General features: G+C 32.0%; 101 protein-coding genes and 1 tRNA gene (2 of these 102 cut by a window edge). 53 read left to right on the top strand and 49 right to left on the bottom strand.

The window, feature by feature from the left end:
• Both ftsH and rsfS read right to left on the bottom strand, forming a co-directional pair.
• A protein-coding gene (gene ftsH / locus B0A57_RS01355; protein WP_011962764.1) for an ATP-dependent zinc metalloprotease FtsH crosses the window boundary here: on the bottom strand, nt 1-699 show its 5' end (the start). Its footprint begins 1,233 nt before the window's first position; the window shows 699 of its 1,932 coding nt (coding positions 1-699); the start codon lies at nt 697-699; the stop codon falls past the left edge of the window.
• 11 nt (nt 700-710) lie between these two features.
• The gene (rsfS, locus tag B0A57_RS01350) at nt 711-1,082 is read right to left on the bottom strand and encodes a ribosome silencing factor (protein ID WP_011962763.1); all 372 of its coding nucleotides are present in this window, start codon (nt 1,080-1,082) and stop codon (nt 711-713) included.
• A 94-nt stretch (nt 1,083-1,176) separates the two neighbouring features.
• Between rsfS and B0A57_RS01345 the strand changes: the two genes are divergently transcribed.
• The gene (locus B0A57_RS01345; protein ID WP_034097891.1) at nt 1,177-1,905 is read left to right on the top strand and encodes a biotin--[acetyl-CoA-carboxylase] ligase; all 729 of its coding nucleotides are present in this window, start codon (nt 1,177-1,179) and stop codon (nt 1,903-1,905) included.
• 62 nt (nt 1,906-1,967) lie between these two features.
• Here B0A57_RS01345 and lgt read toward each other — a convergent pair whose 3' ends face one another.
• From lgt to folE, 4 genes are all read right to left on the bottom strand, one after another.
• Entirely contained in the window at nt 1,968-2,933 is a 966-nt protein-coding gene (gene lgt / locus B0A57_RS01340) for a prolipoprotein diacylglyceryl transferase (RefSeq protein ID WP_011962761.1), read from the bottom strand.
• A 142-nt stretch (nt 2,934-3,075) separates the two neighbouring features.
• Nucleotides 3,076-3,303: a membrane protein insertion efficiency factor YidD gene (yidD, locus tag B0A57_RS01335; protein WP_011962760.1), complete on the bottom strand. Its 228-nt coding sequence runs from the start codon at nt 3,301-3,303 to the stop codon at nt 3,076-3,078.
• 4 nt (nt 3,304-3,307) lie between these two features.
• The gene (gene cysS / locus B0A57_RS01330) at nt 3,308-4,795 is read right to left on the bottom strand and encodes a cysteine--tRNA ligase (protein ID WP_034097872.1); all 1,488 of its coding nucleotides are present in this window, start codon (nt 4,793-4,795) and stop codon (nt 3,308-3,310) included.
• Nucleotides 4,796-4,936: 141 nt separating this feature from the next.
• Entirely contained in the window at nt 4,937-5,608 is a 672-nt protein-coding gene (gene folE / locus B0A57_RS01325; RefSeq protein ID WP_011962758.1) for a GTP cyclohydrolase I FolE, read from the bottom strand.
• Between the two features lie 173 nt (nt 5,609-5,781).
• On the opposite strand from folE, the gene B0A57_RS01320 reads away from it, so the two are divergent.
• Both B0A57_RS01320 and B0A57_RS01315 read left to right on the top strand, forming a co-directional pair.
• Nucleotides 5,782-6,210 carry a hypothetical protein gene (locus B0A57_RS01320; RefSeq protein WP_011962757.1) on the top strand — a complete coding sequence of 143 codons (429 nt, stop codon included), beginning with the start codon at nt 5,782-5,784 and terminating at the stop codon, nt 6,208-6,210.
• A gap of 1 nt (nt 6,211) precedes the next feature.
• Nucleotides 6,212-9,751, top strand: coding sequence for a T9SS type B sorting domain-containing protein (locus B0A57_RS01315; protein WP_089081990.1), 3,540 nt, complete (start codon nt 6,212-6,214; stop codon nt 9,749-9,751).
• Between the two features lie 688 nt (nt 9,752-10,439).
• On the opposite strand, the gene B0A57_RS01310 is transcribed toward B0A57_RS01315, so the two are convergent.
• The gene (locus tag B0A57_RS01310; RefSeq protein ID WP_080731707.1) at nt 10,440-10,970 is read right to left on the bottom strand and encodes a hypothetical protein; all 531 of its coding nucleotides are present in this window, start codon (nt 10,968-10,970) and stop codon (nt 10,440-10,442) included.
• Nucleotides 10,971-11,059: 89 nt separating this feature from the next.
• On the opposite strand from B0A57_RS01310, the gene B0A57_RS01305 reads away from it, so the two are divergent.
• Both B0A57_RS01305 and B0A57_RS01300 read left to right on the top strand, forming a co-directional pair.
• Entirely contained in the window at nt 11,060-11,269 is a 210-nt protein-coding gene (locus B0A57_RS01305; protein WP_011962753.1) for a hypothetical protein, read from the top strand.
• 77 nt (nt 11,270-11,346) lie between these two features.
• Nucleotides 11,347-12,222 (top strand): hypothetical protein, encoded by an 876-nt coding sequence (locus B0A57_RS01300; protein ID WP_011962752.1) that lies wholly within the window; start codon nt 11,347-11,349, stop codon nt 12,220-12,222.
• A gap of 77 nt (nt 12,223-12,299) precedes the next feature.
• Here the strand turns inward: B0A57_RS01300 and B0A57_RS01295 are convergent, their stop codons facing one another.
• On the bottom strand, nt 12,300-13,601 hold the full coding sequence (locus tag B0A57_RS01295) for a dihydrolipoamide acetyltransferase family protein (protein WP_034097858.1): 1,302 nt from the start codon (nt 13,599-13,601) through the stop codon (nt 12,300-12,302).
• A 97-nt stretch (nt 13,602-13,698) separates the two neighbouring features.
• Nucleotides 13,699-14,865 (bottom strand): glycosyltransferase family 2 protein, encoded by a 1,167-nt coding sequence (locus B0A57_RS01290; protein WP_011962750.1) that lies wholly within the window; start codon nt 14,863-14,865, stop codon nt 13,699-13,701.
• 658 nt (nt 14,866-15,523) lie between these two features.
• On the opposite strand from B0A57_RS01290, the gene B0A57_RS01285 reads away from it, so the two are divergent.
• Nucleotides 15,524-17,386, top strand: coding sequence for an ABC-F family ATP-binding cassette domain-containing protein (locus B0A57_RS01285; protein WP_034097856.1), 1,863 nt, complete (start codon nt 15,524-15,526; stop codon nt 17,384-17,386).
• A gap of 62 nt (nt 17,387-17,448) precedes the next feature.
• Here the strand turns inward: B0A57_RS01285 and B0A57_RS01280 are convergent, their stop codons facing one another.
• Entirely contained in the window at nt 17,449-17,823 is a 375-nt protein-coding gene (locus tag B0A57_RS01280) for a hypothetical protein (protein ID WP_011962748.1), read from the bottom strand.
• A 98-nt stretch (nt 17,824-17,921) separates the two neighbouring features.
• Here B0A57_RS01280 and B0A57_RS01275 point away from each other — a divergent pair, with 98 nt between their 5' ends.
• The 6 genes from B0A57_RS01275 (at nt 17,922) to secA (ending at nt 24,470) form a co-directional block, all read left to right on the top strand.
• The gene (locus tag B0A57_RS01275) at nt 17,922-18,269 is read left to right on the top strand and encodes a helix-turn-helix domain-containing protein (protein WP_011962747.1); all 348 of its coding nucleotides are present in this window, start codon (nt 17,922-17,924) and stop codon (nt 18,267-18,269) included.
• Between the two features lie 106 nt (nt 18,270-18,375).
• Complete coding sequence (locus tag B0A57_RS01270; protein WP_034097861.1) at nt 18,376-19,143, top strand: O-methyltransferase; 768 nt, start codon at nt 18,376-18,378, stop codon at nt 19,141-19,143.
• A 165-nt stretch (nt 19,144-19,308) separates the two neighbouring features.
• Nucleotides 19,309-19,995: an ABC transporter ATP-binding protein gene (locus B0A57_RS01265; RefSeq protein WP_011962745.1), complete on the top strand. Its 687-nt coding sequence runs from the start codon at nt 19,309-19,311 to the stop codon at nt 19,993-19,995.
• Between the two features lie 83 nt (nt 19,996-20,078).
• A complete protein-coding gene (locus B0A57_RS01260) occupies nt 20,079-20,648 on the top strand; it encodes a cob(I)yrinic acid a,c-diamide adenosyltransferase (protein ID WP_011962744.1) in 570 nt (189 codons plus the stop codon).
• 174 nt (nt 20,649-20,822) lie between these two features.
• Entirely contained in the window at nt 20,823-21,044 is a 222-nt protein-coding gene (locus tag B0A57_RS01255; protein WP_011962743.1) for a DUF2795 domain-containing protein, read from the top strand.
• A gap of 75 nt (nt 21,045-21,119) precedes the next feature.
• Nucleotides 21,120-24,470, top strand: coding sequence for a preprotein translocase subunit SecA (gene secA / locus B0A57_RS01250; protein WP_034097853.1), 3,351 nt, complete (start codon nt 21,120-21,122; stop codon nt 24,468-24,470).
• 70 nt (nt 24,471-24,540) lie between these two features.
• Here secA and B0A57_RS01245 read toward each other — a convergent pair whose 3' ends face one another.
• From B0A57_RS01245 to B0A57_RS01230, 4 genes are all read right to left on the bottom strand, one after another.
• A complete protein-coding gene (locus tag B0A57_RS01245) occupies nt 24,541-25,503 on the bottom strand; it encodes a transporter family protein (RefSeq protein ID WP_011962741.1) in 963 nt (320 codons plus the stop codon).
• A 6-nt stretch (nt 25,504-25,509) separates the two neighbouring features.
• Complete coding sequence (locus B0A57_RS01240) at nt 25,510-26,553, bottom strand: cytochrome-c peroxidase (RefSeq protein ID WP_011962740.1); 1,044 nt, start codon at nt 26,551-26,553, stop codon at nt 25,510-25,512.
• Between the two features lie 270 nt (nt 26,554-26,823).
• Nucleotides 26,824-27,630 carry an MbnP family protein gene (locus B0A57_RS01235; RefSeq protein WP_034097851.1) on the bottom strand — a complete coding sequence of 269 codons (807 nt, stop codon included), beginning with the start codon at nt 27,628-27,630 and terminating at the stop codon, nt 26,824-26,826.
• A gap of 123 nt (nt 27,631-27,753) precedes the next feature.
• Entirely contained in the window at nt 27,754-28,125 is a 372-nt protein-coding gene (locus B0A57_RS01230; RefSeq protein ID WP_227117443.1) for a hypothetical protein, read from the bottom strand.
• Nucleotides 28,126-28,467: 342 nt separating this feature from the next.
• Between B0A57_RS01230 and B0A57_RS01220 the strand changes: the two genes are divergently transcribed.
• Entirely contained in the window at nt 28,468-28,857 is a 390-nt protein-coding gene (locus tag B0A57_RS01220; RefSeq protein ID WP_034097849.1) for a hypothetical protein, read from the top strand.
• Here B0A57_RS01220 and B0A57_RS01215 read toward each other — a convergent pair whose 3' ends face one another.
• Both B0A57_RS01215 and B0A57_RS01210 read right to left on the bottom strand, forming a co-directional pair.
• Nucleotides 28,858-30,261: an FAD-binding oxidoreductase gene (locus B0A57_RS01215; RefSeq protein WP_034097847.1), complete on the bottom strand. Its 1,404-nt coding sequence runs from the start codon at nt 30,259-30,261 to the stop codon at nt 28,858-28,860.
• Between the two features lie 198 nt (nt 30,262-30,459).
• Nucleotides 30,460-31,674: an MFS transporter gene (locus tag B0A57_RS01210; protein ID WP_011962734.1), complete on the bottom strand. Its 1,215-nt coding sequence runs from the start codon at nt 31,672-31,674 to the stop codon at nt 30,460-30,462.
• Nucleotides 31,675-31,769: 95 nt separating this feature from the next.
• Here B0A57_RS01210 and meaB point away from each other — a divergent pair, with 95 nt between their 5' ends.
• Nucleotides 31,770-32,861, top strand: coding sequence for a methylmalonyl Co-A mutase-associated GTPase MeaB (gene meaB / locus B0A57_RS01205; protein WP_052079088.1), 1,092 nt, complete (start codon nt 31,770-31,772; stop codon nt 32,859-32,861).
• A 2-nt stretch (nt 32,862-32,863) separates the two neighbouring features.
• Here meaB and B0A57_RS01200 read toward each other — a convergent pair whose 3' ends face one another.
• The 6 genes from B0A57_RS01200 to B0A57_RS01175 all read right to left on the bottom strand — a co-directional run bounded on the left by B0A57_RS01200 (nt 32,864) and on the right by B0A57_RS01175 (nt 40,173).
• A complete protein-coding gene (locus B0A57_RS01200) occupies nt 32,864-33,094 on the bottom strand; it encodes a hypothetical protein (protein ID WP_011962732.1) in 231 nt (76 codons plus the stop codon).
• Between the two features lie 89 nt (nt 33,095-33,183).
• Nucleotides 33,184-34,092, bottom strand: a complete 909-nt coding sequence (locus tag B0A57_RS01195; RefSeq protein WP_034097841.1) for a prohibitin family protein — start codon at nt 34,090-34,092, stop codon at nt 33,184-33,186.
• Nucleotides 34,093-34,227: 135 nt separating this feature from the next.
• Nucleotides 34,228-35,607, bottom strand: a complete 1,380-nt coding sequence (locus tag B0A57_RS01190; RefSeq protein ID WP_011962730.1) for an MATE family efflux transporter — start codon at nt 35,605-35,607, stop codon at nt 34,228-34,230.
• Nucleotides 35,608-35,704: 97 nt separating this feature from the next.
• Nucleotides 35,705-37,510, bottom strand: coding sequence for a cytochrome c peroxidase (locus B0A57_RS01185; RefSeq protein WP_034097839.1), 1,806 nt, complete (start codon nt 37,508-37,510; stop codon nt 35,705-35,707).
• Between the two features lie 105 nt (nt 37,511-37,615).
• Nucleotides 37,616-39,088 (bottom strand): PhoX family protein, encoded by a 1,473-nt coding sequence (locus B0A57_RS01180; RefSeq protein ID WP_034097837.1) that lies wholly within the window; start codon nt 39,086-39,088, stop codon nt 37,616-37,618.
• A gap of 212 nt (nt 39,089-39,300) precedes the next feature.
• On the bottom strand, nt 39,301-40,173 hold the full coding sequence (locus B0A57_RS01175; protein WP_011962727.1) for a PPK2 family polyphosphate kinase: 873 nt from the start codon (nt 40,171-40,173) through the stop codon (nt 39,301-39,303).
• A 128-nt stretch (nt 40,174-40,301) separates the two neighbouring features.
• Between B0A57_RS01175 and B0A57_RS01170 the strand changes: the two genes are divergently transcribed.
• From B0A57_RS01170 to B0A57_RS01130, 8 genes are all read left to right on the top strand, one after another.
• Entirely contained in the window at nt 40,302-41,114 is an 813-nt protein-coding gene (locus B0A57_RS01170; protein ID WP_011962726.1) for a DUF6929 family protein, read from the top strand.
• Nucleotides 41,111-41,698 carry a phospholipid scramblase-related protein gene (locus B0A57_RS01165; protein ID WP_038466329.1) on the top strand — a complete coding sequence of 196 codons (588 nt, stop codon included), beginning with the start codon at nt 41,111-41,113 and terminating at the stop codon, nt 41,696-41,698. Before B0A57_RS01170 ends, B0A57_RS01165 begins: the two co-directional genes overlap by 4 nt.
• Before the next feature lie 60 nt (nt 41,699-41,758).
• A complete protein-coding gene (locus B0A57_RS01160) occupies nt 41,759-42,499 on the top strand; it encodes a hypothetical protein (RefSeq protein WP_038466324.1) in 741 nt (246 codons plus the stop codon).
• A gap of 322 nt (nt 42,500-42,821) precedes the next feature.
• Nucleotides 42,822-43,133 carry a hypothetical protein gene (locus tag B0A57_RS01155; RefSeq protein ID WP_123960867.1) on the top strand — a complete coding sequence of 104 codons (312 nt, stop codon included), beginning with the start codon at nt 42,822-42,824 and terminating at the stop codon, nt 43,131-43,133.
• A gap of 18 nt (nt 43,134-43,151) precedes the next feature.
• Nucleotides 43,152-43,451 (top strand): superinfection immunity protein, encoded by a 300-nt coding sequence (locus B0A57_RS01150; protein WP_038466317.1) that lies wholly within the window; start codon nt 43,152-43,154, stop codon nt 43,449-43,451.
• A 227-nt stretch (nt 43,452-43,678) separates the two neighbouring features.
• Entirely contained in the window at nt 43,679-44,071 is a 393-nt protein-coding gene (locus B0A57_RS01145; RefSeq protein ID WP_034097829.1) for a hypothetical protein, read from the top strand.
• A gap of 294 nt (nt 44,072-44,365) precedes the next feature.
• Nucleotides 44,366-44,965, top strand: coding sequence for a DUF6134 family protein (locus tag B0A57_RS01140; protein ID WP_011962720.1), 600 nt, complete (start codon nt 44,366-44,368; stop codon nt 44,963-44,965).
• Nucleotides 44,966-45,916: 951 nt separating this feature from the next.
• On the top strand, nt 45,917-47,551 hold the full coding sequence (locus tag B0A57_RS01130) for an ABC-F family ATP-binding cassette domain-containing protein (RefSeq protein WP_038466313.1): 1,635 nt from the start codon (nt 45,917-45,919) through the stop codon (nt 47,549-47,551).
• Nucleotides 47,552-47,793: 242 nt separating this feature from the next.
• Here B0A57_RS01130 and B0A57_RS01125 read toward each other — a convergent pair whose 3' ends face one another.
• From B0A57_RS01125 to B0A57_RS01100, 5 genes are all read right to left on the bottom strand, one after another.
• Complete coding sequence (locus tag B0A57_RS01125; protein ID WP_034097807.1) at nt 47,794-49,689, bottom strand: vWA domain-containing protein; 1,896 nt, start codon at nt 49,687-49,689, stop codon at nt 47,794-47,796.
• A gap of 36 nt (nt 49,690-49,725) precedes the next feature.
• Entirely contained in the window at nt 49,726-50,634 is a 909-nt protein-coding gene (locus B0A57_RS01120) for a hypothetical protein (RefSeq protein WP_034097806.1), read from the bottom strand.
• A 2-nt stretch (nt 50,635-50,636) separates the two neighbouring features.
• Nucleotides 50,637-51,137 (bottom strand): RNA polymerase sigma factor, encoded by a 501-nt coding sequence (locus B0A57_RS01115; protein ID WP_011962711.1) that lies wholly within the window; start codon nt 51,135-51,137, stop codon nt 50,637-50,639.
• Nucleotides 51,138-51,750: 613 nt separating this feature from the next.
• Nucleotides 51,751-52,635 carry an OmpA family protein gene (locus B0A57_RS01105; protein WP_034097804.1) on the bottom strand — a complete coding sequence of 295 codons (885 nt, stop codon included), beginning with the start codon at nt 52,633-52,635 and terminating at the stop codon, nt 51,751-51,753.
• Between the two features lie 209 nt (nt 52,636-52,844).
• Nucleotides 52,845-55,034, bottom strand: coding sequence for a glutamine synthetase III family protein (locus B0A57_RS01100; RefSeq protein WP_011962708.1), 2,190 nt, complete (start codon nt 55,032-55,034; stop codon nt 52,845-52,847).
• A 318-nt stretch (nt 55,035-55,352) separates the two neighbouring features.
• Between B0A57_RS01100 and B0A57_RS01095 the strand changes: the two genes are divergently transcribed.
• Entirely contained in the window at nt 55,353-56,309 is a 957-nt protein-coding gene (locus B0A57_RS01095; RefSeq protein WP_034097802.1) for a TerC family protein, read from the top strand.
• Nucleotides 56,310-56,635: 326 nt separating this feature from the next.
• Here the strand turns inward: B0A57_RS01095 and B0A57_RS01090 are convergent, their stop codons facing one another.
• Both B0A57_RS01090 and B0A57_RS01085 read right to left on the bottom strand, forming a co-directional pair.
• A complete protein-coding gene (locus B0A57_RS01090; protein ID WP_034097800.1) occupies nt 56,636-57,037 on the bottom strand; it encodes an ExbD/TolR family protein in 402 nt (133 codons plus the stop codon).
• Entirely contained in the window at nt 57,015-57,731 is a 717-nt protein-coding gene (locus tag B0A57_RS01085) for a MotA/TolQ/ExbB proton channel family protein (protein ID WP_011962705.1), read from the bottom strand. The genes B0A57_RS01090 and B0A57_RS01085 overlap by 23 nt, the downstream gene beginning before the upstream one ends.
• Nucleotides 57,732-57,924: 193 nt before the next feature.
• On the opposite strand from B0A57_RS01085, the gene B0A57_RS01080 reads away from it, so the two are divergent.
• Both B0A57_RS01080 and B0A57_RS01075 read left to right on the top strand, forming a co-directional pair.
• Nucleotides 57,925-59,139: a bifunctional folylpolyglutamate synthase/dihydrofolate synthase gene (locus B0A57_RS01080; RefSeq protein WP_034097798.1), complete on the top strand. Its 1,215-nt coding sequence runs from the start codon at nt 57,925-57,927 to the stop codon at nt 59,137-59,139.
• A gap of 81 nt (nt 59,140-59,220) precedes the next feature.
• A tRNA-Val gene (locus tag B0A57_RS01075) sits at nt 59,221-59,295 on the top strand.
• Between the two features lie 211 nt (nt 59,296-59,506).
• Here the strand turns inward: B0A57_RS01075 and B0A57_RS01070 are convergent.
• The 7 genes from B0A57_RS01070 to B0A57_RS01040 all read right to left on the bottom strand — a co-directional run bounded on the left by B0A57_RS01070 (nt 59,507) and on the right by B0A57_RS01040 (nt 65,581).
• The gene (locus tag B0A57_RS01070) at nt 59,507-60,292 is read right to left on the bottom strand and encodes an alpha/beta fold hydrolase (RefSeq protein WP_011962703.1); all 786 of its coding nucleotides are present in this window, start codon (nt 60,290-60,292) and stop codon (nt 59,507-59,509) included.
• A gap of 55 nt (nt 60,293-60,347) precedes the next feature.
• Complete coding sequence (locus B0A57_RS01065) at nt 60,348-61,142, bottom strand: ABC transporter substrate-binding protein (RefSeq protein ID WP_034097796.1); 795 nt, start codon at nt 61,140-61,142, stop codon at nt 60,348-60,350.
• A 40-nt stretch (nt 61,143-61,182) separates the two neighbouring features.
• Nucleotides 61,183-62,010: an orotidine-5'-phosphate decarboxylase gene (pyrF, locus tag B0A57_RS01060; protein WP_034097794.1), complete on the bottom strand. Its 828-nt coding sequence runs from the start codon at nt 62,008-62,010 to the stop codon at nt 61,183-61,185.
• Nucleotides 62,011-62,584: 574 nt separating this feature from the next.
• Complete coding sequence (yajC, locus tag B0A57_RS01055) at nt 62,585-62,857, bottom strand: preprotein translocase subunit YajC (RefSeq protein ID WP_011962700.1); 273 nt, start codon at nt 62,855-62,857, stop codon at nt 62,585-62,587.
• A gap of 5 nt (nt 62,858-62,862) precedes the next feature.
• A complete protein-coding gene (locus tag B0A57_RS01050; RefSeq protein WP_034097792.1) occupies nt 62,863-63,378 on the bottom strand; it encodes a DUF1573 domain-containing protein in 516 nt (171 codons plus the stop codon).
• A 10-nt stretch (nt 63,379-63,388) separates the two neighbouring features.
• On the bottom strand, nt 63,389-64,300 hold the full coding sequence (gene nusB / locus B0A57_RS01045) for a transcription antitermination factor NusB (RefSeq protein WP_011962698.1): 912 nt from the start codon (nt 64,298-64,300) through the stop codon (nt 63,389-63,391).
• Nucleotides 64,301-64,477: 177 nt separating this feature from the next.
• The gene (locus B0A57_RS01040) at nt 64,478-65,581 is read right to left on the bottom strand and encodes a Glu/Leu/Phe/Val family dehydrogenase (RefSeq protein ID WP_011962697.1); all 1,104 of its coding nucleotides are present in this window, start codon (nt 65,579-65,581) and stop codon (nt 64,478-64,480) included.
• A gap of 194 nt (nt 65,582-65,775) precedes the next feature.
• Between B0A57_RS01040 and B0A57_RS01035 the strand changes: the two genes are divergently transcribed.
• The gene (locus tag B0A57_RS01035; protein ID WP_011962696.1) at nt 65,776-67,536 is read left to right on the top strand and encodes an ABC transporter ATP-binding protein; all 1,761 of its coding nucleotides are present in this window, start codon (nt 65,776-65,778) and stop codon (nt 67,534-67,536) included.
• A gap of 62 nt (nt 67,537-67,598) precedes the next feature.
• Nucleotides 67,599-67,982 carry a PUR family DNA/RNA-binding protein gene (locus B0A57_RS01030; protein ID WP_011962695.1) on the top strand — a complete coding sequence of 128 codons (384 nt, stop codon included), beginning with the start codon at nt 67,599-67,601 and terminating at the stop codon, nt 67,980-67,982.
• A 46-nt stretch (nt 67,983-68,028) separates the two neighbouring features.
• On the opposite strand, the gene B0A57_RS01025 is transcribed toward B0A57_RS01030, so the two are convergent.
• From B0A57_RS01025 to B0A57_RS01000, 6 genes are all read right to left on the bottom strand, one after another.
• Nucleotides 68,029-68,367 carry a tRNA-binding protein gene (locus B0A57_RS01025; RefSeq protein ID WP_011962694.1) on the bottom strand — a complete coding sequence of 113 codons (339 nt, stop codon included), beginning with the start codon at nt 68,365-68,367 and terminating at the stop codon, nt 68,029-68,031.
• Nucleotides 68,368-68,696: 329 nt separating this feature from the next.
• Nucleotides 68,697-71,681 (bottom strand): protein translocase subunit SecDF, encoded by a 2,985-nt coding sequence (gene secDF / locus B0A57_RS01020; RefSeq protein WP_034097790.1) that lies wholly within the window; start codon nt 71,679-71,681, stop codon nt 68,697-68,699.
• A gap of 195 nt (nt 71,682-71,876) precedes the next feature.
• Nucleotides 71,877-72,812 carry a malate dehydrogenase gene (locus B0A57_RS01015; RefSeq protein ID WP_011962692.1) on the bottom strand — a complete coding sequence of 312 codons (936 nt, stop codon included), beginning with the start codon at nt 72,810-72,812 and terminating at the stop codon, nt 71,877-71,879.
• A gap of 247 nt (nt 72,813-73,059) precedes the next feature.
• Entirely contained in the window at nt 73,060-75,003 is a 1,944-nt protein-coding gene (gene gyrB, locus B0A57_RS01010) for a DNA topoisomerase (ATP-hydrolyzing) subunit B (RefSeq protein WP_011962691.1), read from the bottom strand.
• 284 nt (nt 75,004-75,287) lie between these two features.
• Entirely contained in the window at nt 75,288-76,904 is a 1,617-nt protein-coding gene (gene asnB, locus B0A57_RS01005; protein ID WP_034097788.1) for an asparagine synthase B, read from the bottom strand.
• A gap of 199 nt (nt 76,905-77,103) precedes the next feature.
• Nucleotides 77,104-77,553: a hypothetical protein gene (locus B0A57_RS01000; RefSeq protein WP_011962689.1), complete on the bottom strand. Its 450-nt coding sequence runs from the start codon at nt 77,551-77,553 to the stop codon at nt 77,104-77,106.
• A 311-nt stretch (nt 77,554-77,864) separates the two neighbouring features.
• On the opposite strand from B0A57_RS01000, the gene B0A57_RS00995 reads away from it, so the two are divergent.
• From B0A57_RS00995 to B0A57_RS00985, 3 genes are all read left to right on the top strand, one after another.
• Nucleotides 77,865-78,854, top strand: coding sequence for an aspartate-semialdehyde dehydrogenase (locus B0A57_RS00995; protein ID WP_011962688.1), 990 nt, complete (start codon nt 77,865-77,867; stop codon nt 78,852-78,854).
• A 102-nt stretch (nt 78,855-78,956) separates the two neighbouring features.
• Complete coding sequence (locus tag B0A57_RS00990) at nt 78,957-79,307, top strand: hypothetical protein (RefSeq protein ID WP_034097786.1); 351 nt, start codon at nt 78,957-78,959, stop codon at nt 79,305-79,307.
• A 283-nt stretch (nt 79,308-79,590) separates the two neighbouring features.
• Nucleotides 79,591-81,798, top strand: coding sequence for a TonB-dependent receptor (locus B0A57_RS00985; RefSeq protein ID WP_038466306.1), 2,208 nt, complete (start codon nt 79,591-79,593; stop codon nt 81,796-81,798).
• An 84-nt stretch (nt 81,799-81,882) separates the two neighbouring features.
• Here B0A57_RS00985 and B0A57_RS00980 read toward each other — a convergent pair whose 3' ends face one another.
• Complete coding sequence (locus B0A57_RS00980; RefSeq protein WP_034097781.1) at nt 81,883-83,646, bottom strand: TonB-dependent receptor; 1,764 nt, start codon at nt 83,644-83,646, stop codon at nt 81,883-81,885.
• Nucleotides 83,647-83,707: 61 nt separating this feature from the next.
• Nucleotides 83,708-86,719 (bottom strand): tetratricopeptide repeat protein, encoded by a 3,012-nt coding sequence (locus tag B0A57_RS00975; protein ID WP_038466302.1) that lies wholly within the window; start codon nt 86,717-86,719, stop codon nt 83,708-83,710.
• Nucleotides 86,720-87,031: 312 nt separating this feature from the next.
• On the opposite strand from B0A57_RS00975, the gene B0A57_RS00970 reads away from it, so the two are divergent.
• Nucleotides 87,032-87,715, top strand: a complete 684-nt coding sequence (locus B0A57_RS00970) for a cell division ATP-binding protein FtsE (protein WP_011962683.1) — start codon at nt 87,032-87,034, stop codon at nt 87,713-87,715.
• Nucleotides 87,716-87,811: 96 nt separating this feature from the next.
• On the opposite strand, the gene B0A57_RS00965 is transcribed toward B0A57_RS00970, so the two are convergent.
• Nucleotides 87,812-89,341: an FAD-dependent oxidoreductase gene (locus tag B0A57_RS00965; RefSeq protein ID WP_074460292.1), complete on the bottom strand. Its 1,530-nt coding sequence runs from the start codon at nt 89,339-89,341 to the stop codon at nt 87,812-87,814.
• Complete coding sequence (locus B0A57_RS00960) at nt 89,314-89,625, bottom strand: rhodanese-like domain-containing protein (RefSeq protein ID WP_011962681.1); 312 nt, start codon at nt 89,623-89,625, stop codon at nt 89,314-89,316. Before B0A57_RS00960 ends, B0A57_RS00965 begins: the two co-directional genes overlap by 28 nt.
• 334 nt (nt 89,626-89,959) lie before the next feature.
• On the opposite strand from B0A57_RS00960, the gene B0A57_RS00955 reads away from it, so the two are divergent.
• From B0A57_RS00955 to B0A57_RS00895, 13 genes are all read left to right on the top strand, one after another.
• Nucleotides 89,960-90,412 (top strand): MarR family winged helix-turn-helix transcriptional regulator, encoded by a 453-nt coding sequence (locus tag B0A57_RS00955; RefSeq protein ID WP_011962680.1) that lies wholly within the window; start codon nt 89,960-89,962, stop codon nt 90,410-90,412.
• A 2-nt stretch (nt 90,413-90,414) separates the two neighbouring features.
• On the top strand, nt 90,415-91,047 hold the full coding sequence (locus B0A57_RS00950) for an NAD(P)H-dependent oxidoreductase (RefSeq protein ID WP_038466299.1): 633 nt from the start codon (nt 90,415-90,417) through the stop codon (nt 91,045-91,047).
• A 16-nt stretch (nt 91,048-91,063) separates the two neighbouring features.
• On the top strand, nt 91,064-91,630 hold the full coding sequence (locus B0A57_RS00945; RefSeq protein ID WP_038466296.1) for a YceI family protein: 567 nt from the start codon (nt 91,064-91,066) through the stop codon (nt 91,628-91,630).
• A gap of 275 nt (nt 91,631-91,905) precedes the next feature.
• On the top strand, nt 91,906-93,306 hold the full coding sequence (locus B0A57_RS00940; RefSeq protein ID WP_011962677.1) for an anthranilate synthase component I family protein: 1,401 nt from the start codon (nt 91,906-91,908) through the stop codon (nt 93,304-93,306).
• A 96-nt stretch (nt 93,307-93,402) separates the two neighbouring features.
• Nucleotides 93,403-93,978 carry an anthranilate synthase component II gene (locus B0A57_RS00935; RefSeq protein ID WP_034097775.1) on the top strand — a complete coding sequence of 192 codons (576 nt, stop codon included), beginning with the start codon at nt 93,403-93,405 and terminating at the stop codon, nt 93,976-93,978.
• Between the two features lie 69 nt (nt 93,979-94,047).
• Complete coding sequence (gene trpD / locus B0A57_RS00930) at nt 94,048-95,040, top strand: anthranilate phosphoribosyltransferase (protein ID WP_038466292.1); 993 nt, start codon at nt 94,048-94,050, stop codon at nt 95,038-95,040.
• Between the two features lie 40 nt (nt 95,041-95,080).
• Entirely contained in the window at nt 95,081-95,863 is a 783-nt protein-coding gene (gene trpC, locus B0A57_RS00925) for an indole-3-glycerol phosphate synthase TrpC (protein WP_038466289.1), read from the top strand.
• Nucleotides 95,864-95,955: 92 nt separating this feature from the next.
• Nucleotides 95,956-96,570 carry a phosphoribosylanthranilate isomerase gene (locus B0A57_RS00920; protein ID WP_034097773.1) on the top strand — a complete coding sequence of 205 codons (615 nt, stop codon included), beginning with the start codon at nt 95,956-95,958 and terminating at the stop codon, nt 96,568-96,570.
• Nucleotides 96,571-96,582: 12 nt separating this feature from the next.
• On the top strand, nt 96,583-97,764 hold the full coding sequence (gene trpB / locus B0A57_RS00915) for a tryptophan synthase subunit beta (RefSeq protein ID WP_011962672.1): 1,182 nt from the start codon (nt 96,583-96,585) through the stop codon (nt 97,762-97,764).
• 196 nt (nt 97,765-97,960) lie between these two features.
• Nucleotides 97,961-98,722: a tryptophan synthase subunit alpha gene (trpA, locus tag B0A57_RS00910; protein ID WP_011962671.1), complete on the top strand. Its 762-nt coding sequence runs from the start codon at nt 97,961-97,963 to the stop codon at nt 98,720-98,722.
• 245 nt (nt 98,723-98,967) lie between these two features.
• On the top strand, nt 98,968-99,591 hold the full coding sequence (locus B0A57_RS00905; protein WP_034097767.1) for a TetR/AcrR family transcriptional regulator: 624 nt from the start codon (nt 98,968-98,970) through the stop codon (nt 99,589-99,591).
• Nucleotides 99,581-100,894, top strand: coding sequence for a TolC family protein (locus B0A57_RS00900; protein WP_034097765.1), 1,314 nt, complete (start codon nt 99,581-99,583; stop codon nt 100,892-100,894). The genes B0A57_RS00905 and B0A57_RS00900 overlap by 11 nt, the downstream gene beginning before the upstream one ends.
• A gap of 13 nt (nt 100,895-100,907) precedes the next feature.
• Nucleotides 100,908-101,987 (top strand): HlyD family secretion protein, encoded by a 1,080-nt coding sequence (locus tag B0A57_RS00895; protein WP_034097764.1) that lies wholly within the window; start codon nt 100,908-100,910, stop codon nt 101,985-101,987.
• 168 nt (nt 101,988-102,155) lie between these two features.
• Here the strand turns inward: B0A57_RS00895 and B0A57_RS00890 are convergent, their stop codons facing one another.
• Genes B0A57_RS00890 through gldA form a run of 3 tightly spaced genes read right to left on the bottom strand, consistent with a single transcriptional unit; the run spans nt 102,156 to nt 105,098 of the window.
• Nucleotides 102,156-103,325, bottom strand: a complete 1,170-nt coding sequence (locus tag B0A57_RS00890; RefSeq protein ID WP_034097415.1) for a hypothetical protein — start codon at nt 103,323-103,325, stop codon at nt 102,156-102,158.
• 57 nt (nt 103,326-103,382) lie between these two features.
• Nucleotides 103,383-104,195, bottom strand: coding sequence for a helix-turn-helix domain-containing protein (locus B0A57_RS00885; protein ID WP_034097413.1), 813 nt, complete (start codon nt 104,193-104,195; stop codon nt 103,383-103,385).
• A 6-nt stretch (nt 104,196-104,201) separates the two neighbouring features.
• Nucleotides 104,202-105,098 carry a gliding motility-associated ABC transporter ATP-binding subunit GldA gene (gldA, locus tag B0A57_RS00880; RefSeq protein WP_011962427.1) on the bottom strand — a complete coding sequence of 299 codons (897 nt, stop codon included), beginning with the start codon at nt 105,096-105,098 and terminating at the stop codon, nt 104,202-104,204.
• Nucleotides 105,099-105,381: 283 nt separating this feature from the next.
• On the opposite strand from gldA, the gene B0A57_RS00875 reads away from it, so the two are divergent.
• The 9 genes from B0A57_RS00875 to B0A57_RS12195 form a co-directional block, all read left to right on the top strand.
• Nucleotides 105,382-106,218 (top strand): prephenate dehydratase, encoded by an 837-nt coding sequence (locus B0A57_RS00875; protein WP_011962426.1) that lies wholly within the window; start codon nt 105,382-105,384, stop codon nt 106,216-106,218.
• On the top strand, nt 106,215-107,426 hold the full coding sequence (locus B0A57_RS00870) for an aminotransferase class I/II-fold pyridoxal phosphate-dependent enzyme (RefSeq protein WP_011962425.1): 1,212 nt from the start codon (nt 106,215-106,217) through the stop codon (nt 107,424-107,426). Before B0A57_RS00875 ends, B0A57_RS00870 begins: the two co-directional genes overlap by 4 nt.
• A gap of 119 nt (nt 107,427-107,545) precedes the next feature.
• Entirely contained in the window at nt 107,546-108,628 is a 1,083-nt protein-coding gene (locus B0A57_RS00865; protein WP_034097411.1) for a bifunctional 3-deoxy-7-phosphoheptulonate synthase/chorismate mutase type II, read from the top strand.
• 109 nt (nt 108,629-108,737) lie between these two features.
• Entirely contained in the window at nt 108,738-109,718 is a 981-nt protein-coding gene (gene rsgA / locus B0A57_RS00860) for a ribosome small subunit-dependent GTPase A (RefSeq protein ID WP_011962423.1), read from the top strand.
• 110 nt (nt 109,719-109,828) lie between these two features.
• Complete coding sequence (gene dtd / locus B0A57_RS00855; protein WP_034097408.1) at nt 109,829-110,281, top strand: D-aminoacyl-tRNA deacylase; 453 nt, start codon at nt 109,829-109,831, stop codon at nt 110,279-110,281.
• Between the two features lie 43 nt (nt 110,282-110,324).
• Nucleotides 110,325-113,495 carry an Eco57I restriction-modification methylase domain-containing protein gene (locus tag B0A57_RS00850; RefSeq protein ID WP_038465919.1) on the top strand — a complete coding sequence of 1,057 codons (3,171 nt, stop codon included), beginning with the start codon at nt 110,325-110,327 and terminating at the stop codon, nt 113,493-113,495.
• Nucleotides 113,496-113,507: 12 nt separating this feature from the next.
• Entirely contained in the window at nt 113,508-114,500 is a 993-nt protein-coding gene (locus tag B0A57_RS00845) for an AbiH family protein (RefSeq protein WP_038465916.1), read from the top strand.
• 273 nt (nt 114,501-114,773) lie between these two features.
• The gene (locus B0A57_RS00840) at nt 114,774-114,956 is read left to right on the top strand and encodes a hypothetical protein (protein WP_034097394.1); all 183 of its coding nucleotides are present in this window, start codon (nt 114,774-114,776) and stop codon (nt 114,954-114,956) included.
• A 235-nt stretch (nt 114,957-115,191) separates the two neighbouring features.
• On the top strand, nt 115,192-115,343 hold the 5' portion of the coding sequence (locus tag B0A57_RS12195; RefSeq protein ID WP_165602392.1) for a hypothetical protein. The gene runs 7 nt beyond the window's last position; 152 of the gene's 159 nt are visible here — the first part of the coding sequence; the start codon lies at nt 115,192-115,194; its stop codon lies beyond the right edge, outside the window.

Here is a 115,343-nt window from a genome sequence, read left to right as displayed (position 1 = left end):
TCCTGGAGGTCCTACTAGTAGTGCTCCTTTTGGGATTTTACCTCCTAAATTAGTATATTTTGTTGGGTTTTTAAGAAACTCTACAATTTCTTGTATTTCTTCTTTTGCACCTTCTAATCCAGCTACGTCTTTGAAGGTAGTTTTAATATCTGTTTTTTCATCAAAAAGTTTTGCTTTAGATTTTCCGATGCTAAAAATTTGAGGGCCACCAGCTCCTGAACCTCCACCTGACATGCGTCGCATCATGTAAATCCAGAATCCTATCAGTAAAATAATGGGAAGAAAACCAACTAAATCTGTCCACTCACTCGATGTTTTATAATCAACCCCTATGCTATTTGTTTTTCTAGCTTCTTCTAATTTATTTTGAAAACTTTCAGAATTAGTAGCTATTTGAAAAGTATAATGTGGCCCAAGATTTGGTTTCTGCAACAAATCTAGCTTAGGGATTTTAGCATGTACTTTTTGAGTTAAAGCTTCTTTTTTCAGATAAACTTCAACTGTTTTATCATTTACAATTTCTACTTTATCAACCTGATTGGCATCTAAAAATTCATAAAATTTTGATATTGAAGTTTTTGTAGGTTCTACCCAACGAGATTGACCAGAAAACCACATTGTAACGAAAATAGCTGTAATAACGCCATAAATCCACCACGGATTAAACTTAAAACTATTCTTTTTTATCTCTTTAGACATAACTACTTTATTTAATATTTGTTTTCAATAGTGGTAATTTTTGCATCACCCCAAAGACTTTCAATGTCATAATACTCACGAATGTGTTTCTGAAAAACGTGTACTACAATATGCACATAATCCATTAAAACCCAATCTGCAACATCTGATCCCTCTACGTGCCAAGGCTTGTCTTTTAGTTCTTTCGAAACTACTTTCTGAATAGAATTTACAATCGCATTTACTTGTGTATTAGAATTTCCATTACAAATTACAAAATAATCACAAACTGTATTTTCTAATGCTCTTAAATCAAGAATTGTTATGTCGTTACCTTTTACTTCTTCTATTCCCTTGATGATGTTTGCTAACAAAACATCATTATTAATTTCTTTTTTAGCCATCTAATTTTTAAAATATTTTTGCAAAGTTATTGATTTTTGTGCTTATTTTGGTCGTAAATTAATGTTAATTGCAAATACTTACAAAAACTTACTCATGAAGTTAATCAAACTCGATGCCATAGATTCTACTAATGATTTTCTGAAAGGATTATCGCAAAAAGAAAATCTAGAAAACTATACGGTTGTTACGGCTAAAACTCAAACAAAAGGCAAAGGCCAAATGGGAGCTAAATGGGATTCAGAAACTGGTAAAAATTTAATAACCAGTATTTTAATAAAAGAAACCATACTTAATATTCATGAAATTTTTAATCTAAATATTGTAATTGCTGTGAGTATTATTCAGGTGTTAAAAGATATTAAAATTCCTAACTTAAATATAAAATGGCCTAACGACATTATGGCAGAAAATAAAAAAATAGCTGGCATACTTATAGAAAATAGTATTAAAGAAAATGGAAAAATAGAATCTATCGTGGGAATTGGATTAAATATAAACCAAACGAACTTCGATAATTTACCTAAAGCTTCTTCTTTAAAGAATATAACGCATCAGGATTATGATATTGACACGCTGCTAGAAAAGATTGTAACGAAAATTGAAAACAATAGTAACAAACTAAAAAACAATGATGTCGATTGTTTTTGGAATGATTATGAAAGTTATTTATTTAAAAAAGGGAAACCTACTGTTTTTGAAGATATAAATAAGCAACGATTTATGGGAATTATAAATGGTGTAAATCGAAGAGGACAACTGGAGATTGTCTTAGAAGATGATAGTTTGAAATGTTTTGAAGTAAAACAACTCGTAATGGTTTGAGTAGTCCTAATAATAAGCACCGCTTTTTTTTAAGACTACTCATATAATTTTTTATTTTTTTTTTAGATTACTTCTTTTTTTGCTCTAAAAACAAAAAACAATCCTGCTATTACAAACGGAATACTTAACCACTGACCCGTAGATAATAACCCTAAAGCAGACTCGAAACCTCCTTGACTTTCTTTAACAAATTCGACAAGAATTCTTACCGAAAATAACATTATTAAGAACATTCCAAAAAGAAAACCTTGTTTTTGGCGTGCATCTGTTTTCCAATATAAAAAGAATAAAATAGCAAAAACAAAAACATATCCAAATGCTTCATACAATTGAGATGGATGTCTGAACGGAATTTTATTTAATGTTTCTACAAAATTTGGGTCCGTTTCTATAAGTTTGTAAGCTTTATTTAAATCGCTTGTTTGTGTAATTTGATATATATTTTTATCGATCCAAAACTCATCTTCACGGATAAATTTAACACCATAAAAAGGTTTGCCAGAAACAATAGGGCCATAAATTTCAGAATTGAAAAAATTACCCAATCTTACAAAAATAGCGCCACTAGCAACTGGAATTACCACCCTGTCTAGAATCCATAAAATAGGTCTTTTAAGTGTTTTTGTAGCATAAAAATACATTGTAATGATAACTGCAACAGCAGCACCATGACTGGCTAATCCTCTAAAACCTGTAAATTCCCAACCTTTTATAAAATAAAATAAAGTAGCGTTTGGATTTTCTCGTATTGGTAAGAAAATTTCAAGCAAATGGTCTGGATAATAACTACTCCAATTATAGAAAATAACATCGCCCAATCTGGCACCTATTAATATAGCAAGAACCATATATATAAATAAACTATCTAATTTTTCGATAGGTTCATTTTCTCTTTTAAAAATTGGTTTCATGATTAGCCAACCTAACATAAATGCGACTACAAACATTAAACTGTAAAAATGAAGGGTAAATGAACCAATATTTATTCCCTCCGAAGGATTCCAAACTATTTGTAAAAAATGTGTCATGTTTTTGTTTTATGATATTTGGTGTAAGCCAAAAGTAGTATTTTAATTTTTAATTGCTTCGCTTGTTTGCTATCAATGTTTTAAATTAGGATTTTTTTAACTTCAACAGTCGGTATTTATGTTCGTTATTTCAAACAAAATTTTAAGGAACTGGATCATAACCACTTGCTCCCCAAGGATGACAACTTAAAATTCTTTTGGCTCCAAGATAACTCCCTTTAAATAAACCATGTTTTTGCAAAGCCTCGGCAGTATAATGAGAACAAGTTGGCGTAAACCTACAAGTTGCTGGAGTTAGTGGCGAAATGACGATTTGATAAAATCGAACCAAGAATAGAAAGGGAAATATTAGAACTTTTTTTAAACTCAAAATATTATATTGAAAATGTTGTACCTTCTTTTGAATCTTTTAATTGAATTCCTAAAGCCAATAACTGATCTCTAATCTGATCAGACATTGCAAAATCTTTATTATCTCTTGCTTGCTTTCTCATTTGGATTAACATTTCTACAACGCCATCTAATTTATCATTGTTGTTTGTCGCTAATTTTTCGCCTTCCAATCCTAACACATCAAAAACAAAAGCATTCATAGTAGTTAAAAAATCTAATAAATCTTCCGTTGTAATTGTCTCTTTATTTTCTTTTAATACATTTACAAAACGAACACCTTCAAACAAATGAGCAATAAGAATAGGCGTGTTAAAATCGTCATTCATAGCATCATAACAATTTTGTTTCCAAGCTTTTATATCTATCGAAGTAGTGTTTGATGTTGTAAATTGAGCTGTGTTTTTCAAACTCCCAATAGCTTCCATTAATCGATAAAACCCTTTTTCGGCTGCCAGAATAGCATCGTTAGTAAAATCGAGATTACTACGATAATGCGCTTGCAACATAAAAAATCGTGCTACCGATGCGGAAAAAGCTTTGGTTAAAAACGGACTTCCACCTGAATATATTTCGCTAGGCAAAATATTATTTCCCGTAGATTTCGACATTTTTTTTCCGTTAAGAGTTAGCATATTGGCATGCATCCAATAATTTACAGGCTCTTGCCCAGTACAAGCTTCTCCTTGAGCAATTTCACACTCATGATGCGGAAATTTAAGATCCATACCGCCCCCATGAATATCGAAATGATTTCCTAAATACTTAGTACTCATAGCAGTACATTCCAGATGCCAACCTGGAAAACCATCGCTCCAAGGCGAAGGCCAACGCATAATATGTTCTGGTTCGGCTTTTTTCCAGAGCGCAAAATCCTGATGATTTCTCTTATCGCTCTGACCGTCGGTATCTCGAGTATTAGCCAGCATATCTTCAATATTTCTGCCGCTTAACTTACCATAATGATTACTTTCATTAAATTTTACGACATCAAAATAAACAGAACCGTTAGACTCATAACCAATTCCTTTGTTTATAATAGTTTTAACAATTTCAATTTGTTCTATAATATGTCCCGTAGCAGTAGGCTCGATACTTGGTGGCAGCAAGTTATAAGCTTTCAATACATTATGAAAATCGACAGTATAACGCTGTACAATTTCCATAGGTTCTAGTTGTTCTAGCTTGGCTTTTTTGGCAATTTTATCCTCACCGTGATCTACATCATCTACAATATGACCAACATCGGTAATATTTCGTATATAACGAACTTTATAACCCAAATGCAAAAAGTAGCGATAAATAACGTCAAACGACATAAAAGTTCTTACATTTCCTAAATGAACATTGCTATACACAGTGGGGCCACAAACATACATACCAATATTCCCTTCATTTATAGGTGAAAAAATTTCTTTCTCGCCCGAAAGCGAATTGTATATTTTTATAGATTGCGATTTATATAATGGCATTTTTTTATTTTTTTTAGGAGCTTTTTCCTGCTTTACGTTTCAATCTTTTTTTCGTGCCTCAAAAAAGGATTTTCACTACAATCAGGGCTAGGGCATTTCGGTCTCTTTAGAATGTTTTTTTTGAAAATCTATCCGTCTTATCTAAAACTTCGTTTCCAACTTAATATAATCAAGAAACTCTCTTTTAGTATCTAAATTCTTAAATTTTCCACCAAATTCCGATGTCACAGTACTACTTTCTATATCTTTTATACCACGAGAGTTTACACAAAGATGTTTAGCATCAATAACACAAGCCACATCATCAGTACCTAAAGCAATTTGCAGTTCTTGCACAATTTGCATCGTTAGTCTTTCCTGAACTTGCGGTCTTTTCGAATAATATTCTACAATACGATTCATTTTAGATAAGCCAATCACAGTTCCTTTCGATATATAAGCCACATGAGCTCTTCCTATAATAGGAAGCAAATGGTGTTCGCAAGTAGAATAAACAACAATGTTTTTCTCAACCAGCATTTCGCCGTACTTGTAATTGTTATCAAAAGTAGATGGTTTTGGTTTTCTCTCAGGATTTAGTCCGCCAAAAATTTCTTTTACAAACATTTTTGCCACACGGTTTGGGGTTCCTGACAAACTATCATCAGTAAGATCCATACCAAGTGTTTGCAAAATATTTTCTACATCTTTTTTTATAGAGTCTATTTTTTGATCATCTGTTAATAAAAACGCATCCTCTCTTACAGGATTTTTTGCATTTGTTGCAATATGATTGTTTCCAATTTCGTCTTGAAAATCGTCGTTATGAGCCATTAAATAAGGATTTAAACAATTAAAAAGTTTATTAAATGCAAATATATGTAATATAATCAAATTTATTAATCGATTTTTAATTATTAAAAACAGAAATAAAATATTAACAAAACATTAATTATTACTTAATTTTTAATTATATTTCGAGCGAATTTTAATTAAACCATTTATTCATGAAATTTATTTACCTCCAAATCACCTTTATTTTTATGATTTCGCAATTTATTTATTCGCAAGAAAACACAAATTGTAATGTAAAGTATAAGACCGAAGTTACAGAATACACAAAACAAGACGTTTATACTGATAAATTTGCCCTTGTAAATTGGGATTTTTCAGACGTAAAAGAAGCCGCAATTAAAATTGAAATAGTGCCTATTTTAGATTGTTTTAATAAAGAGAAAGCTATCGAATATAAAGATCCCTTTTTTATAAATATTGGTAATACTGAAAATGGTGTTACGGGTTCAAAAGTATTAATTCATACTGAAATGATGAGTAAATGTTTTAAATGGAGGGTAATTATTACTAAAACAAATTGCGAAAAAACCTCCGATTGGCAATACTATTATTTTATAAGTGTAACAAATTATAAGAAATAAGATGAAAAAAATAATATTGTTTTTAGTTTTTAGTTTAGTTACTATAAATATTTATTCGCAAGGAACAACATGCGCAACCGCAACCGCTTTTTGCGGAGCAGATATTAATGCTCCTTCCTTGGTATTCCCTAGTGCAACAACAGGTACTGGGACACGTGAGGCATGTTTAATTAGCGTAAAGAACCCTGCGTGGTTTTACTTAAAAATAGAAAAATCAGGACCTTTGGTTTATGATATCATTCAAAATAAATCTTTCGATAGTAATGGTTTGCCAACAGGAACACCAATGGATGTCGATTTTGCGGTTTGGGGACCTTATGCTTCGGCAGTAGGTAACTGTAATAATAGGGTTGACAATTGTAATTTTTGTGGAAATAACACAACTTCACCAGGGGAATACCCTAGACCAGCTCCTGGAAATTTAGTAGATTGTAGCTATTCTGCCCAAGCAGTAGAAAAAATGACAATTCCTAGTGCTACTGCGGGCCAATTTTATTTAGTTATGATTACTAATTATAATGGAGGAGCAGGATTTATAAAACTAGAACAAAGACAGCCAGTTTTACAAACTCACGGCCGTACAGATTGTGATATAGTTTGTGGTGTTTCTTTAGGCCAAAATCGTAAAGAATGTATAGGGACTCCTATAAATATTACAGCAAGCTTTGCCTCTCCAGCTACTAGTACAGCTACAATTCCGTATCAATGGTCATTAGACGGTGTACCACAGCCAGCTTATGATAATATGCAAACTATAACTGTAAATACACCAGGAACTTGGTCTGTAAAAACCACTAGACCTGGCGGCTGTTATCAAGTTACAAGTAGTATGGTGTATAGTAATTATTTAATACCTGCAACACAACCTAAGGATATTGTTCTTTGCACGAGCTCGGCACCACCTTATATATTTCCATCAATAAATAAAAATAGCGAAATTTTAGGAACTCTTTCAGCTTCAGATTACACTATTACATATCATACCTCTCAAGCTTTTGCAAATAATGGCACGGCGGCTATTCCTTTTGCAAGTTTAACTAATTATTTAGCTTCGTCTTCACCAGTTACAATTTATGCTAGAATTGAAGATAACATATCATTTTGTTACACTACTAAGCATTTCGACTTAATTGTGACTACTGCGCCAGCCGGAACATTCACTTATGCTAACCCAACATATTGTACAAGTATTATAACGCCACAACCTATAATACCAGTTGGTTTAACCAGCAGCGGAATTTTTACAACAAACCCATCAACTGGATTAACAATAAATGGAACCACAGGAGAAATTACCCCTAGTACCAGTACTCCAGGAAATTATACTGTAAAATATGAGATTGCTGCATCGCCTTCTTGTCCGCTATATAGCACCTCTACAACAGTTACTATTGCTACGGCACAAGCAATAACAATAAATTGTGGTATAACTACAACTTCTTCGATAACATTTGATTGGACAGCAGCAATAGGAGCTACAGGGTATAATATATCTTACCAAGTAAACACCAATCCAACAGTAAATGTTGGAGCAATTGGCAACGTGCTAACCTATTTAGTATCAGGATTAACTCCAGCAGACACTGTTGTAATTACAGTAACACCAACTGGACCATTAGGTAGTTGTTTTTCATCAAGCAACAAAAGTTGCGTAGCAAATAATTGTACACCACCTACTGCTGCTATATCATATAGTTTACCTAGTACACCTAGCACCTCATTTTGCGAATCAGACACAGCACCTAAATTAGTTAATTTAACTGGAACAGGGCTTTTTGCACCAGGTAATTATACTGCAAATCCAAACACTCTTATTATTAATGCAACTACAGGAACAATTACTCCAAACGGAAGTCCAGCAGCTAATTATACAATAACTTATACTATTCCATCTGCATCTGCAGGTTGTTCTCCAGTAACAGCTACAACATTAGTTACTATACATGCACTACCTACAATTACAGGTGCTTTAAATGCTTGTATTGGAACTACAACCCAACTTACAGGATCAGGAACCGCAAACACAACCAACCCTTGGATTTCTTCCAATAGCGCAGTAGCCACTGTAAGCAATACAGGATTAGTAACAGGAGTTTCGGTAGGAAGTGCAACTATTACTTATAAAAACAGTAATGGATGCGATGTTACAGCCATTGTAACTATAAATGCGCTACCTACAATTACAGGTGCTTTAAATGCTTGTATTGGAACTACAACCCAACTTACAGGATCAGGAACTGCAAACGCAACCAACCCTTGGATTTCTTCTAATAATGCAATAGCCACGGTAAGTAACACAGGATTAGTAACAGGAGTTTCGGTAGGAAGCGCAACTATTACTTATAAAAATAGTAATGGATGCGATATTACAGCTATTGTAACCGTAACGTTACCTACAATTACAGGTGCTTTAAATACTTGTATTGGAACTACAACCCAACTTACAGGATCAGGAACTGCAAACGCAACCAACCCTTGGATTTCTTCCAATAGCGTAATAGCCACGGTAAGCAACACAGGATTAGTAACAGGAGTTTCGGTAGGAAGCGCAACTATTACTTATAAAAATAGTAATGGATGCGATGTTACAGCCATTGTAACCATAAATGTGCTACCTACAATTACAGGAACTTTAAATGCTTGTATCGGATTAACAACCCAACTTACAGGATCGGGAACTGCAAACACAACCAACCCTTGGGCGTCTGACAATATCGCAATAGCCACTGTAAGCAATACAGGATTAGTAACAGGAGTTACGGGTGGAACTGCAATAATTACCTATACAAATAGTAACGGATGTGCTACTAAAGCAACGGTAACTATAAATAATCCATCGGCACCAGGAGTTATAACACCAATAACATATTGTTTAAATGATATAACAAATCCGATTACCGCTACAGGAAGTAATTTATTGTGGTATGCAACAGTAACAGGAGGTGTAGGTTCTACTAGTGCTCCAACCCCTTTAACAACTGCCGTTGGAAACACAAATTATTATGTAAGTCAAACTGTAGGAACTTGTGAGAGTCCAAGAGCAGTAATCACTTCTAATATTTCTGAACCCCCAGCAACTATAGTTGCAACCCCTTCTAATTATTTTGCAGATTTACAGACCATAACTGTTACCGTAACTCCAGCAGGAGAATATGAATATCAAATAGATAATGGCGCTTTTCAAAACAGTAACATATTTGCAAATGTGAGTGCTGGTTTACACAATATAACTGTAAGAAATGAATGCGTATCGAAATCTACGACTGCTTATATTGTAGATTATCCTAGATTCTTTACCCCAAATGGAGACGGATACCATGACACATGGAATATCCCTGAACTAAAAAATCAAGCAAATGCTAAAGTTTTAATTTTTGACAGATTTGGAAAGTTATTAACAGAAATTAGACCTTCTGGAAGTGGTTGGAATGGAACTTTTAATGGAAAAGAACTACCATCAACAGATTACTGGTTTGTAGTTACGTACGAAGAAAATGGAATTACAAAAGAGCATAAATCGCATTTCTCGATGAAACGATAATTGAAATATTTGATTATAAAAAGGAGCAAAAAACTAGTTTTTGCTCCTTTTTTTTACCCGTAAGCCACAGTTTAGCACTTAAAATTACCCTATAAAAAATGTAAACATTCTTGTATTAAATCTACTTCATAAGAAATAAATAATACCATTATACCATTGCGTTTATTAGCGCAATAAACGCACAGTTCATAGAGAAGAACGAGGACCTCAAAATACGAATGACTTGATGAAATTCCCCGTTCCTCATAATGAGAATATAATCAACAAATATCCAAGTATATCTTTATAATATGATATAAGTTATCATTCCGAAGAGCAAAAATTATAATAATATTTTAAAAAAATATTATTCCTTTCTAAAAAGAATAATACGTCTTATAAACCATTTAGCTTAATTTTATTAATCGCAGTATTTTGGGTTAGAATTCTTACTCTAATGTTATTTTTATCAAAGTTCAATAAACCCCGTTTGCAACGAAACCCTCAATCCTTTTAATAATGCCCAAATATTAAATTTTAAATGCGGTTTATAAAAGAATTAAGCCCTTTAAAGTAATATATTTCGAATTGAGAAGTCATATCAAATATATTAAAAATTTGAATTTAAAAAATAATATTACAGCTACCTAAAACATGATTTTTAATAAGTATTAAAAAAAAGATAGTACATGAGAAAAAATATTTATTTCTACACATTTTCATAATCACTCCCTGTTGAAATTTCTTCACTGTTCATTTCGCCTCTTTTAAAACTTTTATTTTGAGTTAGTGTATTTAATTGCGCTTCTAATTGAATAATGTTTTTTTCTAAAACTTCTATTAACTTATCTTTTGTATTAATAGTCTCTAACCTAGATTCTGCAAGCTCTCTGTATTGAAAATTATTATTATAAGGATGCGTTTTTTTTATTTCAACCCCTTTTCCTTCTTCTTTATCATAGGTATCTATATTTTTATCAATATAAACTTGTTTACTATTGTTGTTTTTAATTAAAATATGACCAAATTCATTAACAATCCAATCCCTCCTTAATCTTTTATCTAACCTGCATAATTTATCGATAAACTTATCTGGCAAAGGCACTATACCGTTTAAAACCTGCGAAAAAGAAGATTTATTAGAATACCCCATTAACTTACCTATCTCCTCTTGATTTTTTGCGACCCCCAAACTAATCAGTGTTTTAACAGCTAATTTTATTCTCTCTACTTCCGTCATTTTAAAATAGTTATAAAAAAATTTATATTTTATTTGTTTATAATAAACTTGTTTATATATTTGTTCCGAACTAAAGAACAATTTAAACAATGGACAAAAGTACAAAACAAATAAGAAGTAAATACAATTCAAATATTACAAAATCTTTAGCAGACAAATATAAAATTTCGGAACGCTATGTTAGAATGATAATATCAAATGAAAGAAGTCCTGATTTTCAGGAAGAAATCATTAATGACTACAACAAAATGATTATAAAAGTAAATAATGCATTAATTCCAATTTTAAACAAGGATTAATTACAACCCAACATTGCACAACTTCAAATAGAAATATTTTGATAAAAATTACAAGAAGCAAATAAAAAATAACTAATATGAAAATCATAACTAACATTTCTTCAATAAAATTCATCTCTATAGGGTTAGCTATCTCGTTATTTTGCTGCTTAGGTTTTTCTTATAAAATTTATCATGATTTTAAAATTACAGAAAGAATTTTAAACGCTAAAAAAAATGAAATCATCTCAGAATTAAAAAAATCTAAAGACTCTTTAGAATTAGCTATCTCTGAAAACTCACTATTAAAAACAGATTTAATAATAGAAAGACAAAAAGTAACTAATCTTTTGGATGAGATAAATAATACTAATATTGATCTTGCTTCTTTAATAAAATATAAAACGGAAATTAATCGGCTCAAAAATATTGTAGCTTCTCTCACAAAAGAAAAACTTCAATTAAAGAAAAACAATGAATTACTCAAGATACAAAGAGACAGTACAATTTTAGTTTTAACACAATCTAAAAAATACAATGACACATTAGTAGCCATGAATGAAGATTTAAATAGGGTTATTAGAAAAGGGTCTAAAATTTCAATTATTAATCTAAAAACTTCAACATTAAAACAAACAAAATCAGGAGATTTAGAATCTACAGATAAAGCCAGCAGAGTAAATTTATTGCAAATCACTTTTATGGTTGTGGGTAATAAAATCACTAAACCATGTGAGAAAGAATATTATGTGCAAATAATTGATTCTAAAAATAATATTATTGGCGAAAAAAATACTAAAAATTTTGGAGTTATGATTTTAAATTACAGCTATTATTCGCTAGTAAAATTTAAGAATGAAAGCTTAGAAGTTACTGCCGAAATTACTTTAGAAAATATTAAAAAAGGAAACTACTTTGTGAATGTGTTTGATAAATATAACTTAGTATCTAAAACAACATTTGCCTTAAAGTAATATATTTCGAATTGAGAAGTCATAAAAAAACCGAATGATAAGATTATCATTCGGTTTTTTTTATAAGACTTTATTTACTAAAAATCTCTATTCACATCAAATGCTTCTAAGTAATCTGCAACGCGTTTTACGAAACTTCCTCCTAATGCGCCATCTACAACTCTGTGATCGTATGAGTGCGAAAGGAACATTTTTTGACGAATACCTATAAAATCTCCTTCTGGAGTTTCGATAACTGCTGGTACTTTCCTAATGGCTCCAAGGGCTAAAATTCCTACTTGTGGCTGGTTTATAATTGGTGTGCCAAAAACCGATCCAAAAGTTCCCACATTAGTCACTGTATAAGTCCCGCCTTGTGTATCGTCTGGTTTTAATTTTCCTGCTTTTGCACGATTTCCTAAATCATTTACCGCTTTTGCCATACCAACTAAATTTAATTGGTCTGCATTTTTTATAACTGGAACAATTAAATTACCGTTTGGCAAGGCCGCTGCCATTCCTAAGTTGATATTTTTCTTTTTGATGATATAATCACCATCAACAGAAATATTCATGCCTGGAAAATCCTTTAAAGCTTTTGCTACAGCTTCCATCATTATTGGAGTAAAAGTTAGTTTTTCGCCTTCTCGTTTTTCGAAAGCATCTTTTACTTTATTTCTCCATTTTACGATATTTGTTACATCAACTTCGATAAACGATTGTACGTGTGCCGATGTTTGTACCGAAGCTACCATATAACCAGAAATAAGCTTACGCATTCTATCCATTTCAATAATTTCGTCACCTCCATTTACAGAAACTGGCACTGCTTTTTGGCTTACTGGTTGTTGCTTGGTTGCTTGTACAACAGCCAACTCTTGATTCTTGGTTCTTGGTTCTATTTTTCTATCCGCAACATATTTTAAAAGATCTTCTTTAGTAACTCTTCCTTCTTTTCCTGAACCAGAAATGCTCTCTAATTCAGCTACAGAAACACCTTCTGCCTTAGCGATGTTCTTAACTAATGGTGAAAAGAATTTATCTGAATCTGAAAAATTAACTGGTACCGAAACTGCTTCTTTTGCAGCTTCTACTGTTTTAGTAACCTCTGCTACAGCAACTGGAGTTGCTTCTTGTTTTGCTACAGCAACATCGCCTCCTTCAGTTTCTATAATAGCAATAGTTTGCCCAACTTGAACTAAATCATCTTTGTTGAATAATTGTTCTACCAAAATTCCTGAAACTTCGCTAGGAACTTCGCTATCTACTTTATCGGTAGCTATTTCTAGCACCGCTTCGTCCATTTCAATTTTGTCACCAACTTGTTTTAACCAATTTGTGATAGTCGCTTCTGCAACGCTTTCTCCCATTTTTGGAAGTTTTAATTCAAATCTTGCCATATTGTTTGCCTAAAAGGTTTTTTGGTTTTGATGTTGCAAAAATAATAAATTTAACACGAATTTCACGAATTAAGACCAATTAAAAAAAAATTGAAATCTAGTTTTTAAAATCCGACATTAAAATTACCCCTCCCCTATCATTACTACTATTGCTACCTATAAGATAATCAGTAGTTTGCGGAAGTATTTTAAACGTATGTTTTTTGTATTCCTTCAATTGCATTAATTGCATTATATCTTTAAAATTGATATAATTATTGTCAAATATAAATTCTAACGGTTGTTTGTTTGTAAAATTTTGCGAATAATTTATATTAAAAATATCTTTACCAACAAGAAAAACGTCTTTTTTTAATTCCGTTTGAAGCTTTACTTTTATCAATTTATTATCCGAAATTAAAACATAGCTTTTAGGTGCTATCCTTGCCTTTTGTTTGCCTTGAAACATCTTGATAAATGAGAAAACAACGATTCCTGTTTTCATAAATAGAGAAAAGAAAAGGGATACTTTAAAATGCTTTTTATAAAAGAAATTCATGGCTTCTTGAAAGCGTTTCATATAGGTTTCGTCCTTAATTGTGCTTTCGCCTTTGTAGTGAATTACGGTTGTTTGGTGAAAATAATAATTAGATTTTCCTTTTTGCAAAACCATATAAGACAAATCTATATCGTCTGAATACATGAAACATTTTTCGTCGAAACCACCTACTTCTAGGTATAATTCTCGTTTCATAATCATAAATGCGCCAACTAGAATATCTACTTTTCCTGTTTTATTTTCGCTTAAATGTTGTGCGTAATATTTTCCGAAATAATTTGAAAATTTATACAACCCGAAAATTTTAGTAAATGCCACAAAGGGGGTGGGCACCCCTCGTTTGCTTTCTGGTAAGAAATTTCCGGTTCCGTCTATGAGTTTGCAACCTACTATTCCTAAGTTTTTTTGGCTTTCGGCGAAAGCTAATGTTTTTGCAAAAGTGTCTTCGGAAACAACTGTGTCTGGATTAAGAATGCAAATATATTTGCCTTTTGCCTGAGCAACTCCTATATTATTTCCTTTTGGAAATCCTGAATTTTCCTTATTCTCAATAAGTTTCACCTGTGGAAAACGTTGTTTCATCATTTTGCAACTGTCGTCTGATGAATTATTATCGATTACAATAATTTCTGCATCAATATTTTTAAGTGATTTTTGAACACTTAAAACGCAAAGTTCGAGAAAATAACGAACATTATAATTAAGAATGATAACTGATAGTTGCATATTATAAGTTTAGAGCAACTTGTTTAAGTCGTTGGGTTTTTAATTTTGTGCTAGAAAGATAATAAATCTATTTGATTCTTATCTTTTAATATTTTATAAAATAATGTTTTTTGTTCGGATATAACCAGCTTATAAAGTTTAGCGATTGGTACTCCAATATGATGTTTTTTGATAATCTTAAAGGTTTTTTTTGAACAAAAATATTTTTTTTTTCGAACTTCTTTATCATTTTTTTCCTAAAAATAAAATTAATATCAATCGCTTTTTTTACAAAATATGGCAAAGGGTTCCTTCTATTGATTGTCTGATACTTTCTGAGGTAAGTGAATCTCTGCATTATATTATTAGGGCTGGTTGTGAAATTAAATTGAAATTCTCTTTCGTTAGATGTTTTTTTTGAGTACCCATTTTATTGGATTAGAAAAAACCAAATATACGAAATAATTTTAGATAGAAAGATAGCCCGAAATTTTACAGAAATGCCGTAATATCTCTGATAGCCACGATTGAAGTGAAAATCCTCGCCATTTTTCTTGGCGAGATTGAAACGGAAAGCGGGAAAATGGATGACTGACAATTCCCAAGCCATTCGCTATTAACAAAAAGAAAAGATTGTTTGGTTACTTGCAATGACCTACTTTTGTAAAAAATTACTCTTGTGAATTACTTATCTGTTGAAAATATTTCGAAGTCTTTTGGCGAGCGAACTTTGTTTGATAAAATTTCTTTTGGAATAAACAAAGACCAAAAAATTGCTTTCATTGCCAAGAATGGCTCTGGAAAAACTACGATCATGAATATATTAAATGGTATTGATGATCCTGATACTGGGCAAGTTGTGATTCGCAAAGATATTCGCATGGCTTTTTTGTCTCAGAATCATAATTTGCAAGATGAATTAACTATTGAGGAAAGTATTTTTGCTTCAGATAATGAGACGCTAAAAATTATTGAAGCTTTAGAGAAAGCTTTAGAGAATCCTGAGGATAGTGAAGCGTACCAAAAGGCTTTTGATGGAATGGATCAGCATAATGCTTGGGATTTTGAAACACAGTATAAGCAAATTTTATTCAAATTGAAGTTGGAAGATTTTAAATTGAAGGTTAAAAATCTTTCTGGTGGTCAGAAAAAACGTTTGTCATTGGCTATTATTTTGATTAATCGTCCTGATTTGTTAATTCTTGATGAACCTACAAATCACTTGGATTTAGAGATGATCGAATGGTTAGAAAGTTATTTTGCTAAAGAAAATATTACCTTGTTTATGGTAACGCACGACCGTTTCTTTCTGGAACGTGTTTGTAATGAAATTATTGAGCTAGACAACGGGAAATTATACCAATATAAGGGGAATTATTCTTATTATTTAGAGAAAAAAGAAGAACGCCTTATTTCTGAAAATGCTAGTGTTGATAAGGCGCAAAACTTATTTGTAAAAGAATTAGCCTGGATGCGAAGACAACCAAAAGCGAGAACAACCAAATCGAAATCACGACAAGACGATTTTTATGTTATTAAAGAAAAAGCCGAAAGCCGCCGAAGAGAAAATGTAGTAGAATTAGAAATTAATATGGAACGAATGGGAAGCAAAATTATCGAGCTTCACAAGGTTTCTAAAAAATTTAATGATAAAGTTATTTTAAACGAATTTAGTTTCGATTTTCAGCGTGGTGCCAGAATTGGTATTATTGGGAAAAACGGAACTGGAAAATCTACTTTTTTAAATTTGCTAACCAGTACAATTCCCGCAGATAGTGGTAAGGTTGTGGTTGGAGATACTATAAAGATAGGGTATTATACGCAAAGCGGTATCAATCCTAAACCAGGACAACGGGTTATAGATATTATAAAAGAATACGGAGAATTTATTCCGCTTACGAAAGGAAAAATTATTTCGGCTTCGCAATTGTTAGAGCGTTTCCTTTTTGATAGCAAAAAACAATATGATTATGTAGAAAAACTGAGTGGTGGAGAGCTAAAACGTTTGTATTTGTGTACGGTTTTGATTCAGAATCCTAACTTTTTAATTCTAGATGAGCCAACAAATGATTTAGATATTGTGACATTAAATGTGCTTGAAAGTTTTCTGCTAGATTATCCAGGTTGCTTGCTTGTGGTATCTCACGACCGTTATTTTATGGATAAAATCGTAGATCATTTATTTGTTTTTCGTGGTGAAGGAGAAATTGAAAATTTTCCTGGTAATTATTCTGATTTCCGTGCTTATGAAGATAGTGCCGATGTGGCTCAGAAAGAAGAAAACAAAGCTGAAAAGAAAGATTGGAAACAAAACAATCCGACAGGAAATTTAACTTTTAATGAGCAAAAAGAATATCAAAAGATAGAAAAGGAAATTAAGGATTTAGAAGCTCAAAAAATTGCCATAGAGCAATTGTTTTCGCAAGGAAAAGTTGCAGATGCTGATATTTCTAGTAAAGCAAAAGAACTAGAAAGTATCATTAACAAAATGGAAGATAAAGAAGAACGTTGGTTTGAATTATCTGCAAAAATTGAAGGGTAAAATATAATTGATAAGAACGAATCCCTAATTTTTTACAAAAAAAATTGGGGCTTATCCGAAAATTAAAGTTTTCCTGAAATTTCTTTTTTATACTTGTTAAGTAATGCTTTTGTCATGCCTAGATTTGCTCTTGTAGAATCTACCGCTAAATAAATAAAATATTCATTATTTTCTGATACGTCAATAATATGAATCTGACTTGACAGGTTAATCATAATATCATCTATATTTTGCTTAAGACCAAGTGCACTAATGGCGTTTAGTTTGGCTTTTACAACTTCGAGATTAAAAGCAGCGGCTAACTCTGGATCAAAATCCGATACGATCGAATCGGTATAATACGAAATTCCACTTTTAATTTCAGTTACCGCTACAGCGATATATCCAGAAACATTTTTTTTTAAATCTTCACCGAATTGTTTTAAAAAATCTGACATAGTTTTGAGAGTTTTAGGATTTTATTAATTAAATTAGCAACAAAAATTATTCACTATTTTGTACAAATATACATTATTTTGAATTATAACCAAGTTTTATGAATAATTTTAATGAATTAGGCATTAGGTTTTATAAATACCTAAAAAACAACAACCTTGGCATTAACGATACAGCCAGAATATTAGATTTATCTGGAAGTCAAATTAGCAATATTAAAAACGGAAAAGTTTTTGGTACAGACAAAATGTACAAAATATTGAATGAATTTAAAGATTTAGATGCCAATTGGCTCTTCAGAGGAGTTTCAATTGATGTGCCAAATATTGACATTAATCACCTAAATTATATGATTGAATTACAAAAAGAAAGAATAATTGATTTAAAAAAAGAAAATGCCCAACTAAAAAATGAAATGAAAGAGCTAAATGAAAAACTTAAACGCTAATTACAAATTTATTTTTTTGTAACCCGTTGGTATAATCCGTTTTTTTTTATTTTAACCCCACGGACTATTTTTTAATTTTCTTTAATTCGTCAAATTTATGGTGCAAATGAAACATAGTATAAAATCCTATTTAAAATTCCTCTGGAACTCCAAAAACGAACACGGTGTACATTCTCCGTTTGTGTTTGATTTGGTTACCAAATGCTTTTATGATAAATCATCAAAAATAGAATATTTACTGCTAAAAAACTACCGAAACGCTCTGTTAGCAAATAAAAATACTATTGAAATAACTGATTTTGGTGCTGGTTCAAGAGTTTTTAAATCGAATACACGCCAAATAGCTAAAATTGCAAAAACAGCGGGAATTTCTTCAAAAAGAGCCAAATTGTTATTTAGAATTGTTAATTATTTTCAACCTAATTCTATTTTAGAAATAGGAACTTCATTAGGACTAGCTACTTCTGCCCTATCATTAGGAAATAAAAAGGCAAAAATAAGTACTTTAGAAGGTTGTAAAAACACCGTAAATGAATTGCAATTGCAAAAATTCAATTTCGATAACGTAGAATTTATAAATACAAACTTTTGCGAATACCTCAAAAACCTACAACCTACAACACACAACCTCATTTACTTTGATGGCAATCATGCTAAAAAAGCAACTTTAGATTATTTCGAACTTTTATTACCCACAATTACAAACGATACGGTTTGGATTTTCGATGATATACATTGGTCACAAGATATGGAAGAAGCTTGGAAAATTATTAAAAATCATAAAAAAGTAAAAGTTACGATTGATACTTTTCAGTGGGGAATGGTGTTTTTTAGAGAAGAACAAGAAAAAGAACATTTTGTAATTCGGGTTTAACCACAAAGGACACTAAGAATTCACAAAGTGCACTAAGGTTTGACTCATTTTATTTTGCTTTTTTAATATTTACTTGAAATTTATTTCTTGTGAACTTCGTGGTTAAAATTGTAACATTTTATCCAAAAACGATACTTATATTTACATTTTAATATCAGAAATCAAATGAGTCAGTCTTTAATCAGAATAACCAACATCAAACGAGATTTTGTTCTCGGTAGCGAAATTATAAATGTGCTAAAAGGAATAGATTTACAAATAAACAAAGGCGAATATGTAGCACTCATGGGACCTTCTGGTTCAGGAAAATCGACATTAATGAATATTTTGGGTTGCTTAGACACACCCACTTCTGGAACTTATATCCTGAATAACAAAGACGTTTCGCAAATGATTGACGATGAGTTGGCAGAAATACGCAACAAAGAAATAGGTTTTGTTTTTCAGACTTTCAACCTTTTGCCAAGAACCACCGCTTTAGATAACGTGGCGCTACCAATGATTTATGCTGGTTTTTCAAAAGCAGAACGCAATATTCGTGCTACCGAAGTATTAAACCAAGTAAATCTAGGAGACCGAATGGATCATCAACCCAACCAACTTTCGGGAGGACAAAGACAAAGAGTTGCCATTGCAAGAGCATTAGTAAACAAACCATCTATCATTCTTGCCGACGAACCAACAGGAAATTTAGACAGCAAAACATCGGAAGAAATCATGAAACTCTTTAGCGAAATTCATGGCAACGGAAATACCGTAATCCTTGTTACTCACGAAGAAGATATTGCTGCACATGCCCATAGAATTATTCGCTTACGTGACGGATTAATTGAAAGCGACAATACTAAATAGTTTATTCGTGGATTCGTGGATTTGGTTATTTGATAGTCAAATTCACGAATAACCAAATAACCAAACCAACAAATAAACATCTCATGAAAGTATATACAAAAACAGGAGACAAAGGAACCACAGCCCTTTTTGGCGGAACTCGTGTCCCAAAAGACCATAGTAGAATAGAAAGTTACGGAACTGTTGATGAATTAAATTCGTACATCGGACTCATTCGTGACCAAGAAATAAACCAACACTATAAGAATATCCTAATCGAAATTCAAGACCGATTATTTACCGTTGGAGCCATTCTTGCCACACCGCCAGAGAAAGAAGTAATGAAAAATGGTCAATTGCGCCTTCAAAAACTCGGAATTATAGAAAGTGACATCGAATTATTAGAAAATGAAATCGATACAATGGAAAATTCCCTTCCGCAAATGACACATTTTGTGCTACCAGGCGGACATACTACTGTGTCATATTGTCATATTGCTCGCTGTGTTTGCCGTCGTGCCGAACGTTTAGCCGTGCATTTAAGCCATAACGAACCTGTTGCTGACATAGCAATTAAGTATTTGAACCGACTTTCTGACTACCTTTTTGTCTTGGCACGAAAGTTGACTTCAGACTTACACGCTGACGAAGTAAAATGGATACCTAGAAAATAATTTTAGATATTACATTTCTGATTTTAAATTTAGTATAACACTTAAAATTCAGAAATCTAAAATCAGAAATCTAAAATTCAAAATACGTTCTTAACTTTATTTAAAAATAAATCAAAAAAAACTTGATTTTTTCAGTAGAAAAATTATTTTTGCATTAAATTAAAATTCAAAGAAATGTATTGGACATTAGAATTAGCATCTTATTTAAGTGATGCCCCTTGGCCTGCTACCAAAGACGAATTAATCGACTACGCTATACGAACTGGAGCTCCCTTAGAAGTTGTAGAAAACCTACAATCTATAGAAGATGAAGACGAAACGTATGAGTCGATGGAAGAAATTTGGCCTGACTATCCAACTGACGAAGATTATCTTTGGAACGAGGATGAATATTAGAAATAAAAACTATTAAAAAGTCTCTACAAGAGACTTTTTTTTGGTTAATTAAATAAAATTATAAACAAAATTATTATGAGTTTCATAAACAATATATTAAAAGTATTTGTAGGCGACAAATCGCAAAAAGACGTCAAGGCTATTCAGCCTATAATAGCTAAAATTAGAACTTTAGAAAATAGTTTAAGCAATTTGTCTCACGACGAATTAAGAGCTAAAACTGTTTATTTTAAAGATATAATTAAGCAAGCTCGTGCTGAGAAAGATACTAAAATTGAAAACTTAAAACTCGAGGTTGAAGCCATTCAAGATATCGATGCACGTGAAGATGTATATGCACAAATAGACATTCTTGAAAAAGAAGCTTACGAAATTTCTGAAAAAACATTAAACGAAATTCTTCCTGAAGCTTTTGCAGTGATTAAGGAAACAGCAAAACGTTTCAAAGAAAACAAACAAATTACCGTTACCGCTACTGCAAAAGACAGAGAACTTTCGGCAACAAAATCATACATCAACCTTGTTGGCGACACTGCAGTTTGGGCAAATTCTTGGAGTGCTGCAGGAAAAGAAATTACTTGGGACATGATTCACTATGACGTACAGCTCATAGGTGGGGTTGTCTTACACCAAGGAAAAATTTCTGAAATGCAAACTGGAGAAGGAAAAACTTTGGTGGCTACACTTCCCCTTTATTTGAATGCTTTAACAGGAAACGGTGTGCATTTAGTAACCGTAAATGACTACTTAGCAAAACGTGATAGCGCTTGGAAAGCACCATTATTCGAATTTCACGGATTGATGGTAGATTGTATCGATTTGCACCAACCCAATTCTGACGCACGCCGCAAAGCATACGATGCCGATATTACTTACGGAACAAATAACGAATTTGGTTTCGATTATTTGCGTGATAACATGGCACATTCGCCAGAAGATTTGGTTCAAAGAAAACACAATTTTGCCATTGTAGATGAGGTCGATTCTGTATTAATAGATGATGCTCGTACACCATTAATCATTTCAGGTCAAGTTGTAGATGGGGATCGTCATGAATTTACAGAATTGAAACCAAAAATTGAAAACTTAGTAAACATTCAACGTCAGTTGGCAAACGGATTTCTTACTGAAGCAAAACGTTTAATAAAAGAAGGAAATACTAAAGATGGTGGTTTTCAATTATTAAGAGCACACAGAGCATTACCTAAAAACAAAGCCTTAATTAAGTTTTTGAGTGAAGAAGGTATCAAAGCCCTTTTACAAAAAACGGAAAATCAATACATGTCCGATAACAATCGTGAAATGCCAAAAGTAGATGAAGCATTATATTTTGTTATTGAAGAAAAAAATAACCAAGTAGAATTAACAGATAGTGGAATCGAAATCATGTCTAAAGATACGGAAGATACCTTCTTCGTATTACCAGACATTGGAACCGAAATCGCTCGTATCGAAAAATTAAATCTTTCGGTTGAAGAACAAGGAGAACAAAAAGAAAAATTATTTCAAGATTTTAGTGTAAAAAGTGAACGTATTCACACCTTAACACAACTTCTAAAAGCTTATACATTATTCGAAAAAGATACAGAATATGTATTAATGGATAATAAAGTAATGATTGTCGATGAGCAAACTGGTCGTATTATGGATGGCCGTCGTTATTCTGACGGATTACACCAAGCGATTGAAGCCAAAGAAAACGTAAAAATTGAAGATGCAACGCAAACTTACGCTACTGTAACTTTACAAAATTATTTCAGAATGTACAGCAAATTAGCTGGTATGACTGGAACAGCAGTTACTGAAGCAGGTGAGCTTTGGGAAATATACAAACTAGATGTTGTAGAGATTCCTACAAACCGTGGCATGTCACGTATAGACAAAGAAGATTTAATATATCGTTCGGTTCGTGAAAAATTTAATGCAGTGATCGAAGATGTTGTAGGACTTTCTCAATCAGGAAGACCAGTGCTTATTGGTACAACATCGGTAGAAATTTCTGAATTATTAAGCCGAATGCTTAAAATGAGAAACATTCCTCATAATGTTTTAAATGCAAAAATGCACAAGCAAGAAGCACAAATCGTAGAAGAAGCAGGAAAACCTGGCGTAGTAACTATTGCTACAAACATGGCTGGTCGTGGTACCGATATTAAACTTACTGCTGAAGTAAAAGCCGCTGGAGGTTTAGCAATCATTGGTACAGAACGCCACGATTCTCGTCGTGTAGACCGCCAGTTACGTGGTCGTGCAGGTCGCCAAGGTGATCCAGGAAGTTCTCAATTTTATGTATCGCTAGAAGATAACTTGATGCGTCTTTTTGGTTCTGATAGAGTTGCTAAAATTATGGACAGAATGGGATTGCAAGAAGGGGAAGTAATTCAACATTCTATGATGACTAAATCTATCGAACGTGCTCAGAAAAAAGTAGAAGAAAACAACTTCGGAACTCGTAAACGTTTGTTAGAATATGATGATGTTATGAACTCGCAACGTGAGGTAGTTTACAAACGCCGTCGTCACGCTTTACACGGCGAACGTCTAAAACTAGACATCGCCAATATGATGTATGATACTTGTGAAGTAATTGTAGAAAAAAACAAATTAACTGGTGATTTCAAAAATTTTGAATTCGAATTAATTAAAAATTTATCTATCACATCGCCAGTTACGCAAGCAGATTTTGCTAAACTTTCTGATATAGAATTAACAGGAAAAACATACAAAGCCGCTTCTGAATATTATACTGAGAAAAACATACGTGATGCACACGAAGCGTTTCCAATTATTAGAAATGTTTACGAAAATCCAGGCAATAGTTTTGAGCGTATTATAGTTCCGTTTACTGATGGAATAAAATCACTAAACGTAGTTACCGATTTGAAGAAAGCATACGAGAGTCAAGGAAAACAATTGGTTGCTGATTTTGAAAAAAATATCACATTAGCCATTGTTGATGATGCTTGGAAAAAACATTTACGTAAAATGGATGAGATGAAACAATCTGTGCAACTAGCAGTTCATGAACAAAAAGACCCTTTGCTTATTTATAAGTTTGAAGCTTTCAAATTGTTTAAAAATATGCTAGATGGCATTAATAAAGAAGTAATTTCATTCTTATTTAAAGGCGATTTGCCGCAACAACAAAATAATATTCAAGAGGCAACACAAATTCGTCAGAAAGAAAATTATATAGAAAGTAAAGACGAAATTCTTAATATAGAAGAACAAGCAGAACGCAATCATGAAGCTGGGCAAACACAACAACATCAAGTTACAGAAACTATTGTTCGTGATATGCCAAAAATAAACCGTAATGATACTGTAAAAATTCAGAACGTTGCCAACGGACAAATTGAAGAACTAAAATTTAAAAAAGCCGAAATTTTATTAAATGCTGGCACTTGGGTTTTAGTTAGTGAATAACTATTACGCTTAAAAAAAAATCCTCAATTATACTTATATAATTGAGGTTTTTTTTTAAACTATTTTTTTTTTATAAACTATAATTCAAATTAAAACTCCATCGATAATTAGCTTCTACATTTCCGCTTGCTAAGTTCTGATTTATTGGAAGCATAGCATTAGCACCAAATGATAATTTATCTTTTCCTATTTCAAATCCAAGCTTTCCAAAAATAATATCGCCAGCAGTATCTTTTAATTTTTGCTTGTGATGGTAATTATCCTGATAAACTTCTCCTGCAAAACCTAATTGTGGCGCAATAGAAATACTATTTTTTTCGTACAAATAGAAAAATGTTCCTGCATAATTAAATTGATTTCCAAACTGATAAAATTTAGTGTTTTCAGTTTTTACTATATAATTAAGCATCGTATTTAAACCTATTTTTTTTCTCTTTATTGTATATTCCGTTGCAAATAAATAATCCCAACTTCCAGTTCCAACCTGAAAGCTTTGGTTTATACTTCCTGTATTATTTTTATCGTTAAATTCTCCTGTTGGCAATTTAACCCCACCCCCTAACTGTAGGGTATGAACAAAATAGGTACTATCCTTATGTGTCTGATACAATTGATACATTGCTAAAACTGTAATATCGCCTATTCCTTTAATATCCTGATTGCCTATTTTAGTTTCTCGAGTATGAAAATGAAATGGCACTAAGGCAGTAACCTGAATGTTTTTATAAACTGGTATTCGCGCCCAAACTTGAGCAGTTTGATAATTCTCATTGTACCATGGCGAATTACTATATAATCCGTCGGAACTTTTGTATTGCTGATTAAAATATCTAATGCCTACAAAATTAGAATTTATCATCGATGCAAAACCCATACTACCGCCACTTGCAGAACAACCACAAGCATCGCACATTACTTTCTCTGGAAATAAATAATGCTTTGTAAACGGGTTCTTATTAAATAATAAACTATCTTTTTCTATTGCATTTGCAAATTGGAATGTAATTAAAACTATTAAAATATATTTCTTCATTTGTGTTTAATATTCTGAAAATCGTTTATCGGTAAGATATTGATTGTCGGTTAAGGTTTTTAAGAAAGCTATCAATTTTGTTTTTTCTAAACTCGTTAATGAAATTCCTAAGACTCCATTTGTATGCAAACTTGGATCTAATGTTGCAGAATTTACAATCCCATTAGAGTAATGATCTAGAACAGCATCGAGTGTAAAAAACCGTCCATCATGCATATATGGTGCTGTTTTCTCTATATTTCTAAGACTTGGAACTTTAAATTTATGCAAATCTTGTGCTAATTCTGTGACACGAAATCTGCCTATATCATTAACTTGTGGGTTAATCGCCAAACCGTTATTTCTAAAGGAATTGTCTGTAAACAAATCTGTTGCATGACATGAGGCACATTTTTGATTAAAAATAGTATAACCGCCTAACTCTTCTTGTGTAAGTGTTCCGCCTGTTTCATGTCTTCGGTATTTATCAAAACGGGAGTTACTTGATGTTACCATAACCATAAACTGTCCTAATGCTTTTAGCATATTTTCGGAGTTTATTTCTCTGTTAATAAATGCGATTTTGAATAATTTTTGATATTCAGCATCAGATTTCATCATGGCAATTGTATTGCCAAAATTTCCATTCATTTCTACCGGATTCGTAAAAGGCAAAATAGACTGCATGTCTAAATGGCTTGCTGCTCCGTCCCACATAAAACTAGTTTGAAATGCTAAATTCTGAATAGGTGGTGCATTTCTTATTCCAACTTCATTATTTACACCATGGCTAACAGAATGCCCGTGATGCGTAAAAGCATTTTCTTGAATATGACAAAATCCGCAAGAAATTAATCCATCTGATGATAATCTTCCGTCATAAAATATTTTTTTTCCTAATTCGAAACCTTTCTCGGTTAATGGATTGTTATTTAAATCATAAGCTAATGGCGGAAAATTTGAAGGTACTTTATAGTCTATTGGAATATTAACATAATTATCTGTATTATCAACTTTAGAACAACTCCAAAAAAAAGGCATAATGAGTAACAATATATATTTTGTTTTCATGCTTTTAAAAAATTATAAAAGTGATTAGAAAAAATAGCTTATTTTTATTAATTACAGCATTTTGCATTAGGGATTGAAGTAAAAATTCTTTTTGAGGCTTTTTATGCCTCAAAAAGATTTTTACTATACTTTTATTTTTATCGGAGTTCCGTGGCTTCGTTTGCAACGCAGAGCACGACCCTTGCGGTAAAGACCAAATAATGAGCTTTTAAAAAATGTTGTTATTATATAAAATGAAGCGAAAAAATCTAATCGCTTTTAATTAAAGTATTAATCGTTGTGAACATGGTCTACAACAAACATTTCAGATAGGTTTGAAGTGATTAATGGCAAATTAGCACCGCCCATAATCATAGCGCCCATACCGTTCCTATTGTTGTCTGAAAGTTTAATTTTATTTGTACCATCTATAATTTTTGCAACATCTGCAAAAATATGTACATCGGGGGTAATAGTGGTTCTAACAGTTGCATTTTGAGGAAAATTAATCGTAACTTCTTTATAATTATATGCTGCAGCTATTTTGCCTGTATGCACCATAAAACTAGTATCGGTAGTTGCTGTAGGGGAAGTAAACATCCCTTCAAACATTACAAACTTATAACCAGCACTCCATGACCACATCATACCTGCGTCTTGTGCTTGTGTCAAGAAATCTCCCTGCCCTGTAGCGCCAAGTCTAAATTGAGCCTCATCGACACCAATACCAAAGGTTACTTTTGTATAGTTTCCTGCAGGAATACTTTTTAGGACTATTTTGCGGCTAGTTTCTTTAGCTTCATCAATAATAAAATAGCTATTTGCTTTTGGATAAACGTATATACTTCCGTCGTCTTTAGTTAATACGATATTACTTACAATGTACTTGCATTCAGATATTTTTAATTTTTCCCCTTGAGAGGTTGTGTTTACTTGTGTATTTAAAATTAAATTAGAGCTACCAAAAACGTTATCAAATTCTAAACCAACACGTCCTTCTCCAGTTATTACATTTATAGGATCTTCATTTTTTGAACATGAAGCAAATACTAACACTAGGGCTATTATAGCCATTATTTTTTTTAATTGAAATTTCATCTTTTTATTTATTATAGGTTGTAAAAATGCAGTTTGAAAAATAATTTTTCAAACAATTTTGAACATAAGTTCTCATAGTTCTAAAAATTAAGAACCAACAAAGCACAATTAGTGTGCAAAACTTTACAAAATAATACTTGGCGGATGAAAAGTAGTGGTACTATTCAGATAATTATATAAATTAGAATAGTTAAAATTAAGAACTCGTATTGGTAAGAATGAAGCATTAGGAAATATAACTGCTGTAATTTCCTGAAAAAATAAAACTTCGAATTCTTTTACGATAATTTTTTTATCAGAAAAAGGTTTTTCTGTATCCGAAGATTTGGCAAGCTGACTAATTAGATAACATTTTCCGTCACATCCCATTATTGGAGTTTCTTTATTTACACAAAGAACTTTTGTAATATAATCATAATTAACAAGATACTCAACAACCGGCAGTACTGGTTTGAGCAACATGAATAATGTTAATATAAATAGTGATTTTTTCACCTTGCAAAGGTATGTTTTTTTCTAAATAAATTTAAAAAAAAATTAATTATAATTAAACTATTATATGTTCGATACTTTATACTAATTCTTCTACCTTTATAAAAAACTTAAAAAATAACTTATAAAATATATTATCATGGCAAAAAGTCAAGACGCAAAAAAAACCGAAAAAAAGGAACCTCTTAAAACAGCTAAAGAAAAGAAGGAAGAAAAAAGAGAAAAGAAAAACAACCCTAAAAGAGATTAACAAAATATTTAAATCCCCAACTGCTAAAAGTGGTTGGTTTTTTTTTATTAAAATTAAAAAACAAAAACTACTTTTGTAAAAAATAATTATCAGAAATGCCAAATAGTCATACTTACACAACGATTTTTAATAAATTTAAAGAAAGCATTAATGATGGAACTTTTGCCAAGCTAACCTTAGCAAAAACCATTGGAAATACTCAATTGATGAATATTTATGTGCGAACAATTGTAGTAGACGACCAGCTATTGTTGTGTTTAAAATTTAAATTTCAGCAAGAAGAAATAATAGAAAATCATGGTATTGATGAAGCTATTTTTATATTAACCCCTTATATGAATAACCCCTTTTTATCTATTTTGTTGTTTACCACCCAAGCCGATGTTACCTTAAAACTAAACAAAAAACGTGTGGCAACAATTACAGAAAAAGAGCCTACTTTTAAAAATGCTGATCCTACTTTATTAGAATTTATGGCCCGTTAATTAAAATTCATCTGGGAAAATTTTCCCTGGATTTAAAATATTATTAGGATCGAAAACAAATTTTATTCTTTCCATTAGCTCTAAGTGTGTTTTAGAAAAAGCAATATCCATATAGTTTTTTTGCACCAATCCGATACCGTGCTCGCCAGATAAGGTTCCTTTTAGCGAGACTGTTAGTTCGAAAATTTCTCGAATTCCTCTTGTAACTTGCGTATTCCAATTGTTATTAGTCATGTCGCCTTTGATGATGTTTACGTGCAAATTTCCGTCGCCAGCATGGCCATAACAAACGGATTTAAACCCATATTTTGCTCCAATTTCTTTAATACCAGAAAGCAATTTTGGCAATTCGTATCGTGGCACAACAGTATCTTCTTCTTTGTAAATAGAATTTGCTTTTACGGCTTCGGCAACTGATCGACGCATTTTCCAAAGTGTGTTTTTTTGCTCTTCGTTATCGGCAAAAAGGATTTCGTCTGTTTCAAATTCTTCGACGACATTCATGATTTTTTCGGCTTCTTGCAGCAGAATTTCCGGATAATTCCCATCTACTTCTATGAGTAAATGGGCTTGAATATTGTCTTTGATATTAATATTAATAGTGTTATTGAATTTGAGAGTCCAATCTATTGCATCACGTTCCATAAATTCTAATGCACTTGGAATAATTCCTGCTCTAAAAATAGCAGAAACTGCTTCGCAAGCCTGATTTGCTTGGTAAAAAGGAACTAACATGAGTACATTATGCGTTACTTTTGGCAATAGTTTCATGACAATTTTGGTAATGATTCCTAAAGTTCCTTCGCTCCCCACCATGAGTTGGGTTAGGTTATATCCTGTAGAATTTTTTAGTGTGTTTGCTCCTGTCCAAATAATTTCTCCTGTAGCTAAAACGACTTCTAGGTTTAGCACGTAATCTTTTGTAACGCCATATTTTACGGCCCTTGCACCTCCTGCATTTTCGGCAACGTTTCCTCCTATCCAACAGCTTCCTTGGCTACTTGGATCTGGCGGATAAAACAATCCTTTTTCTGCGACTGCTTCTCGCAAAACTTGTGTAATTACGGCTGGTTCGACAGTTACTTGTAGATTTTTCTCGTCGATATTTAGGATTTTATTAAAACGCTCCATCGACATACCAATGCCTTGATAAATAGATAAGGCACCGCCACTTAAACCTGTTCTGGCTCCTATTGGGGTGGTTGGTATTTTATGTTGGTTGGCTACTTTTAGTATTTCTGAAACTTGGTAAGCATTTGCTGGTTTTACTACTACATTTGGCGGGAAAATATAATCTTCGGTTTCGTCGTGACCGTAATGATTACAGGTTTCTTGGTCTGTAAATACGAAAGTTTCGCCTACTATTTTATGTAATTTTTGAAGTATTTGTGTGGTAATTTGCATTTGGTTGTATTTTGAAACAAATTTAATAAACTTAACTATATAGTTTGCAAAGGTTTTGGCAAAGTTCAGAAATTTTTTTGCCTAGAATTTTAAATTTAAGACGCAAGCCCTAGCCCCGATTGAAACGGAAATCCTTTTTATTTTTCCTTTAAAAATAAAAAGATTGCAGTGTAAAGCGGGAAATAGCTCCTAAAGAAATTATACTTTTTTCTTGTTTATATTGGGTAAGAAATAACAAATTATTCCTAGAATTGGCAAGTAGGAACAGAGTTGATACACGAATGTAATTGAGGTATGGTCTGCTAGGATTCCTAGTAATGCTGATCCTAAAGCGCCCATTCCGAAGGCAAATCCGTAAAAAAGTCCTGATACCATTCCTAGTTTTTTGGGTAATAATTCTTGTGCATAAACGATGATGGCTGGAAAAGCTGAGGATATTATAATTCCTATGATTATCATGAGAATATCTGTATAGAAAAGATTGGCATAGGGTAGTAATAATGCAAATGGTGTGGCACCAAAAACAGAAAACCAAATGATGTATTTTCGCCCAAATTTATCGCCCAAAGGTCCACCAAGAATTGTTCCTAAAGCATAGGCTATTAGATATAGAAACATGTGATATTGTGCTTGCTTGATGGTTAAATTAAATTTTTCGATGATAAAAAACTGATAATAGGTAGAGAGGCTTGCGGAGTAGAAAAACTTAGTAAAAATTACAAACAGTAAGATGGCTATGGCTATTTTTACTTTTTGCTCAGGTAAATCATGTTGTGCGATAAAAAGTTGTTTTTTGTGTAATTTTAGTTTCAAATTATCTTGGTACCAAAAGGCAATTTTAGAAATTATAATTAACCCAAGAGATGAAGTAACTAAAAACCATAGTATGTATTTTTGAGAATTTGGCACTACGATTGCAGCAACTAATAAAGGTGCAATGGCTGTACCTAGGTTACCGCCAACTTGAAAAATAGATTGTGCCAATCCTCTTTTTCCGCCCGATGCCATGTTAGAAATTCGAGCTGATTCTGGATGAAAAATGGCTGATCCTAGACCAATTAGCATAACTGAAACGATTATCCAGGGTAAATTATTAGCGTACGAAATGGAAATGATACCCAAGGAAGAGAATATCATACCGTAAACTTGGGAAAATGGTTTTGGATATTTGTCTGTATAATACCCTACAAATGGTTGAAATATTGAGGCTGTGAGTTGAAATGAAAAGGTTATTAATCCGATTTGGGTAAATGTTAATCCGTAATTTTGTTTTAAAATTGGATAAATAGATGGGATTATAGCCTGAATTAAATCGTTAAGTAAATGGGCAAAACTTATTGAAAAAAGGATTGAAAAAATAGTTTTTTGAACTAAGTTGCTTTTATTTTCTAGGATAACACTTTCTGTAGCCACAAGAATTTATATTTTGGTTGCGCAAAAATACTATTTATAGATTTGAAATGAGTGGCATTTATTTAATTTTTATAGTATTTTTACACAAAGCATAATTGAAATTGAAAAATAAAAATAAAAAATCGGCATTAACAGAGAATCAAGGCATAGAAAAACCTGAAATTATTAGTACTGTTGCTGTTGCTCAAATTCAACGATTTAGAAGGATTCAGCCTTCATCAGAAGCGTTGGTAAGTGGTATTTTATCAGGCAATATAACGGCTTTAAGTCGTGCTATTACACTCGTAGAAAGTACTAGTTTTTCGCATATAGACAAAGCCAATAAAGTCATAAATACTTGTTTGCCTTATGCTAACAAATCGGTTCGTATTGGAATTACGGGTGTTCCTGGCGTAGGAAAAAGCACTTTTATTGAAGCTTTTGGAAAACACTTAACGGGTTTGGGTAAAAAGGTGGCCGTTTTAGCTGTAGATCCTTCTAGTACAATTTCTCACGGAAGTATTCTTGGTGACAAAACCCGAATGGAAGAGCTAGTAAAAGACCAAAATGCCTATATAAGACCAAGTGCATCGGGAGAAACTTTAGGCGGTGTGGCACGAAAAACTCGTGAAACTATAACACTTTGTGAAGCTGCTGGTTTTGATACTATTATTATAGAAACTGTAGGTGTAGGACAAAGTGAAACGGCGGTACATAGTATGGTCGATTTCTTTTTACTTTTGAAAATTTCTGGTGCTGGCGACGAACTACAAGGTATAAAACGTGGTATTATGGAAATGGCAGATGCTATTGTTATAAACAAAGCTGATGGTGATAATATTAGAAAGGCTAATTTGGCTAAAACCGAATTTAATAGGGCCTTACATCTTTTTCCTGCAAAAAAATCAGGTTGGATTCCTACAACTTCCACTTGTAGTGCTATTACTCATGAAGGAATTCCTGAGGTTTGGAAAACGATTTGTAATTTTACAGCACTTACAAAATTAAACCATTATTTTTTCGAAAAACGAAAAGAACAAAACCAATATTGGATGTTGGAAACCATCAACGAACAATTGAAAACAAATTTTTTCAATCATCCCCAAATTTATAAATTATTGGAAGAAAACAAAAAAGCAGTTGCAAATGATGAAATTTCACCTTTTGCAGCCGCTCAGAATTTGCTAGAAACGTATTTTAAAAAATAAACTTATTCTTTCTCATAACGTTCCATTTCTCGATCATAAAAAGCGTTTGCTTGTTCTATTAATCCTTCCATTTCAGTATTTAGCTCCCCTTCGTCTAGATCTTCGGCTTCTTCCATAAACTCGACCTCATCATCTTTTAGGTTAATAATAAATCGAGGATAATCTAGGTGAATGATAAAAATATCGTCTGGAAAATCAGTGTTGTCGCCTAGTAAAAATTTTGGTAATTCCATATTTGTTGTTAATTCTGTTATTTGTTAATTCTATTATTTAAAACCCGAATGAACGAGTAAACAAATAACCGAATTAACTTTTAAAAAATCTATTTATCTGATAAAATCACTGGAGAATTTTTTCCGTTCATGAAAATAATTTTCGTGTTAGGAGAAGTTGCTATTTCTTTTTGTGCTTTTATTTGTTCGTATTGCAATTGTTTGTCTGTTAGTCCTGTCGAAATAATTCTTTGGTAGTCAGCAATACCCTGTGCTTCTACTCTTTTTCTTTCGGCTTCTTGCTTTTCTTTTTGTAAGACGAATGTCATTTTTTGCGCATCTTGTTCGGCATTTATTTTACTTTCGATGGTGGCTTTTACAGATTGTGGCAAATTGATGTTTCGTATTAGTAATTGTTCTAATATTAAACCCCGAGATTTGAAATCGGCTTCAATACTTTTAAAAATTCGTTGCTGAAACTCATTTCTTTTTGTAGAATATAAGGCAATTGCGTCATAATAAACAGCATTGTCACGAATACGTGTTCTAGTAATTGGTCTTACAATTTTATTAGAATAATCGGCACCAATTGTTTTTAGAATTCTTGGCGCATCGGTTGGAGAAATTCTATATAAAACCGTCAAATCTATGACTACTTCTAGCCCATCGTTTGACAAAACACGAATAGCGTCGTCTCCTTCTTGGGCTCCTTCGCTATGAATTGCCGACATGGTGTAGTTTTGTGTTTGGGTATCGAAAATGGTAACATCCATGAGTGGATTTATGAGTTGCAATCCGCTTTCTAGAACATCTGCTTTTACGCTTCCGTAAAGAGATTGCACACCTACTTTTCCTGCATCTATTTGTTTAAACATTGATGAAAAAATGCCTAAAAAGATTACTACAATTCCTACCGTTCGTAAAATACTAGAGAATTTTGAAAACGGATTATTTAAATTATTCTTTATTGAAAAACTCACAGCTAATAAAACAATTCCAATTATAATAAATAGTGTCATTTTTTGATGATTATTTTGTTTGATGATTATACGCTCAAATACTATTTAAGTTACAATTAGTAGAAATTATATTTTAAAAAGTTACAAGTCATAAAGTCTTGTGTTACTTAAAACTTTATGCTCTTCGCCTTTAAACTATTTATGATTTTCTCTAACTAATTTTTTTGTCAAATTATGAAAACGAATATACAAAAATAGTGCCGCCACCGTTAATCCTGCCAAAAGCCCTATCCAGATTCCTGTTGCTTTCAGATTTGTATATAATCCTAAATAAAAAGAAATAGGAAAACCAACCACCCAATAAGCTATAAAGGTTATATACATTGGGATTTTTACATCTTGCAAACCACGCAAAGCGCCTAGAACAACTACTTGTATTCCGTCTGAAATTTGAAAAATCGCTGCCACTAACAGTAATTGTGCTGTAATTTTTATAATTTCTATATTGTCTAAAGCTTGATTTGCGTCGTTCATATTTAAAAACAAATGAGGCAAGAAATTGTGAAAAACAATAAATACAAGGGCAAAAATAGTTTCTAAAATGATGGCTAAGATAAATATAGATTTTGCAACGATAATCAAATTTTTATAATCGTTTAGCCCTTTCTGATTGCTTACTCTTATCATAGCAGTAACATTTAATCCCATGGCAAACATAAATGTTGTGGTGGCTAATGTTAGTGCAATTTGATTTGCTGCTTGGTGATTTTTACCTATAGAACCCGAGAGCCAAATAGCGGCTGTAAACAAAGTTACTTCGAAAAGCATTTGCATGGCAGAAGGAAAACCAAGGTTAATAATTTTTTTAATAGCCGATTTTCTAATTTCTTTAAAACTAAAATGTTTAAAATATTTTTTCATTTCATGGTTTTTTCTTAGCATAAAGTGCATGAAAACAACCATTATAATTCTCGAGATTACAGTTCCCAAAGCGGCTCCTATTATACCTAATTTTGGAAAAATCCAGATTCCGTAAATTAGTACATAGTTAAAAAATACGTGCACTACATTGGTAAAAAAAATAGCATACATAGAATATTTTGTTTTCGATAATCCGTCAGCAAATTGTTTGTACCCTTGGTAAATAATAACAGGAATTAGCGAAAAAGCAACCCAATCTATATAAGGTGCAGCTAAATCTACCACTGCTTTTGGTTGGTGCATGAGTAGCATAATAGGTTTAGACAAAACTATTAGCATAAACAATATAACGCCTATAATAGTACACAAAAATAACCCGTGGTGAAAAGTAGAACGAATTTTTTTGTCGTCTTTTGCGGCATCAGCTTCTGCTATAATTGGGGTAATTGCTGTGGAAAATCCAATTCCTATAGACATTCCTATAAATATAAAACTGTTCCCTAATGATACGGCGGCCAACTCGGTCGAACCTAGATTTCCAACCATCAAGTTATCTACAATTCCTATTAAGGTATGTCCTAACATTCCTAAAATAACAGGATACGCTAGTTTTATATTTTCGGAAAATTCTTTGGTGTATTGAGAGAAATTCAATTTGATGTTTTTTTAGGTTGACAAATATAAATGAAAACAATGGCAAAAATCAATGGCAATGACAAAAATGAATGGTAAAATCTTAAAAATATCAATTTTAGATTTTCATCGATTTTTGATATTGATTTTTGATATTGATTTTATTTTTGTCAGTCAATGTTCTAATAAAGGCTATAAGTTGCTTTTTTTCAATAGCTGTCAAATTTAATTTGTCTTCTGGAAGGGTTTGGTTTGAAAGGTTAAAACCCAATCCTTTTCCGCCTCCGTCATTATAAAAATTAATCACTTCGCCAAGTGTTTTATAAACCCCATTATGCATATATGGTGCAGTTAGGGCAATATTCCTGAGGGTTGGTGTTTTGAAAGAATATTTATGAATTTCGGCTTTTGTTAATTCGAATTTTCCTAAATCTTCATCTATTTTTTTGTAGTTATTAGGAACGCCAAGCACTTCACTTTCTGATTTTTCAAAATGAGGCGGAACCGTACCATTTGTTAATGGGATAAAGTGACAAGTAGCACATTTTGCTTTTCCAGCAAATAAATTAAAACCTTCTTTTTCGTCGTTAGTAAGGGTTTCGTTTCCTCTCATATATTCATCAAATTTCGAATCATAATTACTCAACGACCTGATATAAGATGCTAAAGCATTTTTTACCGCAAACTCATCTATTTCCTTTTTAGGAAATGCTTGTATGAATCGGGTTTTATAATTTACCTCTTTTTTTAATCTCAAAATAGATTCTGCCAAAGAACCATGCATTTCATTCTTATTAGCAATCACTGCCAAGGCCTGATCTTCAAGATAATTTACCCTAGAATCCGAAAAAAATACTCTTTGGAATGCAATATTAGAAAGCGTTGGTGTGTTTCTTTTTACTACAGATTTTCCGTCAAATGAAGTTGCTTTTTCTAAGCCATCAGTAAATGCAGATTCTGAGTGGTGACAAGAAGCACATGAACGAGTATTATTACTAGATAAAATGGGATCATTAAATAATAATTTTCCTAATTCGATTTTTTCGGGCGTGGTTTGATAATCTGGAAATGCTGAAAAAGCTTCAGCATCAAAAGCATTTTCTTCAAATAAAGTTTGAGCAGTTGTTCTTAATCCTCTCATTTCTTTAATAACAGGAATTTTTAAGGCATTTTGCGTTTTGCATATAGCAATGCTTAATGGGTTTGCTATTTTTGTTATAAAAAATCCTCTGTCAAAAGCATTAAAATTATGGTGTGTTTTTAGATAGGATTTAGCCTCTTCTATTGTTTTTAAAACAGTTTTAAATGTAGCATCATCTGAATCTTTAGTATAAACTTTGTAATATTTTTCGATACTTTTTATTGAAGATAAAGCTTCTGGAATAGAATTTTGTACAATTGGCGAATCAAATCCAGTAATTCCTAAAGTGATGGTTCTAAAAATTTCTAAACGCATCGCATCAAAAATATGAGAATCTGTTAATTCATTGGTTTGAGAAACGGTATCCAATCTTTTTAAATTGGCTGATAGAATGCCTATTTCTTTCAAAAGGTCTTTTTTAGATTTTTTATCATACTTTGGAAAAATAAATTCTTCAATAACTTGAAATCCTTCTGGAGGAACAGTTTTACCTTCATCTTCTTCGAATTCGCTTAATGCAGGACCGTTAATAGCTTTAGAAACAACAGGAAAATAATATTCGCTAATCATTTCAACTTGCTTGTAGGCTTGATGTGCTTCTAAAAAATGTGTTTGAATTTGTGCCAAAGTCGCATCAGATTGTATCGCATTTTCTAGTATCGCAACTCTTTGTATTAACAAACCAATATCTGTTTTAAATATTTCGTTTATTTTTTCATGCTTGGGTTGGTTCTTACAGGAGAAAACCGAAAATATTATTATAAGAAGAAAACACTTTTTCATGATCAATTTTGAACGATTTATAAATATTGAAAATAACAAAAAAAACAGAGACCACGATTTCAGAAGGAAACCGTGGTTGCTGTAACTTTTTAATTAAAAATAGAATTATCTTGCCAATCCTTTGAGGACCACAATTTGGCTTGCTTGGTCTTCGTTAGGACGATTGGTTCCCCCATCTACCCCTTTGTAACGGGCTCCTCTCCAAGAATGCGACTGAACGCTTAACATAAATGTATCTTCTATTCCTAATTGTTCTGAAACATCTATTAAAGCACCATATTCCCAAGATCCTTTTCTGTCTGGAGTTGGGGTACCAGGAGTAATTACATTATATTTTGCGGCATCGGTTGCAGTACGATGGTGATCTAATTCTACAACTACTTTTAGTTGTTTTGTAGCAAAATTATATTGATAAATATAACCATCATGGGTTTCATCTCCATAATCATTAGCATCTTCTTCTATATAAGCGTAATTTTTTGTTACACAAATATTATCTGGATTTTGAAATTTTCCAGCAATTCCCGAGCGATCATCACCATCAAGAATTACTTCTAGAGTTCCTGCTAATGGGTTATTGGCATCTAAATTTAATTTGTAAACTCTTCCGTATTTAGTTCTTGAAGCATCTGCATTATTTCCAGAAAGATTTTGTCCTGTTACATTAAAATAAATTTCTCTATCTGCAGCTTGTCCGCCTTTTCTGTAATCTAAATCTTCAACTCTACCAAACTTTATAGCTTTTAGCGTATTGACCGAAGCGTTAATTTGTGCTCCAGTTAAAGTGGTGTGATTGTCAATTTTTACAAAACTAACATTATACGTTTGGTTAGTAACCATATCTTTCTCTCTTTGGTTGTCATCGTTTCTTTTCATCATATACAAAGAACCATTAGACAAATCGCCAACAGCATTCGAGACATACATAAAAAGCTGACCACCACTTGTACCAGAGTCATCATCTCCAATTACAATTACTGTTTTTCCAGCAAACGCATTCTTATTTAGCGGCAAAGCATTCTCGGCGCTCAACCTTCCTAAACTAGGCAATTCTTTAGAAATACCTGCTAAACCAATAGTCCCAAAAGGATCTAATGCGTGCGTACGAGATTCTTCTCCAGACTCACCACAAGTTAAATAAAGTGGTCCAAAACCATGTTCTGCAGGAGTTGCCATTGTAGCGCCACACAATCTCCATGTTCCGCCGTTAGAATTTAATAAATACTCGCCTTTAGTAGGTTTAAAACTTTTATCTAAAGTAATTCTAGAAACCGAAAAATTATCTTCATGATTTACTAAAAAAGTAAAAGTCCCATCTGCATTTCTAAGCAAACCCGACCCATCTGCAGAACCGCCAAAAACAAAATTAGGACTTCCCGCCAAAACATCATCGGAACCTATTAATGAAAAAAGCTGAAGGTTTTCGAAACCCGCTTGCTTTTTTAACAAAGTTGGGGTTACAGAATGATTAGCAAGAACCACACCTTCTACAGGAGTACTTGCGCTAATTGATTCGCTATCTTTATTACAAGAAACTAACGAAACAAAAACAAATAAGGGTAAAATAATTTTTTTCATCTTTGTAATTAATTTTTTAATTCGATGCAAAGAAACAGCATCAATCTTAATCACAAATGAATAGAACGCAATGAAAATGTTACCTTTTTTTGTTTTAGAACAATATCAAAAATCAATTTCAATAGCAATCCTAACTGACCCCACTATTTTTATTCTTTTTTATTTTTGATATTGCCATTGATATTAAATCTTGTCATTTATTTTTAAAATTACTATTGCAACTGTTCTCTATAAAACTCTAAATTCGCTTTTACTTTTTCATCTAATTGTGGTTCTTTAATATCAGTAAGTTTTTGCATTTCCTCCCAAATAATTTTTGCCACAATATAACGCGCCATATCCTTATCATCGGCAGGAATAACAAACCAAGGCGCCATTTGGCTCGATGTTTTATTAATAGCCTCCTCATAATATTGCATATAATCGTCCCAGCGCTCCCGCTCTTTCATATCGCCTGGCGAAAATTTCCAGTTATCCTCAGCATTTTCTAATCTCTTTAACAATCTTTTTCGCTGTTCTTCCTTACTCATGTGGAAATAAAATTTCAAAACAACCATACCGTTTTGCGCAATATGTTTCTCGAAATTATTAATCTGCTCGAAACGATTTTCCCAAAATTCGGGTTTTATATCCTCCACCTTTTCAATTCCTGGCAAATTCTCATACATAATATATTCAGGATGCACACGAGTCACCAAAACATTCTCGTAATGCGTTCTATTAAAAACGGCAAACTTTCCTTTCTCGGGCAAAGCCAAATAATGTCGCCACAAATAATCATGCTCTAACTCGGTCGAATTGGGTGTTTTAAAACTATGCACCACCACACCACGAGGATTAAACTCCTTAAAAACTTCCCGAATCAAACTATCTTTACCAGAGGTATCCATACCTTGCAAACAAATCAAGAAACTATATTTATTATGCGCATACATTGCATCTTGCTTCTTACTCAATTTTATTTGAACCTTGCTTAAAGCCTCTTTTTTTTCATCCCCATCGGCATCTATTTTTAGCTCAGTCGAAATTTTAGACAACTCAATTTTATCTACAACTTTAAAATCATCAGGATTTATCCAATTCATATTCTTTGTTTTATATTTGTTTTTTTTTAGGAGCTATTTCCAGCTGTACGTTACAATCTTTTCTTTTTTTAAAGAAAAAAAAGAAAAGGATTTCCACTGCCATCTGGGCTAAACTTATCAGCTAAATTATGCAAAAATTTCAACTTTCGGAATACTTAAAAATTTCAGGCATAGGGGCTGCCTCAGGAATCGTGTTTACAAACCACTCGTTATATATCATTAGTGATAACGCAGGATATTTGTATCAATACGATCTAAAATCCGACAAACTAACAAAACATCAAATAATAAAAAACCCCTCCCAAAACATACCTAAAAAAGAAAAACCAGATTTCGAATCAATTACATTAAAAGAAAACAAACTATATATTTTTGGTTCAGGATCTACGCAAAACCGAAATAAAAATATCATTTTCGATATCAAAAAACAGCAAATACAAGAAAATGATTTGTCTAAAACCTACCAAAACATAAAAAACACCATATCCCTTTCAAACGAAGACCTAAACATCGAAGGCGCATTATTTTACAACGAAAAATTATATTTATTGCAACGAGGAAATAGCGCAAATGCTAAAAACGGAATTATTATAATTGGTAATACTGTACATTTTAAACCCATCTCATTACCCAAAATAAAACACACAGAAACCTCCTTTACCGATGCTACTTTAGTACACAACAAAATTTACTTTCTAGCCGCAGCCGAAGACACACTATCTACTTACAATGATGGCGAAATTTTAGGAACTATTATTGGTTGTATCGATCTAAAAACTTTCAAAATCGATTTTACAACCCAAATTTCTAACACTCATAAATTTGAAGGAATAACTTTATTCAAAAATTCGAAATCTCATTTAGAATTCTTACTTTGCGAAGATAATGACACCGAAGTATTACAAACAAAAATTTATAAACTAACAATATCTAAAAAATGAATTCATTATTAAACCAAAATCTTTTTTTAATTAAGGAAAAAGTAGGAATGTTTAAAGCATCAAACAGTTACGACATTTTCGATCCCAATTCTAACAAACACATAATGACCAGTAAAGAACCTAATTTAGGGATTTTTACTAAAATTTTTAGATTCACAAAATACAAAAAACACACCCCGTTTAATGTACTTGTAACCACAACCGAAGGAAAACCAATCCTAAACATGAAACGAGGCGTGGCAATATTTCGTTCAGACATTGAAGTTTTCGACGAAAAAGCACAACTCATAGGTTATTTTAAACAAAAATTCTGGTCTTTTGGAGGCAAGTTCGAAATTGTAGACAAAAACCAAAAACCAGTTTGCACCCTACAAGGAAAATGGACAGGTTGGGATTTCAAATTTAATAAAGACAACAAAGAACTAGGTGCTGTAAGCAAAAAATGGGCAGGAATAGGCAAAGAATTTTTTACCAGCGCCGATAACTATGTGCTTTCTATAAACGAAATCGTACCACAAGACTCTATCGAAAGACAGCTTATTTTTGCTGCTGTAATGGTCATAGATATGGTTCTGAAAGAGTAATTGCAAAATAGTTATAGACCAAGCGAATAGTTGTGTGAAACTTAAGAAAAAATCTTCCAAATGAAAAGACTACTACAAATTATGATTATTATCTTTTCGGTGTCGGCATATACTCAAGAAAGAGTAAATGCAGTTTTACCGAAAATTTCAGCAACAGTATCAAGTAAATTAACTATCGCAACAGGTTGGTTAAAAAACGAAGATGGTCAATGGATTTCGCGAAAAAATCGTATTCCTTTCAAAATAGAAAATAAATTCAAACAATTGATAGATTATGAAAAATATGCATTGGGCGAAAATGGCGAGAATTTCATATCGTATGAATTACGTGACATTAATATAAATGATTCAATATATTGTATTTTAATTAAAAGATATAATGACGGGTATTATAAATATGAATCGATTAATGAAGGCTGGACAAAAAATCAAAGTATAGATTATCACGTTTTTTTAAAGTCAGAGTTAGAAAAGTTTAAGTCAATTAAAAATGACACAATAAATAATTTAGAAATCCCCGTATTGTATAATAATACTTTTAGATATGTAAACACTACAACTTTTTCAAATACTGATATTTCAAAAGATATTTCTAAGCAAATGTTAACTGGAAAAGTTACAGAGCCATTTCTTCAAGAAAGTATTGTGTTCAATATTAAGATATATAAATCTAATGTGCGATTTTTAGTTACTGAAGGAATTGATGAGTCGAATAGGAGTTATCAACGAGCTGAAGATCTTGAAGACTATTACTATGAATCTACAATGCCGATTTTTAACCAATTTATTGTCTTAAAATAAGCTTCACACAACAGGCGTGCTTGTTGCACAACTAAAAATAAGATCCAAAATCAACTTTTTTTGTGCGTTTTAATTTTAATTACTACTGTAAATCAACTAGTTAAAAACAACTAATAATGATAATTTTGTAATCAAATTCGAAACTACAAGTTGTGCAACAGCCACAGGCGTTTGGCAAGATTGCGAATTTTGTAGTAAATACACGTTTATTTCCCGCAAGAAATTTTATCTTTGATAGAAAATAATCGGTTCCGAACTTCGCAACCTCGCCAAGTGCCGGCCCGTGGTGCGTCAGTTTAGAGCGACAGAAACCGAAAACCAAATGGAAGATTTAAAAAAGTTAAAAGAAGAAATAGAGTTTTTAAAATTCACAACAGAAGATGAATTTAATTCAATACGTAAACAGTATGAAAAAACTTTGGAGTTTGTAAATAGTCAAAGTGAAGTTACTTCTGCATTAAACCAAATGATAAATGAAAATATCAATTTTGTAAAAGATGTTTATGAAAAATTTGAAATTAAAGATATAGAAATAAATACTTTAAAACTAAATATACAAATGCTTGAAACTTTAATTAGAACTCAAAACATTAAAATTGAGACATTGGAGTTTGTTCAAAACTTAAAAAAATAATATCAAAAAAATAAAATTATGGGGTCATTCATATTCGGAGTAATAATATTTGCATTATATTTTTTACCATCTATTATTGGATATAAACATAGAAATGCTAATTCAATTTGTCTTCTAAATTTATTTTTAGGTTGGACTTTAATCGGTTGGGTTGTCGCAATGATTTGGGCGGTTTCAGAAGATAAAAAAGAAACTATAATAGTTGAAACCAAAAAAAGTGTTTCCGAACAATTATTGCAGTTAAAAGAATTACACGAAGATGGAACTTTGACCAAAGAGGAATTTGAAGCAGAAAAAAAGCACTTATTAAGAAAATAAAAAAATAAAACCGAACGCACAACATCGTATTTGCAAAATGGCAGGATTGGTGTTTAATTGAAAGATAGTTCCTGTTTTGGAATGATGGTTTTTGAATTGAAAGATTGGGGTTTATTCCGCTGCCACTTCGCCAATATGCGGGAACGTTACCAGTAATTTTACCGTAGAAACCTGAAATTTAGATAATTAAAATAATATTTGAAAGATACAAATCATTAAAATAAAATATGAGTGCAGAAAAAATAGTAGAAAAAAATGGTAGAAAATACTCGGAAATGCTTATGAAACTTGTGGAGAAGTTTGATGAAAACTTACCTACTGAATTGACATTTGAAGAAACTTTAGAAGTTGGAATTGAAGCTTGGAACATTGCAAACAATAAAGAATTTTTACAAAGTAGAAATTTATATGAACCACAAATTAAAAGTTGTAAATATTCAGAAATAGTTAAAAAAATGGTTGACTTCAAAATAGCGAATTTTTCTGAATATAATAACACAATCATTGATTATAGCACCGAAAATGACATTTTAAAAATAAAAACCCAAACTCAAGAAAATAATTTTGAAAGTATAATTCGTCAAATGATAAATATAAAACCAATTAATAAAGAAAAATAAAAACTACTGCCAACAGCAGTTTGCAAAAATGGCGGGTTTTGGTCTTAATTTAAACTTGGTTTTGTACTTGCAAAGTCAGTGTTCAACCGAAAGTCTAGCCTTCCTTAATCCGCCACTTCTGCAAGCTGCGAAACGATGTAGCTAATGTTAAAAAAAACGTAATAAATAAAAAATAAAGTTATGATTACAAAAGTTGAAATCTACACATTTAACATCCATGATAAAAATAACGATGATGTTAAAATAAAATTTGAAGGGAATACTTTAGATGAAATATTTACAACTTAATATTTCATGAAGAAATTTTACACATTGCTACTACTCCTATTTGGTTTAGTAGCCAAAGCACAAGATTTAGTAAACACCTATGACATTAAGGTAAATGGCATTAATGTTGGCGAATTAATAGCCACAAAACATATTGAAGGAGACAAAACAATATACAAATTAAACAGTAAATCTGTAATTACTGTTTTAGGCAAAACAGCTATAACAACCTCTTTTGTTGGAGTATTTAAAAATGAAATTTTGCAGTCTAGCACATACTGCTCCGAAAAAGACGCAAAAATATACGACAGCAGCACTATAACTCAAAACAATGGCATTTATACCATTAGTAGAAAAGGACTAAAATCTACATTAAACAAACCAATTAAATATGTTACCTGCTTGCTATATTTTGAAAAACCTATTAAAAACGAACAATACTTTGATGTTTTAGAAGCTGTATTTAGTCCCATAAAACTTATAGAACCCAATACTTATTTATATATCGACTCAAGTAACAATGAAAAAACAACCTATACTTTTTCAAACAGCATTTTAGAACAAGGAACTACAAAACATTTATTATACAATTACACCTTTACGCTAAGAAAACAAACCCAACACTAACCACATACACTCCTTACCCAAACCAATAAACCACAACAAAACCAACTCTTTATATAAACAAAAAGAAGTATCCAAGTTATCATGCTATCCTTTTTTTAGCTCTCCAAAATACTTTCTAGCACGTGCCAAAAGTAATTTTAAAAGTTTAGCCTTTACAGATAAAACCTCTAATAAGATCATCATGACAGCCTAAAACACTAAATTTAGCTGAAGTAAAAATAAAAATATTGCTACCGCAATTATAAAAATAGCTTCCATCATATAATTGTTTTGCCCCCCAATCCTATTTATTGTCATTGCAATTGTATTTATTATAACCGCTAAATAAATTATAAAAACCGCAGTTATATTTATAGCTTCTGCGGTTATATTTATGCCTTGCGCAGTTATATTTATAGCTTACGCAGTTATATTTATGCCTTGCGCAGCTATATTTATAGCTTACGCAGATATATTTATGCCTTGCGCAGTTATATTTATAGCTTCCGCAGTTATGTTTATGCCTTGCGCAGTTATATTTATACTGTTTTGACCCCTATAAAAAAAGCGTTTGATTTGAATTAGATTGAAAGTAATAAATACAATACTTCTTAATAACTAAAACAATAAATACTTAAAAATTTCTATATCAATACATTACAATGAGTAAATAATAGAATATTTCAATAATTTTAATGTTCAATATATAAAGTTTCAATCCTATTTTTATTCGATTTGTAGCCTAAATTGGGAGCCGTTATATTTCCGAAAAGTTCTAGAATAAACTTTTTTTGTAGCTTAAATCACTCTCTAATCCATATAGATAAAGAGTGTTTATTGTTTTTATTTTAGATATAAATCAAATATCTGAATTCTTTTTTTTCATAATTCAAATTCATATTTAAAATTGTCAAATTCCCTAATTAAACTATCTTTGCACCTTCAAAAAATCGATTAAATAAATAACCGAAAATGATTACAGTAAACGATATTTCCGTACAATTTGGCGGAACCACTTTATTTAGCGATGTTTCTTTTGCTATCAATGAAAATGACAAAATTGCCTTAATGGGTAAGAATGGTGCAGGAAAATCTACTTTATTAAAAATAATTTCGGGTCAAAGCAAACCATCAACAGGAAATGTATCGGCACCAAAAGATGCAGTAGTTGCCTATTTGCCTCAGCATTTGCTTACTACCGATGGCGCCACGGTAATGGAAGAAACTTCGAAAGCATTCGGAGAAGTTTTTGCCATGAAAGCTGAAATTGACCAAATAAACGAGCAATTAACCGTTCGTACCGATTATGAAAGCGATGAGTACATGAAACTCATAGAAAGAGTTTCGGACTTGTCGGAAAAATTTTATGCGATTGAAGAAATAAATTACGAAGCCGAAGTTGAGAAAATCTTAACTGGTTTAGGATTTATGCGTGAAGATTTTACCCGCCAAACATCAGAATTTTCTGGTGGTTGGAGAATGCGAATCGAACTGGCCAAAATCTTATTACAAAAACCAGATTTAATTTTGCTAGATGAGCCTACAAACCACATGGATATCGAAAGTATCCAATGGTTAGAGGATTTCTTAATCAATTCTGCCAAAGCCGTTGTAGTAATTTCCCACGATAGAGCTTTTGTAGATAATATTACCAATCGTACTATCGAAGTCACGATGGGAAGAATTTACGATTACAAAGCCAAATATTCTCATTATTTAGAGCTTAGAAAAGACCGAAGAATTCATCAGCAAAAAGCGTATGACGAACAACAAAGAATGATTGCTGATAACAGAACTTTTATAGACCGTTTTAAAGGAACTTTTTCTAAAACCGATGCAGTACAATCTCGTGTGAAGATGTTAGAAAAACTAGTTATCGTTCAGGTTGATGAGGTAGATACTTCAGCGCTAAAACTAAAATTTCCGCCAGCTATTCGTTCCGGTCAATATCCTGTTGTGGTAAAAGACATGACAAAATCGTATGGCGATAAAGTCATTTTTCAAGATGCCAATATTGTGATTGAACGTGGCGAAAAAGTGGCTTTTGTAGGAAAAAATGGCGAAGGAAAATCGACCATGATTAAAGCCATTATGAAAGAAATAGAAATCAATTCTGGAAGTGTCGAAATTGGACACAACTCACAAATTGGTTATTTTGCTCAAAATCAAGCCGCATTACTAGACGAAAACGGAACCATATTTTCTACTATCGATGATATTGCTGTGGGTGATGTGCGTACCAAAATAAAAGATATCTTAGGAGCGTTTATGTTTCAAGGCGATGACATTACTAAGAAAGTAAAAGTACTTTCTGGTGGCGAAAAAACACGTTTGGCAATGATTAAATTATTGTTAGAACCTGTTAATTTATTAATTCTCGATGAGCCTTCAAATCACTTAGATATGAAGACCAAAGATATTATTAAAGATGCTTTGCGTGATTTCGACGGTACATTAATCCTTGTATCTCACGATCGTGATTTCCTCGACGGTTTAGCCACCAAAGTTTTTGAATTTGGCAACAAACGTGTCAAAGAACATTTTGAAGATATTGCTGGTTTCTTAGCACATAAGAAAATGGATAGTATGAAAGAGATTGAGAAATAATGCCAATTAATCTTTAAAAAAAACATACCATTTATTGATGATATTGTCATTCCTAGGAACGAGGAATCACATAATCTAATTAATTTTATGAGATTCCTCATTCCTCGGAATGACAAACAGTGTGATTATTATTACAGTTAATCTCAAATTTAAAATGGTTAAAAATTATTTTAACACGAAATAAAACCCGTCTCGTTTTTAAGAACGAGACGGGTTTTTCAATAAAAAAATTAAGCAAAAACTTATTTTACAGCTTCAACCAATCTAATAAATTCTGCTTTGTAACCATCTAAATCATTAGACAAACCCAATCTGGCTAGTTTTTTAATATCTTCAGATGATTTGTTGGCAATTAGTTTAGAATCTCTTAGTTTTAATCCAAACCAAGCGACTGCTGTTGCAAATTTTAAATCATTAGTAGCGTTTTCTAATACGGTAGATTTGTTTTCAATAATCTGAACCATTTCTATACTCTTCTGGGCATCAGGTTTTTTGTAACGGAATTTTATGGTAGCCAGTTCGTCGTTATAATTATTGTCTGTCACTTCTGTTTTTGTGTATTTTAAATCGGAGGTTTGGTTATAAAAATCACTGTTTGTTCCTATTGGGATAATTTCGTATAAAGCCGTTACGGTATGGTTGCTGCCTAATTCTCCAGCATCAATAGCATCATTTTTAAAATCTTCTGGGCGTAGTTTTCTGTTTTCGTAACCAATTAATCTATAGCTTTGTACGTGTTTTGGGTTAAATTCAATTTGAATTTTTACATCTTTGGCAATAGCAAACATTGATCCTTTAAATTCTTTACCCAAAAACCGATTGGCTTCCTGAATGTTATCTATATAAGCGTAATTTCCGTTGCCTTTATCGGCAAGAATTTCCATTTTGCTGTCTTTGTAATTTCCCATGCCGTACCCCAAACAGGTTAAGAAAACACCTGACTCTCTTTTGTCTTCAATTAATGTTTGCATAGCAGAATCGGAAGTGCTACCTACGTTAAAATCGCCGTCGGTGGCTAGAATAACACGATTGTTACCGTCTTTTATAAAATTTTCTTGGGCAGTTTTGTAAGCCAATTCTATTCCTGCACCACCAGCAGTACTTCCGCCAGCATTTAGTTTTTCTAGTGCATTTATAATAGTTTGTTTCTCGTTTCCAGCAGTTGGGGGCAAAACTAATCCTGCAGCACCAGCATATACAACAATGGCTACTTTGTCTTGTTTGCGCAGTTGTTCTACTAATATTTTTAACGATTCTATTAGTAATGGTAATTTGTTGTCGGCATTCATAGAGCCCGAAACATCGATTAAAAAAACTAGGTTAGAAGCGGGTAAATCATTAGTAGGGATGTTTTTGCCTTGTAAACCAATTTGTACTAATTTATGTTTGCTATTCCAAGGGCACTCGCTGTATTGGGTAGTAATAGAAAACGGGTGATTGTCTTTGGGTTGGGGGTATTGGTATTTAAAAAAATTAATCATTTCTTCGACTCTTACGGCATCTTTTGGTACTTTTTGTCCGTTGTTTATCAATCGCCGAATGTTGGTATAAGAAGCATTATCTACATCGATAGAAAAAGTAGAAAGGGGTGCTGTTTTTGGACTCTCAAAAGGGTTTTCTATCCAACTATTGTAATCTTCATTATTAGGAACTGGGGTTTTGGTACTGTTTGGAATAGAAGGATTTTTGCATACAGCAACATTAGAATTTACTGGTACATTATAAATTTTTTCAGATAATTCTTGACTATTTTGAGCTTTTTTTCTTTCTTTTCTTGATGGAGTAGATTTGTTATCTGATTCATATTCTGACGAATAACCTGTAACCACAACTTCTTGTAGTTTTTGGTTATTATCTTTCATGCTAACATTAATAACAGTTGAGGTACCAATAACTCTAACCTCATCATTCATTCCCATAAAACTGTACACTAATGTTTGTCCAACGTTGGCTTGAATTTTGTAGCTTCCAGCAAAATCTGTTGAGGTTCCTTTTTTGGTTTCTTTTACCATAACATTTACCCCTGGCATTGGTCCAGAAGCATCGGTTACAATTCCTGTTATTGTTTTATCTTGCCCAAAAAACAAAGTTGACATTAGCATCATTATGCTTGCTGAAATAATTTTTAAGCTTTTCATGATTTTAGTTTTTTTAATTAATTTTTTAAATGTTGCCTATTGGGGTGCTACTGGTTTTCCTGTTTTAGTAGTAATAATTACGACGCCTTTTTTTCCTTTTTCGCCATATATTGCCGTTGCTTTTTGGTCTTGCAAGATTTTAATCGTTTTAATTTCTTGCTTGTCTAATGGAGCATAAGGACTTGTTGGGTTTTTGCCAAAAAGCGATTCTTCCGAATAGTAAGTGCCGTTTATAATATATAAAGGTTCTTTTAGGTAAACAGTTTCAAATGTTTCTTTGTCTAATTCTGATATGATTTCTTCGCCAGATTTTTTGTTATGGGTAATTGGTTTTCCATCGATAACAACTAACGGAATGTTTTTTTTCTCCTGAATTTCACTTTTATCGTCTTCTGCATCTTTAACATAGCTTTTTACACTAACGGCATCATAAACATTCCCTTTTAAAACAGAATTGGAAGTAGAAGCAGCGGATTTTTTGCTTTTTTCTGCTGTCGAATAGGCTTCAACAACCATTTCTTCTGCTTTTTCTGAAGATTGAGTTGGTTCATCATTTACAACCACAGTTTGAGCATTAGTAATTTGTTTTTGTAATATTTCTTCTGCACCACTTTTTATGATGGGTTTTTTAGTATTTAAAATTGTATTTTCTTGGGTAATAGTTTCTGGTCGCATTTCTTTTTTTACATCGGAAACTACAATTTCGTTTTCAGGAGTTATTATTTTATCTTCCGTTTTTAGGAACTGAAAGGCGATAATTCCTAGTAAAACTAACGATGCTGCTACAGCTAATTTTTTCCAATTGTTGTTTTGTTTTTTGTAAACAACCGTATCTAGTTTTGCATCTACTCGTGACCATATTTTTTCTATTTCGGGAAAGTCTTTGGTTTCTGCTTTTTTGGCGGCGCTTTTAAATTGTTCGAATATTTTATCTTGATTTTTCATTTTTACTTTGCTTGTTTGTAATAAAGATTATTTACTAAATCTTTCAACTTTGTTTTGGCAACATTTAATTGTGATTTTGATGTGCCTTCAGAAATGTTGAGTAACGTTGCTATTTCCTTGTGACTGTAGCCTTCAATAGCAAATAGATTGAAAATTGTTTTGCAGCCCGCAGGAATATAATCTAACAATTTGAGTAAGTCTTCTTCTTCTAAATGTGTGTTTGGCAAACTCTCTGGTTGTAGTTGAAGCTTTGTGTCCTCTAAATAGATATTGAAGTTTACTTTGTGTTTGAGCTGATGGAGACAGTTATTTACTGCAATTTTTCGAGCCCAAGCTTCGAAAGCACCAAGCTCTTTTAGCATGTCTATTTTTATAAAAATGGTATAAAATGTATCGGCCAAGACCTCTTCTATTTCTTCCTCTTTCTTTAGGTAGCGCTTGCAAGTGCGGTACAATTTTGGTGCCATTTGCTCATACACCTGACGTTGTGCGTCTCGGTGCATTTTTTTGCAGGCAATTAATACGTTTTCGTTTATCACAATTGGTGTCTTTATACTAAAGAGGCTTTTTTTTATAAAAAGGTTGGGACGAAGGTAAAATATTTTTTCTGATGACTATGTTGTAGTGGCTGTTTTGCGATTGCTTTTTTGTCAGTTTAGTGGTATTTCTGGTGCTTTTTTTATGTGCTGTTTCTTTTTCTTTCGGCGGTTATTCTAATTGTAATTGCGGTTGTAATAAATGGGTTTGCGCAAGGTACAAATGAAACTGCGGAAGGCATAAATATAACTGCGGAAGCTATAAATATAACTGCGGTTATAATAAATACAATTGCAATGACAATAAATAGGATTGGGGGGCAAACATATTATATGGTGGAAGCTATTTTTATAATTGCGGTAGCAATATTTTTATTTCTGCTTCAGCTAAATTTAGTCTTTTAGGTTGTCATGATGATCTTATTAGAGGTTTTATCTAGGGCAAACGCACACTTTTTTATGTAAAAACAAATAAAAGTTATGGAAGAATAGAATCAAGAAAATGCAGTGTGATTTCTAACTTTTTATTTAGTAAATTGGATAAAAACTCTTTTTACAAAGACGATTTTTTTTTTATGCTTTAATTTTCGATAACCTCAATTTCAACTCGGCGATTGGCTGCTCGTTCTTCTTCGGTGTTTTCGGGCAAAGGGAACAACGGAATCGAACTTCCAAAACCTTTGAAATCCATTCTTGTTTTTTCTATTCCGTTAAGTTCTAAAAACTGCTTCACGGCTTTTGCTCTTTGGGTTGACAAGTCTTTTCGATCTACAGATACGCAACACAAATGACCATGAATACTAATTATCATTTCTGGTCTTTGTTGCATTACAAGTAATAACTCGTATAATTTTCCTCGAGAATCGTTAGTTACGGCAAAAGTATTGGTAATAAAATTTAGGTTATTCAGTTTTAATTTTGTTCCTGGCACTGCGTAACAAAGTGCTTCCATAAATTTAACATCGAGTTTGTATTCTGATTTTGTGCCGTTAAAATTATCTATCACTACTTTGTTTGGAAAAACAATTGGTTTCTTAATTTTGGTTTTTTCTTTTGATTTTAAACCTAAAATCTCATCTTCATGAATAATGTCTTTTTGCAATAAATAGTAAATAGTTACTTTTCTGTTTTCGGATTTATTTTTTGATTGTTGGGAGTGTTCACCAAAGCTTCTGGTTTTAAAATCCTCTCGAATATTTATTTTTTGCTTTATGTTTTGATACACTTTTTGAACCCTTTTTAATGCTAATGAATCGTTGTATTGGTTGGTTCCGTCTTCATCTGTATATCCATTTATAGCTAATACTTTGCTTGTTGGGTTCTGGCTTATCCAAGTTTGAAGTTCCTTATTTTCTTGTCCTGACAATTCGTATTTATTACTATCAAAATACACTGAGAATTGCTCTTGGGCATTTGCTAGATAAATATTAACCAAAAATAATATGTATATAAAAAGTTTTTTCATTTTATTAATTTACTAAAAAAAGATTGTCGATTAATTAAAAACAATACCCGCAAAAAAATTGTTTTATTCTCAAATCATTTTCAAATATAATTAAAAGTTACAAGCCAGAAATTTTTAAAAGCTAAAAAGCTTTTTTTGCTTTAATAAAACAAAAAAGTCGAACATCTAGAAACTTTCAGATATTCGACTTGATTGTTTTTAACTAATTATTATTTTGTAAACAATAACTCTCTATATTTTGTTAATGTCCAACTTTCGTTATCTACTAACAATTCTAGTTTGTCGCAGTGTTCGCGAATTTTATCAAAATAAGGTTTTACAGCATCGCAATATGATTCTGCCATTTTTTGAGCATTGGTTATAACATTTGCTTTTTTACGAGCTTCTGTCATGGCTTCAACTTTAGTATTAATACCCTCTATATGTTCAGAAATTTCTTTGATTAAAACTATTTGTTCTTTACCAATTTTTTTAAATTCATCTCCAAAAATATCTTTCAATCCTTTTACATTTTCTATTAATGTGTTTTGGTATTTAATGGCTGTTGGAATCACGTGATTACGAGCAATATCTCCTAAAACACGACCTTCAATTTGAATTTTCTTAGTATATTCTTCTAATTCAATTTCGTAACGAGCTTCTACTTCAACGTGGTTCATGACGTTCATTTCAGAGAATAAGTCTAAAGCTTGTTTAGACACTTTTGCTTTTAATGCTAATGGTGTGGTTTTAAAATTACTTAAACCACGTTTTTTAGCTTCTACTTCCCAAGCATCGCTATAACCATCTCCTTCGAAAAGAATTTTCTTAGATTTTTTGATGTATTCTCTCAAAACATTGAAAATAGCATCGTCTTTTTTCATGTCTTTGCTTTCTATTAAAGCATCAACTTCTATTTTAAAATCTTTCAATTGTTTGGCTACAATTGTATTTAATATGGTCATTGAGTTTGCACAATTTGCAGAAGAACCAACGGCTCTGAACTCAAATTTATTTCCTGTAAAGGCAAATGGTGATGTTCTATTTCTGTCGGTATTATCTAAAAGCACATCTGGAATTTTACCTACTACGTTTAGTTTTAAATCTGTTTTTTCTTCTGGAGATAATTTCCCTGTTGTAACGCCTTCTAGCTCAGCCAACACTTTTGTTAATTGCTCGCCAATAAATACAGATATAATTGCTGGTGGCGCTTCGTTTGCTCCTAATCTGTGGTCATTTGTTGCTGTTGCAATGGCTGCTCTTAATAATTCTTCATAATCGTTTACCGCTTTGATGGTATTGATAAAAAACGACAAGAATTGAAGGTTACTCATTGGCGTTTTGCTTGGACTTAACAAATTTATTCCAGTATCTGTTGCTAATGACCAGTTGTTGTGTTTTCCTGACCCATTTACTCCTTTGAAAGGTTTTTCGTGAAATAATACTTTAAAATCATGGCGCTCTCCTACTTTATGCATCACATCCATTAATAATGAATTGTGGTCTACGGCAAGGTTTGTTTCTTCGAAAATAGGTGCCAACTCGAACTGATTGGGTGCTACTTCGTTATGACGTGTTTTTACTGGAATTCCAAGATACATACATTCTTGTTCTAACTCACGCATATAATTTAACGCTCTTGTTGGGATTGACCCAAAATAATGGTCGTCTAATTGTTGTCCTTTTGCAGAAGTGTGTCCTAATAAAGTTCTTCCTGTCATGAGAATATCAGGGCGAGAATTTGCTAAAGCTACATCGATTAAGAAATATTCTTGTTCCCAACCTAAAGTTGCGGTTACTTTTTTAACATTTTTATCAAAATATTTACAAACGTCTGTCGCAGCTTGATCTATTGAATGCAGTGCACGTAATAATGGTGTTTTGTAATCTAATGCTTCACCTGTATAAGATATAAAAACCGTTGGGATACATAAAGTAGTTCCGAAGATAAATGCTGGCGATGTTGGATCCCAAGCCGTATAACCACGAGCTTCAAATGTATTTCTAATTCCTCCGTTAGGAAAACTTGATGCGTCTGGTTCTTGTTGAACCAATTGTGCGCCACCAAATTTTTCAAATGACTCGCTTCCGTCGTAAGAAGTTTCAAAAAAGGCATCATGTTTTTCAGCAGTGGTTCCTGTAAGAGGTTGAAACCAGTGTGTATAATGAGTCACTCCTTTAGACAATGCCCATTCTTTCATACCCATGGCGATATAATCGGCTAATTTTCTATCAATTTTTGTTCCGTGCTGTACGGCGTCTTTCACTCCTTTATACGCATCTGAAGTAAGAAATTGCTTCATTGCTTTGTCATTAAACACATTTGCTCCGAAAATATTAGATTTTCTATCGGCTTCTTCAAATTTTACAGGTTTTCTTCCTGATGCTTCTTTTAATGCTTGAAAACGAATTGTTGACATAAAAATTGATTTTTAAAAGTTATACCCCATTAATTATACTGCAAATATATAATTTTTTGTTGAAATAAAATTTTAACCCCTATTTTTTTAGGGTAAATATTTAAAATAAGTAATTTGTCTTTAAAATTATCTTTATATGATTATAACCCATATTTGAGAAAATTTGAAGATCACTATTGTTTCTTGATATTATTTTTTGATATTGATTTTTGATATTGAAAAGATTATATTTGCATTAGAATTATTTTTTCACTCAAAAACTACGCTTTTTTTTTTGAAATTTGTAATTCGGCATTTTTTAATTCGTAATTCAATAATATGATAGTTTGGTTTTTATTTCTTGCAATGGTTTTTGTTATTTTGGCACTCGATTTAGGGATTTTTAATAAAACCCCTCATATTGTTAGTACAAAAGAAGCTAGCAAATGGACCGCTATTTGGGTTACTTTGTCTTTTGCCTTTTCTGGTGTTATTTACTGGTTGTACGGAACAGATTTTGTTAACAATCCGAATAACCTTTCGCAAACAGCTGCTGCACTAAAATTTGTTACGGGTTATTTAATAGAATTATCATTAAGTGTAGATAATATATTTATAATTGCCATTATTTTTGCTTCTTTTAAAATACCACAAAAATACCAACACCGAGTATTGTTTTGGGGAATTCTTGGAGCTATATTTTTTAGAGGTATAATGATTTCTTTTGGGGTTATTCTGATTAAAAATTTTAGCTGGACAAATTATGTTTTTGGCGCTTTCCTTCTATTTACAGCTATTAAAATGCTGTTTAGCAAAGAAGACGAAGAAAATTTCGAGCCAAAAGACTCTTTTGTTTACAAAACTTTAGGCAAAATTATACCTATTACTTCTGAAAGTGATAAACAGAAATTTTTTATTCCTACCAAAAAAGGAAAAGCAGCCACACCGCTTTTTGTAGCTTTGATTGTAATTGAGGTCATGGATGTTTTATTTGCAGTAGATAGTGTTCCTGCTATATTGGCTATTACTTCCGATCCGTTTTTAGTTTTTAGTTCGAATATTTTTGCCATTCTTGGCTTGCGCTCTATGTATTTCTTTTTAGCTAATATGCTAGAAAAATTTAGTTATCTAGAATATAGCTTAATTGCAATTTTAAGTTTTGTAGGTCTAAAAATGATATCGCATGATTATATCGAAATTCCTGAATGGGCATCGTTAGGATTTATTGCTGTTTCGTTGCTCGTTGGGATTTTAGTTTCATTAAAAATGGGTAGCGAACAAGAACTAAACGATTAAGTTCTTTTTGCTGCGAAATATAACCTCCTTTTGTTATTACCTTTACTATATAGGGATAATTGCTATAAGAATAAAAATTACTTTTTACAGAAAAGGTTAATACATCTTTAGATTGAAGTTCTAAATCATTTGTTTTTTTTTAGAATGTTTTTTTTAATCATTTTATAATAAAACCAATGCTTTGTTAGAATTTATAAATTTGAATAGAAAGGTATGCCCTAGCCCTGAACTTTTATAAAAAAACCATTTAGTTTTCTCTAAATGGTTTTTTTTTATAAAAGATATAGCGAAAAGCAGGAATAGCTCCTTAATAAAAATATTTAATTTTATTTGCTTGCACTGGTAGCTATTACAAATTTTAAATTGTTTTTTACGCCTATTTGCAAAACATCGACTAAATCTTGCACTTGCATATTGTACGGAATGCGAACAATGACTGCTTGGTCTTTGGTTGCTCCTAATTTTGACAGTAAAGTAGTTTCTAAGTTATCGAACGGGACTTCTTGTTTGTCTAGATAAAACTTCTTGGCTTCGGTAACTGAAAGTGTAATGTGTTGCTTGTTTGTTTTTTCGTTATTTTTAGATTTTGGCAAGGTCATTTTTATGACATTTGGGTTTGCCAATGTAGATATGATTAGGAAAAATAATAGCAAAAAGAACATAATATCACTTAATGACGATGTTGCTATTTCTGCATGAAATCGTTTATTTCGTTTTATTTGTGGCATTTGGTCTCTGAATTATGTTTACAAATTCTAATACATGGCGCTGAATATTTAACGAAAAACTATCTATGACTCCGTTAAATAAATGGTAGGCAGAGTAAGCTACAAGCCCAACAATTAGCCCTGAACCAGAGCTAATCATTTTCTCGTAGAGACCACCAGAAATATTCCCTATACTTATGTTTTCTGTAATAGAAATACTATAAAAAATCTTAATTACACCGCCAATAGTTCCTATAAAACCTAAGGTTGGCGCAATACCTGCTATAAGTCCTAGATGCCCCAAGCGTTGTTCCATTTGCCCAATTTCTATATTGGCCACTTTTTCCATATTCGATTCAATCTCTGCAATAGGTCTGCCTATGGTATGAAGCCCTTCTTTTATAACATTTCCGGAGGCTGTGGTGTCTTTTTCGGCAGAAGCAATTGCCATTTCGATATGACCAGAATTTAGATGAATCCTGATGTCTTTCATCAAATGAGTGTCGTATTTTGTGTGCTTTTTTAAATAGAGATACCGCTCGATGATTACATAAATCGTGTAAAACAGTAATAAGGCAATTGGGATTAAGAAAAATCCGCCTTTCATAATAAATCCTAAAACTGAAATTTCGTTGTCTTTTACAACATTTTGAATGACTGCGCTAGATGCAGCAGCAATGGTGTCGTTTTGGGCTTGTAAAAAAAATCCAATCATGTGGGTAAAGTACTTTATTTATATTAAAAAATAGCTCAATTTTGCATAAAGGTAATTGTCTATTTTATATTAAACTAAAAAATAGATAAATTATTTTATGAACAATGAAAATAACTTATTATAACCAATTTATAGTTTTATTTTTTCGTGAATTAAAAAGAACTTGTATTTTAAATATTTATTTAATCATTATATGAATTACCAACAAACTTTAGACTGGCTATTTGCACAACTACCCATGTACCAGCAGCAAGGTGCTTCGGCATACAGAAAAGATTTAGTAAACACCATTTTGCTGGCCAATCATTTGGGAAATCCTGAGCTAAAAGTAAAAACGATTCACGTAGCAGGAACTAATGGTAAAGGCTCTAGCTCGTCTATGATTGCTTCGGTTTTACAAGAAGCAGGTTACAAAGTTGGGCTATACACTTCTCCACATTTAAAAGATTTTAGGGAGAGGATAAAAATAAATGGACTAGCAATTTCTGAAGATTTTGTAATAGATTTTGTTGCTAAAAACAAACCTTTTTTTGAAGAAAACAACTTAAGTTTTTTTGAAATGACAGTGGGCTTGTCTTTCGATTATTTTGCAAAACAAGAAATTGATGTTGCAGTCATTGAAGTAGGAATGGGCGGAAGACTAGATTCTACAAATATTATTAAACCGCTAGTTTCGGTAATTACTAATATTGGTTTAGATCACACTCTCTTTTTAGGCAATACATTAGAAGCTATTGCAAACGAAAAAGCGGGGATCATAAAACCCAATACCCCTGTAATTGTAGGAGAATACAACGACAAAACCAAAGGAGTTTTTTTAGCTAAAGCCAAAGATTGTAAGGCAGATATTTATTTTGCTTCAGATTTAATCACTAAAGAATATCCGAGTGATTTATTAGGCGATTACCAGCAACAAAATAAGAAAACAGCTATTCAAACCATTAGGGTATTAAAACCTCATTTTTCTGTTTCGGAAGAAAATCTAAAAGACGGATTACTAAATGTGGCAAAAAACACAGGTTTATTAGGTCGTTGGCAACAAATACATTCAAATCCAAAAGTAATTTGCGATACAGCTCACAATAGTCATGGCTTAAAAATTGTATTAAATCAGATTCAAAAAGAAGAATTTGACAACTTATTTTTTGTTCTAGGCTTTGTAAACGATAAGGATTTAGACGATGTTTTACCTTTATTTCCCAAAAAAGCTAAATATTTTTTTAGCAAGCCAAATATTTTTAGAGGATTAGACGCTAAGATTCTACAAGAAAAAGCTACTAATTTTGGACTAACAGGAAACATATACAACTCTATTACAGAGGCTTACAAAGAAGCCTTGAAATTATCATCACAAAATGATTTTATTTATATTGGTGGAAGTACATTTGTTGTTGCAGAAATTTTATAATTTTATTCGATTTTTGTTTGCAGAACTAAAAAAAGGTCTTATATTTGCACTCGCAATAGCGCAAGACATTGCAACCCGAAAGGGCGATTAGCTCAGCTGGTTCAGAGCACCTCGTTTACACCGAGGGGGTCGGGGGTTCGAACCCCTCATCGCCCACAAGTATTACTACAATTAGTTTAAAAACCCTTTAAATCTTACGATTTAAAGGGTTTTATCTTTTTTTTATAATCAAATTATTCATTAATACGGGAACCGAAAGGGGATCAAGTCCTAATACACGTAACTAATAGTTATAATTTAATTATTTAAACTATATTTTTTTTAGAAGAAAATTTAATGAGCCTTAAAAATTAAACCTATTCATTCTCTACTTCATAGCATTTATAAATTTTATCACCGTAGCATTAAAAACCAATGGTTGGTCGACATTTACAACATGACCACATTGTTCGACAACAAATAATTTAGAGGATTTGTAATGCCTTTCGACCACTTTACGAACCGATGGCAAAAACATATAATCTTCCTCTCCCATAATATAAAGTGTAGGTATATTTACTTCTACTTGGCGAAACCATTTCAGAACTGGATTTATTTCGGCAGTTAGCTTGAACCAACGAATGAATTCTTTTTGATACAATTTTTTAGCTTCATTTATAAAAAGCAAACGAGATTGTTTGTGATTTTTGTTTGGCATAATAACAAAAGCAAAAAACTTATACAATACCAAATAAGGAAGTAGATATTTAAACATATTCCCCAAACGCATCAAAATTTGAGAACGAAAGTTCATTTTAAGAATAGCACCACCTAAAATCATGCTCTTTATACGTTCTGGATGCGTTTCTGCCAACTGCCTAATTACAATTGTACCCAAAGAAATACCTACAAAATGGGATATTTCAATCTTAAGATAATCTAGAACTTCTAAAACATCACTAGCAATAGATTTGAATGTATATTTATTATGAAAAGCTTTTTTTATTTGTTCGTTAGAACTCCCGTGACCACGCAAGTCTAGCAATAAAACATTATAATGCTTCTGAAAATCACGAATTTGCTTAAACCATATAGACGAACTTCCGCCAGCACCGTGCACGAACGTTACCCACTGCTTACTGTCTTTATTTTCGTAAATAGAATAATGTATCAATTCTCAAATTTTAAGTAAAGATAATAGATGAAAAATAATAGACAAGAAAAATTTGTTAAATCTTACTATGCAAAATCTTGAAATACTCGAAAGCTTTTAACAATCGGCTTCCGTACCAGGAAAACATCTCGCCATCTACAAAAATAGTTTTGGCATGGTGCGTAAATCTTCCAATCTCAAAAGCGTGTTCTTCTTTAAACGGAAATGGTTCCGATGAGAGAAAAACCAAATCTGGATCGCCTTCTAAACGTATTTTTTTGAGCTCTATTGTTGGATAGCGTTCGCCTGTATCATAAATATTTTCGAAATTATTTAGTTTTAATAATTCATTGATAAAATTATCTGAACCAGCTACCATATAAGGATTTTTCCAAATAAAATAAGCCGCTTTTTGTATGGGTTTATCTTTTATAAATTTTTTAAATTCGGTTAATCCAAAGCTTAATTTGTCATTTATCTTTTGTGCTTCGGTACGACAACTAAAGAGTTGACCAAAGTCTGAAATCATTTGAAAATTATCTTCTATTGTAATAATATTGGTTACCCAAACAGTACAAATTTTTCGCAATTCTTCGACTATTTCTAACGTATTTTCTTCTTTATTGCAAATAATAATATCAGGATTTAATGCGCTAATTTTATCATAATTTATTTTTTTTGTCCCGCCAACAATCTTTTTTATCGATTTTAAATAATACGGATGGACACAAAATTTTGTTATCCCTATAAGATTTTCTTCTAAACCCAAATCACATAATAATTCGGTTTGAGAAGGGACTAAAGAAATGATTCTTTTCGGGGTACTTTCAAAAGTATGTGTATTTCCTAGTTGGTCTGTAAATTGCTTCATTAAGGTTATTTTGATTTAAAGTTATTTGATTTTTTTAACTTTAAATTGAAAACTTCAAACTCATTATTTCTTGCATTTCTAATTGTATTTTCAATGCTTCTTCTCTTGCTTTTTTGGCAAAATCTAATTTATTGGAAGCATAAATAATACCTCTAGAAGAGTTAATTAACAAACCTATATTGTCATTCATCCCGTATTTGCAAACTTCAGACAAGCTGCCGCCTTGTGCGCCAACACCTGGTACTAAAAGAAAGCTATTGGGTACAATTTTTCTAATTTCAGAAAAATACTCTGCTTTGGTTGCGCCCACAACATACATTAAATTTTGACTGTTTTTCCAAGTTATTGATGTTTCTAAAACCTGTTTGTACAACTGTTTCCCATTGGCATTCAAAGTCTGAAAATCGAAAGCTCCTTCATTAGATGTTAAGGCTAACATAATGGTATGTTTGTCTTTAAAAGCTAAAAAGGGTTCTACCGAATCTTTGCCCATATAAGGAACTACGGTAACGGAATCGAAGTGTAAATCTTCAAAAAAAGCTTTGGCATACATGGTTGATGTGTTGCCAATATCGCCACGCTTTGCATCGGCAATAGTGAAAATTTCTGGATGGTTTTCGTTAATATAATTGATGGTTTTTTGCAACGATTGCCAGCCTTTTATACCATAAGCTTCATAAAAAGCAGTGTTGGGTTTATAGGAAATGCACAAATCGTGTGTGGCATCGATGATGGCTTTATTAAATTCGAAAATAGGGTCTTCGAGTTCGAGTAAATGCTCTGGGATTTTAGTTAAATCGACATCTAAACCGATGCAAAGAAAGGATTTTTTACTTCGAATTTGTGCTATTAGTTGTGGTGTTGTCATGGTGATTTGTTGTGGTGCAAATTTATAAAAAAAAACGCCCAAAAAGCAGGACGTAGTCAAAAAGTTGCGGTTTTTGATTTGCGGTTTTTTTAGAGATTAAAAAAACTTATAAGAGGCATTTTACATATTTGTAGGATAGCATAGAACAATAGTTATTGTGTTTATTTGGCTATTTACTGTAAATAAAAAAGGCGTTTCTTTTTTTATTATTCTAAAAAAAAAGATTTTATATAATGAGTAATACTCCTAATTTGTTTTAATTATACTGTCTTAATTTTAAAAATATTGTAATATTTGGTACGCATATTGTTCCTTCTGAGGAACGAAAAATCTCAGAATTTAAATCATTTGACAAAATTTCTAATTTCTCGCAAAAACAAACTGTGTATTTGTTATTCTAGTAAATTTAACAATAAAATGTATTACTGCAATGTTAACCCTTAAAGTTTCTTATAAAAAAAGGAGTAAAGAAACTTGGTTCTCTACTCCTTTTTTTTTATAATTATTTGCCAATAATACTAGCTATTTTGCATTAGTCTATTATTATTTTGTGACTATTTATGTCTGAATAAAGTTATTTTTTATGTAACGCCTCACTCATTTCGTTAGAAATTGCCGAACGTTCCATTTTAAGTTTTCCAGACATTGTTTCGATAACAATTGTTTGTTGGCCAAGTTCTGCAACTTTGCCGTGCAAACCGCTTTTCGTAACTATTTTGTCCCCTACTTTTAGTGATGCTTCAAAACTTTTTTCTTTTTTTATCTTATCATTTTGTGGTTTTATCATAAAAAAATAAAACACAAGTGGTATTAAGATATAAGGTAAATATTGTACAATCTGTCCCATAATAATTATTTAGTCTTTGCAGGATTTTCTCCCGTTTTTGGATTAATATTTGCTTTAAAATGAATTATCTCGTTTCCTGCTTCTGTATTTGTGGTTAGCGTTACTGTTTTTTGTTGTTGTCCTATTTTTCCTTGAGAGTTAAAAATAACATTTACCTCTCCACTTTCTCCAGATTTTATAGGTGTTTTTGTCCATTCAGGAACAGTACAACCGCAACTTGCCTTAGCCTCTAAAATTACTAAATCACCTTTCCCTACATTTTTAAACTTAAATATATGGGATACTTTATCACCTTGCATAATCTCTCCGAAGTCGAAATCCGAATTTTCGATTTCAATTTTTGAATACTCTCCAGATTTCATGTTTTTTTTAGGCACAACAACTGTATTACCTGACTGATATTGCGCTACAACCATATTGTTTGCGTCTAATACAATCGAACTGTTATCAGCCTTTTCTTTGCAAGATATTGTTGACAATAATGACATAACTGCCACAAAATTAATTATATTTTTAGTCATAATTTTATTTTTACATTAAGCCTCTTCCTGTTTTTTTCAGTTTATCGTTACTTTCAAATTCTTTTACTAAATTATCTAAAATTCCGTTTATAAAAATACTACTTTTTGGAGTAGAATATTCTTTTGCTAATTCTAAATATTCATTAATAGTAACTTTTACAGGAATAGATGGAAATTTTAAAAATTCACAGATTGCCATTTTTAGAATAATCGTATCTATCTCGGCAATACGATCTGCTTCCCAATTGGGTGTTTTGTCTGCAAATTCTTTGGCTAATTGCTGATCATTAAGGGCTACTTTTCTAAATAAATTTCCTACAAACTCCTTGTCTTCGGTATCTTTGTACAGTTTTGGCACATAAAAATTACCATTTTCGGTGTTTTTAATAGCATTTAATTGTTTAAGAATTAAGGTGTTTATTATAGGAATATCGTCTATCCATGTTAGTTTTTGATCTTCTAAATATTCGTATAACTTAATATTTGGCGCAATAATATCGGCAAAAACTGATGCTATAAAGTCTCGATCTTCATCGAAATCAGATTTTGTACTACGCATATAATCTGAATACAAAGTACTTTCTTTGATATCTTTTAATAAGATTAGAATATAATCGTCATTAAGTTTCCAGTTATTAATTCTTCTGTCTTCTAATGCAGTTAGCAATGACCTGCTCTGAGCTAGAATAGTCAAAATTTTGTTGTTTACAAACTTTAGATTTGGATTTTTTTCTTCTTTAGTAACTAAGTGTTTGTTACGAGAAATTTCTATTAGTGTGTCTTCTTTAGCTTGGATTTCGACCAATATTGACACCATTATTAGGTACAAATCTTGTACGTTTTCGATACTTTGAAACAAGAATTTTTCTTCTTTTTCTAAATTATCTGATTGTGCTTGACGCATAGAATATAGCGTCTGCATTACTTTAACCCGAATATGTCGTCTGTTTAACACTTTGTAAGAACATTTAAAAATTAGTGGAGCGAAAGAAATTCTTTCGCTCCACAAAAGTATAATATTTTTTTAAGTTTTCTAGATAATTTAAAAGTTTAAAGTTTAATTTTCTAAAACTTAAATAATCTAAGTAATTAAGTAAATCTATTTTTGGATTTCTTTTTTTCTTAAATCGATACGATTTTGTGCAATTCTTAATGCAGCTTGGTGGGTCGTAATTTTATTTGCATCTGCATAATCGAAAATTTCTAATGTTGTATTGTAAATATTTTCGGTTCTGCGCATAGATTCTGCCATGTCATAACCAGCAATTTCTGCATAAACATTAATAATTCCGCCTGCATTAATTAAGAAATCTGGTGCATAAACGATTCCTTTGTCTTGCAATATTGCACCGTGTATATTTTCGTTTGCTAACTGATTGTTTGCTGCTCCGGCAATAACTTTTGCTTTTATTTTATAAATAGTATCATCATTTATAGTTGCTCCGAGTGCGCAAGGTGCATAAATATCGACATCGGCTCCGTACAAATCCTCGCCTGAGTAAATTTGAGCGCCATATTTATGACCTATTTCTTCTAAACGTGCTTGATTTATATCTGAAATGATAACTTTTGCTCCTTCTTTTGTTAAGTAATCTACAAGAGTTTCGCCCACGTGACCAATTCCTTGCACTAAAACTTTTTTACCTTCTAAAACATCTGAACCAAATTTATATTTAGCTGCCGCTTTCATCCCCATATAAACTCCGTAAGCAGTTACAGGAGATGGGTTTCCAGACCCTCCTTTTTCGATAGAAACTCCAGTAACGTGTGGTGTTTGCAGACGAATTAAGTCCATATCACCCGTTGTTGTTCCTACATCTTCTGCGGTAATATATTTTCCGCTTAGGGAATTTACATATTCGCCAAATTTAGCAATCATTTCTGGTGTTTTATCTATTTTAGAATCGCCAATAATTACTGCTTTTCCGCCACCAAGATTTAATCCCGTAATAGCCGATTTAAAGGTCATACCGCGTGACAAACGCAAAACATCGTTTAATGCTTCCCATTCGTTGGCATATTTCCACATTCTAGTACCACCAAGTGCTGGTCCTAAAACGGTATTATGTATACCAATTATTGCTTTCAAACCAGTATCTTTGTCATTGCAAAAAACAATTTGCTCGTGGTTATCGAAAGACAATTGTCCAAAAACTGGATCAATCTTATGAAGTTCGTTAGCTTTTACAGATTCTGTAATCATAATGAATATTTTTTTTAGGTTGGAACTTTTTAAAAAGTCGTTTCAAAATTACATTTTTAATTCATAAATTCACAAAACAAAAGCTTATTTTTAATAAAAAATTATCAATTTCGCAATTACATAATAATCAAATATTTAAACAATTAACTGTTTTTATTAAAAAAAATAGCATTTATACACAATTATCACAAAAAATGAAAGAACTACGTTATTTAAACCCTTATTTTCTCAAATATAAATATCATTTTTTGTTAGGAATATTATTTACTATTGCGGCAAGAATATTTTCATTATTTACGCCAAAATTAATTGGAAGCTCGATAACTGCTATCGAAGACCATTTAAAATTAAACAAATCAAACCCTCTTATTGTGAGGGAAATCCTGCTTGAAAATATTTTATTAATTTTAGGAACCACAATATTAGCAGCTATATTAACTTTTTTTATGCGCCAGATGCTTATCGTTATGTCTAGGCATATCGAATTTGATTTGAAAAATGAAATTTTTAAACAATATGAACATTTAACTCAAAATTTTTACAAGCAAAACAGAACTGGCGATTTGATGAATCGTATTAGCGAAGATGTAAGCCGTGTAAGAATGTACGTTGGACCAGCGGTTATGTACACCATTAATACCGTTATTAGTTTTACAATTATTATTATATATATGTGTCAGATTTCTCCTTTACTTACCTTATATACACTTTTGCCATTACCAATTCTTGCTTATTTAATTTTCAGATTAAGTACCAAAATTAATTCTCGCAGTACCATTTTTCAAGAAAATTTATCAGCTTTATCTAGTTTTTCTCAAGAAATTTTTTCAGGAATTAGGGTAATCAAGGCTTATAGCATTGAAACTGTTAAACAAGAAGAATTTGACATTCTCACCCAACAAAGTAATGAAAAGAGCCTAAAGTTAGCAAAAACACAAGCATTATTTAGTCCGCTTATTCTACTCCTAATAGGTATTTGCAATCTGCTGGTTGTTTTTTTGGGAGGCATGATGTATATCAGCGGCAGCATCAAATCTATTGGAGATATTGCCACATTTATCCTAGATGTAAATATGTTAGTTTGGCCAGTTGCTACAATAGGCTGGGTTTCATCATTGGTACAGGAAGCAGCAGCGTCTCAAAAACGTATTAATGAGTTTCTGAAAATTGAACCCGAGATTAAAAACAACAATTTCGCTCCAATGACTTTTAATGGAAATATAAAATTCGACAAGGTTTCACTTATTTACCAAGATACGAATATTAAAGCGTTAGACAATATTAGTTTTTCGGTAAATAAAGGCGAAACACTAGCTATTATTGGAAGAACTGGCTCAGGAAAATCGACTATTTTATCATTAATAAGTAGATTATACGATCCTACTTTAGGCAATATTACAATTGATGGCGTACAACTTCCAGAAGCAAACCTAAAAGATTTACGAAATAGTATAGGTGTTGTACCACAAGACGCCTTTTTATTTTCCGATACTATAAAAAACAATATTAAGTTTGGAAAAGAAAATGCTTCCGATGAAGAAGTCATTACTGCGGCAAAAAATGCTGTGGTTCATAATAATATTATCGGTTTTAAGGATAAGTACAAAACCATTCTTGGCGAACGAGGCATTACGCTTTCTGGTGGGCAAAAACAACGAGTTTCTATTGCACGAGCCATTATTAGTAATCCCAAAATTTTATTATTAGACGATTGTTTATCTGCAGTAGATACCGAAACCGAAGAAACTATTCTCAACAACCTTCAAATCATTTGCAAGGACAAAACAACCATAATTGTGAGCCACAGGGTTTCCTCAGCAAAAAATGCAGATAAAATTATTATCATTGATGGTGGAAAAATAGTACAAGAAGGCACTCATAATCAATTAGTAAACCAAGACGGATATTACAAAGCATTGTATTTGAAACAAATTGCCGAAAAAGAAATGTTATAATTGTTGTTTTGTACTATTTTTTTTTTCACTTTTGACGAAACAAACAACCAAAAACCCACAGAATGAATAGAAATGAAAATGATATGTTAGAAAAGGAAGAAATTTTTTCTAAAGTATTAAGAGCAGGAAGAAGAACTTATTTTTTTGATGTCCGCTCTACAAAAGCTGATGATTATTACATTACCATAACCGAAAGCAAAAAATTTACCGAAGAAGATGGCTCTTTTCACTTCAAAAAGCATAAAATATATTTGTACAAAGAAGATTTTACCGCTTTCGCTGAAATTCTCGAAGAAATGACTTCTTATGTCCTAAACAACAAAGGTGAAGAAGTAATATCTGAAAGACACCAAAAGGATTTTAAAAAAGAATACCTTTCAGATAAATCATCTGGCGAAATACCATCTACAGAAAGTTTTACTAACATAGATTTTGATGACATTTAATGAATACTTAAAAAAGTTCGAAATTATTTTTTTTTCGAACTTTTTTTTATCCAATTTTCAAGCCATTCTCTACCCTACTATCTGAAGAAAGTAAAACAATATGACCATCGCTTCCTATCGAGCCAAGAACTAAACATTCGCTCATAAACTTGCCTATTTGCTTTGCAGGAAAATTAACCACTGCAACAATTTGTTTGTTTAGCAAATAATCTTTCGTGTAACATTTTGTAATTTGTGCTGATGTTTTTTTTACACCTACTTCAGTTCCAAAATCGATCATGAGTTGGTATGCAGGTTTTCTGGCTTCTGGAAAATCATTTACTGCGATAATTGTTCCTATTCTCATCTCTACTTTTTCGAAATCTGACCAAGTTATTGTATTCATCTATTTTAAATTATTGTATTTGGTAAAATGGCTTAATTCTATTTATCACAGTATTTTGCGTTAGGCATTACTTGATATACATTTGTTTTTATCAAATTTCAGCAAAATACGGTTGCAACAAAAAGCACGACCCTTGCGGTAATGCCTAAATAATGAAATTTTAAAAAACTGTTTATTGTATAATTAAGCCTGTGTTTTTTTTAACATAAAAGGAAGGTATAAACTGGAAATTATGGTAAATATTTCAGGCTCAATATCGAAATATTAAAAAAAAAAATCCTTCGTTTTGCAACGAAGGATTTTTTTAATATTATATCTTAAAAAGATTATTATACGTTTGCATTAGCATGTCTTGTATCTATTTCTTCTTTGTCTTTTGCAGACATTGTATCAACTAATACTGGAGTTGCAATAAATAAAGAGGAATAAGTTCCTACTGCAATACCTACTAACATTGCGAAGATAAACCCTCTAATAGATTCTCCACCAAAGATAAACATGATTAACAATACCAATAACATAGTTAATGAAGTATTGATTGTTCTAGATAATGTAGTATTAATAGAGTCATTTACGATTTGATTAAAGTTTCCTTTTCTGTTTCCAGCAAGGAACTCTCTAATCCTGTCAAATACAATAACAGTGTCATTCATCGAGTAACCAATCACGGTAAGGATTGCTGCAATAAAATGCTGATCCATTTCCATGTGGAAAGGCATAAATTTATAACATAAAGAGTAAATACCCAATACAAATACAACATCATGCAGAACTGCTGCAATTGCGCCTAATGAATATCCTAATTTACGGAAAGAAAGCACTAAATAAAGACCTACTACCAACATTGCGCCTAAAACAGCCCAGAAAGAGTTTGTTTTGATATCTGCTGAAATAGCTGGACTTATTTTTGAAGCTTGCAATACACCAAATTCTTTACCTTCGTAAGAGTTTATAAACTTCTCATAAGTCATACTTGGAGAAAAATGAGGTTTAAGAGCATTGTACAATTTTTTATTCACTTCTGTATCAACACTTACTCCTTCTTCTTTAATTTTATATTTTGTAGTTATTTTAAGTTGATCTTCTGTACCAAAAATTTTGGCTTCTGCACTTTCAAAAACGTCTTTCTTTGATAATTCGGCTGCAATTGCTGTTGGTTCTACTGGTTTTTCAAATTTAACTTGAAAAGTTCTTCCGCCAACAAAATCTACACCTTGGTCTAATCCATTTACAAAGAATATAGAAACTAAACTGACAATAATAACACAAGATGAGAATATATACGTTCCTTTTTTAATTTTCAAGAAGTCGAAATTGAAACCTGTAAACCAATCTTTAGACCAACTATTGGCAAATTCTAATTTGGTTCCTTTTGCAACAGCTCTATCTAAAAATATTCTTGTAATAAAAATAGATGTAAATAATGAAGTGATAATACCTATTAATAAAGTTAATGCAAAACCTTTGATAGGTCCTGTTCCAAAAATATAAAGAATAGATCCTGTTAAAATATGTGTTACGTTTGCATCGATAATAGAACGCATAGCCCCTGTCCAACTGAAAGATTTTTTAACCGCTTCATCTAGACTTAATCCTGCACGCAATTCTTCTTTTGCTCGTTCGTATATAATAATATTAGCATCTACTGCTGTACCCATTGTTAAAACGATACCTGCAATACCTGGCAATGTTAATACGAAACCGAAACTTGCCATTACACCAAAAAGGAATAATAAATTAACCCCTAATGCAATGTTTGCATACCAAGCTGATTTTCCATAATAGATTAACATCCATAATGACACAAGTAATAAACCAACGATAGAAGAATTTAAACCACTATCTATTGCTTTTTGCCCTAATGATGGCCCTACTACTTCAGACTGCACTATTTCTGCGGCTGCAGGTAATTTACCAGCACGCAAAACGTTAGCTAGATCTTTAGTTTCATCTATAGTAAATGATCCGGAAATTTCAGAACGTCCACCAGAAATTGGTCCAGAAGAAACACCTGGAGCAGAGTAAACGATATTGTCTAAAACAATTGCAATATTACTTTTTTGAGTATAAGCTCTTCCTGTTAGTTCTTCCCAGATTTTTGCTCCTTTACCACTCATTTGCATTGTTACCGATGGTTTCCCTGTTTGATCATACGAATTAGAAGCGTCCAAAAGTACGCTACCACTCATAGGAGGCGTATTTGTTCTATTTCCTTTTAATGCGTACAATTCGACAACATCACCTGTTTTTGCAGATGGTTTTCCCCAAACAAATCTAGTGTCTACTAAATTACTTGGCAATAAAGCTTTGATATCTGAACGTTTGAAATAAGCATTAATTACTGCTGTATCTTTAGATTTTACATAAGCTAATACTGGGCTTCCTTGCTGTCCGCCACTTACGATTTTGTTAAAAAATGGTCCAGCATCTGCTTTTTTAGTAGCAGTCGAATCTTTTGTAGTTTTATCTACTAATAATCCTTCAATTTTAGAAGAAGTTTTACTTTTTGCAGTATCTACGGCTACTGTTGCTTTTTCTGTTTTCTTTAAAGCTTCATTTACAGAACCTAAATAACTACCTATTTCGTCAACTTTTAATGTTTCCCAAAATTCTAATTGTGCTGTACTTGATAATAATTTTTTAGCTCTATCTACATCTTTGGCACCTGGAAGCTCTACAAGAATACGCCCAGAAGTTCCTAATTTTACAATATTAGGTTGTGTAACACCAAATTTGTCTATACGCTCACGAAGTACTCTAAAAGCACTTTCGATAGATTCTTCAACTTTTTTGTTAATTATTTTTTTAGCGTCAGAATCAGACATTTGCATTTTAATCTCTTCGGCTAAATTTCTGTTTCCAAAAATATCTGGAGAAGATAGCAATGTAGTTCCGTTAGAATTTGCATCAAAAGCATCATAAAAGGCGTTTAAGTAAGTCTGATTTCCTTTTTGATTGTTTTTTGCGTCGGCCAATGACTTAACAAATACTGGATTTGTAGAGTTATTAGCTAATTGTTTCAAAACATCTTTAACAGAGATTTGCAGTATTACATTGATACCACCTTCTAGGTCAAGACCTTTGTTAATTTGTTTTGTTTTTACCTCATCGTAGGTGAAGTTTGTGAAACCAAGGTTAAAGACATTTTCTTTTCCTATCGAGTCAAGATATTTTACTTCGTTTTCTGGTTTTCCAGCTGCAAAAGCTTTTGCATCACTTTTTACTTTATTAGCAACAAATGTGAAAGAAAGTTGGTAAATACTTACCAGTGCAAATATTATTGCAATAAATTTAATAAGTCCTCTATTATGCATTCTGTGTAAAAATTAATTAATTCTTTGGTTTGTTTATTTTGGTTTATAGAAATACGACAAAACTATCGTATTTTTACAAAACGTGCAAATATATAAATTTAACCCCAAAGTTGGGTAAGAATTTCGCAAAGTTAGGTAAGATTTAGATTCTTTGTGTACTTTGTGAAATTCTTTTCGCTCTTTGTGGCTAAGTAGTTAGGCTAAAACTGATTTTAAATCGGCATTCATATTACGAACAGCTTCTGCGCTTTTTGCAAATAATGCTTTTTCATTATCGTTTAAGTTTATAGTAACTATTTCTTCTATCCCGTTTTTACCAATGATACAAGGAACACCTATACAAATATCAGATTGGCCGTATTCTCCGTCTAACATTACAGAGCAGGCAATCATTTTCTTTTGATTGTTCAGAATGCTATCTACTAAATATGCTACAGATGCGCCAGGAGCATACCAAGCAGAAGTACCTAATAATCCTGTTAATGTTGCTCCCCCAACCATAGTATCTGCAGTAACTTTTTCTAATTGCTCTTGAGAAAGAAATTCTGAAACTGGAATTCCGTTATAAGAGGCTAATCTAGTAAGAGGAATCATAGTTGTATCGCCGTGACCACCTATAACCATTGCCGAAACATCGTTTGCAGGTTTGTCTAATGCTTTAGATAAGTAATATCTGAAACGTGAGCTATCTAAAGCACCACCCATTCCTATAATTCTATTTTTTGGTAAACCTGTAGCTTTCAATGCTAGGTAAGTCATTGTATCCATTGGGTTTGAAACCACTACTACAATAGTATTTGGAGAATGTACCAATACGTTTTCTACAACCGACTTAACGATTCCAGCATTGATACCTATTAATTCCTCACGAGTCATTCCTGGTTTTCTTGGAATTCCAGAAGTAATTACAACAACATCACTGTTTGCTGTTTTTGTATAATCGTTTGTAACTCCCGATAATTGTGTATTAAAACCTGTGTTGGTAGCACATTGCATGATATCCATGGCTTTTCCTTCAGCAAAACCTTCTTTGATATCTAATAATACTACTTCACTTGCAATTCCTCTATAAGAAATAACATCTGCACAAGACGCTCCTACATTCCCTGCTCCTACTATTGTAACTTTCATTTTTAAGTTTTTTGGTTATTTGTTTATTCGGTTTTTTATTCGGTTATTCTCTTATTTGATTATTTTAAGCTTAATTGCATTTATTACAGTATTTTTTGGTTAGAAATCACTTTACGCAGCTTTTATTTTTATTGCAATTCAGCGAACTTTGTTTGTAACGAAAAGTAAAACCCTTGCAGTAAAACCTAAATATTAAAATACGGTTTGTTGCAGAATTAAGCGATATTTTACCACCTAATTAATGATTTTATGCGTCAATATTTGCGTACACTGCATTTTTTTCGATAAATTCTCTACGAGGCGGAACCTCATCTCCCATTAACATTGAGAAAACTCTATCAGCTTCTGCTAAACTATCAATATTTACTTGACGCAAAGTTCTAAATTCAGGATTTAAAGTTGTGTCCCACAATTGTTCTGCATTCATTTCTCCAAGACCTTTATAACGTTGAATTGTTGCGCTACCACCCATTCTCTCGTTGGCTTGATCTCGTTGTACTTCGTTCCAGGCGTATTCTTTTTTATTCCCTTTTTTAACAAGATATAATGGTGGTGTTGCTATATATATGTGTCCTTGCTCGATTAGTTCTTTCATAAAACGGAAGAAGAATGTCAGAATTAAGGTAGAAATATGACTACCATCAATATCGGCATCACACATAATGACTACTTTATGGTAACGTAATTTTTCTAGGTTTAATGCTTTACTGTCTTCAGCAGTACCAATGGTTACGCCTAAAGCTGTAAATATATTACGAATCTCTTCGTTTTCAAAAACTTTGTGGTGCATTGCTTTTTCAACATTCAAAATCTTACCACGTAAAGGCAAAATTGCCTGAAAAGCCCTATCACGTCCTTGTTTTGCTGTTCCTCCTGCCGAATCTCCCTCAACAAGAAATACTTCACATTTTGCTGGATCTTGTTCAGAACAATCTGATAGTTTTCCTGGTAAGCCACCACCACCCATTACGGTTTTTCGCTGCACCATTTCACGGGCTTTCTTAGCAGCATGACGTGCTTGTGCTGCCAAAATTACTTTTTGCACAATGATTCTTGCATCATTTGGATTTTCTTCCAAATAATTTTCAATCATATCGCCAACCGCTTGAGAAACTGGAGAAACTACTTCTCTATTTCCTAATTTGGTTTTGGTTTGACCTTCAAATTGAGGTTCAGCAACTTTTACCGAAATAATCGCTGTTAATCCTTCACGGAAGTCATCTCCTGAAATTTCAAATTTCAATTTATCTAACATTCCAGACGAATCTGCATATTTCTTTAACGAACGGGTTAAACCAGTTCTAAAACCTTGCAAATGCGTTCCTCCTTCGTGTGTATTGATATTGTTTACGTAAGAAAAAATATTCTCTGTATAACTTGTATTATAAATTAAGGCAACCTCAACTGGAATCTCTCCTTTATCGTTATCCATAGAAATTACGTGCGCAATAATTGGCTCTCGGTTTCCATCTAAATAACGGATATATTCTTTTAGTCCTTCTGTTGAATGAAAAATTTCTGAAACAAAATTTCCGTCTTTGTCTTTTTCTCTTTTATCTGTAAAAGTAATGGTGATTCCTTTATTTAAAAAAGATAATTCACGCATACGAGCAGATAAAGTGTCATAAGAATACTCTATGGTTTGGGTAAAAATAGAAGGGTCCGGGTAAAAAGTTACAATGGTTCCACGTTTAGTCGTTTCGCCTATTTGCTTTACAGGATAAAGTGCTTTTCCTTTTTCGTATTCTTGCTCGTAAATCTTTCCGTCGCTACTATGAACGGTTGCTCGCAAGTGGTTTGACAAAGCATTTACTACAGAAACCCCTACTCCGTGCAATCCTCCAGAAACTTTATACGAATCTTTATCAAATTTTCCTCCAGCACCAATTTTAGTCATTACAACTTCTAGAGCTGAAACGCCTTCTTTTTTATGAATTCCGACAGGAATACCACGTCCGTTATCTTCTACAGAAATAGAACCATCTTCATTAATATCTACACGAATCGTATCGCAATGACCTCCCATTGCCTCATCGATAGAGTTATCTACAACTTCGTAAACTAAATGGTGCAAACCACGAACACCTACATCTCCAATATACATCGAGGGACGCATGCGAACATGTTCCATTCCTTCTAATGCCTGAATACTATCTGCTGAATAATTATCCTTCTTAATTTCGTCGCTCATATTTCTTATTCTAAAAAATGTAATTTTTGTCTAACACGCAAATATATACTATTGCAAATGATTTTGAAACCAAAACCTACGATTTAGTCATGAAGTTATCAACAGTTTATTAATAAAAATTCAATAGCAATGACAATTTCAAAAATGAATAGAAAAAATCAATAGAAAAAAACTAATGACTGTAAAAATCAAATTTTCAAAAGAAATATTTAAAAAATACTCTTTTGAAAATCTGATAAACTATTGACAAATAATGCTTCTTACATTTATTTTTGAAATTTAAACTAATGCAATATACTAGCTTTTGCAATCTCCAAATCTGCTTGCACATGAGCAGCATTAGCACGACCGCTTGGATCTTGATTTTCTTGCCATTTCGGGATCCATTTCCTTACTGTTTCTGCAGCACTTTGTTGTGGATAATATTTATGAAAAATCGTTCTATAATAATAGGCTTCTTTAGTAGTTGGTGTGTTGTAAGAATACAATTCTTTTGCCAATTCTAATTGTTTGTCAGTTACTTTTGAAGCACAATATTCGATTAATTGATCGATCCAGTTGTATCCTACTCCATCAGAAAACTGCTCTTTTTGACGCCATAAAACTTCATCAGGAAGATACGGATTGTCTGGTGTATCGAAAGCTTTTCGAAGAATGTATTTTTCTTTTCCGCCGTAGGTTTTCGGCTGTTTTTCTTCTGGTTTAATCAGCATAGCAACATCTAAAAAAGCTTTGTCTAAGAACGGGACACGAGCTTCGAGTCCGTGTGCCATGGTCGATTTATCGGCACGAAGCAAATCGGCAGTAAATAGTTTTTGAACTCTCTCTATGGTTTCTTTCTGAAAATCTTCTGTTGTTGGAGCGTTTCTAAAATACAAATATCCTCCGAAAATCTCATCGGCTCCTTCGCCAGAAAGGACTACTTTAATTCCCATATCGGTAATTGCTTTCGATAAGAAATACATGGGGGTACTGGCTCTTACCGAAGTCACATCGTATGTTTCTAAATGCCAAATTAATTTATCTAAAATTTCAATTCCTTGTTCGATAGTAAAATGCACCTCATGGTGTTTTGTACCTAAAAATTCTGCTACCTTACGAGCTGCTTTGGCATCGGGCGCATTTTCATCTAAACCAATAGAAAAAGAATGTAATGTTTTGCCTTTTTCTTTCAATAACCTTGAGGCAATAGATGATGTTAAGGACGAATCTAATCCTCCCGAAAGCAGCACACCAATTGGCACATCGCTCATTAATCTTTTGCGAGTTGCCTCTGTTAATGTGTCTCGAATGAGTTTTAAATCTAGTGTATTTGTTGCTTTTTTATAATCGCAATATTCTGGTTTGTAGTACTTAACAAATCCTGTTTTTGGTGTATAATAATGCCCTGGAGGAAAAGTAAAAAAAGTTTTACATTGATCGGCAATAGGTTTCATTTCGGAAGCAAAATACATTCTACCCCTTTCATCAAGTCCGTAGTATAAAGGCTTCACTCCCATTGGATCACGACCTGCAATATAATCGTCGCCATTTATAACTACAAATGCGAAATCGCCATCTAAAACATTCAGAAAATCATACCCAAATTCTTCATACAAATGCACGATTACTTCGGAATCTGATTTGGTTCTAAAAGTATGGTGTTTTAAAACTCCGTCTCTTAATTCTTGGTGATTGTATATTTCGCCATTGTGAATCATCCAGGCTGAAGAAGAACCTTGAATAGGTTGACGTCCCGAATGCAAATCGATAATTGACAAACGCTCATGACTTAAAATATGCCCGTTTTTAGTTACCTGTAAATCGCTTTCGTCTGGCCCACGATGCGACATTCTTTTAGATGATGTTTTTACTAATTCTTGATCTTTCCCTTTTCCAATGATTGCTAATATTCCGCACATAACGTTTTGTTTCTAATTATTTCTGAAGCAAAATTGCGCAATATGATTTACTATTTATACCATATATTTGTATTTAGTTATAATTTGAAAGTAAATATTTATTTTAAATATAATTATGAAAGCAAAAGCGTTTAGATTTACATTTGAAGTTTTAAATTGTAATTTTTAGCCCACGGATTGAACGAACACTCACCCATTTTTAGAAAATCTCTTGAATTATATATTTGATTAAATTTACTTCAAATTCATAACCAACACCTTTTCCCATTAACTGAATTGCCAATGGTGATTGTGGCGAAATAGCAAATATATTTTTATTTTGGATAGTAATTTTAGGCAATGCCACACTAATATAAACCGTGAGGTTATTGGTTATAACTAAACTACCAACTGCTACTTTGTGATGTATTTGCGAAGCATCAATCTTATCTAAAATAGCTTTTTGCGCTATTGACTCTTTGAGTTTGTGCGTTAGTTTTTCCTGCTCGATGTGCATCATAGACAACGCTGTTTCGTGCTTGTCGCCTGCCGAGCCTTTGGCATCATTTTTAGAATCTTCTGTTAATGATGAAATCATGTCTTGAAAAACATCGATTTTATCTTGAACCAATTGAAGGTATTGTTGGTGTATTTCTTGTTTGACAACCATTTAAACATTATTTGTCGAGTTTCACATCGTTATTGATGTGAGCTGATTTAATTTTAATTCAAATTTAGGATATTATTTTTAAAAAGGCTAAAATACAATTAGAAATACTGAAAGTAGTTTTTAGAAATTGCCTTATTAGAATTAGGTCATCTGTTTTTAAAATATTTAAAATTTAATCGAAAAATAATAACCCCTAAACATATTATAACCAAATTGTTTGTTAAATTAAAATGGTTTTTCTTTTTTATTGGTTTTCTTAAAATCAAATCAATATTTATTACTTTTGTATTTCGAAAATAAAAATAAAAATTATGAAAATTGCAGTTGTTGGCGCAACCGGAATGGTTGGCGAAGTAATGCTTCAAGTATTAGCCGAAAGAAATTTTCCTGTAACCGAGTTAATCCCTGTTGCTTCAGAGCGATCTGTAGGAAAAGAAATAGAATTTAAGGGTACAAAATATAAAGTAGTAGGTATGCAAACGGCAGTAGATATGAAAGCAGATATTGCTTTGTTTTCTGCTGGTGGAGAAACTTCTCTGGAATGGGCTCCAAAATTTGCTGCTGCTGGTACAACTGTAATCGATAATTCATCGGCTTGGAGAATGGATCCTACTAAGAAACTGGTTGTTCCTGAGATAAATGCTTCTATATTAACAAAAGAGGACAAAATTATTCCAAATGCCAACTGCTCGACTATTCAATTAGTGATGGTTTTAGCGCCGTTGCATAAAAAATATAAGATTAAGCGTGTTATTGTTTCTACTTATCAATCTATCACAGGAACTGGGGTAAAAGCAGTGCAGCAATTAGAAAACGAATATGCAGGAATTTCTGGCGAAATGGCGTATAAATATCCTATTCACAAAAATGCTATTCCGCAATGTGATAGTTTTGAAGAAAACGGTTATACTAAAGAAGAAATGAAACTGGTTCGTGAAACTCAAAAAATATTAGATGATAAAACTATTGCCGTTACTGCTACTGCTGTTCGTGTGCCTATTGTTGGAGGGCATAGCGAAGCGGTAAATGTAGAGTTTGCTAATGATTTTGATGTAAATGAAGTTCGCCAGCTTTTGCATAATACCCCTGGTGTTGTGGTACAAGATAATAATGATACTTATACCTATCCGATGCCTATGTATGCCCAAGGAAAAGATGCTGTTTTTGTAGGACGAATTCGTCGTGACGAAAGCCAACCCAACTCAATAAACATGTGGATTGTAGCTGATAATTTGCGCAAAGGTGCTGCTACAAATACAGTACAAATTGCTGAATATTTAATTACTAATAATTTGGTTTAAACATATATAATATATATTTCAAAATGCGTTTAAATTTAGCAAATGATAAATTTTGTTAAATTTAAACGCATTTTCTTTTTTGCTTTATTACATTTGCATGGTATGAACAAGAAATTTGTTGTTATAAACTCATTATTAGCGATGGTAGTATTGTTTTCGATACTATTTCAATCGGTGCATAGTTATGAGCATTTGGCGAAGCAAATTTCTCAAAAACATTGCCATCATAAACCAACTTCTGGTTCTCAAATTACCCACCAACACCATAATTTTGACCACTGTTTTATTTGTAATTTTACTTTAGGTGGTTTTGTTTGTTCGGGTGTTTCTTGTTTTCAATTTATAAAAAAAATAATCTTTACAAGATATTCTTTTTTATATTCTAGAGAAATAACTAATTTTTTTAAAGGAAGCCTTTTTGCGCTTCGAGCTCCTCCTAGTTTTATGTTTTAATTTATTTGTTGCTGAAATTGTTTTTTTTTAGCAATACAATCTACTTATTTTAAACAATAAAATGGTTTAATCTTATAATTTACTGCTTTTATTATTGAGATTTTCTTTTGGATTTTCTCTGCGTGAGGGATTGAAGTGGAGCTCTTTTTTTGTTTGGCGTTTTTTAGCCAAATAAAAAAAAGCGGGAACGAAAAGCCCGACCCGTAGTTTTTACGTAGGGTCACGCCCAAATAATATAGATTGTAAATTATAGTATTGAACGCTATAAAAATTACCCTATACTATGAAATCATTTTTAGTTGCCCTATTGTTAGGGTTTGCCATTTTTTGTAATGCACAAAATAAAATTACAGGTGCTATTACTAATTCCGAAAATAAAATTTTAGAAACTGTCTTGGTTTCTATTCCTGAGTTAAATAAAGAAACAATCTCTGATAGTAACGGGAATTTCTTGTTTTTAGATTTGCCAAAAGGAAAATTTAAAATATCTTTTTCTCTTGTGGGTTATGATGAAAAATTGGTTTCTGTTTTTATAAATAAAGCAGAGATTAATTTAAATATTAGGCTAGAATCTTCCTCGAATCATTTAGAAGAAGTGAAAATAGCGGCTACTATTTTTAACAAAATTCAATCGCAAAATGTGATGAAAATTGAACACAAAAGTATTAGAGAATTACAACAAAAAGGAGCCGCAACGCTCATGGAGGGATTGGCTTCTATTGCTGGAGTTTCGCAGGTATCTACAGGAACATCTATAGGAAAACCTGTTATTCGTGGGTTAAGCGGGAATCGTGTTTTGGTGTACACACAAGGTGTACGGTTAGAAAATCAGCAATTTGGAGAAGAGCATGGTTTGGGTCTTAACGAGAGTGGTATAGAGAGTGTAGAGGTTATAAAAGGCCCTGCTTCGTTGTTGTATGGCTCTGATGCGTTGGGAGGGGTATTGTATTTTAATCCTGAGAAATTTGCTAAACCGAACTCTTATTTGGCAGATTTTAGTCAAAAATATTTTTCCAATACAAATGGAAGTAACACTTCATTTGGTTTGAAATCATCTTCTGAAAATTGGAAATTTTTAATTCGTGGAGCTTATAATAACCATGGCGATTATAAAATGCCAAGTGATAGCTTGGTTACCAACACTCGTTTTGAAGAAGCTGATGTAAAAACTGCTCTTGGTTTTAGCAATTCTAAGTTTTCTAGTGTTTTGCGATATAATTTGAATCATTTAAATTTAGGAATTCCAGAGCAAATAGGTTTGCAAACTACAAAGAGAGATCCTGATTATCCTAGGCAAGGTGTGGTGAACCATATTTTGAGTTTGCATAATAATTTTTATTTCAGAAACTCGAAATTTGATGCCGATTTTGGATATATTTCTAACAGTCGTAAGGAATTTGCAGATAGTACGATTCCTGTTTTAGATATGATTTTGAACACTTTAAACTATGATTTAAAATATTATTTGCCAAATATTGGAAAATTAGAAGCTATTATTGGTGTGCAAGGAATGAGTCAAAGTAATAAAAATTTGGGGTCAGAATTATTAATTCCTGATGCCAAGACTAATGACATTGGTGCTTTGTTAACCACAAATTACGAATGGAAATCGAATGTTATACAGGCCGGATTTCGCTATGATACTAGAAAAATTAATACCGAAAGCCACGGAATTATAGGCGATGAAGGTTATTTTGAAGCGATTAGCAAAAAATATACGAGTTTTAATGCTTCTGTGGGTTATAAAACAAAACTAACAGATAATTTGTCTTTTAGATTGAATGTTGCCTCAGGTTTTAGATCTCCAAATTTGGCCGAACTAACCTCAAACGGTGTTCATGAAGGTAGTAATAGATACGAGATTGGAAATTCTAATTTAAAAAATGAACAAAATATTCAAACTGATTTAAATTTAGAATATGGAAATTCTCATTTTGAATTTTTTGCCAACGGGTTTTACAATAATATTAGCAACTATATTTTTATTGCGCCAAACGGAAGTATAATGGCAGATAATGATGTGTACGATTATGTGCAAGCCAATGCAAAATTATATGGAGGAGAATTTGGTATTCATTTTCATCCGCATCCGCTAGATTGGTTGCATATTACCAGTAGTTTCGAAACCGTAACTGGTCTGAAAGAGAACGGAGAATATTTACCTCTTATTCCTGCAAACAAATGGAATAATAACATTCGCACAGAATTTAACCTCAATAATTGGATTAAAAAAGGATTTGCAACCTTAAATATTGAAAGTGTTTTTAAACAAAATAACAATAGCACTTTTGAAACAAAAAGTAAGGATTATACGCTGGTAAATGTAGGTTTAGGTGGAAATATAAACATCAATAAACTAAAATTTGATATTTCTATCAATGCTAATAATATGCTGAACAAAAGCTATATTTCGCATCTTTCTAGACTAAAAACAGATCGTATTTCGAATATTGGAAGAAATATTGTTTTGGGAGTTAGTTTCTTCTTATAATTTACTTTTTTTATTAAACCCTATAAATTCATATTAAATTTGCTTTTTTATAGCCAAACTAAACGAATTTATAGGGTTAAAAATCTAAAAGTCGAATTTATAACTTGCCCCAATTATTACTTGTGCGCCTTGCACAGCGTAATTTAACCAGCGATTATAATTTTGGTTGGCAAGATTATTTCCTTTTAAGAAAGCAGTTAATCGTTCGTTATATTTATAACCTACATGCGCATTGAGATCGAAAAACGCAGCTAAAGTTCTTACTGAATCTGAAAAAGCAAACGATTTATAATTAGTAAACGCATCTTTTCTTTCGCCTACATAAAACAACTGTGTTCCTGCATACCATTTTTTAGCTACATTAAAATTAGTGGTAAAAGAGGCTTTTATGGCTGGCAAATTCCAGGGTTGGGCTTCAAAATTTGTTTTATAATCATTTAGTTCAACATTTAAACCCAAAGAAATATTTTTATTAACATCGGTTTTTAATTCTCCAAAAAATGAAAGGTTTTTTATATTATCATAAGCCACATCGAACGAATTTCCGTAACTGTAATTTTGTGATGGTGCCAATAAATACGGATTGGCCTTAAACAAAGTTTGGTTTTTTGAAGAAATATAAGATACTTTTACATTATAAGATAAAGTACTGGCTAATTTTCCTCTTAAACCAGCATAAATATCATATTGTTTGTCGGTTGGCTCGATAAATAAGGTTGGCGACAAAAATTTATTTTGACTCACAAAATTAGCGTATGAATTTTGATTTAACCCGCCTTCTGCACCCGCAAAAGCGATCATTAAATCGCTAACCACTTTATAAGATAATTTTACTTTTGGATAAATAAACAAGCTACTTTTAGATTCGTTATTAATTCCTAAATAAACATTTTTTGGTCTTGAAAGAAAAGTAACTTCTGCACCTAATTCGATCGACAAATCATCTTTTAATAATTGATAACTTGGGTTAACACTAAATATTAAATTAGATTTTTTAATATTTGTATTTACACCAACTACTGGATATTGTAGCAAATAAGAAGTATCGAAACTAGTAGTCAAATAATCGAGATTAAATTTTGCTTTTATAGCTGTATTTCCAAAATCGAAATTAAAAATAGGTTTAATGATAAATCGATTTTCTTTAGACCCATAATTATCGGAAAAAGCCATAAAATTTAGGTTTGCTTTTTCGAAAAAACCACTTGAAATAGCCAATTCTGAACCCAACGAAATTGTATTGTATTGATGACTTGGATTAATTGTATCTAACCTAATATTATAAAAATTTGGGTTTTGCAAAGGCAATCCGTACCAATTATAGCCTTCGTGTTTGTATCCTAAATCTAATTTAAAATTGGTTTGCTGACGATTATAACCATACATGACATTGATAGATGATTCCGAAAATTTATCGTTTAAAGCTACATTTTTGATACCACCTTGTGAGGATTGATGCTGTATTTTTCCGGCTACATATTGGTAATTATCTAACTGGTGAGAAACAAACAATTCTGTATTTACAGTTCCGTAATTTCCAAAACCGAGTACCGCATAGTTAGAAAACAACTTTTCTTGCTTGGCTTTTTCTACACCTGCGGCTTTGCCTTTAGATGGTGTAAATGTTGATGCCACAGGAAAAGAGAAAATCTGGTATTTAACTTCTTCTTTCTTGCTTGTTTCATTATCGTTTAATGATGGAATTTCTTTTACTTTGAAAGCATCGGAAATGGTTGGCGTATATGGTTTTACTACGTTTACAACTTCGGTACCAATATTTTCGTCTTTCTTTTGTGCGAAAGAAAGCTGGAATGTTATAAGTAGGATTATGATGATTTTATTTTTCATATATGTTTTGTTTGCTATTTCACAAAGTCACACGAAGATGACACAAAGATTTACAAAATATTTATTTAGTAATCGACGAATTTGTTTTGGCTTCTTCGAACTTAATTAAATCAAGTTCTTTTTTGGCTTCTAGTACTACATCTGCATAATCTGTAAAGTTTTTAATTACACTTTCTAAAATATAAGTTGCTTGAAAACTGTCTTTTAATCCGTAAAAATTCTTTGCCATAACTACTAATCCTTTGGCACCAAAATATTTATAACCCGAATAATCTTTGGCTAGTTTTTGAACTACTTTGTTAGATTCTTCAAATTGTGATGCTGCATTTTTGAAATACGCCTCATAAAATAGTGCTTCGGCAGCTAGTTCTCCTTTGGCTATTTTTTGCAATTTTGCGTAAGCGACTTTTGCTTTTGCTTCATTACCCACTTTTATAGCCGAACGAGCTACAATGATTTGTGCATCACTCTTAATTTTATCTTCTGTTTTGGGGTTTTCTAATACTTTTTCGGCATAAATTACTGAGTTGGCATAATCCTTTTCGGTATAATAACTTTTCATCAAATTGGCTTGTGCATAGGTTTTATTTTGAGGAAAATCGGCTTCACTTTCTAATCGAAGTAAAACAGGTATTGCTTTAGTATAGTTTGTATTTCTTAAGAAAATCTGGCATAATCGTGACAAAGATTGCTCTGTATATTCGCTTCTAGCTTTTGAAATGGTGTACTCATAATAAGGGATTGAATTAGCAGATTCTTCTTTGAAATAACTTTCTGCCAAATAAAAATTAGCTTTTAGAATACGTATTCCGTTAGGAAAAGTCTTAATATAACTGCTTAAGTTTGTAATGGCTTGTTTGTTATTCCCTTGCAAATATTGCTTTTCGGCAGCTTCCCAAGAATCGTTATCTAAATCTGAGTCGGAAATATTTACAAAATCGAGCGATTTTACCCAAGTGGTATACTCATCTACTTTTCCGTTATCTACATAAATTAATCGTGCTGTTTTTACGGCTTCGAGTGCTTCTTCCGATTTTGGAAAATTAGCCACTACTTTTTTAAATTTGGTTAAAGCTTGTTCGTCTTTATCAGCATTATAATATATTAAACCTTGGCGAAGTAGCGCTTTAGAGACGTAACTTCCGTTACTATTCTCGGCAATTAATTGATCATAAGTTTTTATAGATGATGCTGTTTCATTTTCGGTAGTATAGGTATTGGCTAGTTCGAACAATGCATCGTCACGATATTGTGAGTTTGGATAGGTTTTTAGAAACTGATTAAAACCCGCTATTTTCTTATCATTTTTACCCATAAATCCGTAACAAATTGCTTTTTGAAAAGTAGCATAATCTGCATCGAAAGTTTTTAAAATGATGGCTTTATCGTATGCTTCTAATGCAGCTGCATATCTTGTGGTTACAAATTTGCTGTCGGCCAAACGCAGATAAGCATCGGTTAAACGGGTTTTGTCGTCTTTAGAAACTTCGATATATTTCTGAAAAAAATTACCTGCTTGTTCGTATTCTTTCAACTTAAAATGGCTGTATGCCATGTTGTAATTTACGTTTGCAAATTCGACTGTTTCTTTGGCTTCAGGATAACCTAAAAACTGCTTAAAACTTAATAAGGCATTGGTAAAATCATTTAAAATATATTCGGTTTCTGCTTTCCAGAACGTACCACGAGCGGAAAATTTAGGGTCTTTTTGTTCGGCGATCGATTTTTTAAAAATAGCTAAAGCCTCTTTATAACTTCCATCGGTAAATAATTCTAACCCACGATAAAAAGCTACTTTTTGGTATGCTGTTTTGTTTTCAAACGATTTATTTTTTTCTAATAAATTTAACGCTTCTTTATAATTTTTTGAGGTAATATAGGAATTAATTAATAAATTTTCGATTTCTGGTTTGTTAGGATTTGACGGGTATTTTGTCATAAAACCATTTAAAACATCAGGAACACTTTGGTAGGAATTTCCTATATCATAACTCAATCGAGCATAATTTAAAGCCGCATCTTCTTGTATTTTTATATCAAAAGTCATTTCCGAAGCATTTTTGAAAGCATTTAAAGCTTGTGGTTTTTTATCGGTTTTCAAATAACTTTCACCTAAATGATAATAGGCATTTTGAGCTACAAAATCTTTACCATCTATAATTTTATTAAACTGATTAATCGCATTTTCGAAATCATTTTGTTTGTAAAAAGCGTATCCTAACTGATAATAATCGGTATTATTCCATTTTCCTTTTTTTCCTTTGTATTCTTTTAGAAACGGAATAGCTTGGTTGTATTCTTTTAAATTAAAATAACTTTCGCCAATAATTTTATTCAACTCAGATTTTTCGAAATCATTAGAATTATTCATTGCTGCTTGTCCTAACTGAATCGCTTTGTCGAATTTTCCTAATTTAAAATTCATATCCGCTTGAAAATACGACAACTTTTCCTTGTATTTTTCTTCGCCCGAAACCTGATCGAAATATTTTGTTGCTTCCTTATAATCGTCGCCTTCATAAGCTAAAAAGCCTAAATAATATTTGGCTTGCGAGCCATATTCTTGCGAATTGACTACTTTATTAAAATACTGAGTGGCTTCTTTCTTTTTGCTAGAATTAAAAAAACTATATCCTTTATAGAAATTATATTTATCTAATTCATCTTCCGTCAAACTACTTTCATCAACTTTATCGAACCATTCTAAGGCTTGTGGGTATTTCCCTTGCTCGAAATAATAGGTAGCGACTTCAGTATAAGCTAAATTTTGTTTGGTACTTGTTGGATAATTTTTTACAAAATTTTGCATCTTTTCATCGGCATTATTCTGATTTAACCTGATGGCGCAATTGGCACTATAATAAGTACAATCGGCTTCTAATTCGGGATTTAAATTTTCTTGTTTTACCTTATCAAAAAGTATTTGAGCCAATTGGTATTGTTTGTCATTAAATAAAGACAAAGCTTTATTATACGCTGCTAAATCATTAGTATAAATGGCTGACTGCTGTGCAAACATTGAAGTAAATACGAAGGATAAAAATACGAAAAGTGATAATAAATATTTTTGCATTGATGAGATATTAAAAATTAAAAAATAACCACATAGAAACGTAGAAAAAAATTAGACAGACCAATTCTTAGCTCACAAAGCTATGTTTTTATTATGATGGAGTAATAAGGTCTTGATGAAATTTATAAAAACCATGTGTTTATTGGTTAAAAATAACGTTAAATTACAGTCAAAAAATTTCAAATATAGTATTTTATTAGACTTCAAACGAGGAAAATTGGGGTTTAGTATTCAAAATTGAATAACAACTTAAATTTTATTTTGAATAAGAAACATAACTTACTACTTTTACGAAATAAAACTATACAAAAGATGTCAAAAACCATTTTATCACTTCAAGACGTAAACATATACCAATCTGGAAATAAGATTATTTCTGATATAAATTTGAGTGTAAATCCAGGCGAATTTATATATATAATAGGTAAAACAGGTTCAGGAAAAAGTAGTTTTATGAAGACACTTTATGGCGATTTGCCTCTTACTGATGGCCAAGGAACTATTGTAGATTATGATTTGAACGGATTAATAGATCACGACATTCCTTATTTGCGTCGAAAAATTGGTATGGTTTTTCAGGATTTTAAATTATTACCAGACAGAACTGTGGCTAACAATTTACTTTTTGTACTTAAAGCAACAGGTTGGACAGATGTGCAAGAAATGGATCATAAAATTGAAGAAGTTCTTCAAAAAGTAGGCATGTTTAGTATGGCAAACAAAATGCCACACCAACTTTCTGGAGGAGAACAACAATGTGTTGCTATTGCTCGTGCTTTGCTAAACGATCCTGAACTTATACTTGCCGATGAACCTACTGGAAATCTTGACCCACAAACCAGCGGCGAAATTCTAGAATTACTAAAAAAGATAAACGCTCAAGGTAAAACTATCATCATGGCAACGCATGATTATGCTCTATTGATGAAATATCCTTCTAAAACATTAAAATGTGAAGACGGAACTATTTTTGAAGTCGTTCAGAGAGCGGTTTAATTTTTACAATAAGTGATCTGTTTTTGAACCCAGAAAAACCTCAAAAATTATTTTCTGTTTCAAATTAAAAAAGTTAGTTATAATTGATGAGATTTGTTAAGTCATTTTTTTCTTTAAATGACTACCTCTTGGCTCATTCCCTTCTTGGAGTACAATCTCGGAATGTAGGAATTTTGCTGCGTTGGCAGAATCTTTTACTTTAGAAGCACTACGTTGTAACATTTCTAATTCAAACTCAGTTAATACGCTTTTTCTAATTCCTAATTTCTGCCATTGAGATAATGGTTTGCAACCCATTGAGACTCCTCTTGCTAGTGCTAGCGCATCGAGTAGCGCCTGATTTGCCCCTTGCCCTTTAAACGGGCTCATGGGGTGCGCAGCATCGCCAATAAGAGTCGCTTTTCCCCATTTCTTCATAAATTTTGGCTCGAGTAATTCTCTGTCATACACAGGATATCCTGAAATGTGAGCTTCTAAAGTCGCTAATAAAATTTGGGGAATAGGATCATGCCACTGTGTCCTACGACATGCTTCCTCCTTGAGTGCTTGAGCTCCTTGAGCACTCAAAACTTTAGCTTCTGCTTCTAACATTGGGAAACTAAGTTGCCACATCACTGATTTTGAAGAATATGGCATCATATAAATTCGCTCATTCCCATTAGCTGTTTGAAATACGGTGGCCGAATCTAGTAACGAACTATCTATCTCCTTAAGAGCTTCTAAAGAACAAATACCCAATATCACAATACAACCAAGATAACGCAAAGGTAAAACATCCTCATCTATTAGTAGTTTTCGCACCGAGCTACGAATACCATCAGCACCAACTAGAAGGTCTGCTTTTGTACTCATTAACTGTCCATTGACTTGAAAAGTTAAATTAATACTTTGATTAATATCGGACTCCTTAAAACCTACCAACTGATGTCCCCATTGCACAACATCATGCTTGCCTAGTTGCTCAAGTAATGCTAATCGCAAAGATTGCCTTGCAATATGCATGTTAGTTCGTTTTGATGGTTTTTTCGTTTCTGAACGCATCCATTTTCTCATTCCCCATTCTCCAATAACTTTTCCCTCTGTGGTATGCACTACGTGTTTTGTTGAAACGACGGCTTCCTTTAACGAAAAAATACCCAATCCTTCTATTGCTTTACTAGCTTGTTGCAATGTGAGTCCGTATCCCTGAGATCGAACATCGAAACTAGTATCTCGTTCATAAAGAGTAAAAGGAATACTGCGATGCAAACAAGCAATAGCTAGAGCAACACCAGCAATTCCGGCGCCAATAATAGCAATATGAGGGTAATTTTCTGTATTTGCCGTTGGAGGGTTTAGAGAGGATACTAACCCAGATCCGTTGCAGTTCAAACACGAAAATAAGTGTCCTTTAGGAGAAACAGGAGGGCTTTGTTCATTTTTTATTTTTTCAAATTGATTAAATGCTAACTGGTAACTTAATTGTGCTTTTTTAGTAATTCTCTTCCTTTTTTTACCTCTCCCCTGACATTCTGTACAAATACTCCAGTTAGTTGCTAAATTTTCTTCCTTTTTCACTTTTTCTTTAATCTTTTGGTTTTTAGTAGCTCGAAAAAAACCTAAATCGCAACAACAGGACCGTTCCATTCTATCATACCACCTAAAAGGTTATATGTAGTTTTAAAACCCAACTCATTCATAATATTGCAAGCCTGACCACTTCTTCCGCCTGCTTTACAATACACATAATAGTTTTTCGATTTGTCTAGTTCTTCTATTTTATAAATAAAACCTTGCCCTTTATATATATCTATAGTTATGGCATTGGGAATAATTCCTTCATTACATTCGTCTTCGGTACGAACATCTAGGATTACTGCATTTTCGTCTTCTTGTGCTTTTGCCCACCATGCTTCTTGTGATAAATTCATTTTTAATTTTTTAATTTGTTAGGTGTACTTGTTTTAATTTTCAACCACATAGATTTATTAATTTTGTCAAGACTTTTCACTTTACCGTAGCAAAATATAGCTTTGTGAATCAAGAATTAGTCTATCCTTCTCTTTTTTTCTGTGCTTCGATATGCTTTTTTTTTATAAATTTATTTTTTTATTGATCGTCGCTAATGGGTTAATTTTTATCAAAAATAATAAAATCTAACACAAAAATTGTTAAAAAATAATTTAACAAAAATTTAATATACATTTGTATATACAAATAAAAAACATTAATACATTTGTATATACAAATTTAGTGATAAAAACTATGAAAATAGAAGACGAAATAAAGAGTACAATTCCCATAAATATTGCTAAGAAAGTATTGCTAAACATTTCGTTTACAAAAAATGTATTGCATGATAATTTTCAGGAATTAATAAAACCATACGATTTATCTGGAGAACAATATAATGTACTCAGAATATTAAGAGGACAAAAAGGTAAGCCTGTAAATATGTGTGATATTCAGGAAAGAATGATTGCAAAAAACAGCAATACAACAAGATTAATTAACAAATTACTCTTAAAAAAAATGGTTACTCGTAGCGAATGTCCTGAAAACAGAAGAAAAATAGAAATTCTAATTACTCAGAAAGGATTAGAAATTCTAGAAAAACTTGACCCCGCAGTAATAGAACACGAAAACCATTTTGCAAACAAATTAACAGTAGAAGAATTAGAAAAGTTAAATAACCTATTAGAAAAATACAGAAATTAATTATGAGCACATTTATCGAAAATCAGAACTGGCGTTATGCTACAAAAAAATTTGATACTACAAAAAAAGTATCGGCAACAGATTTAGAAACACTCAAAGAAGCAATTAGACTAAGCACCTCTTCTTTCGGATTACAACTTTACAAAGTAATCATTGTTGAAAACCCAGAGGTAAGAGCAAAATTACAACCAGCATCTTGGGGACAAACCCAAATTGTAGATGCCTCACATCTAATTATTTTTGCAAATCAAACCAATATTGGAGATGCAGAAATAGATTCGTATCTAGAAAATGTTTCTCAAACAAGAAATCTACCTATCGATTCGTTATCTGGTTATGGCGATTTTATGAAAGGTGCCGTAAAGCCACTAACAGAAGAAGCAAAAAACATCTGGACAGCAAAACAAACTTATCTAGCTTTAGGAAACCTGATTAATGTTGCAGCCGAACTAAAAATAGATGTAACACCAATGGAAGGTTTCGATGCAAAACAATACAACGAAATTTTAGGTTTTGATAAGCTAAATCTAAATACCGCAGTTATTGCACCCGTAGGATATCGACATGAAGAAGATGAGACACAACACTACAAAAAAGTAAGAAAATCGACCGAAAATTTATTTATAACCATTTAATTATAAAACACATAAAATGAAAAATTTAAAATCAATTGCAGTAGCAGCAATCCTAGCATTAAGTACACTAACGGCATCTGCTCAAACAACAAAAAAAGTAGATGTTTCTAAAAGCAAAGTGCTCTGGATCGCTAAAAAAGTAGGCGGACAACACAATGGTGATATTGCACTAAAAGACGGCAATCTAATATTTAAAGATTCGAAAATTGTAGGCGGAAATTTTATTGTTGACATGAAAACAATAAACTCAACCGATTTAGAAGGCGAATGGAAAAACAAATTAGATGTACACCTAAAAAATGAAGATTTCTTTAATGTAGAAACCAATCCAACTGCAACATTAGTATTCAAATCTATTGGCGAAAAATCAAAAAACACCTACACCGTTGTTGGCGATTTAACTATTAAAGGAAAAACCGCACCAGTAACTTTCGATTTAGTAAGTAACAAAGGGGTTGCAAAGGCAAAACTAATCATCGATCGAACTATATATGACATTAAATACGGATCTAAAAACTTTGGTGCATTGGCTGACAAAGCAATTGACGATCTATTCGAATTAAATGTGAATTTAAAATTCTAATACCCTCACAAACCCAATACAAACCTCGTAGAGCAATCTTCGAGGTTTTTTTTCATAAAAAAATAAAAAAAAATTTGCAAGTAAAAAATTAATTGCTACATTTGAACTTTAATTAAGAACATGAACACATTTTTAAACAATACTTGGTGGTGGAATAATTTACGTCAAACGTCGTGAACTAATCCTCTATATTGTATTTTTAAAACTCAAAATATAAAAAAGGCTTGTCAATCACGACAAGCCTTTTTTTTGTGCAAAAAACCAAAACAATCTATATGAAAACTTATAATCTAAAAACAAAATTTAAACAAATTCTTGCAGACACCATCACACCTGTAAGCATTTACCTAAAAATTCGAGACAAATTTCCTAACAGTTTATTGTTAGAAAGTAGCGATTATCATGCAAATGACAATAGTTTTTCCTATATCTGTTGTAATCCAATTGCTTCAATAAAAATAGAAAACGAAACTATTTTCAAATCATTTCCTGATGGATCTTCAGAGAAAATTGAAATTAATAACCAAACCAATATTCCAAACGAGATTGAAAGATTTACAGCTCAATTTAAATCAGAAAACAATGATTTCAAATTTATTAATAACGGATTGTTTGGCTATATTTCTTATGATGCAGTACGGTATTTCGAAAACGTAGAAATTTCAAAAAAAGAAAATGATTTACAAATTCCAGATATTTATTACGCTGTTTATCAAAACATCATTGCCATTAATCATTTCAAAAACGAAGCCTATATTTTCTGCCATTCCGTAACCGAAGAAAATAATATAAATGAAATCGAGCAATTGTTGCAAACACGCAATTTACCTGCCTACTCTTTTTCTAAAACTGATGCTAAAAAATCGAATTTAACCGATGAAGATTTTAAAACAAATGTGGCTTTAGCCAAAAAACATTGTTACCGTGGCGATGTCTTTCAGTTGGTATTATCACGACGATTTACACAAGGTTTTAAAGGCGATGAATTTAATGTATATCGCACCTTACGAAGCATCAATCCTTCACCCTATTTGTTCTTTTTTGATTATGGAGATTTTAAAATAATGGGATCTTCTCCCGAAGCACAATTGGTTATAAAAAACAGAAAAGCCGAAATTCACCCAATAGCAGGAACTTTCAAACGAACTGGAAACGACGAACAAGATGCCGTTTTAGCCAAAAAATTATCCGAAGACAAAAAAGAAAATGCAGAACATGTTATGTTAGTCGATTTGGCCAGAAATGATTTAAGCAGACAAAGTCATCAGGTGCAAGTAGAAAAATATCGTGAAGTACAGTTTTTTTCTCATGTTATTCATTTGGTTTCTAAAGTTACAGGGCAAATGCACGAAAAATCTACCACCATGCAAGTAGTTGCTAATACTTTTCCTGCAGGAACTTTATCTGGTGCACCCAAACATAAAGCCATGCAGCTAATTGAAAAATATGAAAACACCAACAGAAATTTTTATGGTGGCGCCATAGGTTTTATGGATTTTGAAGGCAACTTTAACCACGCCATTATGATTCGAACTTTTTTAAGCAAAAATCATCAACTGCATTACCAAGCTGGTGCTGGAATTGTAGCAAATTCGGACGAAGAAAGCGAATTACAAGAAGTATATAATAAATTAGGAGCTTTAGATAAAGCACTAGAATTAGCAGAAAAAATATAAATATCAATTACAATAAAAAAATCTGATTTTGAAATTGAACAAAATTTAAAAATAATTAGTTGATATTGATTTTTGATATTAACCTTTAAATAGAACATTATGAAAATACTAGTCATAGACAATTACGATAGTTTCACGTACAATTTAGTACATTATCTCGAAGATTTAAACTGCAAAGTAACCATTTATCGCAATGATGAATTTGATATTGATGAAATAAAAAACTTCGATAAAATATTACTTTCTCCAGGCCCTGGAATTCCAGATGAAGCTGGCTTACTCAAAGAAGTCATCAAAACTTATGCAGCCACAAAAAGCATTTTAGGCGTGTGTTTAGGACAGCAAGCCATTGGAGAAGTCTTTGGCGGAAGCCTTATAAATCTTGAAAAAGTGTATCACGGCGTAGCTACCAATGTGAATATTCTTGTTGATAATGAAAGCCTTTTTGATGGTCTAGAAAAACAAATCGAAGTAGGTCGTTATCATTCTTGGGTTGTAAATACTAGCGATTTTCCTGATGTATTAGAAATCACATCAACCGATGAAAACGGACAAATCATGTCTTTGCGACACAAAACTTATGATGTTCGTGGTGTGCAATTTCACCCAGAAAGCGTGCTTACACCAAACGGAAAAAAAATCTTAGAAAATTGGGTTAATTCAAGGCAATAGCCAAAAGTAAAAAGCCAAAAATTACAACTTATGGCTAGTAACTAATGCCTTTTGGCTAAATTAAAACAAATGAAAAATATACTCAACAGACTCATCAACCACGAAACGCTTTCTAAACAAGAAGCAAAAAACATATTGGTCAACATCTCTAACGGAAGTTACAATCCGAGTCAAATAGCCAGTTTTCTGACTGTTTATATGATGCGAAATATCACTATCAACGAACTCGCAGGGTTTAGAGAAGCGTTGTTAGAATTGTGCATTCCCATCGATTTATCGGCTTACAACACAATTGATTTGTGTGGAACAGGTGGCGACGGAAAAGACACTTTCAATATTTCGACATTGGCTTCTTTTGTAACTGCTGGTGCTGGAATAAAAGTAGCAAAACATGGAAATTACGGCGTTTCATCTATTTCTGGATCAAGCAACGTCATGGAAAATTTAGGTATAAAATTTAGTAATGATCCTATTTTTTTAGAAAAATGCATCGACCAAGCTGGAATTTGTGTTTTACATGCGCCTCTTTTTCATCCAGCCATGAAAAACGTAGCGCCAATAAGAAAAGAGCTAGCCGTAAAAACATTTTTCAATATGTTGGGACCCATGGTTAACCCTAGTTTTCCTAAAAACCAATTGGTTGGTGTTTTCAATCTAGAATTGGCTAGAATGTACAGTTATTTGTATCAAAACACAAAAACCAACTATACCATTTTACACAGTTTAGATGGTTATGATGAAATTTCTTTAACTGGAAACACCAAAACCATTACCAATAAAATGGAAGGAATGCTAAAACCAGAAGATTTTGGAGTGAATCTTTTATCTCAAACGGATATTCAAGGAGGCACAACCATACAAGAATCGGCACAAATGTTTGTAACAATTCTTTCAGGAAAAGGAACCGAAGCACAAAACAATGTCGTTTGTGCTAATGCCGGAATGGCTATTGCAACAGTAAACAATCTAAATCCTATACAAGGATTCGAATTAGCCAAGGAAAGTTTATTATCTGGCAAAGGATTGGAAACTCTGAAAAAATTACAACAATTAAGTCTATAGCAATTTCAATGACAATTTCAAAATTCAATAAAAAACACAAATGAATATTTTAGATAAAATTATAGTCGATAAAAAAAGAGAAGTAATACTTAAAAAGACAATTATTCCTGTTTCACAACTAGAAAACTCAGTGCTTTTTGGAAGCCGAACCGTTTCTTTAAGTAAAATTTTACGAAATAGTAATGCTGGAATTATTGCCGAACATAAAAGACGTTCTCCATCTAAAGCCGAAATAAATTATAATTTTTCGGTAGAAGAAGTGGTAAAAGGATACCAAAACGCTGGAGTTTGCGGAATTTCTGTTCTAACCGACGCAAAATATTTTGGGGGCTCTTTAGATGATTTATTAGTAGCAAGAGCATCTATAAATATTCCGCTTTTGCGAAAAGAATTTATTATCGATGAATACCAAATTTTAGAAGCAAAAGCACATGGTGCCGACTTAATTTTACTCATCGCAGCAGTTTTAACTCGTGAAGAAATTAAAAATTTATCAGAATTTGCACAATCATTAGGTTTAGAAGTTTTATTAGAAGTTCATAATTTAGAAGAATTACAAAAATCGATTATGCCAACTCTAGACATGATTGGCGTAAATAATAGAAACCTAAAAACATTCGAAGTCAGTTTAGATTTCAGTAAACAACTAGCTTCAGAAATTCCTGATGAATTTGTAAAAGTTTCTGAAAGTGGTATTTCTTCTATCGAAGCCATCAACGAGTTAAAGCCTTATGGTTATAAAGGATTTCTTATAGGTGAAAACTTTATGAAAACAGATAATCCTGGAAAAGCTGCCGAAATTTTTATAAAAAATTTAATTTAACCACAAAGCGCACAAAGACAGCACAAAGTCTACAAAACTTTGTGAACCTAGTGAAAAACTTAGTGTTCTTTGTGTTTAAAAACCCAAAAACAATGAAACTAAAAATTTGTGGTATGAAATATCCCGAAAATATTCTCGAAGTAAGTACATTACTTCCAGACTATCTCGGCTTTATTTTCTGGGAGAAATCCAGTCGATATTTTGACCTAGAAATTCCTAAAATTCCTGAATCGATAAAAAAAGTAGGTGTTTTTGTAAATGCAAATTTAGAAGAAATACTTTTAAAAATAAAAAAATATAATTTAAATCTTGTGCAATTACATGGAAATGAAAGTCCTGAATTTTGTAAAGAATTAAAAAAATCAACTATCAAAATCATCAAAGTTTTTTCTGTAAATGACGATTTCAATTTTTCAGCATTAGAACCATTTGAAGCAGTTTGCGACTATTTCTTATTTGACACCAAAGGAAAATTACCCGGCGGAAACGGAATCACTTTCAATTGGCAAATATTAGAAAAATACCATTCCAGAAAACCCTTTTTCCTTAGTGGAGGAATTGGATTAGATGACATTAAAAACATCAAAAAATTAAATTTACCCATTTATGCCATCGATGTAAACAGCAAATTTGAAATCGAAGCAGGACTAAAAAATATTGAACTATTAAAAAGTTTCAAGAATAACTTGCAAACATTAAACCTTTAAACATTAAACACAATGAGTTTTCACGTTAACCAAAAAGGATTTTACGGCAATTTTGGAGGAGCCTATATTCCCGAGATGCTATACCCAAATGTCGAAGAATTAAGACAAAACTATATCAAAATAACAGCAGAACCTGAATTTCAAAAAGAATTTCATGAGCTACTAAAAGATTATGTAGGCCGCCCTACTCCACTTTATTTTGCCGAGAGATTATCAAAAGAATACAATACAAAAATTTATCTAAAAAGAGAAGATTTATGCCATACAGGCGCACACAAAGTAAACAATACCATTGGACAAATTTTACTAGCAAAACGCCTTGGTAAAACCCGTATTATTGCAGAAACTGGCGCAGGACAACACGGAGTAGCCACAGCAACCGTTTGCGCACTCATGGGTTTGCAATGTATTGTTTACATGGGTGAAATAGACATTAAAAGACAAGCACCAAACGTAGCGAGAATGAAAATGCTCGGTGCCGAAGTTCGTCCCGCAACATCAGGTTCGAAAACCCTAAAAGACGCAACAAACGAAGCCATTCGAGATTGGATAAACAACCCAACAAACACCTATTACATTATAGGATCCGTAGTTGGTCCGCATCCTTATCCAGATATGGTAGCACGTTTTCAAAGTGTCATTTCCCAAGAAATAAAGACACAATTATTAGAAAAAGAAGGACAAGAAAATCCAGATTATATCATCGCTTGTGTAGGTGGCGGAAGCAATGCCGCAGGAGCTTTTTATCACTTCCTAGACGAAAAAGAAGTAAACATAATTGCGGTCGAAGCTGCCGGAAAAGGCATAGATTCTGGAGAAAGCGCAGCCACCTCAGCATTAGGCAAAATAGGAATTATTCACGGAAGCAAAACCCTGCTCATGCAAAGTCCAGACGGACAAATCACAGAACCCTACTCTATCTCCGCAGGATTAGATTATCCCGGAGTTGGCCCCATGCACGCTCACTTATTCGAAACAAAAAGAGCCCAATTTATCTCCATCACTGATGATCAAGCCATGAATTGGGGCATAAAAATGTCTCAAACCGAAGGCATTATTCCAGCCATAGAAAGCGCACATGCTTTTGCCGTTTTAGACCATAAAAAATTTAAACCAACAGATATTGTAGTCATCAATCTATCAGGTCGTGGCGACAAAGATTTAAACACTTATATCGATTATTTCAAATTATAATAGGGCGTTACCCTCCCGAAAAGGTCGGGTCGGGCTTTCGGCTATATCTTTTTCTGGAGAAAAACCAGAAAAAGGATACCGCCTCAATCCCTAACGCAAAACAAAAACTCACAAAAACCTGTTAGGTCTAAATAAAAACAAAACTTGGTGTACTTAGTGAATATCTTCGTGCACTTTGTGGTTAAATAACATAAAAATGAACAGAATAAATCAAAAATTACAAGAAGACAAAAAGATACTTTCCATTTACTTTTCGGCAGGATATCCAAACCTAAACGATACGGTTCAAATCATTCAAGATTTAGAAAAATCTGGCGTAGATATGATAGAAATTGGTTTGCCATTTAGCGATCCTTTAGCCGATGGGCCAACTATTCAAGAAAGTTCTACACAAGCTTTAGAAAACGGAATGACCACAAAATTACTTTTCGAACAACTAAAAAACATTCGCCAAACCGTACAAATACCATTAATAATTATGGGATATTTCAACCCCATTTTACAATATGGTGTCGAAAATTTTTGCAAAAAATGCCAAGAAACAGGAATCGACGGACTTATAATTCCAGATCTACCCGTCGATATTTATGCCGAAAACTACAAAGAAACTTTCGAAAAACATGGCCTAACAAACGTGTTTCTAATCACCCCACAAACATCTAATGAGCGAATTAGACATATCGATTCGGTTTCCAACGGATTTATTTATTTGGTTTCTTCGGCTTCGGTAACAGGCAGTTCTAGCGGCTTCGATAACATTCAAACCAATTATTTCAAAAGAATTTCAGAAATGAATCTTAAAAACCCACAAATTATAGGTTTCGGAATTAATAATAAAGAAACTTTCAACCAAGCAACTCAATATCAAAAAGGAGCCATTATTGGAAGTGCTTTTATTAAAAATTTGACCGAAAATGGCGTTTCTAGCATTAGTAAATTTGTTTCAGAAATTTTTTAGAGTAAATCATACATCTGAATTTACAAGCTAAAAATCTAGCCACTTAAATACATCTATTTCAACCGCAAATTCGCAGATTTTTTAGATAATCTGCCAATCTGCGGTATTCTTTTTTAGAAAAAAAATTATAATTTTAAATCATATTCAAGAATTATTAACTGTTAAAAAAATGTTAATTAAAAACTAAACAAACGTTTAATTTAAACAATTGTTTAAATTTGTATCGATTTTAAAAATCAATACCCATGACCGATTTTAATGACAAACAAATTGAAATTATTTTAGTAGCCGAAAAGCTATTTGCCGAAAAGGGATTCGACGGAACATCAATTAGAGATATTGCAAAAACGGCAGGAATAAATATTGCCATGATTTCCTATTATTTTGGTTCTAAAGAAAAGCTACTAGAATCTGTAGTTATTTTTAGAATTTCTAATTTAAAACTTCAATTAGAAAGTATTTATGAAGAGCTACTATCGCCTATAGAAAAAATAGAAAAAATAATTGCGCTATATATTCTTAGGCTTTACAGAAACAGAAATATTTATCAAATTTTAAATTTTGAAACCGCTTCAAACAAAAGAAATATTAATTTTTCTGCTTTTACAGAAGTAAAAAAACAAAATTATTTAAGTTTTCAGAAAATTATTGAAGAAGGACAGGAAAAAGGAATTTTTAAAAAAAACATAAACATTCCGCTAATAATGCCTATCGTAATTGGATCATTAACCCATTTTAACAACAGCCGACTATTTTTTGAAGACATTTTAGGTTTAAAAAATGAAAATGAATTTGATAATTATATAGAAAATGAATTTACAAAACACATACAACAAACCATTAAAGCACTTTTAGTTTATGAAAATTAAAGCAAAATTATTAATTGTCATTTCTTTTTTAGGGGTAACTTTTGGATATGCGCAAGAAAAAAGAGTCCTCTCTCTTAAAGAAGCCATTTCGCTAGTAACTAACAATAGTAATGAGGCTGCATTAGCCAATATAAAGGTGAGTACTGCCAAATTGGAAATGGAAACCCTAAAAAATAACCAGTACCCGAGTCTGAAAATTTCTGGGCAATTTTTGCAACTAACAGATGCTAATATCGATCCTAAAATTAAGCTAGGAGCAAGTGGTACGGCTGTCAAAGTAAATCAATTATTTTTAGGTCAAGCCAATGTTTCGATGCCTCTTTTTAACGGATTTAAGCTAAAAAACAGCATTTGGGCTTCAGAAAATTTATACAAAGCCGAAACAGCAAACGCTGCAAATACAAAAGAAAAACTAAGCCTTTATGTGGTCGAGTTATTTGCAAAACTATACCAATCGCAACAAACAACAACACTAATCGAAGACAATCTAAAAAGCGCACAACAACGCACCAAGGATTTTTCGGCAATGGTACACAACGGATTGATGGCTAGAAATGATTTATTGAAAGCACAATTACAAGAATCAAACATTCAACTTTCCTTAGATACGGCTAAAAAAAATGTAAATATAATTAATTATCAATTAGTTACAATTTTACAATTACCAGAAAACACTCAAATTGACATAGATATTGAAACCATTAAAAATGATATAGTTAGAAATAAAAATATTGCAATCCAAGCCAAAAGAAATGATCTAGAAGCCTTAACTTACCAACAAAAAGCATCGGAAGCTGGCATAAAAATAGCAAAAAGCGGTTATTATCCAGCATTAGCATTAGTAGGTGGTTATATTGCTTTCGATCTAAAAGATGTAATGACTGTAACAAACGCAATGAATGTTGGGGTTGGATTAAGTTATGATTTGGCTTCCGTTTTCAAAAACGGAAAAGAAGTAAAATTAGCCCAAAGCAAATCAGAACAAACCAAAACTGCCGTTACCATTTTAACCAATAAAATAAAAGAAGAAACACATGAAGCACAAGAAAACTACAACCTTTCTTTAAACCAAAATGCAGTTTACAAACAAGCAGTAGAACAAGCAACTGAAAACTACCGAATTGTAAAAGACAAATACGACAATAGTTTATCTACCACCAATGATTTGTTGGAAGCCGATGTGCAACAACTACAAACCAAAATAAATCTAGCATTATCGCAAGCAGATATTGCCCTAAAATATTACCAACTGCAATTTGCAGAAGGAAAACTAATCAATTCATTCAACACATCTAAAAACTAAATATTTCATCGCAATGAAAAACAAAAAAACAAATAGCAAATTTATACTTATTTTCTCAGTCCTAATACTATTAGGAGGAACATACGGAGTTTACAAATATATGCACGCATTAGCTCACGAAACTACAGATGATGCGCAGATCGAAAAAAACATGAATCCTATAATCCCTAGAGTTTCAGGATATATTACTAAAGTATATGTAAAAGACAATCAATCTGTAAAAAAAGGCGATACCTTATTTACTATCGACAACAGAGATTATAGCATCAAAATAGAAGAAGCCAAAGCAGCCTTAATTGGTGCCGAACAAGGTTATGCAGTTTCAAAAGCAGATATAGGAACCGCACAAGCAAATGTATCTGTATCTGATGCCAATGTGCAATCGGCAAGCGGAAATATCGAAACTGCCAAAATTAGACTAAACAGAGCTTCAAATGATTACGAACGATACAATAATTTATACAAAAATCATTCGATTACAAAACAACAATTCGAACAAGCAGAAGCAACAAAACTAGAAGCACAAAGCCAATTACAAATTTTACAAGAACAACAAAAAGCTTCAACCTACCAGAAAACAGTAGCTTCTTCTAGATCTAATGTATCCTCTAAACAAGCCGAAGTAGCCGCTGCAAATATCAAACGTGCACAAGCCATTTTAGAATCTGCAAAACTAAACCTAAATTATACTGTTGTTACTGCATCAATAGACGGGCAAGTATCTAAAATAGCCATCCAACCAGGACAATTTATTCAACCAGGACAATCCCTATTTTATATCATAAACAACCAAGAAGTTTGGGTAATTGCAAATTTTAAAGAAACACAACTAAGCAAAATGGTTGAAGGTCAGAAAGTAACTGTAAAAGTAGATGCTTTTCCAGACACAGACTTCTCAGGAACAATAACTTCATTTTCACCAGCAACAGGCGCTCGTTTTTCTATATTACCGCCAGATAATGCTACGGGAAATTTTGTAAAAACAATACAACGTTTGCCCGTAAAAATTAGCCTCGATGCAACTAATGAAGCGGCAAAAATAAAATTATTACGTCCGGGAATGAACGCAGATGTAGATGTTCACATAAAATAATTTTTTACAGATTACTTAAAAAAAAATCCTTTCAAATCCTTGGAAAATAAAAATTAAGAAATTACAAAAAATTATTAGGAGCTATTTCCTGCTATCCGTTACAATCTTTTTTTCGGCGAAAAGCCTCAAAAAAGGATTTCCACTACTATCAGGGCTAGGGCTGTTGTGCTATTTCGACATTTTTATTAATTCCCAAACTTTGTCATTATAATTAGCTTTCGTAATTCCTGTTAGTTTTTCAAGAGATTTATAGTAATTTTCGTTTCCTTTCTCTAATTTACCACAATTTAAAAACTCCCAAACACCTGCAAAACCTTTTTCTTTTTCAATTTTTCGAATCAGTAAAGCATTTACAACATAGTCTGCATATAAATATATTTCAGGCGTATTAAAATTTAGCGGTTTCTCTTTACATACAGCCCAATCGGTATTTGCATTAGAGGCTACTTTATCTTTAAATTTTGCAAAAACATCCTTCCAGCTAATACCCCAACTACCACCGCCATATATATAAGCACAACCTTCGTCTATAGGTCTATTTATTTTGCTTCTTGAAGCTACCGAATATAAACTGTTGTGCCAAGTATCGTGCGGGTCGAAATCATTAAAAGTTGAACTATTATTACCCAAAACATAAAGTTTTCTGTCGCCAAACGAAGAACTCCAAACACTTTCTTTTCTTCCGTTATAATCTAATTTATAATCAACCCCAATTAACTTTTGCATTTCAATTATATTGTCTGTACAATAGTACTCGGTTGTTTTCTGAGTCGATTTTAGTTTCAAGTCAAAAGAAGCAGTAAGTTTGTTAAACTCTTTTGTTTTTACTTTGTTGATCGTTTGTTTGTAATGAAATATATTATTACCAACCTTTTCTGTTTTCCAATCTTTCGTGTTTCGTAAAAGCAAAGAAGAAAACAAAAAGGAATGAGCTGTTTTATGAGCAATTAATTCGAAACTTGCTCTTAACATTGGTTTGTTTTCATAAATACCAATATACGAAAGTTGAATATAATATTCATTATCATTCAGTTTAACAACATTGGTTAAATAAGGTTTATAAAAATTATCGTCTTTATATTTGCCGCTTTTTTCAATGCCATTCATTTCGTCGAGCAAAATATAAGTTTCTATCCTTTCCGAAATTAGAACATTGTTATTTTCGTCGTTTGGTTTTTCTTTAGCAATCAATAAATCATTAAGAGATGTTACTAATTGTTTGGCAACTAAACTGTCTTTTGGCAACGAAATAGTATTGTCTGTAATTAAGGGGTTATTTTGCCCAACGGTTATTGTAAGACAAAAAAAGGTAAAGAGAAAGGTAAAACAGTTTTTCATTTAAGTTATAATTTTATTAAATTTTCAATTACAACAAAGTTACAACAGCTTTATTACTTATGCTTGTACAATATTGCAATTGCTTTTGTATGCTGTAGGAGATAAATTAGTATAATATTTAAAAAATTTACAAAACTGAGCATGATCATAAAAACCAACTTCTAAAGCTATTTGCCCAAAAGGGATTCCTTGTATAAGTAATGATTTGGCATGATTTATTCTGTGAATTAAAATATAAGAAGCGGGAGTAATTCCTGTTTTTTTCTTAAAATAACGTATAAATTGATACTTGCTCAGTTTGCTTTCGTTAGCCATTTTTGCAATATCAATTTTATCTGAAAAATTTAGCCGTGCATTTTCAATACTATCATCAATAGCATTTTTACTTTCAGTAGCAATTATGATGTTTTCTGCTAAAAAGCCTTTCGAAATTAAAATTTCGATTAAATTTTTTAATTTCTGTTCAAGAAGATTTTCATTGTGCTTGTCATCAAAAAAACGCAATACAGCAGAAGAAACTAAAGGATTTGTTATTAAATCATTTGTAAAAAGCAAATTAGTATAGTTTTTACCTGTTATTTCTTTCGAAAAATAATTTATAACATCAGTATTTACATAAATCATTTTATAAAGACAATCACTAGTGTCAATATTATTATCTGAATGCACTTGATAGGGATTTATGATGCTAACACTGTTAGAATGCACAAGTTGAGGTGTTTCTTCAATAACACTTTTTTTAATGCCATTAGATAATAAACCAATGCAAACAGTATCATGAAAATGATTAGGCAACAAAAATTCTTTAAACAATGATTCTTTAATTTCAATAGCATCAAATTGTGTGTATGTATTTGTTTTTATATACATACACTGCTACTTGGTCATTTCCCTAAAAATACTTTCTAAATTTTTACTTTTCAAATTTAGTTGCAAAGTTTTTAAACCATTTTCATGGGCAAAATCGAAAACTACTGGGCGCATATCTGCTTGGGTAGCAAAGGAAAGTTCCCAAACTAAACCATGCAAGTTTTTATACGATTGAATATTTGGTAATTTATCAAATAATTTTTCGGCTATAACTTTATCAAATTCAACTTCAATAATTTGTTCTGTTTTTTCGGAAACCAATAGATCAAGATTCTTATCGGTTACAATTTTTCCGTGGTTTATAATAATCACACGATCGCAAATAGCTTCTACTTCCTGCATAATGTGTGTCGATAAAAAAACCGTTTTATCTTTACCAATATTTTTTATCAAATCTCTAATCTCAACCAGTTGGTTGGGGTCTAATCCAGTGGTTGGCTCATCTAAAATTAAAACATCAGGATTGTGCAAAAGCGCAGTTGCTAACCCCACACGCTGACGATAACCTTTAGATAATTGCCCAATTTTTTTATGACTTTCTGGCAACAAACCTGTTAAAACAATTACTTCTTCGATACGAGATTTTGCAACTTTATATACATCGGCATTAAAAGCCAAATATTCTCTAACATACAACTCTAAATACAACGGATTGTGTTCTGGCAAATACCCAACTGATTTTTGTACCTCTAATTGGTTTGCATTTACATCAAATCCATTTACCATAGCCAAACCGCCATCGGCATTAATATAGGTCGTCAAAATTTTCATTAAAGTCGATTTTCCTGCACCATTTGGTCCTAAAAAACCTACAATTTCTCCTTTTTTAACTGAAAAAGAGATATTATCTAACGCTTTCTGTGTTCCGTAATTTTTAGAAATATTTTGAACTTCGATTGACATAATATAGAAATTTGTAGCAAAAGTAAGAAGAAAAGAGCCTCAAAAATTTCGACAAACTTATTTTTTTTTCAAAAATGTATTTTGATACCATTTTTTTAGTATGTTTGTCATTCAAATCGCTCAAAAAAAGCAATGAACACAAATAATACATTTTATAGCAACAATTCTTTTTATTTCTATTGGAACATAGGAAGGGATTGTTATATGGTTATTTGATTAGAAAATTAAATTAAAAATATAATATACAATCCCGTCTTTTAGGCGGGATTTTTTTTTGCTCATTATGGAAATAGAAATAAAAAAAATTGCAATTCAGGGAATAGAAGGTTCGTTTCACCATCAGGTTGCAGCGACTTTGTTCGACAAAAATATTCCTTTAGAGGAATGTATGTCGTTTGAACTTTTGGTAAAAAGCCTCAAACAAAACACCTCTCAAAAAGGAATTATGGCTTTAGAAAACTCTATTGCAGGTTCGATAATTCCAAATTATGCCCTAATTGATGCTAATGATTTACATATTATTGGAGAATATTATTTAGATATTCACATGAATTTAATGGTCTTGAAAGGTCAGAAAATAGAAGACATTACCGAAGTTCACTCCCACCCAATCGCCTTACTGCAATGTGGTGTTTTTTTTAAAAATTACCCTCATATCAAATTAGTTGAAAGCGGAGACACGGCCGAAACTGCCAGAAGAATTCAACAGCAAAAACTAACAGGAATTGGTGCAATTGCTAGTCCAATTGCTGCAGAAATGTACGATCTAGACATTATTGCTTCCGGAATTCATACTATAAAAAGTAATAAAACACGTTTTGTGATTGTTAAAACCCAAAATAAAGAAATTTCGAAGGAACAAATTAATAAAGCGTCTATAAAATTTGAATTAGATGATACCCCAGGAAATTTAGCAACAATTCTCAATGTGATGAATAATTGCAAATTAAATTTAACTAAAATTCAATCGATGCCTATAATTGAAACCCCTTTTCAGTATTCTTTTTTTGTAGATATAGTTTTTGCAAAATACAAACATTACGAAAAAGCAAAAAAAATATTAGAATTAATGACAACCCATTTTAAAGTATTAGGAGAATACAAAAAAGGAGCACAATGATACCAATAGCAAATAGATTAAAAACAGTCGAAGAATATTATTTTTCATCAAAATTAAGAGAAGTACGAGAACTTATTAACCAAGGAAAACCTATTGTAAACATGGGGGTTGGAAGCCCAGATTTGCAACCCTCAAAAACAGTTACTCAAGCCATGCAAAAGGCTATTTACGAACCTGTTGCGCATCAATATCAATCCTATCAAGGCCTACCAGAATTGAGACAGGAAATGGCTAATTTTTACAAAAATAATTTTCAAGTTAACTTAAATTTCAACAATGAAATCTTACCCCTAATGGGCTCTAAGGAAGGAATTATGCATATTTCACTTGCTTTTTTAAATAAAGGCGACGAAGTATTAATTCCAAATCCAGGCTATCCTACTTATACTTCGGTGACAAATTTAGTAGAAGCAAAACCCATTTTTTATGATTTGACAGCAGAAAACAATTGGGAACCCAATTTTGAAGCTTTAGAAAAAACAAATTTAACCAAAGTAAAACTAATGTGGGTAAATTATCCACACATGCCAACGGGAGCAAGAGGAAGCTTACATTTGTTTGAAAAATTAATAAATTTTGCTAAAAAACATCACATTTTAGTTATAAATGACAATCCGTATAGCTTTGTTTTAAACGATAATCCAATTTCAATTTTGCAAGCAAAAGGAGCAAAAGAAGTTGCGTTAGAATTAAATTCGTTGTCTAAAACTTACAATCTGGCGGGTTGGCGAGTAGGAATGGTTTCTGGAAATTCACAATATATTGATGCCATTTTGAAAGTAAAAAGCAATATAGATTCGGGCATGTTTTACGGCATTCAAAAAGGTGCCATCGAAGCATTAAAACTAGACAAATCATGGTTTGAGGAACAAAATAAGATTTACCACAAACGCAGAAACTTAGTTTTTCGACTATCAGATAAGCTAAACTGTTCTTATAATAAAAAGGCAGTTGGGCTATTTGTTTGGGCAAAATTACCCGAAGAAATAACTAATACCGAAGATTTTGTAGATAAATTATTATATGAAAAAGATCTATTCATCACACCAGGAACAATTTTCGGGAGTAACGGGGAGGGTTATATCAGATTTTCACTATGTGTTTCCGAAGAAAGAATTGAAGAAGCATTAAAACGTTTTCAAAAATCGATACCCCTTTCAAAAACAAACAAACCTAAAGAAAACTTCAATATTGCTCAAATTCCTTAAATCCGAATTCTACAAATAAAAGACTTAAATCATTAAAAAAAAACAATAAAAACCTCAAAATTGTAAAATTTCTTCATGAACTTTGCGAACACCTTTGTGGTTAAAAAAAAACAAAAACTATGGAAAATAGCACCTCATTACGCACTTGGTTAGACGACTTCAAATTATCACACCCACTAGTAATAGCAGGACCATGTAGTGCAGAAACAGAAGAACAAGTACTAAAAATTGCACACGAATTAAAAAATTCTGATGTAAGTATTTTTCGTGCCGGAATCTGGAAACCACGCACACGACCTGGCGGATTTGAAGGCGTTGGGGAAATTGGGCTAAAATGGTTACAAAAAGCCAAAGCCGAAACAGGTTTGCTCATAGCAACCGAAGTAGCAAATGCCACCCATGTAAAATTAGCATTAGAACATGATATCGATGTTTTATGGATTGGTGCCAGAACAACCGTAAACCCCTTTGCAGTACAAGAAATTGCCGATGCGCTACAAAATACCAACAAAATTGTCTTGGTAAAAAACCCAGTAAATCCAGATTTAGCCCTATGGATTGGTGGTGTAGAACGGTTGTATAATGCGGGAATAAAAAAATTAGGGGTTATTCATAGAGGATTTTCTACTTACGAAAAAACAAAATACCGCAACATTCCAGAATGGCAAATTGCCATCGAATTGCAAAACCGTTTTCCAGATTTGCCACTAATAATAGACCCCTCGCATATAACAGGAAATCGAAACATGATTCAGGAAGTATCCCAGCAAGCACTCGATTTGAATTATGATGGATTAATTATAGAAACTCATACCGATCCAGATAATGCCTGGAGCGATGCAGCACAACAAGTAACACCAACTGTCCTGAAACAAATTTTTGAAGATTTAAAAGTCAAAAAAACAACAGTCGAAGAAGATGGTTATAACACCGAAATGATAAAACTTCGTGCTAATATTGACATTTACGACAGTAAAATTTTAGAAATTTTAGGCAATCGTATGAAAATTGCCGAACAAATAGGAGCCCTTAAAAAAGCCAACAATGTAGCCGTTTTGCAAAACAAAAGATGGAACGAAATTTTAGGAAAAATGATTCTTGACGGAGAAGAAAAAGGACTAAGCGAAGAATTTATTTTAAAAATGTTTAAAGCCATTCACCAAGAAAGCATTACACACCAAGAGAAGATTATTAACGCCTAAAAATCACGAATTATATCTTAAAATTAATCGTAATTTTGCAATTCGTAATTATCTGAATTGGTTTTTTTTAGAGAAATCTAAAATTTAAAATCTAAAATCTAAATCTAAAATGACAGGAATCGTTTATAAATCTACAGGAAGTTGGTACACCGTAAAATCGCTGCAAGGCCATTTTATGGAATGTCGCATAAAAGGAAAATTCCGAATGAAAGGGATTAAAAGCACCAATCCAATAGCGGTTGGCGATGTTGTCGATTATGATTTAGATGAAAATTCCGATGTCGTAACGGGAACAATAACCAAAATTCATGACCGTAAGAATTACATCGTACGCAAATCAGTCAATTTATCGCATCAAATGCACATTATTGCATCTAATTTAGACTATGTTTTCTTACTAATAACCATCAATAATCCGCCAACAACAACTAATTTTATAGATCGTTTTCTAGTTACTGCCCAAGCTTACGGCATAGAAACAATTTTGGTTTTTAATAAAATAGACACTTATAACGAAGCTATGCTAGACGAGCAATTGTTTATGCAATATATTTATCAAGAAATTGGATACAAATGCCTACGTGTTTCATCTACCGAAGGAAAAGGAATCGAAGAACTCAAAAACATAATGAAAAACAAAGTAACTATGTTTTCAGGACATTCGGGCGTAGGAAAATCGACATTAGTAAATGCAATGGAGCCAACTTTACACTTAAAAACAAAAACAATTTCCGAACAAAGCAAGCAAGGACAGCACACCACGACATTTGCAGAAATGTATGATTTGTCTTTTGGAGCCCAAATTATAGACACGCCAGGAATAAAAGGTTTTGGTATTGTAGATATGGAAAAAGAAGAAATTTCAGGCTATTTTCCAGAATTTTTTAAACTCAAAGACCAATGCAAGTTTAACAATTGCTTGCACAAAGACGAACCAAAATGTGCTGTTAAAGACGCGTTAGAAAAAGACAAAATTTCCTATTCACGATACAATAGTTACCTGAAAATACTAGAAGGCGACGACGAAACCTATCGTACCGATATTTATAATGATGATAGAATTGCGAGTGACGAAACGAGGAATAAGTAAATTCAAAAATCAATTATTTTAAACACCGATTTTAGAAATTTCCCTAATTTTATAAACTGTGTCCTAAAACCAAAAATCAATTTCAAATAAAAACATAATTCACAATTAATTTGAAAGTAGTCATTCAAAGAGTTTCTCAAGCATCGGTAACAATCGATTCTAAAATAGTAGCTAAAATTCAAAAAGGCTTATTAATTCTTGTAGGTATTGAAGATTCAGACAATCAAGAAGACATTAATTGGTTATCCTCAAAAATAATCAATCTTCGCATTTTTGAGGATAAAAATGAAGTAATGAACCTTTCGGCAAAAGATATAAACGGCGAAATCATTGTCGTTTCTCAATTTACACTTCAGGCGCTGACCAAAAAAGGAAACCGACCCAGTTACATCAAAGCATCGAAACCAGAAATTGCCATTCCGTTATACCAAAGTTTCGTTTCGCAATTAGAAACTGAATTAGGTAAAAAAGTACAAACAGGTATTTTTGGAGCAGATATGAAAGTTTCTTTAATAAATGACGGACCAGTAACTATAATTATAGACAGTAAAAATAAAGAGTAAAAACGCAATGTTTTTTAGTTTTAGCCAGTAATATAAATTTAATATGTCATTATTTCAAAATTCAGTAGTATCTAAATACTTAAAAAACCAAAACGCAACTTTGCTTGTACAAAAATGGGAAGCTTATAAAAACCATTTCCTAAACCTTAAAGTTCAGGAAGACATTAAAGGTTTAAAAGAAGAACAATACCAAGGCGAATTTTTAGAAGACTTGTTTGTTAAAATATTAGGCTACACTAAGCCAGCCTCTTCTACCGAAACAAAATTTAATCTTACTACCGAATATAAAAACGTAAAAGACAGCAAAAAAGCCGACGGTGCCATTATTATAAACGACAAAGTAATAGCAGTAATAGAATTAAAAGGCACCAATACAACCGATTTAGGAAAGATTGAAACACAAGCGTTTGGTTACAAAAACAACCAACCCGATTGCGTGTATGTAATTACTTCTAACTTTGAAAAAATCCGATTTTATATAGACAATGCCATCGAGTTTTTAGAGTTCAATTTGTTTCAACTCACAAAAACCGAATTCGAATTATTGTATTTATGTTTGGCTTACGATAACCTTTCTAAAGGCATTGCAAAAACCATAAAAGACGAATCGGTAAGCCAAGAAGACGTTATTACCAAAAAATTATATAAAGATTATTCGCTTTTTAAACGAGAATTATATCAAAATTTAGTGGCTTTAAACCCACAATATGAACCCATTGAACTCTTTAAAAAATCGCAAAAATTATTAGATCGTTTTTTATTTATTTTCTTTGCCGAAGACCGAAACTTATTACCCACCAATTTAATTTTCCGCATTAATAAAGAATGGCAAAACTTACGCACTATGCGTATTGAAGTGTCTTTGTATGATAGATACAAAATATATTTTAACGATTTAAATTCTGGTGCCAAAGTACAATTACCAGCCTTTTCGCAAACGACTTCAAACGTTGTGGAAGAACATCAAATTTTTGCCTACAATGGCGGATTGTTTAAAGCCGATGCTATTTTAGACCATATTAAAATTGACGATGCTGTTTTATTTAAACATACCGAAAATTTAAGTAATTACGACTTTGCCAGCGAGGTCGATGTAAATATTTTAGGACATATTTTCGAAAATTCGTTAAACGAGTTAGACGAAATAAAAGCACAATTAGAAGGCGAAAGTATAGACAAAACCAAAACCAAACGCAAAAAAGACGGCGTTTTTTACACCCCAAAATACATTACCAAATACATTGTAGAAAACACCATTGGTAAGTTGTGCCAAGAAAAGAAAACCGAATTACAATTAGTAGATGAAGATTACACAACCGATAAAAAACGACAAAAGAAAACCTTACAAGCTTTAATTGATAAAGTAGAAACCTACAGAAGTTGGCTCTTGCAACTCACCATTTGCGACCCAGCTTGCGGTAGTGGTGCGTTCCTGAACCAAGCCTTAGATTTTCTTATTGCCCAACACCAATATATAGACGAGCTAAAAGCCAAATTATTTGGCGATACTTTTGTGTTGAGCGATGTAGAAAATAGCATTTTAGAAAACAACCTTTTTGGAGTAGATTTAAACGAAGAAAGTGTAGAAATTGCAAAACTTTCACTTTGGTTACGCACCGCACAACCCAACCGAAAACTAAACGATTTAAGCAGTAATATACAATGTGGCAACTCATTAATTGACGACCCTAAAATTGCTGGCGACAAAGCTTTTAATTGGCAACAAAGCTTTGAAAAAGTATTTGCAAAAGGTGGTTTTGATGTGATTATCGGTAATCCGCCTTATGGTGCAAGTTTTAGCACCATCGAAAAGGATTATTTGAGAACGAAATTTTCTGAAATTCACGTTAGAACACCTGAATCATTTAATTATTTTATCAAGCAAATTGTTGAGATAAATATTGATAAAGGAATATGTTCGTTTATAATACCATCAAGTTTTTTAAATCAAATCGAATTTGAAAAGACAAGAAAATTAATTTTAGAAGAACATTCAGTATGTACAATTCTTAATTTAGGTGACAATATTTTTTCAGACGTTGCAACTCCAACTTGTATTATAACATTGTATAAAGAGAAAATAAATGTCGAAATTTCATATTTTGACTTTACTAAAGTTGACAGAAAATTGTTGCCATTAGAAATTAATAATTCTTCAATTTTAATTACCAATGAAAGCTTATTAGCAAATCAATCTTTTAGTTTCAATTTTAAAACGAATAGTAATCTTATAAAAAAATGTTATAAGAATAAGTCTATTTTAAAGGAGATTGTTGAAGATGTAGCGACAGGAATTAGTCCAGGTTTAGGAGAAGCTTTTGTTTTAGATTCTAAATTAGCAATTGATAATAATTTAGAAGATAATATTTTAAAAAAATTAATTATCGGAGGAGAAATAAACAGATATAATTTAACACCTTTTTCTAATAAAAAAATTATTTATTTTTCGTCTAAACTTGACATTAAAGATTTTCCTAATATTTTAAATTATTTATCACAATATAAAGACAAATTAGATAATAGAGTTGAAACAAAAAACGGAGTAATTCCTTGGTATGTAATGTTAAGACCGAGAAGACAAAAATTATTTGATAACCCTAAAATTCTTATAAGACAGACAGCTGATAGAATTATTGCTTCTTATGATACCGAACAATGGTATTGTTTAAAAAGTGGTATTATTATTCAATTATCAACTGATTCTAAAATTAGTTATAATTACCTACTTACTATTTTAAATTCCTCTTTAATGGATTTCTTATATAAGGATTTAGTAAATGAAGAAAATAGAGTTTTTCCTGAAGTTAAACCAATTCAATTATTTAAGTTACCAATTAGTGTTGTGAATACTGAAAAACAACAACCCTTCATAGAAAAAGCAGACCTTATGCTTACCCTAAATAAAACCTTACAACAGCAACAAGCCAAAGTTGTCAATATGTTGCAAAGAGATTGTGGTTTAACAAAACCCACTAAAAAGCTAGAAATTTGGTACGAGCTAACGGTACAAGATTTTTTTAAAGAATTGGCAAAAGCAAAAATTGTACTATCGGCAATACAAAAAGATGAAGTACAAGAGTATTTTGAAACCTACCAAAAACAAGCCATTGCCACAAAAAACCAAATAACAGCCACAGACAAACAAATTGATGCCATGGTGTATGAGTTGTATGGATTGAGTGAAGAGGAAATTGAAATTGTTGAGAATAGTTAAAAGAGTAAGAATATGAATATAGTTTATTTAATAGGGAACGGATTTGATTTAAATCTAGGAATGAAAACGAGTTATAAAAATTTCTATGAAAATCATTATTGTTTGGAAAAATCTCCGAATGATAATATTGAAAAATTGAAAAAAGAAATAAAAGGAAATATAGAAAGCTGGTCTGATTTAGAAATAGCATTAGGGAAACATACAGAAAAGATTAATACTTCAATTGAGTTTGAAGAAATAAGACAAGACATTATATCAAACTTATCTAAATATTTAAAAGGACAAGAAGAATTATTTGATTTTTCTAAAGCAAACAAACATGAACTTATTACTGATATTTGCTCACCTTTTATAAAATTAAGAAATGGGGAAAAAGAATTTTTTAAAAATTTATTGACTCCTATTAAACATGAATTAGCTGAAATTGATTTTATTTCGTTAAATTATACTTCAACACTTGATAAATTAATTGAAGAATCTGTTGAAAAAAAAATGAGCGTTAATCAAGCAATAAATAGTTATTCAATAGTAAAAAATGTAAAACATATTCATGGCACATTAGACGAAAGAATGATTATTGGTGTAAATGACATATCGCAAGTAACTAATTCTAATTTTATAAATGATGAAGATTTTATTGAATCTTTTGTAAAATCAGAATATAATAAGTCTTGTAGTCATTTGGTTGATGATGAGTGTATTAAGTTAATTAATAAAGCTGGCATTATATGTGTTTTTGGAAGTTCATTAGGAGAAACGGATAAATTTTGGTGGGAATTAATTGCTAAAAAAATTCTTGAAGATAATAGTCAAATGATAATATACCATTACAATCCAAATATTCATTCAGAAAACAAACTATTTGAAAATTCAGTTACAAAAGAAATAAAGAAAATAAAAAATAAATTCATTTCTCTACTATCTAGCCTTTCTAACGAGGAAAAAGAAAAAATTAAAAACAATATTTATGTTGGAGTGAATACAGGTTTTTTTAGTATGAATTAAATAATTTAAAATATAAGATTATGATTAAAGGAATTATTAAGTTTTTTAAAAAATTTTACGAAAAAGAAGTGGATTACACATTTGAATTTGAATTTTCAATTTATGATGTTGCATTACTATTGTTAATTGCTTTTGTAGTGTTTAAATTATTGATATAATTAATAAAGATAAAAACCGAATTGATAAGACAACTTTTAAGCAATTGGTTGTGGTAATCGAATTTTAGTAACTGTTTAACGACAATTTAGTAATAGAAAATTTAAAAAAACAAATATGAGTTTAGTAAAGTATTCGGAAATGTTATCTGAAATTGAAAATACAGAAAATCATCTATTATTAGGTAATGGTTTTAATTATTCTTTAGGAGTAAATACAGGGTATAAGAATATTTTTGAGGTTATGAAAGAACATAATCCAATTTATAACACTCTAAATATTGAAAATGATAATTTTTAGTTTTTAAATAATAGATTCGTAAAGGATAATGCGATTCCTCCTGCGTCGGAATGACAAAAAAAACGAAACAAAACGCAAAATTTGTCATTCCGAGGTATTTTTGTCATTCCGACGAAGGAGGAATCACATCAAGTAAACCCAAAACAAAACGCAAAATTTGTCTTTCCGAGGTGTTTTTGTCATTCCGACGAAGGAGGAATCACATAAAGTGCGTCACACAAAGTAAAAATAAACTATGCGATTCCTCCTGCGTCGGAATGACAAAAAAAACGAAACAAAACGCAAAATTTGTCTTTCCGAGGTATTTTGTCATTCCGACGAAGGAGGAATCACATCAAGTAAACCCAAAACAAAACGCAAAATTTGTCTTTCGAACGCAGGAGGAAA

It is taken from the genome of Flavobacterium psychrophilum DSM 3660 = ATCC 49418 (genome assembly GCF_002217405.1).
In the GTDB taxonomy this organism is placed as follows: domain Bacteria; phylum Bacteroidota; class Bacteroidia; order Flavobacteriales; family Flavobacteriaceae; genus Flavobacterium; species Flavobacterium psychrophilum.
This window is presented reverse-complemented; position numbering and strand designations above follow the sequence as displayed.

What these genes read in the sequence shown, in the direction of transcription:
- rsfS (WP_011962763.1), bottom strand. Translation starts at nt 1,082, where the DNA reads ATGGCTAAAAAAGAAATTAATAATGATGTTTTGTTAGCAAACATCATC.
- B0A57_RS01345 (WP_034097891.1), top strand. Translation starts at nt 1,177, where the DNA reads ATGAAGTTAATCAAACTCGATGCCATAGATTCTACTAATGATTTTCTG.
- lgt (WP_011962761.1), bottom strand. Translation starts at nt 2,933, where the DNA reads ATGACACATTTTTTACAAATAGTTTGGAATCCTTCGGAGGGAATAAAT.
- cysS (WP_034097872.1), bottom strand. Translation starts at nt 4,795, where the DNA reads ATGCCATTATATAAATCGCAATCTATAAAAATATACAATTCGCTTTCG.
- folE (WP_011962758.1), bottom strand. Translation starts at nt 5,608, where the DNA reads ATGGCTCATAACGACGATTTTCAAGACGAAATTGGAAACAATCATATT.
- B0A57_RS01320 (WP_011962757.1), top strand. Translation starts at nt 5,782, where the DNA reads ATGAAATTTATTTACCTCCAAATCACCTTTATTTTTATGATTTCGCAA.
- B0A57_RS01315 (WP_089081990.1), top strand. Translation starts at nt 6,212, where the DNA reads ATGAAAAAAATAATATTGTTTTTAGTTTTTAGTTTAGTTACTATAAAT.
- B0A57_RS01310 (WP_080731707.1), bottom strand. Translation starts at nt 10,970, where the DNA reads ATGACGGAAGTAGAGAGAATAAAATTAGCTGTTAAAACACTGATTAGT.
- B0A57_RS01305 (WP_011962753.1), top strand. Translation starts at nt 11,060, where the DNA reads ATGGACAAAAGTACAAAACAAATAAGAAGTAAATACAATTCAAATATT.
- B0A57_RS01300 (WP_011962752.1), top strand. Translation starts at nt 11,347, where the DNA reads ATGAAAATCATAACTAACATTTCTTCAATAAAATTCATCTCTATAGGG.
- B0A57_RS01295 (WP_034097858.1), bottom strand. Translation starts at nt 13,601, where the DNA reads ATGGCAAGATTTGAATTAAAACTTCCAAAAATGGGAGAAAGCGTTGCA.
- B0A57_RS01290 (WP_011962750.1), bottom strand. Translation starts at nt 14,865, where the DNA reads ATGCAACTATCAGTTATCATTCTTAATTATAATGTTCGTTATTTTCTC.
- B0A57_RS01280 (WP_011962748.1), bottom strand. Translation starts at nt 17,823, where the DNA reads ATGTCAGATTTTTTAAAACAATTCGGTGAAGATTTAAAAAAAAATGTT.
- B0A57_RS01275 (WP_011962747.1), top strand. Translation starts at nt 17,922, where the DNA reads ATGAATAATTTTAATGAATTAGGCATTAGGTTTTATAAATACCTAAAA.
- B0A57_RS01270 (WP_034097861.1), top strand. Translation starts at nt 18,376, where the DNA reads ATGAAACATAGTATAAAATCCTATTTAAAATTCCTCTGGAACTCCAAA.
- B0A57_RS01265 (WP_011962745.1), top strand. Translation starts at nt 19,309, where the DNA reads ATGAGTCAGTCTTTAATCAGAATAACCAACATCAAACGAGATTTTGTT.
- B0A57_RS01260 (WP_011962744.1), top strand. Translation starts at nt 20,079, where the DNA reads ATGAAAGTATATACAAAAACAGGAGACAAAGGAACCACAGCCCTTTTT.
- B0A57_RS01255 (WP_011962743.1), top strand. Translation starts at nt 20,823, where the DNA reads ATGTATTGGACATTAGAATTAGCATCTTATTTAAGTGATGCCCCTTGG.
- secA (WP_034097853.1), top strand. Translation starts at nt 21,120, where the DNA reads ATGAGTTTCATAAACAATATATTAAAAGTATTTGTAGGCGACAAATCG.
- B0A57_RS01245 (WP_011962741.1), bottom strand. Translation starts at nt 25,503, where the DNA reads ATGAAGAAATATATTTTAATAGTTTTAATTACATTCCAATTTGCAAAT.
- B0A57_RS01240 (WP_011962740.1), bottom strand. Translation starts at nt 26,553, where the DNA reads ATGAAAACAAAATATATATTGTTACTCATTATGCCTTTTTTTTGGAGT.
- B0A57_RS01235 (WP_034097851.1), bottom strand. Translation starts at nt 27,630, where the DNA reads ATGAAATTTCAATTAAAAAAAATAATGGCTATAATAGCCCTAGTGTTA.
- B0A57_RS01220 (WP_034097849.1), top strand. Translation starts at nt 28,468, where the DNA reads ATGCCAAATAGTCATACTTACACAACGATTTTTAATAAATTTAAAGAA.
- B0A57_RS01215 (WP_034097847.1), bottom strand. Translation starts at nt 30,261, where the DNA reads ATGCAAATTACCACACAAATACTTCAAAAATTACATAAAATAGTAGGC.
- B0A57_RS01200 (WP_011962732.1), bottom strand. Translation starts at nt 33,094, where the DNA reads ATGGAATTACCAAAATTTTTACTAGGCGACAACACTGATTTTCCAGAC.
- B0A57_RS01195 (WP_034097841.1), bottom strand. Translation starts at nt 34,092, where the DNA reads ATGACACTATTTATTATAATTGGAATTGTTTTATTAGCTGTGAGTTTT.
- B0A57_RS01185 (WP_034097839.1), bottom strand. Translation starts at nt 37,510, where the DNA reads ATGAAAAAGTGTTTTCTTCTTATAATAATATTTTCGGTTTTCTCCTGT.
- B0A57_RS01180 (WP_034097837.1), bottom strand. Translation starts at nt 39,088, where the DNA reads ATGAAAAAAATTATTTTACCCTTATTTGTTTTTGTTTCGTTAGTTTCT.
- B0A57_RS01175 (WP_011962727.1), bottom strand. Translation starts at nt 40,173, where the DNA reads ATGAATTGGATAAATCCTGATGATTTTAAAGTTGTAGATAAAATTGAG.
- B0A57_RS01170 (WP_011962726.1), top strand. Translation starts at nt 40,302, where the DNA reads ATGCAAAAATTTCAACTTTCGGAATACTTAAAAATTTCAGGCATAGGG.
- B0A57_RS01165 (WP_038466329.1), top strand. Translation starts at nt 41,111, where the DNA reads ATGAATTCATTATTAAACCAAAATCTTTTTTTAATTAAGGAAAAAGTA.
- B0A57_RS01160 (WP_038466324.1), top strand. Translation starts at nt 41,759, where the DNA reads ATGAAAAGACTACTACAAATTATGATTATTATCTTTTCGGTGTCGGCA.
- B0A57_RS01155 (WP_123960867.1), top strand. Translation starts at nt 42,822, where the DNA reads ATGGAAGATTTAAAAAAGTTAAAAGAAGAAATAGAGTTTTTAAAATTC.
- B0A57_RS01150 (WP_038466317.1), top strand. Translation starts at nt 43,152, where the DNA reads ATGGGGTCATTCATATTCGGAGTAATAATATTTGCATTATATTTTTTA.
- B0A57_RS01145 (WP_034097829.1), top strand. Translation starts at nt 43,679, where the DNA reads ATGAGTGCAGAAAAAATAGTAGAAAAAAATGGTAGAAAATACTCGGAA.
- B0A57_RS01140 (WP_011962720.1), top strand. Translation starts at nt 44,366, where the DNA reads ATGAAGAAATTTTACACATTGCTACTACTCCTATTTGGTTTAGTAGCC.
- B0A57_RS01130 (WP_038466313.1), top strand. Translation starts at nt 45,917, where the DNA reads ATGATTACAGTAAACGATATTTCCGTACAATTTGGCGGAACCACTTTA.
- B0A57_RS01125 (WP_034097807.1), bottom strand. Translation starts at nt 49,689, where the DNA reads ATGAAAAGCTTAAAAATTATTTCAGCAAGCATAATGATGCTAATGTCA.
- B0A57_RS01120 (WP_034097806.1), bottom strand. Translation starts at nt 50,634, where the DNA reads ATGAAAAATCAAGATAAAATATTCGAACAATTTAAAAGCGCCGCCAAA.
- B0A57_RS01115 (WP_011962711.1), bottom strand. Translation starts at nt 51,137, where the DNA reads ATGCACCGAGACGCACAACGTCAGGTGTATGAGCAAATGGCACCAAAA.
- B0A57_RS01105 (WP_034097804.1), bottom strand. Translation starts at nt 52,635, where the DNA reads ATGAAAAAACTTTTTATATACATATTATTTTTGGTTAATATTTATCTA.
- B0A57_RS01100 (WP_011962708.1), bottom strand. Translation starts at nt 55,034, where the DNA reads ATGTCAACAATTCGTTTTCAAGCATTAAAAGAAGCATCAGGAAGAAAA.
- B0A57_RS01095 (WP_034097802.1), top strand. Translation starts at nt 55,353, where the DNA reads ATGATAGTTTGGTTTTTATTTCTTGCAATGGTTTTTGTTATTTTGGCA.
- B0A57_RS01090 (WP_034097800.1), bottom strand. Translation starts at nt 57,037, where the DNA reads ATGCCACAAATAAAACGAAATAAACGATTTCATGCAGAAATAGCAACA.
- B0A57_RS01085 (WP_011962705.1), bottom strand. Translation starts at nt 57,731, where the DNA reads ATGATTGGATTTTTTTTACAAGCCCAAAACGACACCATTGCTGCTGCA.
- B0A57_RS01080 (WP_034097798.1), top strand. Translation starts at nt 57,925, where the DNA reads ATGAATTACCAACAAACTTTAGACTGGCTATTTGCACAACTACCCATG.
- B0A57_RS01065 (WP_034097796.1), bottom strand. Translation starts at nt 61,142, where the DNA reads ATGAAGCAATTTACAGACCAACTAGGAAATACACATACTTTTGAAAGT.
- pyrF (WP_034097794.1), bottom strand. Translation starts at nt 62,010, where the DNA reads ATGACAACACCACAACTAATAGCACAAATTCGAAGTAAAAAATCCTTT.
- yajC (WP_011962700.1), bottom strand. Translation starts at nt 62,857, where the DNA reads ATGGGACAGATTGTACAATATTTACCTTATATCTTAATACCACTTGTG.
- B0A57_RS01050 (WP_034097792.1), bottom strand. Translation starts at nt 63,378, where the DNA reads ATGACTAAAAATATAATTAATTTTGTGGCAGTTATGTCATTATTGTCA.
- nusB (WP_011962698.1), bottom strand. Translation starts at nt 64,300, where the DNA reads ATGCAGACGCTATATTCTATGCGTCAAGCACAATCAGATAATTTAGAA.
- B0A57_RS01040 (WP_011962697.1), bottom strand. Translation starts at nt 65,581, where the DNA reads ATGATTACAGAATCTGTAAAAGCTAACGAACTTCATAAGATTGATCCA.
- B0A57_RS01035 (WP_011962696.1), top strand. Translation starts at nt 65,776, where the DNA reads ATGAAAGAACTACGTTATTTAAACCCTTATTTTCTCAAATATAAATAT.
- B0A57_RS01030 (WP_011962695.1), top strand. Translation starts at nt 67,599, where the DNA reads ATGAATAGAAATGAAAATGATATGTTAGAAAAGGAAGAAATTTTTTCT.
- B0A57_RS01025 (WP_011962694.1), bottom strand. Translation starts at nt 68,367, where the DNA reads ATGAATACAATAACTTGGTCAGATTTCGAAAAAGTAGAGATGAGAATA.
- secDF (WP_034097790.1), bottom strand. Translation starts at nt 71,681, where the DNA reads ATGCATAATAGAGGACTTATTAAATTTATTGCAATAATATTTGCACTG.
- B0A57_RS01015 (WP_011962692.1), bottom strand. Translation starts at nt 72,812, where the DNA reads ATGAAAGTTACAATAGTAGGAGCAGGGAATGTAGGAGCGTCTTGTGCA.
- gyrB (WP_011962691.1), bottom strand. Translation starts at nt 75,003, where the DNA reads ATGAGCGACGAAATTAAGAAGGATAATTATTCAGCAGATAGTATTCAG.
- asnB (WP_034097788.1), bottom strand. Translation starts at nt 76,904, where the DNA reads ATGTGCGGAATATTAGCAATCATTGGAAAAGGGAAAGATCAAGAATTA.
- B0A57_RS01000 (WP_011962689.1), bottom strand. Translation starts at nt 77,553, where the DNA reads ATGGTTGTCAAACAAGAAATACACCAACAATACCTTCAATTGGTTCAA.
- B0A57_RS00995 (WP_011962688.1), top strand. Translation starts at nt 77,865, where the DNA reads ATGAAAATTGCAGTTGTTGGCGCAACCGGAATGGTTGGCGAAGTAATG.
- B0A57_RS00990 (WP_034097786.1), top strand. Translation starts at nt 78,957, where the DNA reads ATGAACAAGAAATTTGTTGTTATAAACTCATTATTAGCGATGGTAGTA.
- B0A57_RS00985 (WP_038466306.1), top strand. Translation starts at nt 79,591, where the DNA reads ATGAAATCATTTTTAGTTGCCCTATTGTTAGGGTTTGCCATTTTTTGT.
- B0A57_RS00980 (WP_034097781.1), bottom strand. Translation starts at nt 83,646, where the DNA reads ATGAAAAATAAAATCATCATAATCCTACTTATAACATTCCAGCTTTCT.
- B0A57_RS00975 (WP_038466302.1), bottom strand. Translation starts at nt 86,719, where the DNA reads ATGCAAAAATATTTATTATCACTTTTCGTATTTTTATCCTTCGTATTT.
- B0A57_RS00970 (WP_011962683.1), top strand. Translation starts at nt 87,032, where the DNA reads ATGTCAAAAACCATTTTATCACTTCAAGACGTAAACATATACCAATCT.
- B0A57_RS00965 (WP_074460292.1), bottom strand. Translation starts at nt 89,341, where the DNA reads ATGGAACGGTCCTGTTGTTGCGATTTAGGTTTTTTTCGAGCTACTAAA.
- B0A57_RS00960 (WP_011962681.1), bottom strand. Translation starts at nt 89,625, where the DNA reads ATGAATTTATCACAAGAAGCATGGTGGGCAAAAGCACAAGAAGACGAA.
- B0A57_RS00955 (WP_011962680.1), top strand. Translation starts at nt 89,960, where the DNA reads ATGAAAATAGAAGACGAAATAAAGAGTACAATTCCCATAAATATTGCT.
- B0A57_RS00950 (WP_038466299.1), top strand. Translation starts at nt 90,415, where the DNA reads ATGAGCACATTTATCGAAAATCAGAACTGGCGTTATGCTACAAAAAAA.
- B0A57_RS00945 (WP_038466296.1), top strand. Translation starts at nt 91,064, where the DNA reads ATGAAAAATTTAAAATCAATTGCAGTAGCAGCAATCCTAGCATTAAGT.
- B0A57_RS00940 (WP_011962677.1), top strand. Translation starts at nt 91,906, where the DNA reads ATGAAAACTTATAATCTAAAAACAAAATTTAAACAAATTCTTGCAGAC.
- trpD (WP_038466292.1), top strand. Translation starts at nt 94,048, where the DNA reads ATGAAAAATATACTCAACAGACTCATCAACCACGAAACGCTTTCTAAA.
- trpC (WP_038466289.1), top strand. Translation starts at nt 95,081, where the DNA reads ATGAATATTTTAGATAAAATTATAGTCGATAAAAAAAGAGAAGTAATA.
- B0A57_RS00920 (WP_034097773.1), top strand. Translation starts at nt 95,956, where the DNA reads ATGAAACTAAAAATTTGTGGTATGAAATATCCCGAAAATATTCTCGAA.
- trpB (WP_011962672.1), top strand. Translation starts at nt 96,583, where the DNA reads ATGAGTTTTCACGTTAACCAAAAAGGATTTTACGGCAATTTTGGAGGA.
- trpA (WP_011962671.1), top strand. Translation starts at nt 97,961, where the DNA reads ATGAACAGAATAAATCAAAAATTACAAGAAGACAAAAAGATACTTTCC.
- B0A57_RS00905 (WP_034097767.1), top strand. Translation starts at nt 98,968, where the DNA reads ATGACCGATTTTAATGACAAACAAATTGAAATTATTTTAGTAGCCGAA.
- B0A57_RS00900 (WP_034097765.1), top strand. Translation starts at nt 99,581, where the DNA reads ATGAAAATTAAAGCAAAATTATTAATTGTCATTTCTTTTTTAGGGGTA.
- B0A57_RS00895 (WP_034097764.1), top strand. Translation starts at nt 100,908, where the DNA reads ATGAAAAACAAAAAAACAAATAGCAAATTTATACTTATTTTCTCAGTC.
- B0A57_RS00890 (WP_034097415.1), bottom strand. Translation starts at nt 103,325, where the DNA reads ATGAAAAACTGTTTTACCTTTCTCTTTACCTTTTTTTGTCTTACAATA.
- B0A57_RS00885 (WP_034097413.1), bottom strand. Translation starts at nt 104,195, where the DNA reads ATGTATATAAAAACAAATACATACACACAATTTGATGCTATTGAAATT.
- gldA (WP_011962427.1), bottom strand. Translation starts at nt 105,098, where the DNA reads ATGTCAATCGAAGTTCAAAATATTTCTAAAAATTACGGAACACAGAAA.
- B0A57_RS00875 (WP_011962426.1), top strand. Translation starts at nt 105,382, where the DNA reads ATGGAAATAGAAATAAAAAAAATTGCAATTCAGGGAATAGAAGGTTCG.
- B0A57_RS00870 (WP_011962425.1), top strand. Translation starts at nt 106,215, where the DNA reads ATGATACCAATAGCAAATAGATTAAAAACAGTCGAAGAATATTATTTT.
- B0A57_RS00865 (WP_034097411.1), top strand. Translation starts at nt 107,546, where the DNA reads ATGGAAAATAGCACCTCATTACGCACTTGGTTAGACGACTTCAAATTA.
- rsgA (WP_011962423.1), top strand. Translation starts at nt 108,738, where the DNA reads ATGACAGGAATCGTTTATAAATCTACAGGAAGTTGGTACACCGTAAAA.
- B0A57_RS00850 (WP_038465919.1), top strand. Translation starts at nt 110,325, where the DNA reads ATGTCATTATTTCAAAATTCAGTAGTATCTAAATACTTAAAAAACCAA.
- B0A57_RS00845 (WP_038465916.1), top strand. Translation starts at nt 113,508, where the DNA reads ATGAATATAGTTTATTTAATAGGGAACGGATTTGATTTAAATCTAGGA.
- B0A57_RS00840 (WP_034097394.1), top strand. Translation starts at nt 114,774, where the DNA reads ATGAGTTTAGTAAAGTATTCGGAAATGTTATCTGAAATTGAAAATACA.